At 64.3% G+C, this 115343-nt stretch carries 87 protein-coding genes (1 of these 87 only partly in view); 43 read left to right on the top strand and 44 right to left on the bottom strand.

Annotated features, from left to right (window positions below):
* From ACFQEV_RS09180 to ACFQEV_RS09150, 7 genes are all read left to right on the top strand, one after another.
* Nucleotides 1-598 carry the 3' portion of a Gfo/Idh/MocA family protein gene (locus ACFQEV_RS09180; protein WP_379695111.1) on the top strand. 551 nt of this gene lie to the left of the window's left edge, so only the last 598 of its 1149 coding nucleotides appear in the window; its start codon lies beyond the left edge, outside the window; the stop codon is at nucleotides 596-598.
* Nucleotides 599-694: 96 nt separating this feature from the next.
* Nucleotides 695-2245: a glycoside hydrolase family 28 protein gene (locus tag ACFQEV_RS09175; RefSeq protein WP_379695109.1), complete on the top strand. Its 1551-nt coding sequence runs from the start codon at nucleotides 695-697 to the stop codon at nucleotides 2243-2245.
* 808 nt (nucleotides 2246-3053) lie between these two features.
* A complete protein-coding gene (locus tag ACFQEV_RS09170) occupies nucleotides 3054-4943 on the top strand; it encodes an ABC transporter substrate-binding protein (protein WP_379695107.1) in 1890 nt (629 codons plus the stop codon).
* 100 nt (nucleotides 4944-5043) lie between these two features.
* On the top strand, nucleotides 5044-5241 hold the full coding sequence (locus ACFQEV_RS09165; RefSeq protein ID WP_379695104.1) for a hypothetical protein: 198 nt from the start codon (nucleotides 5044-5046) through the stop codon (nucleotides 5239-5241).
* 216 nt (nucleotides 5242-5457) lie between these two features.
* A complete protein-coding gene (locus ACFQEV_RS09160; protein WP_379695239.1) occupies nucleotides 5458-6453 on the top strand; it encodes an ABC transporter permease in 996 nt (331 codons plus the stop codon).
* Nucleotides 6454-6528: 75 nt separating this feature from the next.
* Nucleotides 6529-7629: an ABC transporter permease gene (locus ACFQEV_RS09155; protein WP_379695102.1), complete on the top strand. Its 1101-nt coding sequence runs from the start codon at nucleotides 6529-6531 to the stop codon at nucleotides 7627-7629.
* Nucleotides 7630-7632: 3 nt separating this feature from the next.
* Entirely contained in the window at nucleotides 7633-9825 is a 2193-nt protein-coding gene (locus ACFQEV_RS09150; RefSeq protein WP_379695100.1) for an ABC transporter ATP-binding protein, read from the top strand.
* An 80-nt stretch (nucleotides 9826-9905) separates the two neighbouring features.
* Here ACFQEV_RS09150 and ACFQEV_RS09145 read toward each other — a convergent pair whose 3' ends face one another.
* Nucleotides 9906-10739, bottom strand: coding sequence for an SDR family NAD(P)-dependent oxidoreductase (locus ACFQEV_RS09145; protein ID WP_379695098.1), 834 nt, complete (start codon nucleotides 10737-10739; stop codon nucleotides 9906-9908).
* Between the two features lie 152 nt (nucleotides 10740-10891).
* Here ACFQEV_RS09145 and ACFQEV_RS09140 point away from each other — a divergent pair, with 152 nt between their 5' ends.
* Nucleotides 10892-11326: a PPC domain-containing DNA-binding protein gene (locus ACFQEV_RS09140; RefSeq protein ID WP_379695096.1), complete on the top strand. Its 435-nt coding sequence runs from the start codon at nucleotides 10892-10894 to the stop codon at nucleotides 11324-11326.
* Nucleotides 11327-11387: 61 nt separating this feature from the next.
* On the opposite strand, the gene ACFQEV_RS09135 is transcribed toward ACFQEV_RS09140, so the two are convergent.
* Nucleotides 11388-11624: a hypothetical protein gene (locus ACFQEV_RS09135; RefSeq protein ID WP_379695094.1), complete on the bottom strand. Its 237-nt coding sequence runs from the start codon at nucleotides 11622-11624 to the stop codon at nucleotides 11388-11390.
* Nucleotides 11625-11745: 121 nt separating this feature from the next.
* Between ACFQEV_RS09135 and xacF the strand changes: the two genes are divergently transcribed.
* The gene (xacF, locus tag ACFQEV_RS09130; protein ID WP_379695092.1) at nucleotides 11746-13197 is read left to right on the top strand and encodes a 2,5-dioxovalerate dehydrogenase; all 1452 of its coding nucleotides are present in this window, start codon (nucleotides 11746-11748) and stop codon (nucleotides 13195-13197) included.
* A gap of 78 nt (nucleotides 13198-13275) precedes the next feature.
* On the opposite strand, the gene ACFQEV_RS09125 is transcribed toward xacF, so the two are convergent.
* The 4 genes from ACFQEV_RS09125 to ACFQEV_RS09110 form a co-directional block, all read right to left on the bottom strand.
* On the bottom strand, nucleotides 13276-13734 hold the full coding sequence (locus tag ACFQEV_RS09125) for a universal stress protein (protein WP_379695090.1): 459 nt from the start codon (nucleotides 13732-13734) through the stop codon (nucleotides 13276-13278).
* Between the two features lie 48 nt (nucleotides 13735-13782).
* Entirely contained in the window at nucleotides 13783-14919 is a 1137-nt protein-coding gene (locus ACFQEV_RS09120) for a mandelate racemase/muconate lactonizing enzyme family protein (RefSeq protein ID WP_379695088.1), read from the bottom strand.
* A gap of 132 nt (nucleotides 14920-15051) precedes the next feature.
* Entirely contained in the window at nucleotides 15052-16290 is a 1239-nt protein-coding gene (locus ACFQEV_RS09115) for a mandelate racemase/muconate lactonizing enzyme family protein (protein ID WP_379695086.1), read from the bottom strand.
* Between the two features lie 57 nt (nucleotides 16291-16347).
* A complete protein-coding gene (locus tag ACFQEV_RS09110; RefSeq protein WP_379695084.1) occupies nucleotides 16348-17121 on the bottom strand; it encodes an IclR family transcriptional regulator in 774 nt (257 codons plus the stop codon).
* A 425-nt stretch (nucleotides 17122-17546) separates the two neighbouring features.
* Between ACFQEV_RS09110 and ACFQEV_RS09105 the strand changes: the two genes are divergently transcribed.
* Entirely contained in the window at nucleotides 17547-18272 is a 726-nt protein-coding gene (locus tag ACFQEV_RS09105) for a ThuA domain-containing protein (protein ID WP_379695082.1), read from the top strand.
* Between the two features lie 106 nt (nucleotides 18273-18378).
* The gene (locus ACFQEV_RS09100; RefSeq protein WP_379695080.1) at nucleotides 18379-19365 is read left to right on the top strand and encodes an LLM class flavin-dependent oxidoreductase; all 987 of its coding nucleotides are present in this window, start codon (nucleotides 18379-18381) and stop codon (nucleotides 19363-19365) included.
* A 354-nt stretch (nucleotides 19366-19719) separates the two neighbouring features.
* Here ACFQEV_RS09100 and ACFQEV_RS09095 read toward each other — a convergent pair whose 3' ends face one another.
* Nucleotides 19720-21309 (bottom strand): transposase, encoded by a 1590-nt coding sequence (locus ACFQEV_RS09095; RefSeq protein WP_379695078.1) that lies wholly within the window; start codon nucleotides 21307-21309, stop codon nucleotides 19720-19722.
* A gap of 601 nt (nucleotides 21310-21910) precedes the next feature.
* Here ACFQEV_RS09095 and ACFQEV_RS09090 point away from each other — a divergent pair.
* The 3 genes from ACFQEV_RS09090 (at nucleotide 21911) to ACFQEV_RS09080 (ending at nucleotide 26173) form a co-directional block, all read left to right on the top strand.
* Nucleotides 21911-22837 (top strand): CPBP family intramembrane glutamic endopeptidase, encoded by a 927-nt coding sequence (locus ACFQEV_RS09090; RefSeq protein ID WP_379695076.1) that lies wholly within the window; start codon nucleotides 21911-21913, stop codon nucleotides 22835-22837.
* A gap of 298 nt (nucleotides 22838-23135) precedes the next feature.
* Nucleotides 23136-23660: a GNAT family N-acetyltransferase gene (locus ACFQEV_RS09085; RefSeq protein ID WP_379695074.1), complete on the top strand. Its 525-nt coding sequence runs from the start codon at nucleotides 23136-23138 to the stop codon at nucleotides 23658-23660.
* A gap of 686 nt (nucleotides 23661-24346) precedes the next feature.
* The gene (locus tag ACFQEV_RS09080; RefSeq protein WP_379695072.1) at nucleotides 24347-26173 is read left to right on the top strand and encodes an ABC transporter substrate-binding protein; all 1827 of its coding nucleotides are present in this window, start codon (nucleotides 24347-24349) and stop codon (nucleotides 26171-26173) included.
* 213 nt (nucleotides 26174-26386) lie between these two features.
* Here the strand turns inward: ACFQEV_RS09080 and ACFQEV_RS09075 are convergent, their stop codons facing one another.
* Nucleotides 26387-27403, bottom strand: coding sequence for an SGNH/GDSL hydrolase family protein (locus tag ACFQEV_RS09075; protein WP_379695070.1), 1017 nt, complete (start codon nucleotides 27401-27403; stop codon nucleotides 26387-26389).
* Nucleotides 27404-27614: 211 nt separating this feature from the next.
* On the opposite strand from ACFQEV_RS09075, the gene ACFQEV_RS09070 reads away from it, so the two are divergent.
* The 3 genes from ACFQEV_RS09070 (at nucleotide 27615) to ACFQEV_RS09060 (ending at nucleotide 33872) form a co-directional block, all read left to right on the top strand.
* A complete protein-coding gene (locus tag ACFQEV_RS09070; protein ID WP_379695068.1) occupies nucleotides 27615-28754 on the top strand; it encodes a DUF4982 domain-containing protein in 1140 nt (379 codons plus the stop codon).
* 1006 nt (nucleotides 28755-29760) lie between these two features.
* On the top strand, nucleotides 29761-32709 hold the full coding sequence (locus ACFQEV_RS09065) for a methyl-accepting chemotaxis protein (RefSeq protein ID WP_379695066.1): 2949 nt from the start codon (nucleotides 29761-29763) through the stop codon (nucleotides 32707-32709).
* Between the two features lie 482 nt (nucleotides 32710-33191).
* Complete coding sequence (locus ACFQEV_RS09060) at nucleotides 33192-33872, top strand: hypothetical protein (protein WP_379695064.1); 681 nt, start codon at nucleotides 33192-33194, stop codon at nucleotides 33870-33872.
* A 10-nt stretch (nucleotides 33873-33882) separates the two neighbouring features.
* Here ACFQEV_RS09060 and ACFQEV_RS09055 read toward each other — a convergent pair whose 3' ends face one another.
* From ACFQEV_RS09055 to ACFQEV_RS09040, 4 genes are read right to left on the bottom strand one after another with little or no spacing between them, the layout of a single operon-like run.
* Nucleotides 33883-34743, bottom strand: a complete 861-nt coding sequence (locus ACFQEV_RS09055; RefSeq protein WP_379695062.1) for a carbohydrate ABC transporter permease — start codon at nucleotides 34741-34743, stop codon at nucleotides 33883-33885.
* Nucleotides 34743-35768 (bottom strand): carbohydrate ABC transporter permease, encoded by a 1026-nt coding sequence (locus ACFQEV_RS09050; protein WP_379695060.1) that lies wholly within the window; start codon nucleotides 35766-35768, stop codon nucleotides 34743-34745. The genes ACFQEV_RS09055 and ACFQEV_RS09050 overlap by 1 nt, the downstream gene beginning before the upstream one ends.
* Entirely contained in the window at nucleotides 35765-36961 is a 1197-nt protein-coding gene (locus ACFQEV_RS09045) for an ABC transporter ATP-binding protein (protein ID WP_379695058.1), read from the bottom strand. The genes ACFQEV_RS09050 and ACFQEV_RS09045 overlap by 4 nt, the downstream gene beginning before the upstream one ends.
* 1 nt (nucleotide 36962) lies before the next feature.
* Complete coding sequence (locus ACFQEV_RS09040) at nucleotides 36963-38237, bottom strand: ABC transporter substrate-binding protein (protein ID WP_379695056.1); 1275 nt, start codon at nucleotides 38235-38237, stop codon at nucleotides 36963-36965.
* Between the two features lie 160 nt (nucleotides 38238-38397).
* Between ACFQEV_RS09040 and melA the strand changes: the two genes are divergently transcribed.
* On the top strand, nucleotides 38398-39705 hold the full coding sequence (gene melA / locus ACFQEV_RS09035; RefSeq protein WP_379695054.1) for an alpha-galactosidase: 1308 nt from the start codon (nucleotides 38398-38400) through the stop codon (nucleotides 39703-39705).
* Nucleotides 39706-40009: 304 nt separating this feature from the next.
* On the top strand, nucleotides 40010-40663 hold the full coding sequence (locus ACFQEV_RS09030) for a bifunctional 4-hydroxy-2-oxoglutarate aldolase/2-dehydro-3-deoxy-phosphogluconate aldolase (protein WP_379695052.1): 654 nt from the start codon (nucleotides 40010-40012) through the stop codon (nucleotides 40661-40663).
* Nucleotides 40664-40729: 66 nt separating this feature from the next.
* Here the strand turns inward: ACFQEV_RS09030 and kdgK1 are convergent, their stop codons facing one another.
* From kdgK1 to ACFQEV_RS09000, 6 genes are all read right to left on the bottom strand, one after another.
* Nucleotides 40730-41686: a bifunctional 2-dehydro-3-deoxygluconokinase/2-dehydro-3-deoxygalactonokinase gene (kdgK1, locus tag ACFQEV_RS09025; protein WP_379695050.1), complete on the bottom strand. Its 957-nt coding sequence runs from the start codon at nucleotides 41684-41686 to the stop codon at nucleotides 40730-40732.
* Nucleotides 41687-41872: 186 nt separating this feature from the next.
* Entirely contained in the window at nucleotides 41873-43906 is a 2034-nt protein-coding gene (locus ACFQEV_RS09020; protein ID WP_379695048.1) for a beta-galactosidase, read from the bottom strand.
* Nucleotides 43907-43987: 81 nt separating this feature from the next.
* A complete protein-coding gene (locus ACFQEV_RS09015; RefSeq protein ID WP_379695046.1) occupies nucleotides 43988-45118 on the bottom strand; it encodes an ABC transporter ATP-binding protein in 1131 nt (376 codons plus the stop codon).
* A gap of 10 nt (nucleotides 45119-45128) precedes the next feature.
* Entirely contained in the window at nucleotides 45129-45965 is an 837-nt protein-coding gene (locus ACFQEV_RS09010; protein WP_379695043.1) for a carbohydrate ABC transporter permease, read from the bottom strand.
* Nucleotides 45965-46984: a carbohydrate ABC transporter permease gene (locus ACFQEV_RS09005; RefSeq protein ID WP_379695041.1), complete on the bottom strand. Its 1020-nt coding sequence runs from the start codon at nucleotides 46982-46984 to the stop codon at nucleotides 45965-45967. The genes ACFQEV_RS09010 and ACFQEV_RS09005 overlap by 1 nt, the downstream gene beginning before the upstream one ends.
* A 176-nt stretch (nucleotides 46985-47160) precedes the next feature.
* Nucleotides 47161-48513, bottom strand: a complete 1353-nt coding sequence (locus ACFQEV_RS09000; protein WP_379695039.1) for an ABC transporter substrate-binding protein — start codon at nucleotides 48511-48513, stop codon at nucleotides 47161-47163.
* Between the two features lie 187 nt (nucleotides 48514-48700).
* Between ACFQEV_RS09000 and lacZ the strand changes: the two genes are divergently transcribed.
* Nucleotides 48701-51844: a beta-galactosidase, LacZ type gene (gene lacZ / locus ACFQEV_RS08995; RefSeq protein ID WP_379695037.1), complete on the top strand. Its 3144-nt coding sequence runs from the start codon at nucleotides 48701-48703 to the stop codon at nucleotides 51842-51844.
* A 54-nt stretch (nucleotides 51845-51898) separates the two neighbouring features.
* Here lacZ and ACFQEV_RS08990 read toward each other — a convergent pair whose 3' ends face one another.
* Nucleotides 51899-52714, bottom strand: a complete 816-nt coding sequence (locus ACFQEV_RS08990) for an SDR family NAD(P)-dependent oxidoreductase (protein WP_379695035.1) — start codon at nucleotides 52712-52714, stop codon at nucleotides 51899-51901.
* A 73-nt stretch (nucleotides 52715-52787) separates the two neighbouring features.
* Entirely contained in the window at nucleotides 52788-53942 is a 1155-nt protein-coding gene (gene dgoD / locus ACFQEV_RS08985; protein ID WP_379695033.1) for a galactonate dehydratase, read from the bottom strand.
* Between the two features lie 423 nt (nucleotides 53943-54365).
* On the opposite strand from dgoD, the gene ACFQEV_RS08980 reads away from it, so the two are divergent.
* The 4 genes from ACFQEV_RS08980 (at nucleotide 54366) to katG (ending at nucleotide 61353) form a co-directional block, all read left to right on the top strand.
* A complete protein-coding gene (locus tag ACFQEV_RS08980) occupies nucleotides 54366-55124 on the top strand; it encodes an IclR family transcriptional regulator (protein ID WP_379695031.1) in 759 nt (252 codons plus the stop codon).
* A 680-nt stretch (nucleotides 55125-55804) separates the two neighbouring features.
* The gene (locus ACFQEV_RS08975; protein ID WP_379695029.1) at nucleotides 55805-57166 is read left to right on the top strand and encodes an NAD-dependent succinate-semialdehyde dehydrogenase; all 1362 of its coding nucleotides are present in this window, start codon (nucleotides 55805-55807) and stop codon (nucleotides 57164-57166) included.
* Entirely contained in the window at nucleotides 57163-58743 is a 1581-nt protein-coding gene (locus tag ACFQEV_RS08970; RefSeq protein WP_379695027.1) for an acetolactate synthase large subunit, read from the top strand. Before ACFQEV_RS08975 ends, ACFQEV_RS08970 begins: the two co-directional genes overlap by 4 nt.
* Before the next feature lie 471 nt (nucleotides 58744-59214).
* Nucleotides 59215-61353 carry a catalase/peroxidase HPI gene (gene katG, locus ACFQEV_RS08965; protein ID WP_379695024.1) on the top strand — a complete coding sequence of 713 codons (2139 nt, stop codon included), beginning with the start codon at nucleotides 59215-59217 and terminating at the stop codon, nucleotides 61351-61353.
* Between the two features lie 161 nt (nucleotides 61354-61514).
* On the opposite strand, the gene ACFQEV_RS08960 is transcribed toward katG, so the two are convergent.
* Nucleotides 61515-62531 (bottom strand): zinc-dependent alcohol dehydrogenase family protein, encoded by a 1017-nt coding sequence (locus tag ACFQEV_RS08960; RefSeq protein ID WP_379695022.1) that lies wholly within the window; start codon nucleotides 62529-62531, stop codon nucleotides 61515-61517.
* A 91-nt stretch (nucleotides 62532-62622) separates the two neighbouring features.
* On the opposite strand from ACFQEV_RS08960, the gene ACFQEV_RS08955 reads away from it, so the two are divergent.
* A complete protein-coding gene (locus tag ACFQEV_RS08955) occupies nucleotides 62623-62775 on the top strand; it encodes a hypothetical protein (protein ID WP_379695020.1) in 153 nt (50 codons plus the stop codon).
* Between the two features lie 35 nt (nucleotides 62776-62810).
* Nucleotides 62811-63086 carry a hypothetical protein gene (locus ACFQEV_RS08950; RefSeq protein ID WP_379695018.1) on the top strand — a complete coding sequence of 92 codons (276 nt, stop codon included), beginning with the start codon at nucleotides 62811-62813 and terminating at the stop codon, nucleotides 63084-63086.
* A 40-nt stretch (nucleotides 63087-63126) separates the two neighbouring features.
* On the opposite strand, the gene ACFQEV_RS08945 is transcribed toward ACFQEV_RS08950, so the two are convergent.
* The 3 genes from ACFQEV_RS08945 to ACFQEV_RS08935 form a co-directional block, all read right to left on the bottom strand.
* Entirely contained in the window at nucleotides 63127-64737 is a 1611-nt protein-coding gene (locus ACFQEV_RS08945) for a hypothetical protein (RefSeq protein WP_379695016.1), read from the bottom strand.
* The gene (locus tag ACFQEV_RS08940) at nucleotides 64734-65513 is read right to left on the bottom strand and encodes an ABC transporter ATP-binding protein (RefSeq protein ID WP_379695014.1); all 780 of its coding nucleotides are present in this window, start codon (nucleotides 65511-65513) and stop codon (nucleotides 64734-64736) included. Before ACFQEV_RS08940 ends, ACFQEV_RS08945 begins: the two co-directional genes overlap by 4 nt.
* 286 nt (nucleotides 65514-65799) lie before the next feature.
* Nucleotides 65800-67581 (bottom strand): hypothetical protein, encoded by a 1782-nt coding sequence (locus tag ACFQEV_RS08935; RefSeq protein WP_379695012.1) that lies wholly within the window; start codon nucleotides 67579-67581, stop codon nucleotides 65800-65802.
* Nucleotides 67582-68155: 574 nt separating this feature from the next.
* On the opposite strand from ACFQEV_RS08935, the gene ACFQEV_RS08930 reads away from it, so the two are divergent.
* The 3 genes from ACFQEV_RS08930 to ACFQEV_RS08920 all read left to right on the top strand — a co-directional run bounded on the left by ACFQEV_RS08930 (nucleotide 68156) and on the right by ACFQEV_RS08920 (nucleotide 72139).
* Nucleotides 68156-69862, top strand: a complete 1707-nt coding sequence (locus tag ACFQEV_RS08930) for a nitrite/sulfite reductase (protein WP_379695010.1) — start codon at nucleotides 68156-68158, stop codon at nucleotides 69860-69862.
* Entirely contained in the window at nucleotides 69852-71498 is a 1647-nt protein-coding gene (locus ACFQEV_RS08925) for a Coenzyme F420 hydrogenase/dehydrogenase, beta subunit C-terminal domain (RefSeq protein ID WP_379695008.1), read from the top strand. The genes ACFQEV_RS08930 and ACFQEV_RS08925 overlap by 11 nt, the downstream gene beginning before the upstream one ends.
* A 104-nt stretch (nucleotides 71499-71602) precedes the next feature.
* Nucleotides 71603-72139: a metal-dependent hydrolase gene (locus ACFQEV_RS08920; RefSeq protein WP_379695006.1), complete on the top strand. Its 537-nt coding sequence runs from the start codon at nucleotides 71603-71605 to the stop codon at nucleotides 72137-72139.
* On the opposite strand, the gene ACFQEV_RS08915 is transcribed toward ACFQEV_RS08920, so the two are convergent.
* The gene (locus tag ACFQEV_RS08915) at nucleotides 72068-72730 is read right to left on the bottom strand and encodes a DUF1616 domain-containing protein (RefSeq protein WP_379695004.1); all 663 of its coding nucleotides are present in this window, start codon (nucleotides 72728-72730) and stop codon (nucleotides 72068-72070) included. The two genes, ACFQEV_RS08920 and ACFQEV_RS08915, sit on opposite strands and share 72 nt — an antisense overlap.
* 174 nt (nucleotides 72731-72904) lie before the next feature.
* Here ACFQEV_RS08915 and ACFQEV_RS08910 point away from each other — a divergent pair, with 174 nt between their 5' ends.
* From ACFQEV_RS08910 to ACFQEV_RS08890, 5 genes are all read left to right on the top strand, one after another.
* Nucleotides 72905-74323 (top strand): oligosaccharide flippase family protein, encoded by a 1419-nt coding sequence (locus ACFQEV_RS08910; RefSeq protein ID WP_379695002.1) that lies wholly within the window; start codon nucleotides 72905-72907, stop codon nucleotides 74321-74323.
* Between the two features lie 159 nt (nucleotides 74324-74482).
* On the top strand, nucleotides 74483-76768 hold the full coding sequence (locus tag ACFQEV_RS08905) for a DUF2206 domain-containing protein (protein ID WP_379695000.1): 2286 nt from the start codon (nucleotides 74483-74485) through the stop codon (nucleotides 76766-76768).
* Between the two features lie 5 nt (nucleotides 76769-76773).
* Nucleotides 76774-77742 (top strand): glycosyltransferase family 2 protein, encoded by a 969-nt coding sequence (locus ACFQEV_RS08900; protein ID WP_379694998.1) that lies wholly within the window; start codon nucleotides 76774-76776, stop codon nucleotides 77740-77742.
* Between the two features lie 70 nt (nucleotides 77743-77812).
* Nucleotides 77813-78502: a LicD family protein gene (locus ACFQEV_RS08895; RefSeq protein ID WP_379694996.1), complete on the top strand. Its 690-nt coding sequence runs from the start codon at nucleotides 77813-77815 to the stop codon at nucleotides 78500-78502.
* 459 nt (nucleotides 78503-78961) lie between these two features.
* Nucleotides 78962-80719 carry a glycoside hydrolase family 16 protein gene (locus ACFQEV_RS08890; RefSeq protein WP_379694994.1) on the top strand — a complete coding sequence of 586 codons (1758 nt, stop codon included), beginning with the start codon at nucleotides 78962-78964 and terminating at the stop codon, nucleotides 80717-80719.
* A gap of 93 nt (nucleotides 80720-80812) precedes the next feature.
* On the opposite strand, the gene ACFQEV_RS08885 is transcribed toward ACFQEV_RS08890, so the two are convergent.
* The 8 genes from ACFQEV_RS08885 to ACFQEV_RS08850 form a co-directional block, all read right to left on the bottom strand.
* Nucleotides 80813-81490, bottom strand: coding sequence for a class I SAM-dependent methyltransferase (locus ACFQEV_RS08885; RefSeq protein WP_379694992.1), 678 nt, complete (start codon nucleotides 81488-81490; stop codon nucleotides 80813-80815).
* A gap of 114 nt (nucleotides 81491-81604) precedes the next feature.
* Entirely contained in the window at nucleotides 81605-82537 is a 933-nt protein-coding gene (locus tag ACFQEV_RS08880) for a glycoside hydrolase family 16 protein (protein ID WP_379694990.1), read from the bottom strand.
* Nucleotides 82506-83678, bottom strand: coding sequence for a glycosyltransferase family 4 protein (locus tag ACFQEV_RS08875; protein WP_379694988.1), 1173 nt, complete (start codon nucleotides 83676-83678; stop codon nucleotides 82506-82508). Before ACFQEV_RS08875 ends, ACFQEV_RS08880 begins: the two co-directional genes overlap by 32 nt.
* A 2-nt stretch (nucleotides 83679-83680) precedes the next feature.
* Nucleotides 83681-84772, bottom strand: coding sequence for a lipid II:glycine glycyltransferase FemX (locus ACFQEV_RS08870; protein WP_379694986.1), 1092 nt, complete (start codon nucleotides 84770-84772; stop codon nucleotides 83681-83683).
* Between the two features lie 330 nt (nucleotides 84773-85102).
* Nucleotides 85103-85981 carry a polysaccharide deacetylase family protein gene (locus ACFQEV_RS08865; protein ID WP_379694984.1) on the bottom strand — a complete coding sequence of 293 codons (879 nt, stop codon included), beginning with the start codon at nucleotides 85979-85981 and terminating at the stop codon, nucleotides 85103-85105.
* Nucleotides 85978-86910, bottom strand: coding sequence for a glycosyltransferase family 2 protein (locus ACFQEV_RS08860; protein ID WP_379694982.1), 933 nt, complete (start codon nucleotides 86908-86910; stop codon nucleotides 85978-85980). The genes ACFQEV_RS08865 and ACFQEV_RS08860 overlap by 4 nt, the downstream gene beginning before the upstream one ends.
* A gap of 1019 nt (nucleotides 86911-87929) precedes the next feature.
* On the bottom strand, nucleotides 87930-88805 hold the full coding sequence (locus tag ACFQEV_RS08855; RefSeq protein WP_379694980.1) for a phosphatase PAP2 family protein: 876 nt from the start codon (nucleotides 88803-88805) through the stop codon (nucleotides 87930-87932).
* 3 nt (nucleotides 88806-88808) lie between these two features.
* Nucleotides 88809-90650 (bottom strand): ABC transporter substrate-binding protein, encoded by a 1842-nt coding sequence (locus ACFQEV_RS08850; protein WP_379694978.1) that lies wholly within the window; start codon nucleotides 90648-90650, stop codon nucleotides 88809-88811.
* Nucleotides 90651-90912: 262 nt separating this feature from the next.
* Here ACFQEV_RS08850 and ACFQEV_RS08845 point away from each other — a divergent pair, with 262 nt between their 5' ends.
* Together ACFQEV_RS08845 and ACFQEV_RS08840 are read left to right on the top strand one after the other, a co-directional pair.
* On the top strand, nucleotides 90913-92274 hold the full coding sequence (locus tag ACFQEV_RS08845; RefSeq protein ID WP_379694976.1) for an arylsulfotransferase family protein: 1362 nt from the start codon (nucleotides 90913-90915) through the stop codon (nucleotides 92272-92274).
* The gene (locus ACFQEV_RS08840) at nucleotides 92271-93848 is read left to right on the top strand and encodes a glycosyltransferase family 39 protein (RefSeq protein ID WP_379694974.1); all 1578 of its coding nucleotides are present in this window, start codon (nucleotides 92271-92273) and stop codon (nucleotides 93846-93848) included. The genes ACFQEV_RS08845 and ACFQEV_RS08840 overlap by 4 nt, the downstream gene beginning before the upstream one ends.
* Nucleotides 93849-93861: 13 nt before the next feature.
* Here ACFQEV_RS08840 and ACFQEV_RS08835 read toward each other — a convergent pair whose 3' ends face one another.
* A complete protein-coding gene (locus ACFQEV_RS08835) occupies nucleotides 93862-95223 on the bottom strand; it encodes a hypothetical protein (RefSeq protein WP_379694972.1) in 1362 nt (453 codons plus the stop codon).
* A gap of 305 nt (nucleotides 95224-95528) precedes the next feature.
* Here ACFQEV_RS08835 and ACFQEV_RS08830 point away from each other — a divergent pair, with 305 nt between their 5' ends.
* Nucleotides 95529-96365 (top strand): hypothetical protein, encoded by an 837-nt coding sequence (locus ACFQEV_RS08830; RefSeq protein ID WP_379694970.1) that lies wholly within the window; start codon nucleotides 95529-95531, stop codon nucleotides 96363-96365.
* A gap of 178 nt (nucleotides 96366-96543) precedes the next feature.
* Here ACFQEV_RS08830 and ACFQEV_RS08825 read toward each other — a convergent pair whose 3' ends face one another.
* The 8 genes from ACFQEV_RS08825 to ACFQEV_RS08790 all read right to left on the bottom strand — a co-directional run bounded on the left by ACFQEV_RS08825 (nucleotide 96544) and on the right by ACFQEV_RS08790 (nucleotide 105688).
* Nucleotides 96544-97554, bottom strand: a complete 1011-nt coding sequence (locus ACFQEV_RS08825; protein ID WP_379694968.1) for an NADP-dependent oxidoreductase — start codon at nucleotides 97552-97554, stop codon at nucleotides 96544-96546.
* 91 nt (nucleotides 97555-97645) lie between these two features.
* Entirely contained in the window at nucleotides 97646-99982 is a 2337-nt protein-coding gene (locus tag ACFQEV_RS08820; protein WP_379694966.1) for a pentapeptide repeat-containing protein, read from the bottom strand.
* Between the two features lie 143 nt (nucleotides 99983-100125).
* Complete coding sequence (locus tag ACFQEV_RS08815) at nucleotides 100126-101082, bottom strand: DUF8108 domain-containing protein (protein ID WP_379694964.1); 957 nt, start codon at nucleotides 101080-101082, stop codon at nucleotides 100126-100128.
* Nucleotides 101079-101615 (bottom strand): DUF2617 family protein, encoded by a 537-nt coding sequence (locus ACFQEV_RS08810; RefSeq protein WP_379694962.1) that lies wholly within the window; start codon nucleotides 101613-101615, stop codon nucleotides 101079-101081. Before ACFQEV_RS08810 ends, ACFQEV_RS08815 begins: the two co-directional genes overlap by 4 nt.
* A gap of 2 nt (nucleotides 101616-101617) precedes the next feature.
* Nucleotides 101618-103375 carry a spermidine synthase gene (locus ACFQEV_RS08805; RefSeq protein WP_379694960.1) on the bottom strand — a complete coding sequence of 586 codons (1758 nt, stop codon included), beginning with the start codon at nucleotides 103373-103375 and terminating at the stop codon, nucleotides 101618-101620.
* A 63-nt stretch (nucleotides 103376-103438) separates the two neighbouring features.
* On the bottom strand, nucleotides 103439-104131 hold the full coding sequence (locus ACFQEV_RS08800; RefSeq protein WP_379694958.1) for a hypothetical protein: 693 nt from the start codon (nucleotides 104129-104131) through the stop codon (nucleotides 103439-103441).
* 163 nt (nucleotides 104132-104294) lie between these two features.
* Nucleotides 104295-104810: a DUF7970 domain-containing protein gene (locus ACFQEV_RS08795; RefSeq protein ID WP_379694956.1), complete on the bottom strand. Its 516-nt coding sequence runs from the start codon at nucleotides 104808-104810 to the stop codon at nucleotides 104295-104297.
* Entirely contained in the window at nucleotides 104807-105688 is an 882-nt protein-coding gene (locus ACFQEV_RS08790) for a ParA family protein (protein WP_379694954.1), read from the bottom strand. Before ACFQEV_RS08790 ends, ACFQEV_RS08795 begins: the two co-directional genes overlap by 4 nt.
* Nucleotides 105689-106216: 528 nt before the next feature.
* On the opposite strand from ACFQEV_RS08790, the gene ACFQEV_RS08785 reads away from it, so the two are divergent.
* The gene (locus ACFQEV_RS08785; protein WP_379694952.1) at nucleotides 106217-107122 is read left to right on the top strand and encodes a hypothetical protein; all 906 of its coding nucleotides are present in this window, start codon (nucleotides 106217-106219) and stop codon (nucleotides 107120-107122) included.
* Nucleotides 107123-107778: 656 nt separating this feature from the next.
* Here the strand turns inward: ACFQEV_RS08785 and ACFQEV_RS08780 are convergent.
* Nucleotides 107779-108561 (bottom strand): IclR family transcriptional regulator, encoded by a 783-nt coding sequence (locus ACFQEV_RS08780; RefSeq protein WP_379694950.1) that lies wholly within the window; start codon nucleotides 108559-108561, stop codon nucleotides 107779-107781.
* A 116-nt stretch (nucleotides 108562-108677) separates the two neighbouring features.
* Nucleotides 108678-109643: a D-2-hydroxyacid dehydrogenase gene (locus ACFQEV_RS08775; RefSeq protein ID WP_379694948.1), complete on the bottom strand. Its 966-nt coding sequence runs from the start codon at nucleotides 109641-109643 to the stop codon at nucleotides 108678-108680.
* Between the two features lie 247 nt (nucleotides 109644-109890).
* On the opposite strand from ACFQEV_RS08775, the gene ACFQEV_RS08770 reads away from it, so the two are divergent.
* From ACFQEV_RS08770 to ACFQEV_RS08750, 5 genes are all read left to right on the top strand, one after another.
* Nucleotides 109891-111312, top strand: coding sequence for an ABC transporter substrate-binding protein (locus ACFQEV_RS08770; protein WP_379694946.1), 1422 nt, complete (start codon nucleotides 109891-109893; stop codon nucleotides 111310-111312).
* Between the two features lies 1 nt (nucleotide 111313).
* A complete protein-coding gene (locus tag ACFQEV_RS08765; protein WP_379694944.1) occupies nucleotides 111314-112240 on the top strand; it encodes a carbohydrate ABC transporter permease in 927 nt (308 codons plus the stop codon).
* Nucleotides 112240-113073 (top strand): carbohydrate ABC transporter permease, encoded by an 834-nt coding sequence (locus tag ACFQEV_RS08760; RefSeq protein ID WP_379694942.1) that lies wholly within the window; start codon nucleotides 112240-112242, stop codon nucleotides 113071-113073. The genes ACFQEV_RS08765 and ACFQEV_RS08760 overlap by 1 nt, the downstream gene beginning before the upstream one ends.
* 4 nt (nucleotides 113074-113077) lie before the next feature.
* The gene (locus tag ACFQEV_RS08755) at nucleotides 113078-114259 is read left to right on the top strand and encodes an ABC transporter ATP-binding protein (RefSeq protein ID WP_379694940.1); all 1182 of its coding nucleotides are present in this window, start codon (nucleotides 113078-113080) and stop codon (nucleotides 114257-114259) included.
* Between the two features lie 73 nt (nucleotides 114260-114332).
* Complete coding sequence (locus ACFQEV_RS08750) at nucleotides 114333-115118, top strand: inositol monophosphatase family protein (RefSeq protein WP_379694938.1); 786 nt, start codon at nucleotides 114333-114335, stop codon at nucleotides 115116-115118.
* Nucleotides 115119-115343: the final 225 nt, after the last annotated feature.

Below are 115343 nucleotides of genomic sequence, written 5' to 3'. Positions count from 1 at the left end.
GTCGTGGAACTACCGCGCGGAGGATGGCGGCGGGATCATCGACGACATGTTCTCCCACTGGAGCTACGTGCTGGAGAGCCTCTTCGGCCGAGTCGAGTCGGTCACCTGCCTCGGGAAGACGCACGTCCCCCGCCGCGTGGACGAACGGGGCAACGAGTACGAGGCGACGGCCGAGGACGCGGCCTACGCCATCCTCGAACTCGAAGACGACGTCGTCGCGCAGATAAACTCCTCGTGGACGGTGCGGGTCAACCGCGACGACCTGCTCGAAATCCAGGTCGACGGGACGGAGGGAAGCGCCGTCGCCGGGCTTCGAGAGTGCAAGACCCAGCATCACGCGAACACGCCGAAACCGGAATGGAACCCCGACACGCCGACCGAACACGACTTCACCGACGACTGGGAACGGGTGCCCGACAACCAGGAGTTCGAGAACGCGTTCAAGCGGCAGTGGGCGGAGTTCATCCGCCACGTCGTCGCCGACGAACCGTTCCCGTGGGACTTCCGAAGCGGAGCGAGGGGGGTCCAACTCACGGAGGCGAGCCACCGGTCGTGGGACGAGCACCGACGCGTCGAACTCGACGAACTGCCGGTCTGACCGCACCGCGGCCGGACGGCGCGTTCGGACGTCCGGCGGTCCGTGCCTCCTTTTTCCGACGCAACGTTTATGTCTGCACTCCGAAATCATCGACTGATGTCCGAGTCAGACACGTTCTCGTTCGACGTCCGCGAGTACGGCGCCGCGGGCGACGGTACCGAACTCGACACCGAGGCGATACAGGGCGCACTCGACGACTGCGCCGAAACCGGCGGGACGGTGCACGTCCCGCCCGGGACGTACCGCACGGCACCGCTCCGCGTCGGCGACGACACCACGCTCCACCTCGACGCGGGCGCGACGCTCCGGTTCGCGCGGGACTACTCGGCGTTTCCGACCGTCGAGAGCCGGTGGGAGGGGTGGAACCAGGTCGGCTTCCACCCCTGCCTGTTCGTCCGCGACGCCGAGAACGTCGCGGTCACCGGCCGCGGGACCATCGACGGACAGGGCGACTACTGGTGGGAGTTCTACGACGCGCCGGAGCCGGAGTACCCCGACGGACTCGCGGAGCGGTTAGCCGAGTTCGAGGCGCGAAACGAGAAGCGGGACGACGTGAGCAGCTTCACCCTCCGACCGCCGCTGTTTCAGATTTCGGAGTCGAAGAACGTCACCGTCTCGGGCGTCACGCTCCGGAACTCCCCCTTCTGGAACACCCACGTCGTCTACTCCGAGAACGTCACGCTCCACGATGTGAACGTCGAGAACCCCGAGAATGCGCCGAACGGTGACGGTATCGACATCGACTCCTCGCGCTTCGTCCGAATCAGCGACACGTACATCAACGCCGGCGACGACGCCATCTGCATCAAGTCGGGGAAGGACGAGGAGGGGAGAGCGGTCGGCCGGCCGGCGGCGCAGATAACCGTCACCAACTGCACGGTGGAGGCGGGTCACGGGGGCGTCGTCATCGGAAGCGAGATGTCGGGCGACGTGCGCGACGTGGCGGTCAGCAACTGCACCTTCACGGGCACCGACCGCGGCGTGCGCATCAAGACCCAACGCGGCCGCGGCGGCGTCGTGGAGGACCTGCACTTCGACAACATCGTCATGCGGCGCGTCGCGTGTCCGTTCGTCGTCAACGGCTACTACTTCACGGACATCGACAGCGACCCGGTCCCCGTAGACGACGGGACGCCGATGGTGAGGAACGTCCACTTCTCCGACGTCACGGCCCGCGAGGTGTCCTACGCCGGGTTCTTCGCGGGACTCCCCGAACGGTCGTTCGAGGGGATCTCCTTCTCGAACGTGCGGATCGACGCCACCCGACCGCTGGACGCCACGGATATCTCCCCCGCGATGGCCGAGAACTACGACGCGTCGCACACGTTCTTCTGCAAGTCGCTCGGCGACGTCTCGTTCCGGAACGTCGAGATACGGACGCCGGAGAGTCCCGCGATGGCCTTCGAGGAAGTCGAGTCGGTCGAACTCGACGGACTTCGGTTCCGCGGCGAGAATCGAGACTCCGTCGTGACGGTGAAAGACGTCGGGACGACCCGCGTCCACGGGTGTCGCGCCCCCGCCTCGGACGGCGCGTTCCTGCGTGCGAGCGGTCCGGAGACGCGCCTGATATCGCTCTCGGGGAACGACGCCGGCCTCGAAGAACGGGTCGAGACGGACGACACCGCAACTGACGTCGTCGTCGAATAAGCGCCGTCGTCCGAATCCGCGTTCCTCCGCGCACGGTCCGCGTCCGAAATCGACGCTCGTACCGACGCCGTCCGTACCGACGCCGTTCGTTCCCAAGGGGAGAACCCGTCCCGGGCGGTTTAGAGAGGCGGTCTCCGCCGAATCGACGCGTTCTTCCGCCGAACGCCACGGAATCGATGGACGGAGGGTGCGGTTCCGTGTTCGAACCGCTCTCGCCGATTCGGAGACGTACGTCGCGTTTCTCTCTGCCGAACACGGGTTTGTCAGAGCCTCAGGTGGAAGATATCTGGACTGTAGTTGCCGGTTGTCGGCCTCCCATAACACCGGTATGCGTTACCGACACCCGTGTTTCGGGACCTCCGTCTCGGCAGTTTCGACTGCTCCTCGCCCTCACAGCAGTATGCCTGTAACGTCTCGCCCGTCCGCGCCGCCTCGCGTGATGTTCGTTACCATATGTTATAGCATCGCTACCGGCACCGGAGCATCGGCCCCGTCTGTTCCCCTCTACCGAACAATCTCCACCTGAAAGGTATGGCCACCGTACTAAACGGGGCGTTGAGCCTCCCCGAGTGCGACTGCTCGAAACGAGACGGTCCGGGCGGTAAGACGACGAGACGATGATCACCGCCCGCGTCCGACGCGACGCACGCAGGGAGGCGCACGGCGGAAGTCCCCGGTGGAGCGAACGACTCCGCCTCGCGTCGGACGAAAGTCGCTCTCGGAGGCGGTAAGGCGGGTTTCGGCTCCACATCTCCCAATAGCATTAACAATAGTTAGATATTTATGGGACAACTCGCATTGTCATACCATGCCAGACTCTAGTGACTGGCGGAGCGATATGAGCAGTAGACGGAGCTTTCTGAAGATGGGGACAGTCGGCGGTGCGGCGCTGCTCGCCGGTTGTTCCAACCAGAACACGACTCCCGCGCCCGGCGGAGGCGGTGGCGGCGGCGGCGGCACGGCCGCCGGGAACGAGGCCGGGACCGGTCAGTCGTCGGGGAAGCGCTTCCGGGTGTTCGACCCGCTGACGAGCGGGGCGACGCCGACCGAACGGCACTTCAATCCGTGGAACCCCTCCCAGACGGGCTGTTGGCACCCGGGCGCTGCGGTCTTCGACCGCCTCGCCGTGTACAGTCCGACGAAGAACGAGGCCTACCCGCTCATGGCCGAGTCGTGGAAGATGAGCGACGAGACCACGCTGGAGGTCACGATAAGCGACAAGTGGACGTGGCACAACGGCGATCAGTTCGTCGCCCAGGACTGGGTGATGCAACAGCAGATCGAACTGGCCATCCAAGCCGCCGGCGAGGGGGAGTCGGACCCGCTCGTCAACTCCGTCGAGGCGGTGGACGACCAGCACATCCGGATCAAGCTGAACGACCCGCTGTCGGAGATATTCGCCGTCCAGAACACCATCGGCATCTACAACGGCAACCTCGCCCGCGGCGTGTTCACCAAACACGACGACGACCAGTGGAGCGAGTGGCACGACAAGCTGATGAACGGGTCGGAGGACGAGAAGTCGACCGTCATCGAGGAGATAACGACGACGAAGTACCCGAAGATCACCGACAATCCCATCGGACACGGACCGTTCCAGATCTCCGAGGTCGGCGACGACATCGTCGTGATGACGAAGTACGAGGACCACCCGCACTCGGACAACATCAACTTCGAGGAGTTCTCCCTCAACCTGTTCTCCACCAACAAGCCCACCCAGCCGTACTCGACGGGGCAGGTTGACGCCGCCCACAAGGGCTTCCCGGTTCAGGACGACCTGAAGAAGCAACTGCCGAAGGGTCACAAACTGTTCCGCGAGGGCCGTTCGAGCAACAAGCTCTTCGCGTTCAACTGCGGGCACAACGTCGAGGGCTACGACACGCCGTTCAAGAGCCCCAACGTCCGGAAGGCCGTCGCTCACGTCTTCAACCGCCAGCAGGTCAAATCGCTGCTTCAAGGCGTCAACCGGATGTTCGAGTGGGCCCCCTGCCGCGTCCCCGGCAAGGTGCTCAAAGCGGGCAACCACGAGTCCACCGAGTGGGTCAAGGACTTCACGCTGTACGGCCAGAACAACACCGAACGCGCCACGGAGCTCCTCGAACAGGAGGGGTACTCGAAGGAGAACGGAACGTGGATGACGCCCGACGGCAAGAAGTTCACCCTCAACATCATGAACGGCGCGGACCGCCCCGATATCTCGGTGCTAAAGCGGAACCTCACCGAGTTCGGCATCGAGGTGAGACAACAGCAGGTCGACGACGCGACGTTCGACGAACGGCGGATGAACGGCGAGTACGACATCATGCCCGACGGATCCTCCGCGAACGGCGTCACGGCGCTCTGGTCGATCGGCCTCATCGCGGACTGGGTCCAGTCGATAACCCACTACAAGCCCGAACGGGAGGTCCCGATGCCGGTCGGCGACCCCGAGGGCGGTAGCGGGACGAAGACCATCAACGTCGAAGAGCACATCAAAAAGTGGCAGCAGACGGGCGACTCCAAGTACCACAAGGAGCTGATGTGGTGGTGGAACCAGACGCTCCCCGAAGCGGAGATGATGTACCAACCGGACGCCGGCGCGTACAACTCCGCGAACTGGGAGATGGACGTCAGGGACGGCATCCTGAACGGCGTCGACGACGCGCTCTACATCGCGCCGAAGATGAAAGACGGGTCGCTCCGCTACGTGGGCGACTGAGCGGTCAGCCTCTGTCGTCCGCCGTCCGGCCCGTTCGGCGTCGCGTCGAACGCCCCGAAACGTGCTGAACGTTTATTACGTTCGGACCGTTCCTTGGCGTATGGGGATACTACAATCCGCCTCCCGGACGGTGCTCGGCATCGACGTGCTCTTCTTGCTCCTGTTGGGGTTCTCGTTCCTCTACCTCGACCCCGGTTCTCGGTCGTACGTCATGGCTCAGCTCACCCTCATCCCGATAGTCCTCACCTTCCTCGCGAGCGTCGTGCTGATATACACCGAGTGGGACCCCTTCGAGTGACGGGTTCTCCCCGACGGGCGGGCTCGACGGCGCTCTCCGGACGCTCGGCGATAGCGACGATGCGAACGAGAGGACTCCCCGGACTCCGCGGTTCCGTCCGCCCGTTCGCGCCGCCGACTCGCCTCTAGTTAGGTATTCGACCGGTCGTACCCGAACGATGGGTAACATTAATTAGGATGGTAAATCAACCCTATGCGTAAGCATACCATGGCCTCAATGGACTGGCGTGTACGGCGGTTGGGACAAACTGTCTTTACAGTGTGGGCTGTCACGACCCTCTCGTTCGTCCTGGTGCGACTGATGCCCGGGAACCCGATGGGAGCGATGGTCAGACAGCTAGAACAACAAGGGGTAGACCCGGTTCGCGCCCGACAGCTCGTCGAGCTTCGGTTGGGCGTCGATCCGACGGAACCGATTCCAGTCGCATACGTCGATTACGTGATGGACATACTCTCGGGGAACTTGGGTCAATCGACGTACTACGCGCAACCGGTGGCCGAGATTCTCGCGCAGGCCATGCCGTGGACGCTGTTCGTTCTCAGCTGGTCGCTCTTCATCAGCTTCTTCATCGGGATCGTCGTCGGGGCCCTGATGGCGTACTGGGAGGGCGGAAAGCTGGACGTCGGCCTCACCTCGTGGGCCATCCTGATGGGGTCTATCCCGTACTACGTGCTGGCGTTCCTCCTCCTGATATTCCTCGCGTACCGGCTGAACTGGTTCCCGACGAGCGGTCGCGCGCCGACTGGCGTCCCGGCCGGGTTCAACTGGCCGTTCATCAAGGGAATCGTCGAGCACGCCACGCTTCCCGTCGTCTCGATGCTCGTCGCGTCGGGCGTCGCGTCGCTCGGTATGCGCGGGAACAGCATCCGCGTCCTCGGTTCGGACTACCTCCGCGTCGCCCGCCTCCGAGGGCTCTCCGACGTGACGATTTCGACGCAGTACGTCGCGCGAAACGCCGTCCTGCCGATGTACACGTCGTTCCTCATCAGCATCGGCGAAATGTTCGGCGGGTCGGTCGTGCTGGAGCAGGTGTTCCAGTACCGCGGACTCGGCTACTACCTGCTGTCGGCGATGTACCAGCGGGACTACCCGCTGATGATGGGGGGGTTCGTCCTCATCACCGTCGCCGTCGTGACCGCACTGTTCATCGCCGACATGACGTACGGGCTCGTGGACCCGCGCGCGGGAGGACAGAACAGTGAATCGTACTGAGCGTTCGGGCGGCCGCCCGCGGAACCCGTCGGCGGGACGCGTGAACCGTCTGCCCGAGAAGAAGGGGATACAACGATGACCGATCACACTATCGACGACATCTGGAACGAAGACGAACAGTCGAGCGAATCCGACGGCGCGGCGCGAACCGACGGCGGCAACGTCAACTCGCCGTTCGACGTCGTCTCGCAGTACGACGAGACGCGCCGCGAGCGCTACGAGAAACTGTACGACGCGTACGTGTACGCGCCCCTCTCCATCGTCTGGCGCGATTGGCGGGCCCGCATCGGGTTCACCATCGTCCTCATCTACGTGCTGATGGGTACCGTCGGGACGGCGGTGGTGGAACCGGTCGTCGTCGCCGAAGGGCCGGCCCTCGCGCAACCGTTCGAGAACTGGGCGTATCCGCTGGGGACGGACGACATGGGCCGCGACCTGTTCGCCCAGACCGTCCACGCGACCCAAGAGATGCTGAAGATGATCGCGTCCGGCGCCATCTTCACCGTGGTCGTCGGGACGACGGTCGGCGCTCTCGCCGGGTACAAGGGCGGCACGACCGACACGGTGCTGAGCTCCATCACCGACGTGTTCATCAACATCCCCGGCTTCCCGCTGGTGATGGTGCTGGCGTTGCTTCTGCCCATCAGCGGCAACCCGTACATCATCGGGATTCTGCTCTGCGTCGCGTCGTGGGGCGGGCTGGCGAGGGCGATTCGGTCGCAGGTGCTGACGCTCCGGCAGGAGTCGTTCGTTGAGGCCGCGCGCGCCATCGGCGTCCCGACGCCGAAGATAGTGTTCAAGGAGATCGTGCCGCACCTGATGCCGTTCGTCGTCATCAACCTGACCAACGCCGCTCGGCGGGTCATCTTCGAGGCGGCCGCGCTGTACTACCTCGGCGTCCTCCCGTTCAGGAACCTCAACTGGGGGGTGACGCTCAACCTGGCGTACAGGGGGGGAGCGCACTACCGGCCGCAGGCCCTGCACTGGTTCGTCGTGCCGATGGTCGCCATCGTGTTCATCTCGGTCGGGCTGATACTGCTCGGCCAGTCGCTCGACCGGGTGTTCAACCCCCGCGTCCGGGCGCGCCACGAGAGCGTCTCCGGCGCGGCGGACGAAGACGAAGAGGACGACGGAAAGAGGCCCAACTTAGCGAACATGGGCGGAGGAGGAATCTAATCCATGACGGTTTCACAGACGGAGTACGACCGCGATACGCTGCACCGAGAGACGATCATCGAGATAGAGGACGCGTCCGTCTCGTTCGACATGGAACGGGGCGACTCGCGCGTGCTCGACAGCGTCGATTTGGACGTCCGGCGCAACGAGGTCCTCGGCGTCGTCGGCGAGTCGGGGTCCGGGAAGTCGATGCTCGCGTCCGCCCTGTTGGACGCCATCGTCGACCCCGGCGTCCTCACGGGCGACGTCACCTACTACCCGAACGACGGCGCGCCGGTGGACGTTCTGGACCTCGACAAACAGGGGCTCAAGGAGTTCCGCTGGGAGGAGGTGTCGATGGTGTTCCAGGGCGCGATGAGCTCGTTCAACCCCGTCCGGAAGATACGAACCCACTTCGTCGAGACGCTGACCGCGCACGACTACAACGTCGAAGAGGGGGTGGAGCGCGCACATCGGTTGCTCAGCGACCTGTACCTCGACCCCGAACGGGTGCTCGACTCCTACCCGCACGAACTGTCCGGCGGGATGAAACAGCGAGCGCTCATCGCCCTGTCGCTCATCCTCGAACCCGAGGTGCTGGTGATGGACGAGCCGACGGCGGCGCTGGACCTCCTGATGCAGCGCTCTATCATCTCGCTCCTGCAGCAGATCCAGACGGAGTACGACCTGACCATCGTGTTCATCACGCACGACCTGCCGCTCATCGCGGACCTGACGGACCGCATAGCGGTCCTGTACGCGTTCGAAATCGCCGAGTTGGGACCGACCGAGGAGATTCTGGAGTTCCCGGCGCACCCGTACACGCGGCTGTTGCTGAAATCGACGCCGAACTTGGAGTCGTCCATCGACGAGATGCGGCCGGTCGAGGGGAGCGCTCCCGACCCGGTGAACGTCCCGGCCGGGTGCTCCTTCCACCCGCGCTGTCCGCTCTCCGACGGGACCTGCGAGACGACCGACCCCGGCCCGTACCCGGTGGACGACGACCACCACGTCCACTGCCACCACTGGGAGGAGTCGGCGGACGCGATTCCGATGACCGAACAGACCGACGAGGGGTTCGCCGAGAGTTCGGTCGCGCCGCTGACGAAGGCGACGCGGGCCGCGGGAGCGGAACCGCTGGTGTCGCTGGACGATGTGGAGGTCCACTTCGAGAAGGAGAAGGGCTTCTTCGACATCTTCTCGGACCCCGAAACCGTCAAAGCGGTTGACGGCATCTCGCTCGACATCTACGAGAAGGACGCCGTCGTCCTCGTCGGCGAGTCGGGGTGCGGGAAGACGACGCTCGGGAAGACGGCCGTCGGACTCCAGCGACCGACCGGCGGGAGCATCAAGTACCGCGGCGCGGACATCTGGGACGTCCACGACGGAAACGGGAATCATGACGTGTCGTGGGGCGAGATACGCCGGTCGCTCCAGATAGTCCACCAGGACCCCGGTAGCTCGCTCAACCCGCACCGGCGCGTCAAGACGAGCCTCGAAGAACCGCTCAAGCGGTGGCACGACGACCTGGACGGAAACGACCGGAAGCAGCGCATCCTCGGCCTCCTCGACCACGTGGGCATGTCGCCGCCGGAGGACTACTTCGAGCGCTACCCGCACCAACTGAGCGGGGGCGAACAGCAACGCGTCGCCATCATCCGCGCGATGCTGATGAACCCCGACCTCATCCTCGCCGACGAACCGGTGAGCGCGCTCGACGTGTCGCTCCGCGTCGAGATGATGGACCTGATGATACAGCTGCAGGAGATGTTCGACACGTCGTACCTGTTCATCAGTCACGACCTGGCGAACGCGCGGTACATCGCCGAGAAGACCGGCGGTCGCATCGGCGTCGTCTACCTCGGCGAGCTCGTCGAAATCGGCCCGCCCGAGCAGATAATCCACGACCCCCAGCACCCGTACACGAAGGCGCTCCGCTGGGCGACGCCCGAACTCCACCACGACGGGTCGGCCGACGAGGTGGACGACTCGCCCATCCGCGAAATCGACATCCCCGACCCGACGAACCCCCCGAGCGGGTGCCGCTACCACACGCGCTGTCCCGAGGCGCGGGAGGTCTGTCGGTCCGAGCGACCCGGCTCCTACGAGGCGTCGGACGAGGAGAGTCACCGCGCGGCCTGCTTCCGCGCCCTCGACAACCACGAGTACTGGCACAGCGAACCCATCACGGACGAGATGGACAGCCAGAGCGACTAGTCGCGGCGTCTCTCGGCGGATAACTCGCCGCCGTCCTCTCCTCGCGGACGCGTAATTCCGATATCGGCGGGGTCGGCGCCTCAGTCCGCGTCGTCGCCCGTCGCCGACTCCTCGTACGCCTCCCACGAGAACCCCTTGCCGACGGCCGCGACGCCGCCGTCTACGGGGACGTTCGCCCCGGTGACGAACGACGCTTCCTCGGACGCGAGAAAGCAGATGACGTCGGCGACTTCCCGCGGTTCGGCCGCACGCTTGAGTACGCCGGGACCGTCCGGGTGCGGCGTCGTTCGCTCCTCGAAGAAGCGCCGCGCCTCGTCCTCGTCGTCGGGGAGGTGATACTCCGTGATGACCCAGCCGGGGGAGACGGCGTTGACCCTGATACCGTCGGCGGCGTGGTCGCACGCCATGTCCTTCGTCATCGAGACCACCGCCCCCTTCGTCGCGTCGTACTGCGACCAGTTCGGACGCGCGACGGCGGCGCCGTTCGAGGCAATGTTGACGACGGCCCCGCCGTCGCGCATGAGGGGGATGACGTGCTTCGAGCAGAACGCGACGCCCTTCAGGTTCACCGAGACGATTCGGTCCCAACTCTCCTCGTCGGCCTCCGTCACCGGGCGCGGTTCGACGCGGACGGCGGCGTTGTTCACGAGGACGTCCGCGCCGCCGAACTCCGCGTCGACGGTTTCGGCCATCCGCCTCACCTGCGCCTCCTCGCCGACGTCCGCGGCGACGGCGACGGCGCGCCGTCCCGTCTCGGTTTCGACGTCCTCCGCCGTCGCCTCCGCGGCCTCCGCGTCGCGGTCAACCGCGACGACCGATGCGCCGGCCTCCGCGAGTCGCAGACACGTCGCCGCGCCGATTCCGTTCCCGCCGCCGGTGACGACGGCTACCCGCCCTGAGAGTCGTTCGGACATGGGCGTGACGACGTTCGCGTCCCACATAGTACTTCGCCGGCGCGGCCGACTCCCCGTCGCGTCCGTTGCGTCCGTCGCGTCCGCCGTTTCCGCGGCGCGGCGCGCCGACCGGGTGAAGATTTATTCGCGTCCGGGTCGCACGGTAGCGTGGAATGGAGACCTTCGAATCCGACGACGGGCACGTACTCGTCCGTCTCGACCGCGGCGACATGGCACTCGAATCGCTCACCGACGCCTGCGAGGACCACGACGTCGATACCGGCGTCGTCGTCTCCGGCATCGGGACGTTCAGCAACCTGAACATCCACTACGTCGACCGGACCGACCTTCCGGAGGACCAAGCCGACCGGAACGCCGACCTGCGACTCGACGGGTCGTGGGAGGTGACGAACGTCGGCGGCATCGTCGCCGACGGCGAACCGCACCTCCACGTGACCGCGTTTAACGGCGAACGGACGGTCGGCGGTCACCTCGAAGAGGGGTGCGAGGTGAACGTCCTCGGCGAGTTCACCGTCAGAAAGCTGGACGACCTCTCGTTACACCGCGAACCGGGAGAACACGACATCTCGCAGCTTCAGCGCCGGTAGTCGGGTACCGAGACTTCCCGGGGCGATGGGGGAGTCCCCCGGACGCGACGGAGGCGGCGCGTCACCGTCGCTGCCACCAGATGATCCCGTACGTGGTGACGCCGAAGAGGAAGAGCGCGGCCCCCCAGACGGCCAGCATCGCCGCCCAGATTCCGGTGTTGATGGCGTACCCCCCGAGGATGAAGAGGAGCCCTACCACCGCGATGGTGAGCGTCACCGAGTTTCGAATCGTCCCGACTACGCCGTGCCGTCGGCGACCCCATCCGTTGGACTCGCCGGAGTCACTAACTGAGCTCATTGTTAGTGTGGTACGGAGTGACGGCATATATTGGTTGGGGTTCGGTCGCCCCCGAACCGCGGGTCCGTCGCCGTCGTCACCAAAACATTGGTATGGTTCGCACGGACAGAGATAGACGCGCATGTCCGCAGAGTACAATATCTACATCGACGGAGACTGGATAGCGTCGGAGTCCGGCGAGACGTTCGAGGTGCGGAACCCGGCCGACACGACCGAAGTGGTCGGGACGTACCAATCGGCGGCGAGCGAAGACGCCGAGGCCGCAATCGAAGCGGCGGTCGAAGCGCAGGACGAGTGGGCATCGACGCCCGCACCGGAGCGAGGGGCGGTGCTGAGCGAGACGTCCGCGGTTCTCGAATCCCGGACGGACGAACTGACGGAACTGCTCACGGCCGAGGAGGGGAAGACGCACGCCGAGGCCGGCGGCGAAGTACAGCGCGCGATCGACATCTTCCGGTACTACGGGGAGAAGGCGCGCGACCTCGGCGGCACGGTCAAATCCGCCAGCGCCGAGAACAAACAACTGTACACCAAGCCGGAACCGCTCGGAACCGTCTCGCTCATCACGCCGTGGAACTACCCCATCGCCATTCCCGCGTGGAAGCTCGCGCCCGCACTCGCCACGGGTAACACCGTCGCGTTCAAGCCCGCGTCGGCCGCGCCGGGCGTCTCCCGCGCGCTCTTCGAAGCGCTCGAGGAGGCGGGCCTCCCGGCCGGCGTCGCCAACTACGTCACCGGGCCGGGCAGCGAAGTCGGGTCGGTGCTGGCCGGACACGAGGACGTCGACGCGGTGTCGTTCACCGGCAGCACGGCCGTCGGGACGACCGTCGCCCGACAGGCGGCGGACGGCCTCAAGCGCGTCCAGTGCGAGATGGGCGGGAAGAACCCCACCGTCGTGATGCCGAGCGGCGACTTCGAGACGGCGGTCGACATCGTCGGGACCGGAGCGTTCGGCGTCACCGGCCAGGCCTGCACCGCCTGTTCCCGCGCCATCGTCCACGAGGACATCTACGAGGAGTTCGTTGACGCTGTCGTCGACTACGCCGAGTCGCTCGACGTCGGCGACGGCAGCGCCGGTGCCGACATGGGCCCGCACGTCACGGAGAGCGAACTCGACGGGACGCTAGAGTACATCGACGTGGCCGTCGCCGACGGCGCGACGCTGGAGACCGGCGGCGAACGCCTCACCGGCGACGGGTACGACGACGGCTACTTCGTCGAACCGACGGTGTTCTCGGACGTGACCTCCGAGATGCGCATCGCGCAGGAGGAGGTGTTCGGACCGGTGCTCGCGGTGATTCCGGTCTCCGGTTACGAGGAGGGCGTCGAAGTCGCGAACGACGTGGACTACGGCCTCTCGGCGAGCATCGTCACGCAGGACATGACCGAGGCGAAGCGCTTCGTCGAGGACGTCGAGGCGGGCGTCGCCAAGGTCAACGAGAAGACGACCGGTCTCGAACTGCACGTCCCCTTCGGCGGGTACAAGCAGTCGTCCACGAACACGTACCGAGAGCAGGGCGACGCCGGACTCGACTTCTTCACCTCGACGAAGACGGTCTACGAGAACTACTGACGCCTCGTCCGCCCGCGTAGTCTCGACGGCGCGCCTCCCGCGTCGCCTCCAGTTTACCCGGCGTCTTGCGTTTCGGCCTCACTCCATCAGCGTCGTCACCAACCCGTCGAAGTTGAGGATGACGCGTTGGGTGACGTCGCCGAACAGCGCTTTCCCGGTCGGGGAGCGCTTCCGCCCGACGATGAACACGTGGTCGCAGTCCGTCTCGCTCGCCGTTTCGAGTATCGTCTCCCCGAGTTCGTCCTCCTCGATCACCGCGGCGCTGATTTCGTACTCGACGGCCCCCTCGCCGCCGGTCTCGGCGACGAAGTCGCGACCGAACTTCCGCGCGGCGTCCAGCGCGCTCGGTTGGCTGTACTTCTCTCCCTCCATGCGCTCTATCGATTCGACCGCGTCGAGGTTCTCTTCGACCTCCTCCGGCGTGAGATAGGAGAGCAAGACCAACTCTCCGCCGTTCGCCCTCGCCCACTCGGCCGCCTCTCTCAGGAGCGTTCCGTGTGCACTACTATCGTCTACGACCACGAGTCCGCGTTGCATACTCACAGTCACCGCGGCGAGACAGTTAAAGATAGTCCCCCGGTCGCCCTACGCGTCGGTTCGGTAGCGTTCGAGGGCGTCGCGGTCTATCTCGATGCCGAGGCCCGGCCCCTGCGGGACGTCGAGGACGCCGCCGGAGGGGTCGAACGGGGTTTCGAGCAGGTCGCTCCGCAGGGGGTTGTCGCTGCGGTCGAACTCGACCATCATCGGTTCCGGGACGTTTCGCGTGTGGGGGTACGTCGAGACGCTGGCCGCGAACTGGACGGCGGCGGCCATCCCGACCGCGCTGTTCCAGATGTGGGGACGGACGGCGACGTTCTCCGTCGTCGCCATGTCCGCTATCCGCCGCGCCTCGGAGAGTCCGCCGCAGCGCCCCAGATTCGGCTGCACGATGTCCACGGTCCGGTCGTCGACGAGGCGTTTGAACTCGAAGCGCCCGTAGTGTGCCTCCCCCGCGGCGATCGGCGTGTCGATTCGGCGCTTCACGTCCCGGTACCCCGTCTCGTTCTCCGGCGGGACGGGCTCCTCGATCCACGTGATGTCGTACTCCGCTATCGCCTTCGCCGTCTTCACGGCCTGCTCGGGCCGGTAGTTCCCGTTGATATCGACCATGAGCGCGGCGTCGTCGCCGAGTATCTCGCGCGCCGTTCGGACCCGTTCGACGTCGCTCTCGACGCCCGCACCGATTTTTATCTTCGCGGCCTCGAACCCCTCGTCGACCGCTCGCTCTATCGGTTCCGCGATGGGGCGGTCCCGCTCCGTGAAGTACATCGTGGACGCGTACGGCGTCAGGGTGCGGCGCGTCTCGCCGCCGAGGAGTCGGTGGACGGGTCGGCCGACCGTCTTCCCGATGACGTCCCAACACGCCACGTCCACCGCGCTCAGGACGCTCTGGACGAACACGTCGCCGCCGAAGTGGTACGGGTCCGTGTACGAGCGTTCGGCCAGCGACTCCACCTCGAAGGGGTCCATCCCGACGACGTCCTCGCGGAACAGTTCGTCGAACGTCGCCTCGACGATGCGACCGGGCGCGAACGCCTCGCCCCACCCGACCGTCCCGTCGTCGGTTTCGATGCGGAGGAGCGTCGTCTCGCGCGTCCGTCCGAACCCCCGCGCGTCGCCCATCCCCTCGCCCTCGGGGAGCGTCGAGGAGACGGGTATCGTCTCTGCGTCGGTCACTTCCATGTCCTCTCACTCAGAGTGAGGCGAGTTATAACTTGGGTCGAGAGCGGAGACCGTTCGCGGCGGCGACCCGGCGTCGGCTCCGAATCGGTTCGCGGTGCGAGGGCGGTGCAGGTGCGCCGCAGTCGGCCACTCTCAGTCGTCGTAGTGGAACTCCGTCCACGGACCCTCGACGAACGGGTACCGCTCGACTATGTCTAAGTCCACCTCGACGCCGAGTCCGGGGTCGTCCGAGAGGGTCAATACGCCGTTCTCGACCGCCGGTTCCCCCTCGATGATGTCGAACGCCAGGTCGAACTGGTACATCCCGGGGTCGCTCTCGGAGTCGAGCGCGGGGTCGTTCTCGAACACCGGGTATTCGAGGAGTCCCACCTCGGGCGCGGCGGCGACGAGGTGGGCGTTCGCCGCGAGGCCGAGCCACGTCCCGAAGTTGTGGGGGACGAACTCCACGTCTCGCCCGCGACAGAACTCGACGGCCTCTCGACACCCCGTGTAGCCCTCGTGGTGGCGCACGTCGCCTTGGAGATACTCGACCGCACCCGTGCGTCCGAGTTCGACGAGTCCCGCGGCCGACTCCTCGCTCTCGCCGCCCGCGAGCGGTGCGCCCGTCTCCGCGAGCGACCTGTACCCGTCGTAATCGTCGGGCGCGACCGGCTCCTCTATCCAGTACGCGCCGCACTCTGCGGCGTGTTCGACCAGTTCGCGAACGGTGTCCTCGTCGTAGGCGTCGCGTATCTTCCACCACGTGTGGACGTCGAGCATGACCTCGGCCTCGTCGAGCGTTTCGGCGAGTAACTCGACCGTCCGCCGGTCGCCGTCGGGGCCGATACCGGGACGGTACTTGTAGCCCACGAACCCGAGGTCCTCGATGGTCGCCGCCTGCTCGACGTACCCCTCCGGTTCCATGTACATCCCGGCGCTGGCGTACAGGGGAATCTCCGTCGTCGGGTCGCTCCCGTACTCGTCGGCGAGCAGTTCGTACACCGGCGCTCCGAGTTCCCGCCCGCGGATGTCGTAGAGGGCGACGTCTATCGCCGAGACGGCCTCCGTCCGGAGACGCCCGGGGAGTCCGGCGTCGGCGATTCGGTCGTGCGCGTCCGCGATTCGGTCGATGCGCTCACCTTCGAGTGCGTCGGCGACGTCCCCGTTGACGACGTCGGCGAACGTGCCCTGCGAGTCGCCCTCGAAGTACTCGCGCATCGCGGAACTACTCGCGCCGGCGGTGGAGACGCCCCGCACCCCGTCTTTCGTCTCGACGACGACGAGGACGACGTCGCGTTTGTGCAATCGCCGGGTCCCGCCGCAGAACGGACGGTCCTGCGCCGGGTCTATCGGTGAGGAGAGGGCGTACCCTCTCACGTCGGATATCTCCATGCACGAGGTATGCGAACACCGGCCTATTAAATCATTCTCGCGTCGCGGTCGAATCCGCTAGGAGAACTTCGTGTTCAGTTCGATGACGTTGGCGGCGCGCTGAACGTGGTCGGAGAGTTCCCCGTGGAGCCGGTCTTTCGTGAACCGACTCGACGGGCCGGAGATGCTTATCGCGCCGAGAACTTCGTTCCCGTCTCTGACCGGCGCGGCCACGCAGCGCAGCCCTTCGATGTTCTCCTCGTCGTCGAGGGCGTATCCGCGCTCTCTGACCGCCTCTAACTCTTCAAGGAAGTCCGCCCGCGACGTGATCGTGTGGGGCGTCATCCGAACGAAGTCGACGCCCTCGACGATGGCGTCGCGTTCCTCCTCCGGGAGGTACGCCAGTACGGACTTCCCGAGCGAGGTGGAGTGTATGGGCTGCTGAGTGCCGACGCGGGAGGCGGTTTCGACGGACCGGTTCCCCGTCGCCTTGCAGAGGTACGAGACGCGACCGAACTCCTCGATTCCGAACTGCGCTATCTCCCCGGTCTCCGCGGCCAGGGATTCGACTTCGTTCTCGATGACGTCGTAGTTCCCTATCTGGTCGCGGACGTGGGTCGCCATGTCGAGAATCCGGAGGCTCAGTCGGTACCCGTCGCCCTCGCGGACGATCATCTCGCGTTCCTCGAGCGTCCGGAGGTGGCTGTGGACGGTACTCTTCGAGTGACCCAGCTCGTTCGCCAGCTCCGTCACCCCGGCGTCGTCCCGCCGTTGGAGGATGTCGACGATGTTCAGGGCGATCTTCACGGAGCGAATCGTCCGCGGCTGTTCGCCAATGTCTTGGCTTGTCATACCATAGGTGTGCGTCTCCCCCCACTTAAACATGTTCTCGCAACGGGAACGAATCGCACGGGCGATGCCGTTCAACGCACCGAACAGCGGTGAGTACGCCCCTTCAGTTCCAGGCCCGCACCGGGTGAGCGGTCCCCGCAAATCACCCGGGATCGGCCTTTTCGTTCCCCGTGGGGGAACGCCCTCAGACGGGCGCTCGTCGCCTCTCTCCCGTACCACCGGGCCGTAATTCGCGGACGGACTCCCCGCAGAGGCCGTTTCGGGGCGAGCGGCGGTCCGACGGAGGGCCGCATTACAGGAGTAGAATCGTAACGGGGTGTTCCGCTAGGGGGAACGAATCGGGGTGCTTCACCGTCGTCCTCGTCTGCCGGAAACGAGCGCTCGCTTCCACCAATCCTTATGCATCCGCACGGAGAGGTTCCGGTATGACGGTTCGAGTCACCGTGTGGAACGAGAACGTCCACGAACGAGAGGAACCGGACGTCGCGGAACGCTACCCGGACGGTATCCACGGAGCGATAGCCGAGATATTCGACGGAGAGGACTACGAAGTTCGGACGGCGACCCTACAGGAGACGGAACACGGCCTCACCGAGTCCGTCCTCGACCGGACGGACGTCCTCGTCTGGTGGTCCCACTGCGCGAACGACGAGGTGCGCGACGACGTGGCCGAACGAGTCGTGGAGGCCGTCCACGACGGCATGGGGTTCGTTCCGCTTCACTCTGGAAAGAACTCCAAGCCGTTCAAGCGACTGATGGGGACGTCCTGCCGGATCAAGTACCGCCACGGCGGGGAGACCGAACGGGTGTGGGTCGCGGACCCCGGTCACCCCATCGCCGACGGCCTCGGGGAGAGCTTCGAGATTCCATCGACCGAGATGTACGGCGAACCGTTCGACATCCCGGAACCGGACCGAACCGTGTTCATCTCGTGGTTCGAGGGCGGCGAGGTGTTCCGCTCGGGCGTCTGTTACCGCCGCGGGCGCGGTCGGATCTTCGCATTCCGCCCCGGCCACGAGGAGTATCCGATATTCTACCAGGACGAGGTTCGTCGCGTCGTCCGGAACGCCGTGGACTGGGCCGCCCCGAACGAGGGAGCGACGGTGAACTGGGGAGAGGTATCGCCCGCCGAACCGACCCGCGAGCGGTAGTCGTTCGTCCGACAGTCGAAGTACGTCGAGTGGGCGTCGGCGACGCGACGGCGGCCCAACCGTCGCGAACATTTAAATACTATCTCCGCACACGTTCGAACGAGCGATGAAGTTCGGAATCTTTCCCGTTGAGGGCGGCGACACCTGGGAAGGCGTCGTCGAACAGTGTCAAGTGGCAGAACAGGTCGGCTTCGAGACCTGCTGGGTGAACGACCATCAGGCGACGGAGGGCGAGAACTACTGGCCGTCCCCGCTGACGCGACTCACGAGCATCGCGACCGGGACGGAGACGTTGGAGCTGGTCACGTCCGTGCTCATCCTCCCGCTGTACCATCCGCTGCACGTGGCACAGCGGGCGGCGATGTTGGACAACATCTCCGACGGGCGGTTGACGCTCGGCGTCGGTCTCGGCTACGTCGAGAAGGAGTTCGACGCGTTCGACGTGCCGATGGACGAACGCGCCGGTCGGATGATAGAGGGCATCCAGTTCATCGACGAGTTCCTCTCGTCCGACGAGCCGATATCGTTCGAGTGTCCGTTCTTCGAGGTCGAAGACTGGCAACCGCTCCCGCAGACGGTCCAGTCGCCGCGGCCGCCGTTGTGGATCGGCGGGTGGGGAGACAAACAGATAGCTCGGTCGGTGAAGTTCAGCGACGCGTGGGTGCCGGGCGTCGTCGCCGACCTCGCCACGGTCGAGGACCGCAAGCGACTCCAACGCGAACACGTCAAGAACTCCGACCAGGACTGGGAGTCGATGGACCACCCCCTGATGCGGGAGGCCGTCATCGCCGAGACGGAAGAAGAGGTGATGAAACGGAAGGAGTACCTCCACCGGACGTACATCGACGAGTACGGCGGCGAGTTCTCTCACCCCCTGATGACCGCCGACTCCGTCGAGGACTTCGAGGAACTCGCCGACGACCGGTTCATCTACGGCACGCCGGAACAGATAATCGAGCAGATAGAGTCGATGCGAGAGCGGTTCCCGCTGAACCAGTTGACGCTTCGGTTCCACCACTCCGGAATGCCGAAGGACTTGGTCGAAGACCAGATTCGGCTGTTCGGAGAGGAGGTCATCCCGGCGTTCGAGTAGGGCGGCGACGCTCACAGCGATGCATCGTTACGGGTGACGCTCGGCCGGAACTGCCCCTCGACGGTGGAGTACGACCCGAAGTTCCCACTTCATCGAATCCAGTAAAAGGAGATATTTCACCCTTCGATAAACTGTACTTCGCGATACGAACGCCCATAACTGAAGAGAGGCCACTGTTTCGGAGGATGGCCAGTTTTCGATTTTATTCAATGAGATATAGTCAGAATAATCTATTCTGATCGAACTCTCCGGTCGATTACCGAATTGAACTCTGTAAGTGTTGGATTTACGTCTGAAACTCCTGCCTCGAGATAGTGTTTCCACTTACGAAGGGCGAACCGAGTTGGGAGATGCTTAGTCTGCTGGAATCAGTGCAGAAGAAACCCATTCCACACACTCACCAGCTGTCAGTACGGGCGCGTAGTCTAGATCACCGTCAACTTGTGCTTTCAGGAGAAAGTCGGTAAGCCGCCAGATATTGTGCAGTAGCGCTGCGAACACGAAGTAAAACAACCGAACGCGGTAGTCTTTCGAGGAGGTTTTCGCTAAGAAGTCGTACTTGATCGACTTGTACTCGTTTTCGATTTGCCATCGGCGGCTGTATCGCTGACAGTATGCCTCGGCCTCGGCTGGCCCGACCCTGAGATTCGTTGTGAAGACGGCTGTTCCGTCTCCTTTCGTCGAGGGGACGTACAAGAACTGCATCGCGTGCGATCCCTGATCAGTGTGAACCGTCGTTGATTCGACCGCGACGTCTTGCCCATCCTCGCTCATCCGCTTGATCGCTGCTCGCTCTGCGTTGAACGACCGCTTGGGGATTAGGTAGTTCACGTTGAGGTTTGACAGCGTTTGGTAGACCAACTTTGCGTCGAATTCAGCGTCACAGAGAACCGTCTCAATTGGAACGAGCTCTTGTGCTCGTCGAACGAGTCGTCGGACCACACGATGAATCCGATTCGGCGGGTTCTCATCCCATGCTGAGCTCTCGCGGACGGGCTCAACCGCTAATATGATGGGAATGTTCCATCCGACGATTGAGAGTGTCGCAAATTTGAATCCCCGTCCGTCATCGTCTTTCGTCCCGCTAACCATTGTCATTCCCTCGACGTCACCATAGTATCGCAGTGTCGTGATATCGATCGCAACGGTAACAGGACGACGGAACGTGACTTCTGACTGTATCACCGACAAAAGCCGCTCTGTCGCCTGTTGAAATCCAGCGATCAGACCCTCAGGATCGAATTTTTTGACTGTCCGAAGGTGCGTATCGCCGTGTGGCCCGTACTCCGCACCTCGGCGGATCTGAAACCGTCTCGCACCCTGCGGTGTTCCGCAACCAGCCATCCCAATGAACGTCTGAAGTTCGAGAAAGCGAGTATCCTCGTATGTCGCGTTCTGAGCTCGACCAGAGTTGAACGACCCAAAGGCGTGATCGCGTGCGAGATGCGTTGTCCGAGAGATCTGGGCGTTAGTAAACGTGGGTTGACTCTCAGGTTTGTCGTCAGCCTCGTCGAGTGGCGTCTCGATCTCTTCTAGCGGGCGGACTTCAGGAGCGTAGAAATCCCCATTTTCGACTCTCCAGACGAGATCGTGTGCTCCATTGGTCACGAAGGAACGACCCGCGTCGTCGAATCGGTTATGCCAAGTTCGAGAGAGTACTGATTCGTCTGGGATTTTCTTGAGGCCGAACAAGACTGCAAGTTCTTGTTGGCGCGTTAGCGATCGGTAACTCTCTCCAGTGGTTTCCCGGTAGTAGAACAGTTTGACCATACCGCGAAATGGATATGATGTGGAGTGCCACTCCGGATATTGATCCTCTGGAAACGAAAATGGGTGGTCAAGCGCTTCAAATGCGTCGTAAAGACTGGTTCCGCTTTGTAGGCGTTCTTTCAGCTCAAGCGAGATAGCAAACGTATCGGTCATTCGAGGCGTATAGGAGATCATCAGTTTGTATGTCTATTACGGGGGATCTGGTGTTCGTTCTTGCTATGGTCTCCCTCCTCGTCGCACTCAAAAGTAAAAACCGACTGGCTACACGGCGGGCTCAAGAGTAAACCGAGCGAATATCGGGTTTTTCGGGCCGTTTGTAGCAGGATTTAGTTTGAACCGAGCGATTCTCACCCTTCCTTCTCACCCTCAGGGAAATTGGTTTGATACAGGGCTTACTTACAGCGTTGTCAGGAGTGCATTAGCTGATCAGTAGGGCTGCGCGTGCAGCTATCGAGCAAATCACTTACTACAAGTCATCGTAGCTACATTCACGATGTATGCCAGCCGACGAACTCACCTCCTACTGACAGCTGGTACCTTTCTTTTTACAGTCTATTGGGCGTATGATGGCTCGACCCTCGTCGCAACGGATGGGCGTTCATTGCGATTTTGCATATTTAGGACTTAGTCAGAGATAGGCAGGCTAACATGGCAACTGAATGAACGAGAAGTAGCTCCCCTGTGTCTGTCACCGAGTCGAGCCCGTTTTTCCTCCATTACACTATGTATATCTAGCGCCCAAAAAACTATCACACCTGTTGCATATCTTTCGATAATGCCTAAAACCGGGTCTCCTGACCGAGGGTCGACCGGCAGCCCCCTAGACGTTCCTCACCACGACCTACCGTACCAACGGGTCGGAACTATCGATGCCGAGACCGTGCGCCTGCTCGGGTGGTTCGCGGTCATTCTCTTGGCGCTCACGACGCTTATCGTCCTTCCCACACTTCTTGATGTGGTCAACAGTGCCGTATTGGGGACGCTCACGCCCGTGATGATGTGGGCTCCGACGCTCATCCTGTTCGGTCTCCACCGGCTCCGAAGGCGACACGGTTCGTTTCTCGGTATCGCTGCTGTCAAACCTATCCGGCCAGTCCGTCGGATCGTCGTAATCAGTCTCCTCTTGCTAGTAGGGTTGAGTGCGCTTCCTGTCCTCACTGAAGCGCTCGCTGTTCTCCTCGGGCTGAAGTCGGTTTCCGTCTCGTCGGACGCATGGACGTTGCTTCCAACGGTTCCCGTACTGGTCGTCGCCACGATGCTCATCACGGCCGGCGAGGAGTTCGCATGGCGTGGCTATATCCAAACGCTGCTCGCCCCGTGGGGCTACTGGCGCTCGAGTGCGGCAATCGGTGCGTTCTGGTCGCTCTGGCACATCCCGCTCACCGTCGGATATGCGGCGTCGGGCGACCTGCTCGTTCGCGACGTTATCTCGACATCGGTGAACCTCTTTCTGGCTGCGTTCGTCCTCAGCGGAGTCCGCTATCTCTCAGCATCGGTGTGGCCTGCGGTTCTCGGTCACTCGCTGCTCAATACGGTGTTGGTGTACGTCTACTCGAACTTCACGACGTCTATCAGCGCGACCGCAGAGATGACGTTCTGGACGTATACAGCATTGAGTTGGCTCGTTTGGCTCGGACTCATCGCAGTGACCGTGCAGGCAGTCCACCGACGCAGGACAGCTGATTCCACGACCATACAGTAGCGCGTCACAGCATAGACGGCGTCTCACACGAGAAGAACGTGGGAAACGGTTCATCCCTCTTTCGAGATAGCCGGAAGAACCGAGGATTCTGAGTAGGATCAGATAGTCATCACTCTTCTTTCGACGCTCCATCGCAGAACTCTACTGATCGTCTGATTCAGCCCCACCCGAAGTGGAAATAAGTCACGCATCAATTCCATCCTCCGAAACCCTGGAGAGGCACGTCAAGAATAATCGCTTAAATAACGACTCACAAACGCGGGGAAACTACTTGTTTGTGTAAAGTTTCATGAAACCTATGGGACAGGATACTGTGGTTCGACGTGCCCAGCCCGACGATATAGATGAGATATATCAGGTAATGCGTCGAAGTAGGCAAGAGGCTTTCACGGGTCTACTTCCGCCAGAAGCCCTCACCTGGGAGTCCGAGATTCCTGATGAATTTTGCGAATTCATCAAGGAAATCATCTCGCACGAACAAAAAGCGCAGTTGGTGGCAGTATGTGACGAGGCTGTAGTCGGACTCGCAGAACTCGTATGGCAATCAAAGGAGACTCAGGATTTTGTTGAAGAGTCCGAGGCTGAACTGAAAGCCATCCATGTCCGACCTGAGAGTTTGAATGAGGGAATCGGCACGGAACTCCTTCACAAGGCTGTTGATGTCCTCCCGTCTCATCTTTCTGGAGTTGCACTTTGTGTTCTCTCGGGTAATGAACGCGCTCGGTCCTTCTACGAACGACGTGGATTTGAGCAGGATGGAACTACTATCAACACGACTGCTGATGACGAATGTATTGAAGCCGTCTACCGCCGCCCACTTTGAGACCATGTTCCCGTGGCCGTCCGTTTGAGACCTATGTTGGTATTGAAGTAAGTCGGCTGTTCGGCAATCTATCTCTACAGTCCGGTCACACGATTCTCGAACTGCATACTATTTTATAAGACGTTTCTCGTGCTTAGTTCCGCTTCGATAGAAACTCCGACGCTCAGTTCGTACGCCGAGTGACTCTGCTGCTTCAGCGGAACGTAGAGAAGAACGCGCTAGACCATCCTCCGAAATCGCAGTATCGGAAACGTACTCAACGAGCACTAGGAGGACGTTCCACAGAGGACGACTTCGAATTCTCGGTGTTTACGTCGTCGTATGTGCCCTCAGGGGATTCTCGATAGCAGAATGGGGTAGTGAATTCCGATTACACACCTACCGGTGTAATGGTGAGCGTGACGGGCGTGCCAGACCTACTCTGGACTGGTACAGAATAGACAGTTTTCTCACATATAGAACAGCAGCGGCAAACATCTCGGCCGCGTAGCGTCATGCAACGATCCTACGAGGTGAAACTCGAAGTGCAAGTCCGCTAGATTCGTTCTCTACGACAGAATAGAACTGTGACGGATACGACTCACTCCCTTGGGTTCCTCAGAAGGGAGGTTGCAGCTACCCTCGCACGGTATTCTCGTCTGATACATGAAAAGTTATAAATAATGATAATGTAATTACAGAACTGTATGAGCAGTGATACCAGTAGTGATGAAAGCGGCTTCGCTCGGCGGCGCTTCCTCAAATTGAGCGGCACGGCGGGTGCGGTCACGCTCGCGGGGTGTTCATCGGAACCCTCGGCCGAAGGTGGCGGAGACATCGGTACCCTCACCGGCGGCGACGGTTCCGTTACTACCTCCTCGGGTGGGTCCACCGCCTCGGACGAGCGGAGTCTGACCGTACCCTCCCGGTTCATCCCGGCCGAGACGCAGTGGAATCCGTACGCTCCGAGTAACTACGCTGAGGTGGCTGGAAAGATGGTGTTCGATCCCTTCCTCAGATACAATCAGAAGACGGGCGAGCTAATTCCGTACGTTCTCCAAGACTGGCGGAAGGACGGAAAGACGCTCACGATGAGTATCAGGGAGGGGCAGACGTGGCACGACGGGAACCCCGTTACGGCGGAGGATTTCGTCACTAAGTTTACGATCGACAAGGGACTCGGGTACGAAATCACGAACTACATCGACGCTGTCGAGGCGGTCAACGACTCGACCATAAAGTACACGCTCAAGAGAGACTACGGAGAAAAGACAATCTTAGTCGTGATCGCCGGGAAGTGGATGAACACTCCCACGAGCGAGTACGGCAAGTTTGCTCAGCGGTTCCGTGATGCCTCTTCGGAAGAAGAGAAGAAGACGGTTCAGGGGGACCTGCAGGACTATCAGCCGAGCGAACCGCTCGGCTGTGGACCGTGCAAATACGACTCTGCGAACCAACAAGTACTGACGCTAACGAAGTACGAGGACCATCCGGATGCGAATCAGATACAGTTCCCAGTCTACGAACTCGAATACTTCGCGTCGAGCCAGCAGAAGTGGGCCGCGATGAAAAACGGGAGAAATATCGATATCGTGGACGGCTTCACGCCGATCCGCATCGCGAAGACGTTCCCCGATTACGTACGCCAGTACAAAGTCCCCACCTACAACGGGTACGGACTCGGATTCAATCACGACGACGAGGACTTCGGCAAGCGGAACGTTCGGCGCGCGATCGCATACGTGGTCGACCAACAGCGGATGGCGGAGCTCGCCGACCCCTTGAAAACCGCGGTTGCGAAACCGGTCGGCCTCGGCAGTTTCATCACGGACACGTGGAAGGAGAATCTGGGTGGCGACGTCGACGTATACGACTCGTACACGAGTACGGAGAAGGCGGCGGCCCTCCTAAAGAAGGAGGGGTACTCGAAGAAGGGCGAACAGTGGCACAAGCCGAACGGAGAGCAGTTCACCCTCTCGATTCCCTCACCGTCGGGCTGGAGCGACGTTACCAGCTTCACGACGACGCTCGCACAGATGCTGTCCGACTTCGGCATCAAGACAGAGAACAGGGCCGTCGAAAACACGACGTTCTTCGGACAGTACTGGGGAACATCGAACTTCAAGGTCGTCCCCTGGTTCTGGAACAACTCGGGGAAAACGGAGCCGTTCTTCAGTCTCTCGTGGATACTAACGAGTAACACGGTGATGTCTAACCTAAACTACGGAGAGAAACCGAAGGCACCGCCGGTCGGGGAACCGAACGGAGAGGCGTCCCCGGTCAACGTCCGGGAGACCCTTCGGCGTCTCAGTACGACGAGCGACCGGGCCAAAGCGCAGGAGTACACGCGGGAACTCGCCTGGGTCGTCAACCAGAATCTCCCGATGCTCCCGCTGATCGAAAAGATCCATCCGAGCTTCTGGAACGGGCAGGATTGGGACATCCCTCCCGCCGACACGAACAAGAAGTTCGTCGACTGGTGTAGTTACTGGTTCCCGCGTATCGGGGCGGTCTCGCCGGTGCAACGACAATAAGACGATCGAAGGCTTACTTACTTTGCTCGCGTACTTTTTACGCGCCCCCGGTGAGACTTCGTCGGGAGACGCTCGCGAACGGAGTCCCACGCTAGACGTACGGCGGTAGTCGACTCCGGTTCCGGACCACCGAAACTACTTCTGAAAGTCGATCTGGCGTACCAGATGCCGTCTCGGTATTCGCTGGGGGGTCATCCGACTCCGCTCTCTCCGTCACTCGGTTACCCTCCGAAGACGGGACGCTACCCCGTCCCCGATAGCGTCCATTCCAGCGTCTCCCGGGTGGAGGATATCTGCCGTCAGGCCGGAGATGTTCATCAGTTCCGCGCCTTCCGCGAGAAAAAGGTTAGAGCGACGAGAGTCGGTAACGATAGAGCGCAGCGTCGCTCGGAAGTCAGCGGCGCGTTCAAAATCGTCCCCGCTGCCAGCGTCTGCGAAGTAGGGAAAGAGAGTCACGCACAGGATCGGTTTTCGGGGATGGGAATTCGCGATCGTCTCGACGAACCTTCTCGCTCTGTTCCGGAACTGGGTGAGAGTAAACCCTCGGTTCGCCATGTTCACCGAGAGCGCTAGCGTCGCGACGTCCCAATCGTCGCGACCTGCGATGTAATCAGCCATAGCCGGGTCGCAGAACGCTGATCCCGAACATCCGAAGTTCAGCGCGTCGTACCCCAGTTCTCGGGCGACGCGCGCAACGTAGTTCAAATGCGGTGCCGATGCTGCCGCGCCTTCAGTGATAGATGTCCCGTACGCGAGATACCGCCGAGCGGGCAGTTCATCGGAAGTGGGAGGCCGACAGTCACCGGAAACATCGTGAAGAGCGACCGCCGGAGCGCGCTCGAATACGATCCGACAGACCCGCGGATCGAATCTCCCCGTTTCTTCGCCGGTGTCGAGTGCGCCGATTCGATCCGGGACAGTGAACGTGAGAGTCTCGGGTCTGGGACCGATCTCGACCGGCTTCCACGGCTGAAACGGCCCCCAGAACGGACGAACCCGCGTTCTATCGGCTGCAGAGAGCGTGATCTCGATCGTCGCGTTCGGACGGTCGGGAACGAACCGGATTTCGCTCCCGGTCGGATGTCTGACACGTTCGCGGGCGTCGACGTTCAGGCCTGTGCCGACCGTAGCCGGGACGCGGCACAGCCGATCACCGTCGGCGGTCCACTCCGCCGGCACCATCTCCGCGACGTTGTGCAGGGAGACAGAAGGATACTTCTCGAACCTCATCCGGAGTAGCCTACGAAACGCACCGTAATCATATCAGTCTGCTGGTATCCCTCCGCGTCTCGTAATTCAGGATTCGGGGGTATCCTAAATCACGGGAGTCAGAGAGAGTGACGACAGACGAATCTGCTTCGGACCAGATACGAAGCCGATCAGGCGATTCGACTCACATCGGTTCGAGAGGGACCGAAGTAACAGGATAACCGATCTCTCAGTGAATCAAAAGATAATTGACGAGACTGATCAATGTGAACACATGACGATCAAGACAGGTCCCTCCCGGGAGTATCGGCGCGTCCGTCGCTTAGAGACGGGCTGGCGCTTCCACCTCGGTGACCTCGACGACGGCGCCGACCCCGAACTCGACGATAGCGGCTGGGAGGTCGTCGAAGTCCCCCACGACTGGAGCATCAGGGGCCCGTTCGATTCCGAGAATCCCGGCGGGCAACAACAGGGCTTCGCTCCGGGTGGCGTGGGCTGGTACCGCCGCGAACTCCCGGCCGATATCGACCGGGACGCGACCATCCGATTCGACGGAGTCTACCGGAACTTCGACGTGTACGTCGACGGTGAGCACGTCGGTCACCGCCCGTACGGCTACTCGACGGTGAACGACAAGCTCTCCGAGTTCGGTGTCGACGGCGGTGAGACGCTCGCCGTCCGCGTCGACAACGACGAGTACCCACACAGTCGCTGGTACACCGGGTCGGGTATCTATCGCGACGTGCACTTGATCGAAACCGACTCGGTCGCCGTGGCACCGTTCGGCACCGACATCCGTACGACCGCAGTCAATCGCCACCGCGCTGAAGTCCAGATGCTAACCGAAGTCAAGAACGCCGAATCGGTCGAACTCCATCAGAACGACGAACCGCTTGGCACTCAACGCGCCGACGGTTTCGGGCCCCGCCCGATCGAGTGGTACGTCCCCTACGAGGCCGGGACACTCCGTGCGGTGGCGAAAGAGGACGGCGAAGTAGTCGCTGAACACGAACTGGAAACGGCTGGCGACCCCAGCCGGATCGAACTCGACGCGGACCGCGAGACGATAATCGCAGACGGTCGTGACCTAGCGTACGTCCGGGCGACCGTCACCGACGATACCGGGGTGCGCGTCCCCCGCGCAGATCACGAGATCCGATTCGACGTCTCGGGCGCAGGTGAAATCGCCGGCGTCGATAACGGAAATACCGACAGTAACGAGCCTTGGGTCGGCGACACTCGGTCGGCGTATCGCGGGACCTGCATCACCGTCGTCCGGGCGGACCGGGAAGGCGGGACGGTCGAGATCGAAGCCACAGCCGACGGGCTAGTTGGCGACGGCGTGACCGTGACGGTCGAAGACGCAGCGTAAGCAGTTCGGGCGAAGGCCGGGTCAGTTGCCTACGCAGAAAAGGTCTAGAAGACCGGGGTACCAGCGCCGGTTCAGCCCGTGATTTTATGCCATCAATCAGGTAATTGTACGCCGAACTCGGAGCGGTAACGCTGCATCGCCAGCGTGTTGAAACGGGACGGCGAATGCGACGAGCGGTCGGAGCGGATGGACTGCGTGACTCATGGAGAGGAGGGCGTTGAGGGTCGGACCGAGAGTTCCGCGAACTGTCTGGACGCGGGACCGAAAGCGACAGCGAGGAGTGTAGCGGCCACGACGCCCGCTAACGACACCCCGAGGGAGAGGGGACAGAGTTCGACGGTCGAACCGGGGAGGTGTCCAATCACATATCTCAGACGGGGCCGATCCGAGAGCGACGAGTCCGGCCGCACGTACCCCGTCGAGACGTGAGCGACGGGGTCGCTCGAATCGCAATCGAGAACCCCCGAATCGAGTAGATTCGACCGTACAGGCGAACGTCAACGAGACGTTCGCACGTTTCGTCCCGTATGAATGGAGTTCTGATCTTTCCATCGGACTCTCCCCCCATGAGAGACGTCCAGACCCGCTCTGAGTGATTCTCCGGCACGCCGTCCGAACCGCGGGAGGAAGCGGATCCCCCGTCCGGCTTCGAACCGCTATTCGATAGAATTAATTAGATGAAATTCCGGAGTTACGACCGGGAAGTCGACCAGTGTCGCCGACGAGGACCGTCGAATGTTCATCGGCAGCGTTCCTCGCAAAAATCCTGCATCTCGGCGCACCACGACCGCTGTGACCGTCCCTCGTTCACGGTCGGGTGGGCCACGCCCTCATTATCACGAGAGATATTTTCGCCCGTGGCGTTATATATGAAATATAATACTGAGTATGTAGTGCTCACATCAGAGACGATACCGGGTAAAGGGGCGAACGATGCGGTCAGAGCGACCAGCATTCGAGACATCCGATTTGGACGGCGAACGGACGACGAACGGGGAGATACGACATGAAGATACAGACGAAACTCATCGCGCTCTGTCTCGCCATCTCGCTGATTCCGGTTTCCGTGGTCGGCGGGACCGGAATCTACGAGATGCAGGAGATCGGGTCGTACGCGCAAGAACAGAGTACGACTCACATGGAGGGACAGGTCACGGGCGAACTGAACAACACGGTCAACGCGCGGCAAGAGCAGATTCAGAACGTCATGGACGTGCGACGCGTGGACGCGCGTTCGCTGGCCGACTCCTCACCGGTGCAGAACTATCAGGCGGCGAAAGCCGGCGAGTGGGACCTCGTCCAGCGGCAGAGTCGGACGCAGCTCGGCCACATGGCTCTGCAGATGCACAGCACCGTCGAGAGTACGAAGCGGACCGTTCTCGAAGAGCAGTACGGCGGGAAGCGGTGGGAGCAACTCACTCCCGAACAGCAACGACAGGTCGAGAGGAAAGTCGAGCGGATTCTCACCGGGACGACCGGCGACGGAGTGCGGTCGTCCGGCACCCTCTCGAAGATGTTCCACCCCGGCTACATCGGTACCACCGGGTACGGGTACATCACCGACCGTGACTCGAACATCGTCGCCCACCACAGTCTCCGCGACGGCTTCAACCTCAAAGCGGACGCCTCGTTGATGGTGTTCGAAGACGTCGAATCGACCGTCCGGTCGAACTCCGGCGTTCGGAACGGCGAGGACTGGGGAATCGCGGAGTACGACTGGGAGGACACCACCCAGAAGGGGAACCCCCTCGAACGGAAGTTCATCGCCTACACCTACCACGAGGACTTCGACTGGGTGCTCGCACCGAACGTCTACTACTACGAACTCCAGACGACCGCCAGAGAGAGCGCGAAGGATAGGATCAACGCGTCGTTCCGGAGTTACCTGAACACGCGGTCCGTCTCTATCGACGGCAGCGAGGTGCCCGCCTACGAGGAGATAATCCTGACCGACGAGAACGGAGCGGGCGTCATCCGCGCACACAGGGCGGACGGAGAGGTCGTCACCGAATCGGTCGAGGGCGCCTCGTACGCCGGCAGCGACTGGTTCAAGCGGAGCAAGAATCTCCAGAAGGGCGAGGTTCACGTCGGAAGCGTCCAGACGATAGAGGGCGAGCAAGCGATGTACCTCTCGACCCCCGTGTACCAAGGCGGGGAGTTCGCGGGATCGATCGCGCTCCGGTTCAACTACAGCATCCTCTCGGCGCTCACGAACGACGTCACCGTCGGCGATAGCGGCCATCTGAGCATCGTGAACGCTGACGGACGGGTGCTCAGCCACCCGAACGAGTCGGTCGTCGAGTCGGGGTCGAACATCGCGGACACGAAGTACGCGGGGTCGCTCGCCGGCGTCGCGCAGTCTCGGATACTCGCCGGAGAGCGAGGTCTGAGCACCTACGCGAAGCGGGGGAGCGACGGGAACGAGAGCTACTACGTCGGGTACGCGCCGCTTCAGTTCGGCGACAAGCAGTTCGCGCTCCTCGCGACGGTCCCCGAGGAGGACGTGACGGCACCGAGCGTGGCCCTCGGAAAGGAGTTGAGCGACAGAACCGCCTCGGCCCGGAACATCTTCCTCCTGTTGATCGGCGGCATCGGCGTCGGCGTCGTCGCGATCGGATACCGGTCGGCGCGGTACTTCTCCCGTCCCATCGTGCAGCTCCGGGACCGGGCGACGGCCCTCGCGGAGGGTCGCTTCGACGACGACCAGAGCGAAATCGAGGCGTCCGACGACGAAATCGGAGACCTGGTCGAGGCGTTCGGCGACATGCAGCGGAATCTCCGACGGCAGGTCGCCGAACTCCGGACCGTCAGCGAGAACCTCGGCGACGGGAAGTTGAACCGCGACATTCGGACCGACCTCCCCGGGGAGTTCGGAGCCATCATGTCCGACATCGACGACGGCATCGAGAAGGTTCGACAGAGCCTCGTGGAGGTTCACGAGGTCGCAGACGAGTTCGCGCAGGTGAGCAACGAAACCGTCGCGAGCGCCGAGGAGATAGAGTCCGCGAGTCAGGCGACCGCCGAATCGGTCGAAGAGATAGCCCACGGGGCGCAACAGCAGACCGAACAGCTCCAGGCGGCGTCCGACGAGATGAACAATCTCTCGGCCACCATCGAGGAAGTCGCCGCGTCGGCCGACGGCGTGGTCGATACGGCGAACGAGGCGGTGTCGCTGGCGGAACGCGGCCGCGAACACGCCGCCGACGCCACGCAGGAGATCTCCGCCATCGAGACGGAGACGAACGCCGCCGTCGACCAGGTCGAGGGTCTCGAAGACCGCATCGACGAGATAAACGACATCGTCCAGTTGATAACGGACATCACCGAGCAGACCAACCTACTCGCGCTCAACGCGTCCATCGAGGCCGCGCGCGCCGGCGAGGTCGGAAAGGGCTTCGCGGTGGTCGCAAACGAGATAAAGACGCTCGCGAACGAGGCGGAGGACGCCACCGAGGACGTCGAGAAACTCATCACCGAGATTCAGGAGGACACCGACGAGACGGTGGGCGACATGCAGTCGATGAAGGACCGCGTCGAAACCGGCGCAGAGACCATCGAGAACGCCATCGAGATGTTCGACGACATCGCCGACGCGAGTCAGAGAGCCGAACACGGCGTAAGGGAGATATCAGAGTCGACGGAAGCGCAGGCGACGTCCACGGAGGAAGTCGTCTCGATGGTCGACGAGGTGTCGAGCGTGAGCGAGGAGACGACGTCGCAGACGAGTACCGTCTCGGCGGCGACCGAAGAGCAGACCGCGTCGATAAACGAGGTGACGCGGAACATCCAGAACGTGTCCGCGTCGGCGCAGTCGCTCCAAGAACTTGTGAATCAGTTCGAAGTCGGCGATCACGACGGAAGTGTGCCGCAGGGACAAACAGAAGCGGACGCTACGGAGCTCGAAATGGGAGGAAAGCCCGAAAGGGAGGAGGTCCAGACCAGCGTGAGCGACTAACTCCGAACCGTCGTTCGTACTCGAACGTCGTATTTCTCGGATCGGATCTTTTTCCGGGTCTCAAAACGCTTTATCGGGCATTTTGTGGATCGACCCGACGAGGGTTGACCGTCGAACGAGGGAAACGTCTGAGTCCGATTTTGTACAATACCGGTTGTATCGAATAGGGGGAGGAGAGACTCCCAAAGCGGGTTCGATGGAACGGACGTCCATCGGTGGAGCGTCGCCCCGTCGCGTCGCTTCGATGACTGACTACTTCGGTCTTCGATATCCAAATAATGGAGTTCCGATGTTCATATCTATCGCATATCGCTCCCTCTCGACGGCGCCGAAACTGGCCGGGTGCCAGTAACTGGCCGTCGGGAACGGCGCGACTGGCCGAACGTCACTACGTGCGGGAACGACCAGACGACGGCGACGGTCGTTCCTGAGGTCGTCCGGACCGTTCTCTTTATCCCGGGAGACGACGATACCCGGGACGAATGTCGGAATCCCTGCCGAGCCCCGTCGCGACGGCGACGACGGTCATCCGCGTGCTCTACGCGGAACTCCTCACTATCGTCGTCGCGAGCCTGCTGACGGCGGTGGCATCCCTGCCGCTCGTCACCGTCGGCCCGGCGATACTGGCCGCCGTCGAGGTGCTGACGGCAGTCGTCACCCGTCGCGATACCGGCGCGCCGCCGACGGAGCGCGGGCGAGTTCGTCTGTTCGTCGAGGCCTTCCGACGGAATCTGAAGACGGGTCTCCCGTTCAGTCTCCTCCTGCTCTCGGTCGGCGGAGTGACGGCGTTCTACTACGTCGTCGGGACGGCGCGGAACGACGGCGGCCTCCTGTTGCTCGCGCTCCTCGGCGCGTACGGCGTCGTCGGGGCGTTAGCGGTGACGCTCCGGGTCGGTAGCTTTCGCGCGCGGACATCGCCGCCGCCGTCCGCGGTTCGCGCGCTTCGGCTGACCAGACAGTCCCTTACCGAGTACGCCTCGTACACCGTCCTCTGGCTCGTCTCGCTCGCCGGCCTCCTCGTGGTCGCGAGTTACGTTCCGGTGACGGTGCCGATGCTGTTGGCGGGCGTCCTCGGCGTGATAGAAGTCGTCGCGTTCGAGGCGGTGGTCGGCGACGGCGCGGCGGCCGTCGCCCCGGACACGGACGCGGACGTCGAATCGTGACGTCGGACCGTTAACCCTTCATGCCGCTGAGCGTCATCCCGCGGATGAAGTACCGCTGGGCGGACATGAAGACGACGATGACGGGGAGGACGATGACCGCCGCCGCGGCCATCACCAGTCCCCACTCGGTGAAGTACTGGTTCCGCACCGCGAACAACGCCACCGGCAGCGTATACATCGACTCGTCACTCGCGATGATCAGCGGCCACTCGAAGTTCTTCCAGGTCGTCACGAACGTGTAGATGCCGAGCGTCGCCAGTGCCGGCTTGGCGAGTGGGAGATAGACCTTGTAGAAGGTCTGGAACTCGTTGCAGCCGTCTATCTTCGCCGCGTCGCCCAGCGAGGACGGGAGGTTCATGAAGTGCTGGCGGAGCAGGAAGATACCGAGTGGATTGGCGATCATGGGCGCGATCAGCCCCTGGTAGGTGTTTACCCACCCGAGGTTCGACAGAAGGATGTACACCGGGATCAGCGTCACCATCGCCGGGACCATGATCGTCGCGACGAACAGCAGGAACAACTTCTCGCGGCCGACGAACTCGATCTTGGCCAGGGCGTACCCCGCGAGGCTGTCGAACACGAGGTTGAACGCCGTGACGCTGCCGGCGAAGACGATGGTGTTGAAGAACCACCGGCCGACGGGCTGGGTCGCGAACAGCTCCTCGAAGTTCGCGAGCGTCGTCTGCTCGGGGACGAGCGACACGGACCCGGCTGTGGGGTTCGCACTGAGTGCGGTCGACAGCATCCACCAGAACGGGAGGGACCACAACAGCGCGCCGAGCGTGATGCTTCCGTACAGCAACGCCGTCTTCGACCAGTAGCTGGCACCTGCTCGCTCGTATCCGGGGTAGTCGTAGCTCGATTTGGACATCAGTAAGCCACCTCGTCCTGTTGTTCGATCCGGTAACGGTAGTAGCTGAACACGAACACGACGGCGAACAGGAAGAACGCCATCGCGCTCGCTCGTCCGAAGCTGCTCTGGACGAACGCCGTCTCGTAGATGAGGACGACGACCGTAGTCGTGGCGCGGGCCGGGCCACCCTCCGCGAACGCCAGCGCGATGCCGAACACTTGGAACGTGCCGATGATGGCCAGCACCGTGACGAAGAAGTGGGTGTTCCGGAGGTTCGGCCAGGTGACGTGGCGAATCCGGTCCAGTCCGTCGGCGCCGTCGATGCGAGCCGCTTCGTACAGTTCGTCGGGGATGTTCTGGAGACCGGCGAGGTAGAGGATCATGTTGAACCCGATGCCACCCCACAGGCCGATGAGCATCAACGCGCCCAGTGCCGTGTTCGGGCTGTTCGCCCAGCCGTAGGCGAGACCCACCGGGCGGAGGAACTCGTTGACGACGCCGTTCTGCGACAGGATCCAGCGCCAGATGACGCCGCTGGCGGCCGCCGACAGCATCACCGGGAGGAAGTACGCGGCGCGGTACACCTTCTTGCCGCGGATGCGACTGTCCAGGGCCAGCGCCACGAGGAACCCCCCGATGATCTGGACGGGGACCACGACCGCCGTGTAGGCCACCGTGTTCCGGACGGCGAACCACCAGAGATTGAACGACGGGCTCCGCAGGGAGGCCCAGTTGTTCTCCCACGGGAGCGGTTGCAGTATTTCGACGTAGTTCGCTACGGGGAGCCGCAGACCGAGCACCTCTGTCCAGGCCAGTTTCCCGGTTCCGAGGAACAGGTTCCACTCCTGGAAGGAGAGGACGAAGGCGTACAGTATCGGCCCGAGCAGGAACACCGAGAACACCACCACGTTAGGGATGACGAAGAGGAAGCCGGCGAGGTTGTTCTCCTCGGTCGGCCGATCGACGACCTGACCCACGACCGAGCGGACCGCCGATCCGGCGCGCCGGAACGAAGACCAGATGGACTCAGTAGGCGTGCTCACGGCCGATCACCACCGCTCGTCTCGCCCGCCCCGTCGGCGAGCGTATCGCCGTCCGACCCGGTCGACCTCCCCACGACGCCCGGCGCAGTCTCCTCGGTCCGCGTCCGGTTGAAGACGGCCTCCCCCGTCTCGCCGTCGAACGCGTGGACGTGGTCGGCCGGGAGGGACACTCGGACGCGGTCGCCCTCGCGGACGCGCTGGCCGCCCGAGACGGTTGCGACGATTTCGCCCATCTCGTGGCGCAGGTGGAGGACGTTCTCGCTCCCCATCGGCTCGACGATGCTGGCGGTGAACTCCGCCGTCCGCGGCCCGGGTTCGTCGGCGAGGACGACGTCCTCCGGCCGGACGCCGAGCGTCACCGAGTCGCCGCTGAGATCGGCCGCCAGCACCTCGCGCTGGGCCTCGGTCGGTTCGTACGTGTACCCGGGAAGTTGCAGGTGTTCACCGTCGAACGTCGCGTCCAGAGTGTTCATGGAGGGGGAGCCGATGAACGTCGCGACGAACTCGTTGGCCGGTTCGTAGTACATCTCCATCGGCGTGCCGACCTGCTGGAGTTGTCCGGATTCGAGAACGGCGATGCGGTCGCCCATCGTCATCGCCTCCGTCTGGTCGTGCGTGACGTACACCGTCGTGGCCTCGAGTTCACCGTGGAGCTCCTGAAGCTCTGTCCGCATCTGCGTCCGGAGTTTGGCGTCGAGGTTCGACAGCGGCTCGTCCATCAGGAACACCGACGGGTTCCGCACGATAGCCCGACCGAGGGCGACACGCTGTTGCTGTCCGCCGGAGAGGGCCCGCGGACGCCGGTCCAGTAGCTCCGTGATATCGAGCAGTTCGGCGGCTTCCTCGACGCGACGTGTGATCTCCTCGTCGCCGAGGTCGGTCGTCATCTCCAACCCGAATCGCATGTTCCCCGAGACCGTCTTCTGGGGGTACAGCGCGTAGTTCTGGAACACCATCGCGATGTCGCGGTCCTTGGGCTTCACGTCCGTGACGTCGCGACCGTCGATACGGATTTCGCCCTCGCTGACCGTCTCGAGCCCGGCGATCGTTCGCAGCGTCGTCGACTTCCCGCATCCGGACGGGCCGACGAGGACGAGGAACTCCCCGTCGCGAATTTCGAGCGACAGGTCGTTGACGGCAACGATGTCGTCACCGAACCGCTTCGTCACGTCGTCGAGCGTCGTTCGTGCCATTCTAGAGTTGTTCGTTGATCTGGCGTTCGGCGGCGGTCATAGCAGTTTCGGGGTCCTTGTTGCCGGTCAGTACGGCCTCCGCTTCGTTCATGATGGTGTCGAGGATGGTCGACGTCTTGGGGCCGAACACCATCGGACGGCTGACGTCGCCCAGGTCGCCGAGTCCCGAGAGAAGCGGCCGGTCGTTGTAGAAGTCGCGGTCGAGCAGCGACTGGCGCGAGGGGAGTGCGGTCCCGGTGCTGGCCCACTTCCACATTCCCTCTTTGTTCGTGAGCGCCTTGATCAGATCGACCGAGGCGCCGGGGGCGTTCGTGTTCGCGGACGCGGACCAGGCCGTCGTGAACGAGATAGTCGCTTTCTCGCCACCCTCCGGGACTGGCATCCCGACCTCCGTCGCCTTGTAGATGTCGCCGTAGTCCTGTTCGAGCGTAGACACTGACCACGCGCCGGTCATCGCCATGCTGATGCTCCCGTCGCCCATCGCCGGCGGCGCCCACGTCGCCTCGATGTCGTTGCCGTAGATACCCGCGAGGTCGTCCTCGACGAGTCCGTTGAGGAACTGCATGGCTTCGACGGCCTCCTGGGAGCCGATGACGGCCTCGCTCCCGTCCTCGGAGAGCACGTCGCCGCCGTTCTGCCAAATAAGCTGTATAAGCGTGTTCCGCGGCTGACTCCCGACTGCCATCGGAAAGCCGACGTCGGTCGACTCGCCGATAGCTTCGAGCGCGCTCCGGAGTTCGCTCCACGTCGTCGGTGCCGACACCCCGGCGGTCTCGAGGTGGTCGGTGTTGTAGAACAGGCCGACCGGCGTGAAGTCCTTGGGGATGCCGTACACCGTCCCCTTGTACGTGAACGGCTTTAGTAGGTTGTCGAGGATGTCGTCGAAGTTGTACTCCTCGTCGTTCTTTAGCTCGGACCCGACGCCCAGGAGCGCGCCGTTTCGCATGAATTGGGGCGCCTCGTCGGCGATCATGTAGAAAACGTCGGGCTCCTTGCCGCCGGCGAACTGGGTCTGAAGGTTCTGATAGAACTGCTCGTTGGGCGTGTTCTGGTACTTGACCTTGACGCCGTCCGTCGAATTCTCGTACTCCTTTAGAATGCCGGTCACGATCTCTCGCTCGAGTCCCTCGCCCCAACTGGCGACGGTCAGCGTGGTCGTCTCGCCCGAGCCACCATCGGTGGATTCACCGCCGCCGGTGCCCGCGGTACCGCCGCCGCCACTGTCGCCGCTACAACCGGCGATGCCGACGGTCGCGCCGACGCCGAGCGTTTTCACGAGCGAACGCCTACTGAGATCTGGTGGATATGACTCTGTCATGAGTTGCTCCTTGTCATTGGCGAAGGACTATCCCCATTTATAATTTTCCCACCATTAATCAGTATGTACAGGTGGTCGAACGAGATTTTATTAGCCTCTATCTACGAGAGGAGACCGAATGCCGAAGATCACCTTCATCGGAGCGGGTAGTATGGTGTTTTCCGCGAAGCTCGTGGGCGACATCCTCTCGTTCCCGGAACTCGACGACAGCACGATCGCGTTGATGGACATCGACGCGGACAGCTTAGAGAAGACGGCGCGGGTCGCCGAGGCAATGGTCGCTAACGAGGGGCTCAAGGCGACGGTCGAGTCGACCACCGACCGGGCCGAAGCGCTCGACGGAGCCGACTACGTCCTGAACATGATCAACGTCGGCGGAACGGAACCGTTCGAGAACGAGATCCGCATCCCGAAGAAGTACGGCGTCGAACAGTCCATCGGTGACACGATCGGGCCGGGCGGTATCTTCCGCGGACTCAGGACCATCCCCACGATGCTCGACATCGCGAGCGACATCGAAGAGTTGTGTCCCGACGCCCTGCTGTTGAACTACACGAACCCGATGTCCATCCTCTGTCAGACCATGTTCGAGGCGACGGACGTCGAGACCATCGGTCTCTGTCACAGCGTCCCCCACACGGTGGAGGCCATCGCCGATTACGTCGATATTCCCCAGGAGGACCTCGACTACTGGGTCGCGGGTATCAACCACGTCGCCTGGTTCCTCGAAGCCACCCACGAGGGTGAGAGCATATATCCGGCGCTCCGCGACGCGATGGAGGACCCCGATATATACGAACGCGACACGGTCCGCTTCGAGATGATGGACCACTTCGGCTACTTCCCGACCGAGTCGTCCCACCACATGTCGGAGTACGTCCCCTACTTCCGGACCCGCGCGGAGACTATCGAGGAGATGACCGGCACAGACTACGCCGAGCGTATGCCCACCGCGACCTATCTCGAGGGCTGGCAGGAGCGCTCCGAGCGCCGCGACGACCCGGACCTCGACGTCGACTTGGACGAGGTCTCGGTCGAACGCTCCGAGGAGTACGCCTCCCGGCTCATCCACTCCATCGAGACGGACACGACCCGCCGGCTGAACCTCAACGTCAGCAACGCGACCGACGCGATCACGAACCTCCCGTCGGACGCCTGCGTCGAGGTCCCGGTGCTCGTCGACGGGACGGGCCTGCACCCGTGTTCCGTCGGCGACCTCCCCGCCTCGGTACAGACCTTCCCCCAGCAACACGTCGCCGTCCACCGCCTCGTCGTCGAAGGCGCGCTGAAGAACGACCGTGAGAAGATCCACCGCGCTGTCAAGCAGGACCCGCTGACGGCCGCCGCGCTGAGCCTCGACGAGATTCACGAGATGACCGAGGAACTGCTTACGGCCAACGAGGCGTACCTGCCGGAACTGAACTGAGGGTCGTTCCGCCTCACTGTGCTGACGTCTCACCGCCCGTCTAGCTCGTGGCGTCTCGAACCCCCTGCCGCGGACGGAGTCCCGTGACGACAGGCGGTTGGCGGCTACTTGTTTCCACATCGTAAACGGAGACGCTCCCGGACCACCGCTTCCGAGCGGCGTCCATATCGCCGAGAGAGGTGTCGAACAGGTGGAGACGTCGGCGGCGTCAGGCTGGGTGCCTCTGACAGGAGGGAGTACTGGCTTCGGTACCAGATCGCACCGAGAGCGAACACCTTTTGGTGGTCTCTATCGAGGTCGAACTATGATGAGAAAGCAGGCGGTCCAGCGACAGCTCGTAGAGAGCGGAGTCGTCGCGGTTCTGCGCGGAATCCCCCGGGAGAAAATCGTCGAGGTGGCGAGCGCGATTCACGAGGGGGGCGTCACCGCCCTCGAAATCACGGCCGACGCGGAGCGGTATCCGGAGATGATTTCGGCGGTCTGCGAGGAACTCGACGGGACGGACGCCGTCGTCGGGGCCGGAACCGTCACGGACGCCGCCGCCGCGCGGAACGCCATCGACGCCGGCGCGGAGTTCGTTCTCGCGCCCGACCTGAACGAGGATGTCATCCGCGCCTGCAACCGCGAGGGCGTCGTCTCCGTTCCCGGCATCACGACGCCGACGGAGGCCGTCACCGCGCTAGAGGCCGGTGCCGACATCCTGAAACTGTTCCCCGCGTCGACCGTCGGTCCGGGTCACGTCAGCGCGTTGCGCGGGCCGTTGGGCGACGTCCCCATCATGCCAACCGGCGGCGTCTCGGCCGACGACGCGGCCGACTACTTCGAGGCCGGCGCAGTCGCCGTCGGCGCGGGGTCGGCACTCGTGAACTACGAAGCTATCGAGAACGACGACATGGAGGGCGTCACCGAACAGGCCGCCGAGTTCGTCGAGGCCGTCGAGGCCGCCCGGTCGGACTGAACCGTCGCCGGGGCGTTCGGGAGTGACCGAGAGTTCGGCGGTTCTCGCTCGGTTCCCGCCGGCGTCTCACCGGTCGATTCCGCTCCCACCTTCCTCCCGGACGCGGGCTATCTCCTCGGGCGTCACGACCGCGAGGTCGCCGTCGAGCGTTCGCTTGACGGCCGCCGTCGCCGCGGCCGTCTCCAACGCGTCGTCAACGGTGTCGCCGTCGAGTCGCGCCGCGATGTACCCGCCGACGAACGCGTCGCCGGTGCCTATCGGGTCGAGTGTGTCCGCCTCGAACGCCGGTTGTTCGAGCACCGTCTCGCCCGTCGCGGCGACGGCGCCGTCGGACCCCCGAGTGACGATCACCGTCTCGTGCCCGCCGTCGCGTCTGAGTTCGTCGGCGACGGACTCGGCGGTTCCGCTCCGGTCCAGCACCCGTTCGGCGTCGCGCCGGGCGACGACGAGGACGTCTACGTGCGGGAGGAGGTCGGTCAGCGTCTCCCGCGCCTCCTCCGGCGACCAGAGTTTCGCCCGGTAGTTCACGTCGAAGTACGTCGTGAGGCCCTCGTCGGTCGCGCGGCGGAGCAACGCCGCCGTCGTCTCGCGGAGGCGCGGCGAGAGCGCCGGGGTGATTCCGCTGGTGTAGAACGCGTCGGCGTCCGCGTACAGGTCCTCGATCGGGAACTCCTCGGGCGTCGCGGTTCGGACCGCCGCGTCCTCGCGGTCGTAGATGACGGTCGTGCCGCGGGGGTCACGCCCCCGTTCGATGTAGTACGTCCCCATCCGACCGTCGTCGCTCCACGATATCTCCGTCTCGACGCCGTTGGCGGCCGCGTCGCGGACCGCCCGCCGACCCAACGCCGAGTCGGGGAGTTTCGAGAGCCAACACGCGTCCGCGCCGAGTCTCGCCGCCGCGACGGCGACGTTGCTCTCCGCGCCCGCCGAACGGAATTCGAGTTCGCGCGCCGTTTCGATTCGCTCGCCCGCCCGCGGAGACAGGCGGAGCATCGTCTCGCCGAATGTGAGCAGTGAAGCCATCTTTGTCACTCGTCTCGCTACTCCCCGCGACGGCGGATGCGATTGTAAGCGTTCCGAACGACGCCGTACGACCCGTTCGGACGCCCGCACGAACAGACACCGTGACGGCGAGTGAACGGGTCTATCTCCGAGATGGCGGTCGAAAGGGACTGTCCGTCGGGGGTCGTCCCTCGGCGGAGACGGCAGTCACTCCGATAGCGGCGTGAGCGACGCGGGGTCGGCGTCGGTGACGGCGACGTCGTAGGGGCCGACGGTCGACCCCCCGAGTGCCCACTCGGCGTCCGCGGGCGCGTCCACGGACATCGAGTCGCCGCCGAAGTTCGCGATCCACGTCAGGCCGCCGCGGCGTGAGACGCGGACGTGCGCCGGGAACGCGTCCGTGGTTTCTACCCCGGCGCGGTCCAACAGGTCGCCGACCACCGCGCCCGCGAGGTCGGAATCCGGCCACGTGCCGACGTAGGTGACGGAGCCGTCTCCGACGGCGTTGCGGACGATAGCCGGAGTGCCGTCGGCCATCGTGCCGTCGTAGCGACCGGTCACCTCGGCACCCTCCTCGGCCGGCGACAGCCACTCGTTCCAGACGCGACAGCCGAACTCCCGGCCGTCGTAGACGACGGTTCCGTCCATCGCGTCGGGGACGCTCTCGTGTTGCTCGACGTCGGCCCCGACGAGAGAGCGCAGGGGGCCGGGTTGCGCGGCGTCGTGGAGTTTGTCGTACGCGTCCTTCACGCCGGACCGCATCGTCACCAGCAGTTCGCCGCCGCCCTCGACGTACGAGGTCAGCGTCTCGGCGAGTTCGTCCGTGACGAGGTACAGCGTCGGCGCGACGACGGCGTCGTACTCCGCTAACTCCGCGGTCGGCGGCACCACGTCCACGTGAACCGACCGCTCCCGGAGGGCCGCGTAGTACGTCTCGACGTGCCGCCAGTAGTCGAAGTCGGGCGTCATCGGTTCGATATCCAGCGCCCAGAGGTTGTCGTAGTCGTGGAGGAGGGCCACGTCGGCGTCCGGCGTCGAGAGCGACGACCCGTCGGCGTCGTCCCCGGCGACCGACGCGAGTTCGTCGAGGTCCGACGCCGCGTCGACGGCGTCTCGGTACCCGCGGTCCGGGGTGCCGTCGCCGTCGAGCAGACCGCTGTGGTACTGTTCCTGCCCCATCCGGCACCGACGCCACCGGAAGTACGAAACCACGTCCGCGCCGCGCGCGACGGCGTAGAGCGCCCACAGGCGCATCGCGCCCTCGCCGGGTTGCGGCGAGTACGGCGGCCAGTTGATGTCGCCGGGTTGCTGTTCCATCACCCAGAAGGGGGCGTTGGCCGCGCTTCGGTACAGGTCGTGGTCGAGTCCGAGGTTATCGGGGTTGCCCGCGCGTAACTCGTCGTTCGAGACTGCCTCGCGTTGCACCTGCACGTGCCCCGTCGGGTAGGAATCCCACGACGCGAAGTCCAAGTCCGCCGCCACGTCGTAGGCGTCGAGGTCGTCGTGGGACATGAAGTTGTGCGTGACGAACCACTCGTCGTTCGCCTCGCGCAGGATCTCGACCTGGAGTCGGTTGTACTCCACGACGCTGTCGCTGCTGAATCGGTCGTAGTCGAGCAACCGCGAGGGGTGGTGGTCGGCGGCCGTGTGCCGCGGCGGGTCGACCTGCGCGAAGGAGTTCAGCGTCTGACTCCAAAACTCGGTGCCCCACTTCTCGTTGAGTTCGTCGACGTCGCCGTACTTCTCGCGGAGCCAATCGCGGAACGCGCCGGCGCAGTCGTCGCAGTAACACCGGAGCGTCCCGTGGCAGCCGTACTCGTTGTCGGTCTGCCACCCGGCGACCGTCGGGTTGTCGGCGTACCGCTCCGCGAGTTTCTCCGTGATTCGACGGGTCTCGCGGCGGTACTCCTCCGAGTTGTAGCAGTAGTGACGCCGCCCGCCGTAGTGTCGGGTCGTCCCGTCGGCCTCCTCCTGCAGTATCCCCGGATGCTCGTCCACCAACCACTTCGGCGGGGAGGCCGTCGGGGTGCAGAGGACCGCCCGCATCCCGTACTCGCCGATGAGCGAGACGGCGCGGTCCAACCACTCGAAGTCGTACGTTCCTGGTTCCGGTTCCATCCGCGCCCACGCGAACTCGCCCATCCGGACGTACTCCAGTCCGGCGTCGGCCATCCGTTCGACGTCCGCCTCCATCCGTTCCTCCGGCCAGTGCTCCGGGAAGTAGCACACTCCTATCGACATACGAACCAGTATCTCCGGGGCGGTATAAGAACGTGAGGGTGTTCGCAACGAACGATCGTGAGCGACGCTCCGAAAAGGGTGTCAGACGCTGTTTTTCTTGACGTACTGGTCGTAGTCCACGTCGGTTTCGCTCGTCTTGGTCTTGAGAGCCTCCTCGGTGGTCGCGTCGAACAGATAGAGGTCCTCCTCCTCGAAGTCGAAGCTGACCGCCGTCCCCTCGGCGGGGCGCATCTGGCTTTCGACGCGAGCGGTCAGGTCCACGTCCCCCATCTCGGCGTAGAGGAAGTTCTCGTTGCCCATGTTCTCGACGACGGTCACTTCGCTCGGCATGCACCCCGCGGAGGCGGGTTCCATGTCCTCGGGGCGGACGCCGACGCGCACTCGGTCTCTGTCCGCGACCGGCGACCCGTCCGTCAGGGCGTACGTGAACCCGCCGGGCCCGACGAGGGTGTCGCCGTTCACCTCCGCGGTGAACAGGTTGATGCTGGGGCTCCCGATGAACCCGGCGACGAACTCGTTGGTCGGCGAGCGGTACACCTCGTTGGCGGTGCCGACCTGCTGGAGCTTCCCCCCGTTGAGGATGGCGATTCGGTCGCCCATCGCCATCGCCTCCACTTGGTCGTGAGTCACGTACGCGGTGGTGACGCCCAACTCCTGTTGGAGCTCTTGGAGTTCGGTCCGCATCACGGACCGGAGCTTGGCGTCGAGGTTCGACAGCGGTTCGTCCATCAGGAACACCTCCGGGTCGCGGATGATGGCGCGCCCGAGGGCGACTCGCTGCTGTTGCCCGCCGGAGAGCTCCTTCGGTTTGTCGTCCAGCAACTCCTCGATGCCGAGCAACTCGGCGACGTCCTCCACCTTCTCGTCTATCTCGTCGCTCGACTGTTTCGTCGAGAGCTTGAGGGGGAAGCCGATGTTCTTCCGCACGGTCATGTGCGGGTACAGCGCGTAGTTCTGGAACACCATCGCGACGTTCCGTTCCCGCGCGCGTTGGTCGGTCACGTCGTCCCCGTCGAACTCGATACTGCCGTCCGTGACGTCTTCGAGTCCGGCGATGCAGCGGAGCGTCGTCGTCTTCCCGCACCCCGAGGGGCCGACGAAGACGATGAACTCCCCGTCCTCGATGGTGAGGTCGAGGTCCTCGACCGCCACTATCTGACTGCCCTCGTCGCCGAACTCCTTCCGAAGTTTCGTGATGTCGATTGTTGCCATTGTCTTGTTCCTATTGTTTGACCGAACCCGAGAGGATTCCTTTGATGAAGTACTGCTGCAGGAAGATGAATATCAGGAAGATGGGGATGATTCCGAGCGACGTCGCGACCATCACCTGATCGAAGTACACCCGCTGTTGCCCGACGAGCTGCGCCAGGGCGAGGGGGATGGTGAACATCTCCTCCTCCTGGAGGATGACGAGCGGGTAGAGGAACGCCTGCCACTGGTTGAGAAAGAGGATGATAGCCAGCGCCGCGAGCGACGGGAGCATCGTCGGCAGCGCGATCTTGTAGTACAGCTGGAACTCCGTCGCGCCGTCCATCCGCGCCGATTCAAGCAGCGCGTCGGGGATGGCTTTCATGTTCTGCCGCATCAGGAAGATCCCCAGCGGGTTCGCCGCCCACGGGAGAATCACCGCGAGGTACGAGTTCGTCCACCCGATCTGCGTCATCAACAGGAACAGCGGGATGATGAGCAGCTGAATCGGGAGGACGAGCGTCGCCAGGATGAAGTAGAACAGCGGTTCCTTGAACTTGAAGTCGTACTTCGCGAACGCGAAGCCCGCCATCGAACAGAGGACGAGCGACAGCGCCGTGTACGAAACGGAGATGATGAGGCTGTTACCGATGCTCCTGACGAAGTCGACGTTCTCCTGAAGCGCTCTGAAGTTCTCCAGGTAGTGCACCCCCGGAAGGAGGCGGGGGGGCCACGAGAAGAACTCCGACTGCGGAATCGTCGCGGCGACGACCATCCAGTAGATGGGTATCAGAACGAGCGCCGTGATAGTCAGGAGGAAGATGTAGCTCCCGAACTTCCACAGCGCCTCCTTCTTCGCTGCCTGCCGCATTATTCGGTCCCCCCGTACTGGATTTGGACTATCGACATGGCGCTCACGAGGAGGACGAGCGCGACCGAAACCGCGCTCGCGTATCCGAGGTTGAGTTGGAGGAACGCCTGCCTGTAGATGTACTGTACCATCGTAATCGTCGCGTTGGACGGACCGCCGCCGGTGATGACGAACGGCTCGGCGAATATCTGGAATGTCCCGATGGTCGAGGAGACGACCACGAACAGGAGCACCGGCCGAAGCTGCGGGAGCGTCACGTAACGGAACTTCTGCCACCGCGACGCGCCGTCCACTTCGGCCGCTTCGTACAGCTGCTCCGGGACCGTCTGGAGGCCGGCCAGCAGGATGATCATGTTGTATCCGAGCCAGCGCCACGTCACCGCGATGACGAGCGTGATTCGCGCCCACCACGCGTCCCCCAGCCACGGAATCGCGTCCGCGCCGAGGGTCTCGAGGATGTAGTTCACCAACCCGATGTCGCCGTTGAACAGCAACAGGAAGATGGTGGAGTACGCGACGAGACCCGTCGCCACCGGGAGGGCGATGAGCGTCCGGAACAGCCCCTTCGCTCTGATGAACTTCGCGTCCAGTACGAGCGCCGTCGCGAGGCCGAGAACGACCATCAACGGCACTTGGACGAAGAAGATGAACGCGGTGTTGAAAAGCGACTGGTGGAACAGGGAGTCCTCGAACAGCAATCGCGCGTAGTTGTCGAGTCCGACGAACTTCAGGTCGGCGATCCGCGGTATCGTTATCTCGAGGACCCCGAGGTCGATGGTCAGGAGTATCTCGTTGGACGCGCCGAGGTACTGGAAGAACGAGAGGTACACCGTGTACACCGTCGGGAACAGCAGGAACACCCCGAACAGGATGAAGAACGGCGAGATGTAGAGGTACGGGAGGGCGGGAATCCGCGGGACGATCTCGGAGACCCGCTGGCGACGGTATCGGAACTGGTCGGCGAACCGCCGGTACGCGCCCGACGAACGGACTCTCGATTGAATCGCGTTCAGGACCATGAGACGGTCACACCTCCGTTCGTCCGCGGCGACGGGACCGGCGGCGGTCACCGATTCGCGCCGCCCCCGTCTCGGGACCTCCGCTCGCCGGAACGCGGCGTTCGCTCCTCTCTGCGACCGTTTCTGTCGTGCTTTGGGTCATTGGTGTGGTGGCTGCGGTTCGGGACGGGCGCGCGTCATGCTACGTCGCGACCGCTACGGTCGGCGACCGTCTGTGCAGCGTCCTTGACGGCCTTCTTCGGCGACTTCTTGCCGCTCAACACGTTCCCGACTTCCGTGTTGATGGCGTCCTGCACCTCCGGCGTGTCGGTCGTGTAGCGGTACGGCTCTATCTCCCTCGCGACCTCCGCGAACAGGCGGAAGACGGGCTGTCCGCCGTAGAAGTCGAGCTCCTCGTCGTAGATGTCCGACTCGTAGGCGGTCGTCAGCGACGGGAAGAGTCCGTACTCCTGGAGCATCGTGTTCTGTACCTCGGGCGTGGTCATCGCGTACTCGATGTAGTCCCACGCGCGGTTGACGACCCCTTTGTCGCTGATCTGCGCCGGAATCGCCATGTTCGAACCGCCGCGGTTCGACGCGCGGGTGCCGCCCTTCTCGAACGCCGGCAGCTTGTACACGCCCCAGTTCCCGGAGGTGTCCGGGAGCTCCGCCCTGAGGGTGCCGTCCATCCACGCCGCGGTGGGAATCGACGCGAGCGTTCCCTCGGAGAACGCGGTGAACCACCCGCCGGACCACATCTCGATTCGCTTCGTGATGCCGGCGTCGTGCATGTCCTTTATCAGTTGGACGGCGCGGACGCTCTCCTCGCTGTGGATGTTCACCGCGCCGTCCTTCGTGAACGGCTGTCCGCCGAGTTGGCGGAACAGCATCCGCCACATCTGCGGCACCTCCTGCGTCGGGATGTTCACCATCGCCACGCCGTCGGGGAGTTGTTTCCCGGCCTCGATGAAGTCGTCCCACGTCTTGAGGGACGTGGGGTCGATACCGGCCTCCTCGTAGCGGTCCCGCTTGTAGAACACGCCGGTCGGGCCGATGTCCCACGGAAGCGCGTAATCCTTCCCGTCGACGCTGACGGTCTCCCACTTCCCCTTGACGATGTCCTCGCGGACGCCCGCCTCGTCGATTCGGTCGGTGAGGTCCATCAGGCCGTTCTTGCTCCCGAAGGCCGTCACGTCGTAGTTCTGGATGGCCGAGAAGTCGGGCGCGCCGCTTCCGCTGGTGATCGCGGTCTGGAACCGCTGTTCCCACGTGTTCCCGCCCATCTCCTCGACCGAGACGTTGGCGCCCTTCTTCTCGTTGTACGTCTCGGCGGCGTTCGCCAGCGCTCTGGCGGCGATGTTCCACGCCCACCCGTTGGCGTCCGACGCCATCGCCGTTCCCGACCCCCCGCCGCCGGTGTTCGTCCCGCCGGACCCTCCGTCGGTGCTTCCGCCGGTACTGATACATCCCGCTGCGCCCGCCGCGCCGGCGAGTCCGAGCGCCTGCACGAACTGCCGACGGCGTACACTAGGGTCTGCAGAGTCTGTCATGGTTAACCCACCGCAAACATTAGGATGGGGATATATTAATGTTTTGGCACGAGGAGTTCCGCGGAACGCCGACGGACCGCGAGCGGCCGCGAACGACTGTGTGTCGGCACATCGTGTCTCTCTCCACCGCGACGATACCCTCTCAATCGAAAGAACCATACGCGCTCGATGTGCCACGTACTGGCACATGGGTGACGACTGGCAAGCTCCCGAAATCATCGGCAGAAACCGCCTCCGTCCGCACGCGGACGTGCTACCGTACGACGACGTCGAGACGGCACTCGACGGGGCGCGCGGCGCGTCGCGGTGGATTTCGCTCCTGAACGGCGAGTGGTCGTTCGCGCTGTCGGAGACGCCCGCCGACGCGCCGGCGGACTTCCACGACCCCGAGTTCGACGCGAGCGACTGGGACGACATCGAGGTCCCGGTGAACTGGCAGGCGGCGGGGTACGGGAACCCCCACTACACGAACGTCGTGTACCCGTTCCCGATGGACCCGCCGCACGTCCCGACGGAGAACCCGACCGCCTCGTACCGCCGCGCGTTCCACGTCCCCGAGGAGTGGGACGAGAGGCGGATTCGCCTGCACTTCGAGGGCGTCGATTCGGCGTTCCACCTCTGGGTGAACGGCGAGGAGGTGGGGTACAGCGAGGGGAGTCGCCTCCCCGCGGAGTTCGACGTGACCGAGGCGGTGACGCCCGGCGAGAACACCGTCGCCGTCCGGGTGTACAAGTGGTCCACGGGGAGTTACCTCGAAGACCAGGACATGTGGTGGCTGAGCGGTATCTTCCGGGACGTGTACGCCTACGCGCTTCCGGCGACGCACGTCGAGGACGTGGACGTCCGAACCGAACTGGACGACGCGTACGAGGACGCGCGCCTCCGCGCAGCGGTGGAGGTGCGCAACGCGGGCGAAGCGTCCGCTACCGCGGACGTAGAGGCTGAACTCGTGGACGAGAACGGCGACGCCGTCCCGGTGTCGCTACCGAGTCGGTCCGTCGCCCTCGACGCCGACGAGGCGACCGAGGTGGCGTTCGAAGCCGAGGTGGAGGATCCCGAGAAGTGGACCGCCGAGACGCCGAACCGCTACGAACTGGTGGTGACCGTCTCCGAGGGCGACCGTTCCACCGTCGTCACCCAACCGGTCGGCTTCCGCGAGGTCGAACTCCGCGACGGGCAACTGCTGGTCAACGGCGAGGCGGTGACGATTCGCGGGGTCAACCGGCACGACTTCCACCCCGACAGGGGCCGGGCGGTTCCCATAGAGGCGATGCGCGAGGACGTCGAGATGATGAAGCGGCACAACCTCAACGCCGTCCGAACCGCCCACTACCCCAACGACACCCGGTTCTACGACCTCTGCGACGAGTACGGTCTGTACGTCCTCGACGAGACGGACATCGAGTGTCACGGGATGGAGTTCGCCGAGTCCATCCAGCATATCAGCGACGACCCCGACTGGGAGGACGCGTACGTAGACCGGATGGTTCGGATGATAGAGCGAGACAAGAACCACCCGAGCGTCATCATCTGGTCGCTGGGCAACGAGTCCGGGTTCGGCGCGCACCACCGGACGATGGCCGAGGTGACGCGCGAACGCGACCCGACGCGGCCGATACACTATGAGGAGGACGTCGAACAGGAGGTCGTAGACATCGTCGGCCCGATGTATCCGACGCTCGAAGAACTCGAAGCGTGGGCCGCCGAGGAGGACCCGGACCACCCGGTGATTCCGTGCGAGTACTCCCACGCGATGGGGAACGGGCCGGGGAACCTCCGGGAGTACTGGGACCTGTTCTACGAACACGACCGCCTGCAGGGCGGGTTCGTCTGGGACTGGTTGGACCAGGGCATCCGACGGACGGCCGAAGACGGGACGGAGTGGTTCGCCTACGGCGGCGACTTCGGCGACGAACCGAACGATGCGAACTTCAACATCAACGGCCTCGTCTTCCCCGACCGGACGCCCTCTCCCGGCCTGACCGAGTACAAGAAGGTCGTCGAACCGGTCGTCCTCGACGCCGACGACGTCGAACGCGGGCGAGTGACCGTCGAGAACCGCTACGACTTCCGGTCGCTCGACCACCTGACCGCGACGTGGCGGGTGTCGACCGACGGCCGACTCGTCCAGAGCGGTACCCTCGACCTGCCGTCCGTCGCGCCCGGCGAGAGCGACGTCGTCTCCGTCCCCGTCGAGAGCGAGTACCTGGACGAGGACGGCGAACACGTCCTCGGCGTCGAGGTGTCGCTTTCGTCCGAGACGGCGTGGGCGGAACGCGGCCACACCGTCGCCACGGGCGAGTTCGAACTCCCCGTCGGCGGCGACCCCTCCCACCCCGTCTCCGCCGCGTCGTCGCCGCTTCGGTGCGAGGAAACCGAGGGGGGAATCGTCGTCTCGAACGCCGAGTTCGAACTCGTCTTCGACGACACGTACGGCGTCGTCGATTCGCTGTCGTACCGCGGGCGGGACCTCCTCGAACGCGGGCCGCGGGTCGGGATGTGGCGCGCGCCGACGGACAACGACCGGGGGCTACCGCTTCCGAGAACGCTCCTCTCGACGCTGATGAAGCGTTACGAGGCGGAGGAGACGCTCGGGCCGCAGGACGTCCGCTCCATCGGGTTCGCGCAACTGTGGCGCGAACACGGACTCGACAGCCTCCGGTTCCGCACCGACGACGTGACGCACGAGGTTCGCGGCGACGAAGCGGTGACCATCTCAGTCGAGGGGCGACTCGCGCCGCCGATATTCGACCACGGGTTCGGTGTCGAGCAGACGTACACCGTCGCGGACGACGGCACGATAACGGTCGAAACCGAAGTCGAACCCGAGGGCGACCTGTCGGTGCTCCCCTCCCTCCCCCGCCTCGGGTTGGACCTGACGCTGGACGGCGACTTCGACAACGTGACGTGGTACGGGCGCGGCCCGGGCGAGTCGTACGTCGATAGCAAGGAGGCGAACCTGCTGGGTCGATACTCCCGAACCGTCGAGGAACTGCACACCCCGTACGTCGCCCCGCAGGAGAACGGCAACCGGACGGACACCCGGTGGGTGACGTTCACCGACCAGCGCGGGATCGGCGTCCACGTGGCGGGCGACGGGACGTTCGACTTCAGCGCGCACCGCTACAGCACCGACGACTTGGAGGCCGCCGACCACCGACACGAACTGCCGCGCCGCGACGACGTGTGGGTGTCTCTTGACCACGCCCACTGCGGACTCGGGTCGGCCAGTTGCGGCCCGCCGACGCTTCCGCAGTACCGCCTCGAACCAGAACCGACGGCGTTCACCTTCGAACTTCGCCTGTTCACGACGGACGGGGAAGCGCTCTGAGTCGCCTCGTCCGAGAATCGCGCGACGACCGGTTCGACCTTTTCTTTCGGGGTATCACTCCGCCCGCGTTCGGTAGTCGCGGTAGATTTCGTCCTGCATGACGGCCGTCCGCCCGCCGTCCACGAGGATGCTCTCGCCGGTGACGAACGAGGCGTCCTCGCTGGCGAGGAAGGCGGCTACCCCGGCGACGTCCGCCGGCGTCCCGAGGCGGCCGACGGGGTGGATGTCCTCGGTGTACTCGTACCGGTCGCCGAGTTCCTCCTTCGTCCGCGTGATCTCTATCCACCCCGGGTTGATGGTGTTGACCGTGATGCCGCGGGGGCCGAGTTCCAACGCCAGCGCCCGCGTCATCCCGTTTATGCCAGCCTTGACGGCGTTGTAGGGGAACAGTCCCGGCATCGTGAGGTAGGCGTGGTTCGACGACATGTTGACGATGCGCCCGCCCTCCGGCATCCGTTCGGCCGCGTGTTTCGAACAGAGCCAAAACGAGCGGAAGTCCGTCTCGACGACGAACTCCCAGTCGTCCATCGTCGCGTCCTCGGCCGTCGTCTCCGTCTGGACGCCCGCGTTGTTCACGAGGACGTCGATACGGCCGTACTCGTCGACGGCGTGTTCGAGTAGCGCCTCTATCTCGGCGGCGTCGCGCATGTCCGCCGGGACGAACGTGGCCTCCCCCCCGTCCTCGCGGATGGAGTCGGCCACCGCCTCGCCGGCGTCCCGTGACCGGCCGTTGACGACGACGGACGCCCCCTCGGCCGCGAACCGACGGGCGACTCCCTCGCCGATGCCGCGCGTCGAACCGGTGACCAGAACCACCCTGTCCTCGTGTCTGCCTTCGACCGCGTTCGCTGTCGGAGTAGGCGCTGTCATGCGTGTGCACAGCGTACGAGGGGGTCCGTAAATAAATTTCGAGCAGAAAGCGGAAGAGAACGAGCGTCGGGGGTTACCACTCGGTGATGCTGCCGTCCTCGTGCCGCCAGATGGGGTTGTGCCAGTTGACGGTCTTCTCGGACTGTTCGCGGACGTACTCCTCGTTTATCTCGATGCCGAGGCCCGGCGCGTCGGGGACCGACACGTACCCGTTGTCGTACTCGAAGACGGTCGGGTCTTCGAGGTAGTCGAGCACGTCCGACGTCTCGTTGTAGTGGATGTTGAGGCTCTGCTCTTGGATGAGCGCGTTCGGCGTGCAGGCGTCCACCTGCACGCACGACGCGAGGGCGATGGGTCCGAGCGGACAGTGCGGCGCGAGGGCCACGTCGTACGCCTCGGCCATGCTCGCTATCTTCTTCACCTCGGTGATGCCGCCAGCGTGCGAGAGGTCCGGTTGGATCACGTCCACGGACCCGTCCTCGAACACCTCCTTGAAGTCCCACCGGGAGTACATCCGCTCGCCGGTGGCGATGGGAATCGTGGTGTGGGCGGCGATGTCCGGAAGCGCGTCGTTGTGTTCGGGGAGGACCGGTTCCTCGATGAACATGGGGTCGTACGGTTCGAGGGCCTTCGCGAGGCGCTTGGCCATCGGCTTCGTCACTCGGCCGTGGAAGTCGACGCCGATGTCGACGCCGTCGCCGACGGCCTCCCGAACCTTCCGGAGTCGATCCACCGCGGCCTCGACCGTCGCCGGGTTGTCGACGCGTTCCAGTTCCTCGGTGGCGTTCATCTTCAGCGCCGAGAAGCCCGCATCAACCTTCTGTGTGGCCTCCTCGGCCACCTCGGACGGTCGGTCGCCGCCGATCCACTGGTAAACGCGGATGCTGTCGCGCGCCGCGCCGCCGAGGAGTTCGTACACCGGCGCGCCGAGACTCTTCCCTTTGATGTCCCAAAGCGCTTGGTCGATGCCGGCGATGGCCGACATCAGGACGGGGCCGCCGCGGTAGAACCCGCCCCGGTACATTGTCTGCCAGTGGTCCTCGATCGGGTTCACCGGTTCGCCGAGGAGGTGGTTGTCCATCAGTTCCTCGACGGCGGCGCGGACCGTGTGGGACCGACCTTCGACGACCGGTTCGCCCCAGCCGACGGTTCCGTCGGCCGTTTCCACCCGGAGGAACAGCCATCGAGGGGGTACCTCGAAGAGTTCGTAATCGACGATCTGGTTCATCGTTGCTTCATCTCGCCTCGTGGATTGGGTGTCCGATTTCATAGTTGTTCCGCAGGCGCGCCTTCGAAGGCGCAGTCGTACCGGTTACCGCCGGAGTGTGCGAACGGTACCGGTGGGTGTCTCGCCGCCGAACGGTCGGTTCCGTTGCCGAGGCTCTCCGACTCAGCGGACCGAAACCGCGTACTGCGGTACGCCGATCACCAGCACAACATCCTTAGTGATAATACATAAACGTTCTCCATACCCGAAATCGAGCGGCCGGCGAGAGCCGTTCACCAGCGGAGAACGATTCGGCGGGATTTCCCCGTCGATCCGTCCGTTCGCCCCATCGGTCGAGCGGAATATCACTATCGACTGCATCAGATCCCTCCGAATGTTTACTGATAGCGAACGACTTTTCCGCGCCTGCGCCGAGATACCGCCATGGCCGACGAACAGATTCGGATCAAATCGATCGCCACCTGCTTTCAGATCTTAGAGCAGATTCAGACGGACGGGAGCGCGGGCATCAGCGAACTCGCCCGGGAGGTCGGTCTCTCGAAGAGCGCCGTCTACAAGCACGTCCAGACCCTCTCTCGACTCGGCTACCTGGTCCGAGAGGGCGACGAGTACCACCTGAGCCTCCAGTTTCTCATGCTGGGAACGGAGGCCCGCAAACGGCTTCCGCTCACCGTCGCCGAGAGAGTGGTGACCGAACTCGCGGAGACGACGGGCCACACCACGAACTTTATCGCGCGCGAGAACGACCGCGGCATCTACGCGCTTCGGGTCGAACCGGAGGGGATGGCCTCCGAGGAACGGTTGGAGGGGAAGGTGGCTCCGCTTCACGCCACCGCCGGCGGGAAGTCGATATTCGCCTACCTCGACGACGACGAACGCGACGAGATGATCGAGCGGACGGGGTTGGCGGCGTTCACGGAGAAGACGATAACGGACCGAACGGTCCTCAAAGAGGAGTTGCAGTCGATACGCGACAAGCGAGTCGCGTTCGACCGCGAGGAGTTCATCGAAGGCGTCCAGTGCGTGGCGTCGCCGGTTCTCGCCAGCGACCACTCGCCCGTCGGGTCGGTGAGCGTCACGGGCGACATCGAAATCATGTCCGGAAAGCGGTTGGAGGAGGAGGTGGTCGGACTCGTCGTCTCCGCCGCGAAGACCATCGAGAAGGAAGTTCGCACCGCCTGAATCGTTCGCCGACGGAGAACGGTGTTCGACCGGTTCCGAGAGACGCACCTCGTTCGTCCCTCCGCCGCGTTTGGGAGTCATTGAGCCACCCGAGAGGAGGGAGACGGCCGGGTCGTACGGGGTCGCTGTTCACCGATGGTTAACGGAAGGCGGTATTCGGACGGGACTCGAAGCAGAACGTCACCGCGTTCTATTACGCTCCTACATCTGTAACGACCGGGCGATCAGATGCGGTCCAGAGGACGAACGGGCCGGGGCGTCCCCAGCGGAGGCGGTGCAGTATTGTACGTTGTCCACATCTAAGTGGAACTCGAATGATAGATCCATAAGTACATATTCTGCCTCAGAGAGGCAGAGAAGTATACCGCGACACGGCAGTTCTCCGCATTTTCACCGTATTTCTCGGCAATTTATTCCGCTTTCCGCTCTGAAAAGCGGTTCGACGCAGGTTGTCGTCGTTCCGCCGGATATCCTTCGTAGTGGTCGTTTTCGCGGGTCTCTAATTCATCACCGTCACCGCGAACTTCGTCGCCGTTGACGAGGAGACGTTAGAAGTTCGAATCTCGTGCAATTCTACCGGGCGACGGGGATACGACCGAAACGGAGACTGTCCGCTCTGCGGTATTTATTACGATAGTACGAGATGGAAGTTAAGCGCGTCGAGCCGGAACTACTCGGGGATGGACGTCGTCAATCCCGCGACCGGAGAGGAGGTAGAGACGTACGAGACACAGACGGAGGAGGACGTGGACGACGCCCTCGGGAGGGCGACGGACGCGTTCGACGACTGGCGGGAGCGCCCGCTACGCGAACGCGAGGAGTTGCTGGAGGCGGCTGGCGAGGTGCTTCGGGAGAACAAGCGCGAGTACGCCGAGACGATGACCCGCGAGATGGGCAAGCCCATCACGCAGGCGGTGTCGGAAGTCGAGAAGTGCGCGTGGGCGTGCGACCACTACGCGGAACACGCCAGCGCGTACCTCGAACCCGAACACCACCCGAGTCCGTCGGGTTCGACGGTCAAGACCGTCTACGAACCCATCGGGCCGGTGCTGGCGGTCATGCCGTGGAACTTCCCCTTCTGGCAGGTGTTCAGGTTCGCGGCGCCGTACGTGACGGCGGGCAACGTCGGCCTGTTGAAGCACGCCTCGAACGTGCCGGGGTGCGCGAAGGCCATAGAGGAGGTGTTCCGCGAGGCAGGGTACCCGGAGGACGTCTTCCAGTCGCTCCTGATTCCCTCGGACCTCGTGGACGACATCGTCGAAGACGACCGAGTTCGCGCGGCGACGCTCACCGGAAGCGGACCGGCGGGCCGCGCAGTCGCCGCCGCCGCCGGGGAGAACCTGAAGAAGACCGTCCTCGAACTCGGCGGGAGCGACCCCTACGTCGTCTTGGACGACGCCGACCTCGACGACGCCGTCGAAACCGGCGCGTGGGCCCGCAACCAGAACGGCGGCCAGTCCTGCATCGCCGCCAAGCGCTTCGTCGTCCACGAGGCCGTCTACGACGAGTTCCTCGACCGGTTCGTCGAGGAGATAGACTCCTACGTCGTCGGCGATCCGACGGACGAGGAGACTGACGTCGGCCCGCAGGCGAAGGAGAGTCTGTTGGAGGACCTCCACGAACAGGTCGAGGAGAGCGTCGAAGCCGGTGCGAACGTCGCCCTCGGCGGCGAACCGATGGACCGAGAGGGGGCGTACTACCCGCCGACCGTCCTGACCGACGTGCCCGAGGGGTGCCCCGCCGACACCGAGGAGATGTTCGGTCCGGTCGCCACCGTCTACGAGGTGTCGGACGAGGAGGAGGCGGTCGAGAAGGCCAACGACACCCAGTTCGGCCTCGGCGCGAGCGTCTGGACCGAGGACCGCGAACGCGGAGAACGCCTCGCCCGCCGGATAAACGCCGGGTGCGTCTACGTCAACCAGCTGGTGAAGTCCGACCCCCGCGTGCCGTTCGGCGGGGTCAAGGAGTCGGGCTACGGGCGCGAGCTCTCCGAGGTCGGAATCAAGGAGTTCCTCAACGAGAAGACGGTGTGGGTCGAATGAAGGCGTCCGACCTGTTCGTCGAGTGTCTGGAACGCGAGGGCGTCGAACACGTCTTCGGCATCCCCGGCGAGGAGACGGAGGACCTCCTGTTTTCGCTCCGCGACTCGGACGTGACGTTCGTCCCGGTTCGGCACGAACAGGGGGCCGCGTTCATGGCCGACGTCCACGGCCGGTTGACGGGCGAGGCGGGCGTCTGCCTCTCGACGCTCGGTCCGGGCGCGACCAACCTGCTCACGGGCGTCGCCGACGCCCACCGCGACAAGAGTCCGCTGGTGGCCGTCACCGCCCAGGGCGGACTCGAACGACTCCACAAGGAGAGCCACCAGGCCATCAACGTCGTCAGAATCTACGAGTCGGTGACGAAGTGGAACACCCAACTGGACGACCCGGACATCATCCACGAGTCGGTCCGCAAGGCGTTCAAAGTCGCCGAGTACGAGAAACCCGGCGCGACCCACCTCGAACTCCCCGAGGACGTGGCGGCCGAGGAGACGGAGGCGCGTCCGCTTCCCGTCCGGGAGGACGTTCGCTTCGCCGCCCCCGACGCGGACACGCTAGACCGCGTGAAGGAGTTGCTCCGGGAGGCGGACCGACCGCTGATAATCGCCGGCAACGGCGCGGTTCGGACGCACGCGGCGTCGCAGCTTCGCGAGTTGGTGCGCGTCACCGACCTCCCGGTCGCTTCGACGTACATGGGCAAAGGCGCGGTGTCGGACGCCGACGAGCACTCGCTGATGACGCTCGATTCGGGCGCGGACGGCGAGGCGGCCAGCGCCATCGAACAGGCGGACCTCGTGCTCACGGTTGGCTACGACATCGCCGAGCACGACCCGGCGAAGTGGGGGCGGAGCGACACCCCCGTCGTCCACGTCGACACCGAACCGGCGGAGGTGTACGAGGCGTACAACCCCGCCGTCGAGGTGGTCGCCGACATCGGCCGAACGCTCGAAGCGCTGACCGAGTGGTGCGGGGCGAGCGAGCTGGGGTTCGACCCCGAGTGGTACGCCGACCTGCGCGAACGCATCGTCGAGGACGTGGCCGCCGAACCCTCCGACGCCGCACCCTTCTCCGTCCAGGGGGTTCTGCCCGTCCTGCGGGAGGCGATGGACCCGGAGGACGTTCTCCTCTCCGACGTGGGGAGTCACAAGATGGCGATAGCGCAGAACTTCCCGACGTACGAACCGAACACCTGCATCGTCTCGAACGGCCTCGCCTCGATGGGGATCTCGGTCCCCGGCGGCGTCGCCGCTGACCTCGCGACGGACGGGAACGTCGTCGCCGCGACGGGCGACGGCGGCTTTCTGATGAACGCCGCCGAACTCGAGACGGCGACCCGAATCGGCTGCGAGTTCACCGTCGTCGTCTTCGTGGACGACGACTACGGCCTCATCTCCGAGAAGCAACGTGACCACACCGGCGAGGCGTTCGGGACGGGGTTGTCGAACCCCGACTTGGTCACCTTCGCCGAGAGCTTCGGAATCGACGGCTACCGCCCGCAGTCGCGGGCTGAACTCCGAGAGGCCGTCGAGGAGGCGGTCGGCAGCGACATGTCGTTGATAGCGGTCGAAGTCGAGTAGGCGGACGTGCCGCGGCCGATCGAGACGGGTCGGGGCGTCCGTTCGGCCGCGGTTCCGGTCCGAATGGGGACGTGAGCGAGTGCGGGGCACGGAGTACACCTGTGATCAGCCCAGACCTCCCGGTTCGACTACTCAAACTATCGCTCCGTTCACGTCGTTCGGCATCTACTTTCCTCACGATTCGAGGAGCGGAATAACTATCGCGAGACACATCCGACTCGACCGAGATACCGCTAACGATGTAGGTTCGGCCGGTATCTCCGTATATCCCCGATACACAGCTGATTCTCTCGGCGTCGTCGCCGTGTCCGCACGTTACGCTCGGTGAGAACTCGGTTGTCATTTGCTAAAGATAATTTTAGGAGCCCCGAACTCCTCTTTCTTAGTGAAGACAATTAGAACTGTGAGACGAAGAATTATCGTAGAGTTCATAAGCGATACTCGTACATTTCGAACTAGGAGAGATAACTGATGTCTGAAAACAAACGCAAGCGCAATCACGAGTGGTGGCCGAACAAGCTGAAGTTAGACGTCCTCGACCAGAACGCCGAGAACGTCGGTCCGTACGGCGAGGACTTCGACTACGCCGAGGAGTTCCAGACGCTCGACCTCGACGAGGTGAAGGCGGACCTGAAGGACCTGATGACGACGTCGCAGGACTGGTGGCCCGCCGACTACGGCCACTATGGGCCGCTCTTCATCCGCATGGCGTGGCACAGCGCCGGTACGTACCGCACGGTGGACGGCCGCGGCGGCGCGTCCGGCGGGAACCAGCGCTTCGCGCCCCTCAACAGCTGGCCCGACAACGTGAGCCTCGACAAGGCTCGCCGTCTGTTGGAGCCGATAAAGCAGAAGTACGGCCGCAAGCTCTCGTGGGCCGATCTGATCGTCCTCGCCGGGAACACCGCCCTCGAATCGATGGGGATGGAGACGCTCGGCTGGGCCGGCGGGCGCGAGGACGAGTTCGAGCCCGACGAGGCCGTCTACTGGGGCCCCGAGACGGAGTGGGAAGCGCCGCAGGACGAACGCTTCGACGAGGACGGCGAGCTCGACGAACCGCTCGGTGCCACCGTGATGGGCCTCATCTACGTGGACCCCGAGGGGCCGAACGGTAATCCGGACCCGCTCGCGTCGGCGGAGAACATCCGGAAGGCGTTCGGCCGCATGGCGATGAGCGACGAGGAGACGGCCGCGCTCATCGCCGGCGGACACACGTTCGGCAAGTCCCACGGTGCCTCCGACGGGGACCTCGGCCCCGAGCCCGAAGCGTCTCCGATCGAGGACCAGGGTCTCGGCTGGACCGACTCCGGCAAGGGCCCCGACACGACCACCAGCGGCATCGAGGGCGCGTGGAACGCCTGGCCGACGATGTGGGACACCTCCTACCTCGACAACCTGCTCGACTACGAGTGGGAGCTGACGGAGAGTCCCGCCGGGGCGAAGCAGTGGGAGCCGGTCGATGAGGAGGCGCACGACACCGTGCCGGACGCCCACGACCCGTCGAAGAAGCACGCCCCCATGATGATGACGTCGGACCTCGCTCTCAAGCGGGATCCGGAGTTCCGCGAGATAATCGAGCGCTTCCGCGAGGACCCGAAGGAGTTCCAAGCGGCCTTCGCGCGGGCGTGGTTCAAACTCATCCACCGCGACATGGGTCCGAAGGAACGGTTCCTCGGTCCGGACGTCCCCGAGGAGACGTTCATCTGGCAGGACCCCCTCCCGGACGCCGACTACGACCTCATCGGAGAGGAGGAGGCCGCCGAGCTCAAGGAAGAAATCCTCGATTCGGACCTCTCCGTCTCTCAACTCGTCAAGACCGCCTGGGCGGCGGCGTCGACGTACCGCGACAGCGACAAGCGCGGCGGCGCGAACGGCGCTCACATCCGCCTCGAACCCCAGAAGAGCTGGGAGGTCAACGAGCCCGCGCAGCTGGAGACGGTGCTTTCGACCTACGAAGCGATTCAGGAGGAGTTCAACGGCTCGCGGTCCGACGACGTGCGCGTCTCGCTCGCCGACCTCATCGTGCTGGGCGGTAACGCGGCCGTCGAGAAGGCCGCGGAGGACGCCGGGTACGATATCGATATCCCGTTCGAGCCCGGCCGCACCGACGCCACGCAGGAGCAGACCGACGAGGAGTCGTTCGAGGTGCTCAAGCCGAAGGTCGACGGGTTCCGCAACTACTTCAGCGGCGCGTACGACCAGCCCGCGGAGGACCTGCTGGTCGACCACGCCGACCTACTCGACCTGACGGCGTCCGAGATGACGGTCCTGGTCGGCGGCATGCGCGCGCTGGGCGCGAACTACCAGGACTCCGATCTCGGCGTCTTCACCGACCGGCCGGGGACGTTGACCAACGACTTCTTCGTGAACCTGACCGACATGGGCTACGAGTGGGAGGAGGCCTCGGAGTCCGGAGAGGTCTACGAACTGGTCGACCGCGAGACGGGCGACGTCGAGTGGAAGGGCTCCCGAGTCGACCTCATCTTCGGGGCGAACTCCCGACTTCGCGCCATCTCGAACGTCTACGCGGGCGAAGAGGAGAAGTTCGTGCGCGATTTCGCGGACACGTGGAGCAAGGTGATGAAGCTCGACCGCTTCGACCTCGAGTAATCTCGTCCGAGAGCCTCCGTTTCGGACGCGACCGTCGGTCGCCGTTCGAAACGGCTCGCTCGTAAGTCCCGCGGCGACGTTACCCGGCGCGCCCCCCGTCTGCGGCGCGCCGCTTTTCCTTCTCGGCCGGTGCGTTCCGCTTCGGTCGGACCGGAGGCCGACTACTCGACCGAGACGACGACTTTCCCTTGGTGTTCGCCTCGTTCGACGTACCGATAGGCGTCTCGCACCCCGTCGAAGTCGAACACGCGGTCGATCACGGGTTCCATCTCCTCGGCCGCCATGGCGGCGAGCATCCGGTCGAACATCTTCCGACTGCCGACGCCCATCAGACCCTCGACGTCGAGCGACTTCAGGAGAATCGGCGCGGGGTTCACGTTCCCCTCGGGACCGGCGAGGACGCCGATGAGGTGGACGTGGCCGCCGATCCCCGCCGCCTGCAACGACCGTTCGAGCGTTCCGGGGCCGCCGACTTCGACGACGTGGTCCGCGCCGCCCGTTCGTTCCTGAACGACGTCCCCCCACTCGGGCGTCTCCTCGTAGTTTATCGTCTCGTCGGCGCCGAGTTCGCGGGCGCGGGCGAGCTTCTCGTCGCTGGAGGAGGTGACCACCACCCGCGCGCCGCGCATTGAGGCGAACTGGAGGGCGAACGTCGAGACGCCGCCGGTGCCGAGTGCGAGAACCGTCTCGTCGGCCCGGAGGTTCCCGTTCTCGATCAGTGCGCGCCACGCGGTGAGGCCGGCACACGAGAGCGTCGCCCCCTCCTCGTAGGAGAGGTAGTCGGGCAGGACCGGGAGGCTCTCGGCGGGGAACGTGACGTACTGCGCCAACGCCCCGTCGACGTTCCCGCCAGTCGTCCGCGTCGCCTTCTCCTGCGCGAACGGCCCGTCGACCCAGTCGGGCGCGAACGGCGTCGCCACCCGGTCGCCCTCGGAGAGGCGGTCCACGTCCTCGCCGACTTCGACCACCTCGCCCGCCCCGTCGGAGAGCGGGATCACCGGCAGACTCGTACCGGGGTAGGTGAGTTCGGGGTTCGCAATCGCCAAATCGCGGTAGTTCAGCGAACACGCGTGAATTCGGACGAGTGCTTCGTCCGCATCCGGCGTTGGTCGGTCGCGTTCGACTTCGACGACGCCCCCGTAGTCGGCGTCGGGTTCTCGGACTTCGTATGCCTGCATAGTCACCTCAAATGGAGGTCGCACCGCCACTTCCGTCCTCTGCTCGGCCGCGTATTGGCCGCCTCTCGCCGACGGACGCGGGTGGACGCTGTTGGGCGTCGTCGTCCTCGGACTCGCGAACCATCTGCTCGGGAACGTCCCCCTCGTCGGTCCGGTGGGAAGCGCACTCGGAGGCGCACTTCACGCCGGAGCGGTCGCCGTCTTCCTCCGGGAGAGCGAGGTTAGGAGCGCTGTAACCGGGTGAGAACGGTCGTAACGGCCGCGGTAATTGCGGTCGGAATGTTCCCTCACGTTCCGTCCTCGAATCCCGCCCCGCGACCGCTCTCGAAGCGTATACGGTATCCAACCGTACGCCGAGGTACGGTCCCCCTGTTCGTTTCCGGACTGCCGGGCGGTCCCGAACTCGTCGTCCCCCTCCTGATGCTGACGATGTACGTCGTACTGCCCGTCTTGGGTATCATCGTGTACAACTTCTTGGACGGTAAGCGCGGCTACGAGGAGCGGATTACGCGCCTCGAACGGCGAGTGACCGAACTTGAAGGCGAAGGGGAGTAAGCCCGCCCCGAACGCCGACGAGTTCGAACGCGTTCGCCGGTCAGTCGAACGTGTAGTCGCGGTACCGTCGAACCGCGTACCGGTACGACCCGTACGAGACGCCGCACGTCAACAGGAGGTACGCGCCGACGCCCACGACCAACGCGGGAGTCGCGGCGAGGTGACCGGCGAGCGTGAACCAGAGGGTGACCAAGCCGACGGTCGTGCCGCCGCCGACGACGAACAGGTACGTCATCATCACGAGCGTCGAGGGGACGACGGTTTCTGCGCCCCAGAACTCGCGCTCCTCGTAGACGGGGTACGCCGCGCCGACGCCGACGGCGAACGCGGCGGCGGCGAGACACAGTCCGACGCCGGCCACCGCGAAGGCGAGTGCGTACGCCGGGGGCGCACCGACGGCGACGGACGCGAGGGGGACGAGAACCGCCACGGGGACGCCGACCGTGAGACCGGCGAGCATCCGACCGTGAACGAGCGTCCGCGTCGGCGTCCTCGTGAGCAACAACAGGGGTAACTGCGGCCGGTCGTCGCCGAGGGGGTTCAGCCCGAACGCCGCGCCGGCGAGGTACGTCCCGAGTCCGACGCCGACCCCGGCCGCCAACGGTCCGAGGGCGTCGCCGGAGAACGGAACGAACGCGCCGCCGACCGGTCCGAGGAAGAACACCGCCATCAGGAGGTGGTTGAGTTCCCGCGGGTTTCGGACGGTGCGGACGAGCGTTCCCCACGCGACGCGAGCGGATTTCGGTCGCGCGAACGGGCGCGGCGGAGCGAACCCCCCGGAGGAGGAACTCGTCCGTCGTGTCCGCTCCCGGCGGGGGGCGTCCGAGAGCCACAGTTCGGACGCCTGCCGGGAGGCGACGGCCAATCCGACGGGGGTCAGCGCGACCAGTCCCGCGAGGACCGCCACCGCCTCGGGCGACACTGGTCGGGAGAGCGGCGTTCCGAGGAACGCGAGGGCGACGTAGTCGGTCAGCGGTTCGAACGCGACCGCGGAGAGTAGTCCCTCGACGGAGACGTTCTCCTCGGCGACGTACCGGCCGGCGAACTGCGACCCCACGACGAGGACGACGAGAGCGAGGACGCCGCCGGCCTTCATGACGCGGCGGACGCCCGGCAGTCGCCGCAGGACGCGCAGGACGACGATACCGAGGGCGTAGCCCCAAACGGCGGCCCAACAGACGAGCGGAAGTAAGACGAGCGCCGCCGTCACGACGAGCGACGGCGACCCGAGTCCGAACGCGAACGCGACGGCGAGAGCCGTCACGGGGACGCCGAGCCAGACGGCGAGTCGCCGGACTTCCGCGCCGATGAGGCCGACGACGACGGCCCGCGGGTGGACGGCGGTCAACAGCAGTTCCTCGGCTTCGATGCCGCCGATGCGTTCCAGCGTCCGGAGGGTCGCGAGGAGGAGAAACCCCGCGGGGAGCAACACCGCGCCGGGGGCGAGGAACGGAACCGCCGCGACCGACCGAGCGGTTCGGCCGGCGAGGTAGGCGGCGGGGAGCGAGAGGAGGAGTTGCACCGCGAAGAACAGGACGGCGAAGCCGACTCCGAGGAGGCGGCGGTTGTTTCCGAGGATCTGCCTGACGCTCCGGCGGAACTCCGCGCGCGCGATGCGCATCCCGTGGCGGACGTCTCGTCGGAGACTCATTCTTCGGCCCCGGCCGGCCGAGGGCCGTCTCGGTCGCCGGTGATTTCGAGGAAGGCGTCTTCGAGCGACGCGTTCTCGCCCGCCTCGGCGCGGGACGTCACCATCTCGGGCGACCCCTCGGCGACGACTCGACCGTCGAAGAGGACGCCCACCTCGTCGGCGACCGCTTCCACGATAGAGAGGATGTGCGTCGAGAGGAACACCGTCGCGCCGGAGTCGGCGAACTCGACGACGAACTCGCGGATGCGCCGGACGGCCTTCGGGTCGAGTCCGGCGGTGGGTTCGTCCAAGAACAGGACGTCCGGGTCGTGTAGGACGCTCTGTGCGAAGGCGGTCTTCTGCCGCATCCCCTTCGAATAGGTGCCGATGCGCCGGTCGGCGTCGGCGGTCAGGTCGAACTGGTCGAGGGACTCCTCGATGCGACGGCGGGCGTCCTCGCGCGGCACGTCCCGGAGGTCGGCGACGTATTCGAGCTGTTCGCGGGCGCTGAACTCCTCGTACAGGGGCGGCGTCTCGGGGAGGTAGCCGACGAGGGGGGCGAGTTCGCGCCGGTCGGTCGAGGGGACGCCGCAGACGCGGACGGTGCCCGACGACGGCCGGGAGAGGCCGGTCAAAAGCCGCATCGTGGTCGTCTTCCCCGCGCCGTTCGGCCCGAGGAACCCGTAGACGGTTCCGCTCGGAATCGACAGCGACACGCCGTCGAGAGCGACCGCCGAACTGTACGTCTTTCGCAGGTCCGTCGCCTCGATGGCGGCGTCAGCGGTAGTGGAGGGCATAGAGCGGAAGTCCGTTTCGAACGACGTTCCCTAACTGTTACGGATCTGAGATGAACCCTCGTCGGCGTCGGCCGCCGCGTCGTCGCCCGTGAAGGCGACGCCGTAGACGAGGGAAACGACCCAGCGAGCGATCCGAGTACCGCACGGGGAGAGGGCCCGGAGGGCGACATCGACCGCTACGTCTCCGCGTTCGGACGTGAAATCGCCCGGAATCAATCACGACCGAGGAATCGAACGACGGGAAGCGCCCGTTACGCCAGAGAAGAAGTACGTCGGGCGGTCTCCGTTAGATGCGGAGGAGCCGACCGAACAGGGCCTTGACCTGGTCGAACAACCCGCTCAGGCCGCCCCTCGACCGGTCCGTGCTCGCCGTCGCCGTGGCCGTCTCTTCCGTCGCCTCGGTCGTCGAATTCGGAGTCGCCGTCTCCTCCGGGGCCGGCGTCACCTCGGCAGTCGCCGGCTGAGCGGTTTCGGACGCGGACGACGGCGTTTCGGTCGCCGTAGACGTAGCGTTCCGCGTCGGCGTAGACGTAGCGTTCTGCGTCGGCGTCGAAGTGGCGGCCGCGTCCGTCCGCTCCGACGTCGAGGAGGAGGAATCTGCCGACGAAGACGAATCCGCCGATGTCGAGGAAGACGAGTCAGCCGACGAGGACGAATCCGACGAGGACGAGGAAGACGAATCAGCCGACGACGAGTCCGTCGAGTCTCCCGCGTCCGTCTGCGACGAATCCGACCCCGCGGTTTCTGTCGTGGTCGCCGTCTCCGTCGGGTCCGCCGTCTCGGTCGAAGCCGGAGTCTGCGTCGAGTCCGAGGGTGTCCGGGTCGGAGTCGAAGCCGGGGTAGACGTCGAAGTCTGAGTCGCGTTGGTGTCGTCCTCCGTGGGTTCCGTCGCGTCCACCGTCAGGTCGTACTCGGTGAAGCCGACGTTGAACTCACGCCCCGTGTCCGGTCTCGCCACGCGGATGTAGTAGGTCCCGGCGTCCGTAATCCGGGCGGACTGCTCCGCCTCGAACGTGCCGCCCCCGCCGTACGCGAACGTCTCGTTCGTCGCGCTCATATCGGACGGTTCCACCGTTCCGATCGGACGTCCGTCGGCGGTGTAGATCTGGAGCCCGAAGTCACCCTGATAGAGGGCGTGGACGGACAGCTCCGCGGAGACGTTCAGGTTACCTTCCCCCGCCTCGACGGCGTACCAATCGACGTCGTCCGAGCGCGTGAGAATACTGGTCGTGTTCCCGTTCGCACCGATTGCGGCCGCCTGCGACCGACCTTGGTTCGGTTCGGACGCCTCCTGACTGCGGGTGTAGGCGGTCACCTCCGCGTAGTTGTCGGAGGAGGAGGTTATCGCGATGTAGTAGGGACCCGAGTAGTCCGCGATCGTTCCCTCCATGGTGGTGTCGGGGCCTCGCGTGATGGACCGTATCCGCTGGCCGTCCTTGTCGTAGAGTATCGCCTGTCGCATGCCGCCGCCCGCGACAACGCCGACGGCCTCTCCCTTCTCCGCTTCGAGGGAGTAGACGCCGTCGATGTCGTCGCCGGACACTTGCTGACCGGATTCGATTTTCTGCACGTCGCCGAACGCCCGGGTCACCGTGACGTTGACCGTGTCGCTGACGGACTGGCCCGTGTCGTCGGTCGCGGTCACCGTGACCGTGTAGTTACCGGGGACGACGACCGAATCGAACTGGAGGGCCGTCCCGTCGTCGGACTCCTGAGAGTAGGTGCCGTCGATGTCGTGGTTCCACGAGTAACTGACGTATCCGGTCCCCCCGGTCGATTCCGCTTCGAATCGGGGTTTCTCGCCTATCTTGACCGTCCTATCGGAACCGAGAGAGATGTCGAAAGAGTCCGCCCCCGCGGAGCCGTCCGAGGCGGCCGTTTCCGTCTCCTGCGTCTCGTTCGTCTGGGCGGTGTCCACCGTCGTCACCTGAGCGCTCGAAGTCGCCGCTCCGCCTTCGGTTGTCACCGCCGCGGACGCACCGGCGACGGGGAGCGAAACGGCGGACAGGACGACCAGTGCGGCCACCAGTAGCGGGACGAGCGCCCCCGAGAAGGGCGAGCGTGTCATCGTGAACCTCCGGTGGAGACGGACCGGTCAGCGTCCGCCCCCGCCGTCGCCGAGAAACCCGCCCGAGCGGGGTCGGTCTCCGCGGCGTCGTCCGGCGTTTCTCCGACGGCGCCCCGGCCGAAAGACGCCGACATATTGGGAAAGAGGAAATTCAGCATAGTCGTTTGGAGGTGCCTCATACCCGCCATGTCTACAGTATCGGTTAAAATCACTATCGGTGATACTCAGATCCTGACACATTCATGGATTCTAACTAATTACCGATTCCATTCCTCTATCCGTCGAAAGTGCAGGATACCGTGTCTGTAGCCGGAGGTGACCGGTTCGAAATCCGTCGTGTTGCGACGCAGATACCGGAACATATTCCCGATTCTTGCGACAGCGCGATTCGGCACGTACGCCCCACGTTCGCCGGACACCGTTCCCCTCACTCCGACTCACCCTATGCTATGCGGTCACAGGTAACAGTGCTCCGCACCTCTAGACGGGACCCGAGGCAGAATTCGCATAAACGAGTTGATGTAATGGTCGTTCGTCAGTTATGTGGTACCACGCCTCTTTGAGGAGGTACATCATGAACACTGTCGAACGCTGGAAGCAAGAGAAACACCCCCTCGACGTGATAGAGGACGTCCACGAGTACGCCGAGGAGGGACTGACGTTCGAGGAGATAGAGGAACGGGCCGGCGAGGGCGAGTGGGAGCGTCTGAAGTGGGCCGGGATGTACAGTCACGGCCGACAGGAGGGGTACTTCATGGTCCGCACGAAGGTGCCCGGAGGGTTCCTGACGCCCGAACAGGCCGAGGTGATAGGCGAAGTCGCGGAGGAACACGCCACCGCGCCGCCGGAACACGGCGGAGAGGACCAAAACTCCGTCTGGGGCGACGCGTTCCTCGACATCACGACGCGGCAAGACATCCAGATGCACTGGATAGAGATCGAGGACATGCCCGAGGTGTGGGAGAAGTACGACGAGGTGGGCCTGACGACCGTTCAGGGGTGCGGCGACGGCGCGCGCAACGTCCTCGGATGTCCCGCCGCGGGGTTGACGGACCACGAGTGCTTCGACGCCCAACCCGTCGTCGACGCCGTCTCCGACTACTTCACGGGAAACCGCGAGTACGCGAACCTCCCCCGGAAGTTCAAGATGACCGTCACCGGGTGCCGCGAGGACTGCGCGCAGTCGCAGATCAACGACGTCGGCCTCACGCCCGCGCGCAAGGAGGTAAAGGGAGCGGACGTCTACGGCTTCCACGTCCGCGTCGGCGGCGGCCTCTCGGATGGCCCGCGAATGGCCTCGAGCCTCGACGTGTTCGTCCCGCCGGAGGACGCGGTGGAGTTCTGCCGCGCCGTCGCGCAGACGTTCAAGGAACTCGGCGACAGGAACAACCGCGGCGTCTGCCGGATGCGGTACCTCGTTGAGCAGATGGGCGCGGAGAAGTTCGAGGAGGCCGTCCGCGACCGGTGCGACGTGGAACTCCCGACGCGGGGGACGGACCTCACCCGGAGTTACACCGGCGACCACGTCGGCGTCCGCGAACAGAAGCAGGACGGCCTCTACTACGTCGGGTTCAACGTCATCGCGGGTCGGATGGGCGGCGACGAGTTCGCGGCGGCCGCCCGCGCGGCGAAGAAGTACGGGACGGACGAGGCGTCGGTCCGGTTGGCGACGGATCAGAACTTCCTCGTCACGCACGTGCCGAAGGAGAACCTCTCTGACCTCCTGAACGAACCGTTCGCCCGCACGTACGAACACGACCCCGGGCCGTTCTCCCGCGGCGCGGTCGGATGCACCGGGTCGGAGTTCTGCAACTACGGCATCATCGAGACGAAGAACCGCGTCTACCGGTGGGCGAAAGCCCTCGACCGGCGGATAGACACCCCCGACGACGTGGACGTCGTCCGGATGCACATGTCCGGGTGTTCGGCGTCGTGCGCCCAACCCCAAATCGCGGACATCGGCTTCCGCGGGGAGACGGTGAAGGTTGACGACCCCGAGGGGACGACCAACGACGAGGGCGACAACATCGTCGAAGGGATGGACTTCGGACTCGGAGGCTCTCTCGGATCCGACAACGAGTTCCTCGACTGGGTTGAGAACGCCGTCCCGGCCCGATCGGTGATACCTGCGCTCGAAGAACTGTTCGCGGCGTACGCCGACGAACGCGAGGAGGGCGAACGCTTCTACGAGTGGACCCGCCGCGTCGAGAACGACCGCCTGCGGACCGTCATGCAGGGTGCCGACGCCGACGTTTCCGGGGGTGTCGCGCATGGGGACTGACGGCGACGAAGGCGGGCGAGAGAAGCGGACGCTTCCGAGCGTCCCCGACGCCGGAGACGACCACGCGGAGACGGGCGTCCCGCCGGTGGACGGGAGTTCTCCGGGACGGACGCCCGACGCCGGCGACGACGCGAAACTCATCAAGTACCGGAAGCGACCCGTCGAGTCGCGGTCCAGCGACGCTGACTCCGATGTCGATTCCGCAGGCGACTGCGGATGCGGCGGCGGGTGCGCGTGCGGCCTCTCGTCCGGCGGTAGCGAGGAGAGTGAAGCAGTTGCAGACGGAGGGGCACGTCCCGCGAACGTGGATGAGAACGGCAACCTCCGGGACCTGGACTTCACGGAACCGACGGCGGGGAAGAGCCAGGACGTCTACGACGACGCGCCGGACAGGCGCGTGCAGGTGCCCGACGGCGTCGAGTTGGACACGCCGGGGTACTCCATCCGCAGCGAGATGAACGACATCGAGGAGTCCGAGGACAAGACGTGGTTCATGGAACTCGACGCCGCGGTCATCGACGAGGGGCGGTGCATCCAGTGTGGCACCTGCGTCGCCTCCTGTCCCTCCGACTCCATCGGCATCGGCGACGACGGACTCCCCGAGTTAGTGAAGATGTGCACCGGGTGTTCGCTCTGCTGGGACTTCTGCCCGCGCGGCGGCCTCCGGTACGAACGGCAGTGGAAGATAACCGGCGGCGAGGACAACGTGAAGGGGGCGGGCGACCCGATAACGGAGTTCTCCGCGAAGGTCGAAGACGACTGGCGCGGGAACGCCCAGGACGGCGGCGTCGTCACGTCCGTCCTGATACACCTCCTGGAGGCGGGCGAGATAGACGGCGCACTCGTCGCCACCGAGTCCGAGGACGAACCGTGGAAGGCGGAGTCGTTCCTCGCGACCACCCCCGAGGAACTGATAGCGAACGCCGGGAGTTTCTACAACCAGACGATGGCGCTGGGCAACCTCGACATCGATCAGTGGGAGGAGAAACTGCCGGACAAATCCCCGGAGGACCTCTCTCTCGCACTGGTCGGGACGCCCTGCGAGATAGAGGGGATTCGCGCGCTACAGGACTTCCAGTGGGACTACGCCTCCCAGGAGGACGGCGTGCGCGCGATAGACTACACCATCGCGCTGATGTGCACGAAGAACTTCAACTACCACCGCCTCGTCGGCGAACAACTGGCCGAAAAGCGCGATTTGCCGCCGGAGGACATCGGCAAACTCGACGTGTTGGACGGGAAGATGATGGCGTACGACCACGACGGCGAGATGATACTGGAGGAGGACGTCGAAGCGTTCCACGACGCCGCCCTCAAAGGCTGCGACGAGTGCGCCGACTTCACGGGGTACTGCGCCGACATCACCGTCGGGTCGGTCGGATCGGCGGACGAGTACTCGAGCGTCATCGTCCGAACCGCGACGGGACTTGACGCGTGGGAACTGACGGAACCGGACCTCGACTACCACGACTTAGAGGACCGGTCGGCCGTCGGCGGCCTGCAGTCGTGGGACAAGAAGAAGGCGTTCGAGTCGCTCCGACGTCCGTTCGACCCGGACGCCCCGCGGTTCATCGAGTACACCGAGCACGCCGAAAACTACGGCACGACGCTTCGCGCGCACGAGTCGGACCACTAGCGGTCTGCGAGCGACGCTCGCTGGAGAGTGGTGTGCGACGCTCCGGCACGCTCGGCTGCCGCTCGACGGTGTAGTTATGTATCGCCCTCCGAAACGGGGATCCGATGTGGCCGTGGGGACACGCCGCCGTCGGCTACCTGCTCTGGTCAGCGTTCGTGAATCGCGCCGACGACCGGCCGCCGACCGGCCCGGAGGTTGCGTTCGTGGGACTGGGGACGCAGTTTCCCGACCTCGTGGACAAACCGCTGGCATGGACGTTCGGCATCCTCCCCTCCGGTCGTTCGCTGGCGCACTCGCTGTTGACCGCCGCATTGGTGATTTCGATCGTCTACCTCGTCACCCGGCGGCGCGAGGAACCGGTCGCAGTCGCGTTCGGAATCGGATACGTTAGTCACAGCGTCGCCGACTCGTTCTCGCCGCTCCTGACCGGCGAGTACGACAAACTCACCTATCTCCTCTGGCCCGTCCTGCCGTCGCCAGTGTACGAGTCGGAGTCGTTAGCGTCGAACGTCGACGGGCTAGCGCTTTCGGGGTTCGTGTTGGTGGAGTTACTCTTGGTCGCGTTCGCACTAGTCCGCTGGCGGTTCGACGGGATGCCGGGGATAGCCGAGTTCGTCAGCCGACTCCGCGCCGTTCGCTGAGACGTTCATCCAGAGGTGGAGCGAGCGGTACGCGCTCTCCGCGTTCGGATTCGCGGGCGGTTCGCCGCGATAGAGAAGGAAGCTGGCCCGGAGGTTCTTCCCGGTCATCGTCGGCACGAACTCGTAGGGGATGGTCCGGGTCCCGCCCGGAGCGACGGTGACTCGGTCTCGAGAGAGCGTTTTCGACGTTTCTATCCCCGCGACGGTTCCACCGTCACCCATCCGTACCTGTTGCAGTCGGACGACGACGGTGTACGTCGATCCGGTCTGTTCGTGGTTCGCTATCGAGAGGACGAGCGGAACCGACTCGCCGCGTTCGACGTTCCGGGGATACTCGTTAGAGACGAGGTTCCCGGAGTCGTCTCGGGTGAGAACGGAGAACTCGGTGTATCGGTCGTCCGGGAGGGATAGCGCGTACGCGATACTCGCCGGCGCGAGGAGGAGGCTGAGGACCAAGACGACGTTCACCGTCGCGCCGGTCCACTCCGCGTCTGACAGCGACCGACCTCGCGATCGAAGCCGTCGAACCGACGAGGCGAGCTTCGACCCTCGGTGGCCGAGTCGTCGGAGCGTGTCGCGAACCTCGGGCATCACCGCCGCGGTTCGGCCGAGACGACAATAAGCGTAAGGGCGTAAACTGGACTCTATCGCCCGATATCCCTCGGTTTTGGGGAACATCCTAGTAACCTCATCAACTGTCAAATAGCTGGATGACGAACGCACAAAGCGGTGTGAAACCCGTTCGCTGAGCGGGATGGTTAACAGATGGACCTGAGTCGCTCGTCGTTCAAACTGTTCCTATCGCGAGGAGGTAACGCGCTACTCATGTTCGGAGGGATTACCTTCTTCGCAAACAGCCTGGACGCCGGCCAACTCGGGATCTACTTCCTGTTTCAGACGGTGCTCGGACTCCTGTCGATACCCGCCGACGTGGGAATCAGCGGGGCGTTGGAGAAACGGTTGAGCGAGGGAGGACAGACCCAAGATAGGACGCTCGGTTCGGCGGTCGCGTTCAAAGCAACCGCTACGACAGTGGTCGCTGCCGGAATCCTCCTCGGGCGAGGGAGCGTCAACGATTTCATCGGCGCAAACGTGGCGGGACTGCTCGTGGTCGGCCTCGCGACTCACGAGTTCTCGAAACTGTACCTTCACGCCGTTCGTGGAGAACTGCGCGTCGGCGAGACGGCCCCCATCGAGTTTGCGAACCGTCTCGTCTGGCTGGGACTCGGCGCACTCCTCGTTACCCGCGGTTACGGTCCGCGCGGTATCGTCGTCGGACTCATCGCCGGGTCTGCGGTCGGACTCCTGTGGGCGTACAGTCGGTGCGGCGTTCCTATCGGTCGGCCGACGATGGACGCCGTCAAGGACCTTCTCGCATTCTCGAAGTACCAGACCGTCACGTCGGTCGGCGGCCGGGTGTACTCCTGGATGGACGTGGCGTTCGTGGGCTACTTCCTCGCGTCGAGTTACGTTAGCGCCTACGAGATCGCGTGGCAGGTGACGCTCTTAGTCATCCTCGTGAGCAAATCCATCGGGGTGACGCTCTTCCCCCAGATCAGCCAGTGGAACGAAGCCGCCGCCACCGAACGCATCGGGTCCAGTATCTCGACGGCGATGGGAGTCACCTTGTTCATCTCCATCCCCGCGCTCGTCGGCGCGACCATATTCGCCAGCGATATTCTTCGATTCATCTTCGGTCCCGAATACGTCGTCGCCGCGGCGGTACTGGTCGTCTTGATGGTCGAGAAGGTGTTTCAATCGGTCAACGACGTCGTCGAGGGTGCGGTGCGAGCGATCAACCGGCCGGACCTCGCTGCGCGGGCCACCGTCGTCGCCGTCTCGCTCAACCTCGTTCTCAGCCCCCTGTTGCTCGTCACTGTCGGCTTCGTGGGCGCGGCCATCGCGACGACCACCTCCTGGTTCGTCAACACGGTACTTCACGCTCGCTATCTCTCCCGATACGTCTCGTTCTCTATCCCGTATCGATTGGCGGGCTGGTACGCCGCATCGTCGCTGCTGATGGGTGGCGCCCTCCTCGCCGTCAAGTGGGCCGTCCCGGTTACGGGCGTCGCGATACTGGTGGCGGAGATTGCGGTCGGCGTCGCAGTCTACGTCGCCGTCACCGTCGCGATTCCCGACGTCAGAGATCAGGTCATCCTCCCCGGAATTCGGACGCTCATCTGAAGACAACGGCTGGTTCGAGGTGGACGACGTCTCGTCGGGGTCGTAGCGAAAAAACATATGGCTCTGGCCTTGAAACGGAGATACAGACGCCATACATATCACACGGATCACGAGATGAGGCGACAGACGATGGGCGCGATTCACAGGCGGCGTTTCCGCGTGTCGGTCGGAAACGTCGGCCTCGGTACCACCGTACTCGGGTTACTCGCCGTGTTCTGGGTGAGCGTCTGGCTCGGTTCGCTCGGAGTGCCGACGTTCGGCGTTCGCATCCTCGTCGGAGGTGTGCTCCTGTTCGTTCCGGGGGCATTGCTCGCGAGTCTTCTCGACGTCGGGACGGACACCGGTGGACGATTCGCCCTCTACAGTAGCGGGCTCGGGCTCGCCCTCCTCGCGACGCTCACCCTCCTCGCCAACGCGGGGTTGGGGGTTCTCGGCGTCGAAAATCCGCTTAGCTTCTGGCCGCTGGCGGTGCTCTTGACAGCGACGACCCTCGCACTGTTCGCTCTCACCACGGTCACCGACGGGGGATTTCCCGACGTCAAGGTCGACCTCGTCGGCTCCGCGCCCGTGTTACTGTTGCTCTTCGTGCTACCGACGCTGTCGGCTCTCGGTGCGGCGATCATGCGTTCGACGGGGTCGAACGTAGGGATGTACCTGTTCGTCGTCGTCGTCGCCGCCGTGGTGCTGCTCTCTGCGACGCGTGTCGTCCGTCCGAACCACTACCCCGTCTTGGTGTTCTTCGTCGCGTTTTCGGCGCTTCTGCAAGTCAACCTCCTCACCAACCACGTCGTCGGAAACGACATTCAGTCGCTGTACTTCAGCGCCGGTCGGATCGTAGAGATGGGGGAGTGGCCAATCGGCCGCGGCGGGTCGGCGTACGCCCTTCCGGTCGTGACCGCCGTGCCCGGGATGGTGACGATAGTGACGGGAATGGAGCTGTGGACTACGTTCACCGTCGTCTACGTACTCCTGTTCTCGTTGGTTCCGGTCGGTATCTTCTACCTCGGCCGTCGGGTCTTCGGGGCCCGCGTCGGACTGTTCGGCGCGCTGTTCTTCGCGTTCTATCACATCTCGCTCACCTACACGCCAGGGAAACAGCTTCTCGCCGAACTGTTCGTGGTCTTACTTCTCGGGCTGTACTTGTTCGAGGGAGTACACGACTCGCGGCGGAAGGCTGCGGCGTTGCTGTTGGTTCTCGGGCTAATCTTCTCGCACTACGCGACGACGTTGTTCTTCGGACTGGCGCTGTTGGCCGCGACTTTCGGCCTCAGGGCCGTCGGCCGGTTCGTCGGCCCCGTGGACCATCGACTATCGTTCGTCTATCCGGTCGTCCTTCTCGGGACGGCAACTGCGTGGTACGGTGTAGCTTCGCAGACGCTCGTCGATACGTTGGTCGGGATACCGACGAGCGCGTTCGACCAAGTCGTCACGCTCCTGAACGAGGGGACGATCTCCGGCGGTGCAGGGGTGACGTACATCGGTCAGCAGACGACCCCGCTCGAAGACCTCAACCTCTACATCTACGTGCTGATGACCGTACTCATTGCCTTCGGTATCGCGTGGCGGACCTTCGTCGATGCGGTACGAGCTAGACGCGGAGAGGAACCCGCTCGGACGGAGTTGACGGCACTCGCTGTTCCGCTATTCGGGTTCCTCTCGCTCTCGTACGTAGTCATCCTGAACCTCTACGCGGACCGAGTGTATCAGATGGTGCTCACGGTGTTAGCACTGTTTGCGGCGGTGGGCTACCGCTCGTTCGACGACGCTCTCGGACGTGTCAGCGGTCGATTTCCTACTTCGCGGTCGTTTCGACTCCCGTGGTCGCTTTTCGCCATCGTCCTCGTCGTCCTCCTCGCCCTGAACTCCGGGTTGGCCTTCGCCGCCCTCGCCGAGTCCGAGAGCGCGACGTTCAACGCCGACGCTCACGACTCAGTGTTCTCGGCCGGTGAACGGGCTGCTGCCGACTGGCTACTGGATAGTACCGACATCCGACCGAGTTCGACGCCGGTAGGCGAGGACCAACTCGAAGGCCGCGACTTCCCGAACCGAATACCAGTGTTTACGGACCGCACCAGCTACCAGTTACTCCGGTCGATTCTTCCCACGGGCTACTACAACGTGGAGACGGTGGCACTGAAGACCGACTACCAGCCGACCATCGACTATGAACAACTCGACGAGGGGTACGTCTTCGTACGGAAGAACGCCATCCGGGACGCAAACGGCCGAGCCGTCGCGCCGGAGTATCTCTCTCGAAGGGAGGCGAACGCCATCGCTGAACCTCGCAACGTCGTTTACAGTAGCGGCGACGTCCGAATCGTCGCGGCGAGGTACGGGCCCGGAGCGAACCAGACGCGCGACCCGGCGACATCCGTCGTCGACTGCCGGGCCGCCGAAGGGCCCCCAACGCTTTGGCGTACGGGCGCGTGCAGTCGTGAGGATTGATTCACGTGGAGGAACGCAACCCGCTCGTCTCGTTCGTCCTCGCGACGTACAACCGGCCGACCGACCTCGCGGAGGCGATAGAGTCTATCCTCGCCCAGCAGTACGAGCCGTTCGAGGTGGTCGTCGTCAGTAGCTCGACCGACGAGACGAGCGAACTGTTCGCCGACGGCGGACGGTTCGACGGAAAGGACGTCTACTACCACGAGTTCGATGAACGGATGGGCGTCCCGAAGGCTCGCAACATCGGTTTCGAACTTGCTTCGGGGGACATCTTCGTGACGATCGACGACGACGCGGTACTGGGAGACCCCGACGCGACGTCGCGACTCGTCTCGCTGTTCGGAGAGCACGAGGACGTCGGTGTGGTTGCCTTCCGGAGTCGGAGTTACGAGACCGGAGGCCCCATCCTCATGGAGATTCCCGACCCGCCAGACATCCGGATGTCCTCGAACGAGCAGTACCGCGCATCGTCGTTCTGCGGTGTCGGAAATGCGATTCGATCCGAACTGCTCGACGACGTTGGCGCGTACCCGCCCGACTTCGTCTACGGATTCGAGGAACACGATCTCTCGCTGCGGTTGCTCGACGCGGGCTGGGACATTCTCTACGCCCCCTCGGTGGAGGTGTACCACAAACAAACGCCGAAAGCGCGACTCCCTTCGGCCGAGACGCGCGAGCGACAGATCGCGAACCGGATCAGACTCGCCGTCAGAAATCTGCCGTGGCGATACGTGGTGTTCACGACGCTAGTGTGGTCCGTCTACGCCGTCGTGACGGCCCAGTTCCGACTCGCACCCCTTCGTCGGATACTCGGGTCGCTGTACGACGAACGGGACGCATTGCTGGCGGAGCGAGACGTTATCGACCGGCGAACTATCGAACTTCTGAAGTCTCGCGGGACGATGCTGTATGCGTGGTGGTACGGTCCTGACCCCCGACGCGTCCTTGCTAATCCGGACCGACTCCTCTGGTGACCCGAGCGATACCCGCCTCGCGGCCGCTAACTCGGCCATAACAAAATGCGCAAACCTCGTCGGTACTCGTATGGATGAGCAGCTCGCGTGGGTCACCGAACTGTTCGACTCGAACGACGTGACCCACTGGGTCGAAAGTGGAACGCTTCTGACTCTCGTTCGTTCCGGTGAACTGACGAAGTACGACGACGACATCGACGTGGCGATACTCGCATCAGACGTCGAGAAGGTCGACCGGCTGATCCCGGAGATAGAAGAACAGGGTTACCGCGTTCAGTCGCGGTCCTACCACGGCCGGACGTACAAGTACCAGTTCATCCCGACGAACGAGAAGGGGCCTCGCTCGCGGACGAACCGGAGACTCGTAGACGTGATGGTGTTCCGTCGGAACGAGACGCACGCCTGGACGGCCCAGTCGCAGGTCAAAGAGGAGTTCGACACACCGGGGCTGGGAGAGCTCGTGGACGTAGTGTACCCGCTCGTCCAACAGTACGCGCGGTCAGCCGGGGGAGAGATCGAGATGACCTCGTTCCCGAAGAGGCAGCTCTTAGAGATGTTCACGCTGTGGCTCCCGCGAAAGTACGTCGACGATATCGTCTACGACGAGGAGTTGGGCGTCCACACCCCCGCGGCCGTCGAAGACTACCTGGCGTTCCGTTACGGCGACTGGCGGACACCGGTCTCGGAGTGGTCGCTTACCGACGACGGAGCCATCCGACAAGCGGAACCCCTAGAGTTAGTCGTCACGGCGCGTCAATGACGTCCGCCGGGGCGAGCGACTGTTCTCTCCACGAAGCTTCCCACTATCGGCGTCGAGAACTGCGACGCAGTTACCCGTACGGACCTTCGAGACGTTCTCTCGTCTCCCGTAGAGGAGAGACAGGCGTTCGTTCCGCATAAATACATCTTTTCCGAGCAACGTTAGGCTCTCATATTATCATATTCCGAACCTTGGGCAGACGTCCCGCCGACCGATCTCCTCTGAGGAGACGCGTCTCCACCGACAGCTTAGCCTCGCGCTTTCATTTGCCCGCGTTTCTCCCTTAAGATCGCCTTAGAAGCGTTCGAACGTCTATGTAGCTGTACGGACTGGACCGCTATATTCATGGATTCGGTAATTAATACTTTGAAGTAAAATCTGTAGAATTCACAAATCATATTGACATATATAAGATAACATAATAATGTATATATCAGTATGTTCTCGTTGTCGGACTGTATGACGCGCAGGCAGAAGACGGACGAACGGGAAGAGAACGAAGGTGAAGAGCTCGGGAGGCGAGATTACCTGAAACTAGCCGCGACGGGGGTAGTCGCCTCGGGAGGGCTCGGCCTAAGCACCGCCTCTACGACGGCAGCAACCGACGGAGGACCACCGAACCCGGACAACTGGACGCTCAACTTCGAGGACACGTTCGACGGGGGGTCGTTGGACACCTCCAAGTGGAGCGTCGGCTACGGGTGGGGTTTGACCGACCGCAACTCGGCCGGGCGGGTCAGTTCGGACGAGGTAAACGTCTCTAACGGACAGCTTCACCTCTCGATGCGGTACGACGGGAGCGTCACCACCTCCGCCGTGAACACGAAGGACAAGCACTACTACGGACCGGGCAGCTACTGGGAAGCTAGCATCAAACTCCCCGGGCGGACCGGAGTTCTCCCCGCGTTCTGGTCGAAACCGAACACGGAAGAGTGGCCGCCGGAACTGGACTTCATCGAAATATTCCAGAACGACGGCGGACGAGAAGACACCCACCGTGCGGAGTACCATATTCACTACTCGACATCTACGGTCTCGGACGACAGTTCGACGCACGAATCTCTTGACGTCGAATACGACTCTTCGACCGATCTGACCGAGGGGTTCCACGTCTACGGATGTCGGTGGCTCGAGGACCGCGTCGACTTCTACTTCGACGGCATCAATGTCGGTACCATCACCGACTCCACTGCGATGGAAGCGCTCAGGAACGGCGGACCGCAGTACATGATGTTGACGAACATGATCGATAAGGTCGGCACCACCGACAAGTCCACCCATTGGAGCGAAGAGATGGTCGTCGACTGGGTCCGCGTCTGGACCTCCGGATCGAGTTCCGACGGTTCGACAGATGAGACGACGGAGGACGCGACGGACGAGACGACGGACGACACGGAACACTACTTCTGGGTGCGCGCTGACAGCAACGACCCCGTGACGTACGCTTTCGAGGCGAGTGGCGGGAACATCAGCGTCGACAGCGGTGAACTGAGCACCGGTGAGAGCGACGAGTGGATATCGAGCGACGGTACTCTAGCGGGCGGCGTCGAAGACAATTCCGGCGGCGACGGCTTTCGGTATCACGGCGAGATAATTGACTTCGCTCACGACGCGCCCGTCGAGACGTATATCGACGACCAGTACGTCGACCCCGACACGCTCGTCGACCCCAACAGCCCCGGCCCCGAACAGCCGACCGACGAGACTGACGACGGCGGGTCGTCCTCGTTACCGCACACGATAACGTTCGACGGCAACGGCGGCGGTACGACGTACTCGGTGACCGTCTCGGACACCATCGAACCGGCCGGCGCGGCGGACGGCGGAGACAGCGTCTCCGGTTCCACCGCGGCCGGTTCGACCGGAAGCGGAAGCGACTCGTTCGGGTTCAGCGGCGAGATAACGAGTCTCTCGCTCGACGGCGACGCCGACGTCTCCGTAGACGGCCAACGCGTCGATATGCTGGTCATCAATCGCGCTTCAGGCAAGAACTCGGTAAGGTACATCGTCGAGACGGCCGGTCGCGTCATCAAGGCCGACGTCCCGTTCGCTTCTATCAACTCCAACGACAAGGTCAGGGGAGGAAAGATTTCCGGCAAGGTCGGGTCTGGCACCGACGCCTACTGGATATTCGGCGGCGACATCGTCGACGTGTCGACGTTCGGCGGCGAGGTCACCACCGAACTGAACGGCGACGTCGTCGACTACACCGACTAACGCCGCACCGACGACGCCCGGGGCGGGCCGACGCTATTTTTTCGGTGCTGCGTCGACGCTTTCGGAGTACCGACAGCGTCCGCCGACGGTCCATCAGCCGGTGTTTTGGCAGACGAAGATGTTCCGGTAACTCAACGACGGAAACGCCACCGCCACCGTCTCGACGAGACGGTGTATCGTCGACGCCTCGGGCGGTGTGCTGGTAGCTCCGAGTACAGTCAGTACGTGAAGATCGTGAGCGGAGAGTACCGAGTGAAGCGTCTCGTACGTGAACACCGAACTCCGCTTCGACAACGAACTCGGTCCCTCGTTCTCGCCGACCAGTCGGTCGAACTCGCCCCGCATCGGGTACGGTAACTTACCGAAGAGTAAGGCGATGCGGTTATGTATCGATGCCAAGTTGGGCGTCGTGAGGACGAATAAGCCGCCGGGACGAAGACACCGCTGTACCTCACCGAACAGGTGGTCTGGATCGCGTAGATAGTCGATCACTTCGCCCGCATGGACGGCGGCGAACTGGTCGTCGTCGAACGGGAGAGTCTCCTCGTCGAGGTCAACGCGGAACGCCGTTAGACCACGTTCTCGGGCTCGTTCGACGGCATCCGGTGAGACGTCGACGCCGTACAGTTCCTCAGCGCCGAACGCCTCTCCGATGCGCACCGTCAGGTCGCCGTCGCCGCACCCGACGTCGAGTAGCGACCCCGTACCCGTACTCGTCCGTTCGAAAATGTCGATGACTGCCCCCTCACGGTCTCGCGTGCGTGATTTCATCTCATTCGGATCTCCGCGGATCAAGCCGGCCGCCTCCGCGCCACGATCGGTGTAGTTCGCGAGGGCACCGACCGACGACGGTCAGTTTGGCCGGGCGAATAACTCTGCTCGTCATCATCGCTCCCAACAGCGGATCCAGTCGACTTCGTACGTCGCCGGGAGATCCTTCGAACGCGGGGAGGGGTCGCCCGGTCGGTCGATTCCAAAGTTGAGTATCAGATAGCAGGATTCGTCGCTGACGTGCGGCCCGTCGTACCGGAACCGCTCGATTCCGTCGATGTACCAGACGACTTTCTCCGGTGGGTCCCAGTCCACGCTGTACGTGTGGAAGTCCGCGCTTAAGTTCGGACCTCCCCACGTCTCTTGCACCTTTCGTTCCTCGCCTTCGGAGTTGGCGTAGTGGTAGGTCATGTAAACCTCGGGGTCGGCCCCGAAGAACTCGAAGATATCTATCTCCGGAGGATGATACGAAGCGGACGTGAGCCAGTAGGCGGGCCAGAACCCCGGAACGGTCGGCGGAATCTTGATGTTCGCCTCGAAGTAGCCGGGCTCGAACACCTCCTTCGCGGAGACGACGCCCGTCGTGAACTCTCGGTCCTTGGTCGGCCTGTCTTCGGCTTTGAGAACGAGCCGGTCGTCCTCGACGAAGACGTTCTCCGGGGCGGCGTATCCGTCGTAGTTGTGCGTCCGGGCGTCCCACGGGTACTTGTCCCGCCACGTCGACGTGTCGAGTTCGTTTGCCCTGAACCGGTCTTCGAGGATCAGTTCCATGTCGTCGGTGTCCGGAACCTCGTCGTTTCCCGTCGCCGTAGGCGTTCCTCCGCGCGCCGAGGTGGTGTTTCCGGACGCGACGCTCGACGGGTTGTCGGAGGTACACCCGGTGCCGAACACTCCGACGCCGACGGCGCCCGCACGAAGCGCCTGTCGGCGAGAGAGTCGAATTTCGCCGTTTCGGTTGTCCGACCCGTCGTCTCGCGGCCCCTCGCTCGCATCGACTCTCTGCTCCTCCTGGCGGTCAGGCCGAGATTCGTCGTTGTCTTGATACATTGTGGTAGAGGTTGAGGTGCTTTTCGGCGATACTGTCCCAAGAGAGTTCTTCACCGAGTCTGCGACTGTTCGCTGCCATCTCTCGACGCGATTGGTCGTCGCCGAGGACGTCGCGTATCGTCGCCGCAAGTCGTTCGGGGTCTCCCGAGGGGACGGTCCGTCCGGCGCCCGACTCTTCGACGAGGGACGGAAAGTCACCGGCGCGGGAGGTGACTACCGGCTTCCCGAACGAGAGGGCCGTCGCGAGCGAACCGCTGTGACCGTTCGTACCGCCCTCGCGTTCGTGGTACGGCATGACGACGGCTTGCGCCCGGGCGAAGTACTGTCTGACCTCCTCGTTCGGGATGAACCGGTCGTGGACCTCGAAGTGCGCCGGATTCTCCGCGACGACGTGTGCCACGTCGCGGGGAATCCGTCCGTCCCCGGCGACGAGCAGTTTCACGTCTGGAACGTCCCGGGCGACGAGGGGGATAGCGCGGACGAGCGTGTCGATTCCCTTGTGTCGGACGACGTTCCCGAAGAACAGCAGCGTGTTCGGTTCCGGGTCGCGGTCGATATCTTCGTAGTTTCCGAATATCGTGTAGGCCCCGTGCGGGATGACCGTCACGTCTTGAGGAGGTACGCCGCGGTCGATTAACGCCCGTTTTTGATTCTCCGTGTGGACCACGGTTCGGTCGAGTTTGATGTCCGGGATGGCCATGTGAACCAGTTCTTCCGCGAGGTGGGGCGGGCGAGCGAACGAGAGTCGTCGCTTCTCCACCTCGTGGCGCGTCACGACGACCGGCAGGTGGGCGTCGATACTGTGCAGTTTCATGAACAGTTTCACCTGCGGGAAGAGGTCGGTGGTGTCGTGGACTATGTCGGGGTCGACGGTTCGAACCTCTCGGACGTTCCGGTACGAGAGGATGCCGCGGACTACCTCTCGAGGGTCGACCTCGCGCCGCGAGAGTTTCGGCATGGAGATACCCAGCGGGGCGAACACCTCCCTGACATCGATTCCGCGGTCGAACACGTCGTCGGCACTCGTCTCGTTCGGTTTGAAGACGGTCACGTCTGCGTGTTCTGCGACGGCGTTGGCGAGTTCCGCCGTGTAGTGAGGGAGGCCGCCGGTACTCTGACCGAGGATGTAGAGCACGTGCATCGTCAGAGGCTGATCGACCTCCGAAGCGGCGGACCGATGACGCGGGTTACGGGGATGGGAATCTGCCGCCAGACGCGTTTGGCCAGTTCGTACTTCTCTTGGTCGGGGTCGGGGAGTTCGACCTCGCCGTCGGGGAAGTAGTGGTAGTCGTCCATCCAGACCTTGTCCCCGCCGAAGCTCTTTTTGAACATGTAGACACCGGACCCTTCGCGGGTCCGTCCGAGGTCGTAGGTCTCGTATCCGTTCTCGGCCGCCCACTCTAGCCCCTTCCAGACGAGGAGGCTCCCGCCGTTGAGGTCGCGGTAGTCGTAGTCCGACACCTCCTTCCAGTGGTACACCCACGACCCGAACGCGAAGTCGATGGCGCTGTTGATGGGCGTTCCGTCGTGCTCAACGATGTACAGCCGCATCGTCCCGTCGCCGTGGAACCTGTCCCAGAGGCGTTTGAAGAACCGAAACGGGTGGGGAGGACTCCCGTGTCCGCGCATCGTCTGGAGGTAGAGGCGGTAAAACGTCCGGAGGTCGGCCGTATCCTCGCCGACGCGAACTCGAACACCGTCGTCTTCAGCCTGCCGGATGTGCGTCCGGCGGCTGGAGCTCATCTCGTCCCAGACGGCGTCCGGACCCTCACCGACGTCGACCTCGTACGCCACGTACCGCTGTCTGTGTTCGAACGATTCGACCGAACCGAGGTCTCGGCTCTGGAGGCTGGCGACGTCCACTTCCAAGACGTCGGCCAGCGTCCGGACGAGTTCGGACAGTCGGTCGCGCGCGGCTTCCCGGTACGCTTCGTCCACGACGAGTGACCCCCGGGACGCGAACGGGACCGAGACCAGTTTGTCCCTGAACAGTCTGCTGCGAACGTGGAACAACGGGGCCGCGCCGACGATGTCGCCGCCGACGGTAGCCACGAAGTAGTACCGTTCGGGGCCGTAGGATTCGACAACGTCACCCCACCGCCACGTGGTGAACGGTGACCCTCCGTGCCGTTCGACGAACGCGTCCCACGCGCCGGCGTCGGTACACAGTTCGACCGAAATCCGTTCGGACTGCGTCTGTACCGCCGCTTGCGCGGTAGATGTATCGTCGTCCACTATCCCGAACCTCCTCGGTGGACGGTCGCTGTTCGGTGTCGTACGAACGGGTTGTCGTCGTGCGCTGTACGTCGGGCCGATTTTGGAGTGTTCGTAGCGGTCTGTGGAATCATGCTTATCTGTGACGGAGCGGAAACGTCGCGACGGCCAGTCGTTTCCGAGACCGATAACCGCGTCCCGGTTAGACGCTTGTGCTCTAAAATCAGTGTAGAGGCCATCTAGTATTGTAATGACCCAGGTACGCCCACTAAGCTCGGGTTATCTGAGGGCTCGGTCTACGACCCCGTCTCGCGTCGTGTTTCACCGCGCGGAGGGTCGGTACTCGGCGCGCTAACGGTGTCGTTCGGCCGTACGCGTCGCTACTGCTTCGACCGTCCCCCACTCGAACGAATCAAGTAGCCGGTCGAGTTTGGCCTCGGTCTTCTCGATGCCGTGGAAGCTGACGAACCGACTGTGGAACGGCGGAGAACCGACCCGTATCTCCGGATTGAACTCCCACGGGTGGAAGTAGAGCACGGCCGGTATTCCGAGACGTTCCAAGTTCTCGATTCCGCGCTTCAGCACCCACGTCGGCAGGACCCGGACGTAGAAACCACCGGCTATCGGCACTCGGAGTCGACTGCCCGCGACCGAGACGGGGACTTCGACGATGCCGTCTTCGGTTCCTTCGGACCGGTCGCGAAAGGGATCGGCCTCGGTGGCGATGTACGGCCAAATCGGCGCGCCGGAGACTCCGTACATCGGCGTCTTAACGGGGAACACGCTCGAGTCGTAGCGGTATTCGCTCGACGCTAGCACTCGCAACGCCCACTGCGTCTCGCGCGTGACCGAGAAGTTCGGGGCTCGAAATCCGACGGGTTCGACGCCGCTCGCGCGCTCTATCGCTGCCGAGGACTCCCGCAGTTCACGCTCGAACGCGTCGGGAGAGAGGTCGAAAAGCGGCGTGTGGGTGTGGCCGTGAGAACCGATTTCGTGGCCGGCGTCAGCGATATCCCGGATGAGGTCCGGATAGTCGGCCGCAACCTCGCCGACGACGAAGAAGGTGGCGCAGACGTCGTGACGAGCCAGAAGGTCGAGGACCGTCGTCACCGACTCTCGAATACGGTCGACCGGGTCATCGACCTCGTCAGCGAGGAGCGTCGCGGAGTGCCAGTGCTCCAAGTCGAAACTGACCGCGTGGGTCGGCGGGTGGCCGGACGACCGAGTCACGTCGGCAACAGCGTTTTGCCCACTTGCTTGACGAGCGTGAGTCCGTGTCGGACGGGGTTGTGCGTACTCGTCACTCCCTCGTACGATATCGTCGTGTCGACCTCCTCAACGTGGTAGCCGTAGCGGTACGCGTGGAAGAGAACGTCGATGCTCGCACCCATTCCGTCGGTGAGCTCTCTGTCGGCGGCGAGCGACTCGATCGCTCGTCGGTCGTAAGCTCGAAAACCGCTTTGGGTATCTCGGATTCGAAAGTCGGCGTTTAAAACGAACAGCGTGAACCCGACCATGACGTTGATAGCTTCGAGACCCAATCGCCGGTACGCCGGCATCTTGCTTCCGCCTTTGAATCGGCTGCCGACGACGATTTCCGCGTCTCGAGCACGCTGGGCGGACACGAGTTTGGTGATGTCCCCCGCATCGTGTTGGCCATCGCCGTCAAGGATAACGAGGTGGTCGGCGCCTCGTCGGGCGGCCTCGACGAAAGCCGTCTTGAGCGCCGCACCGTATCCCCGGTTTTCTTCGTGACGGATGACGATCCCACCGGCGGCGGCCGCGGAAACTGCTGTGCCGTCTGCGCTTCCGTCATCGATAACCAGCACTGTGTCGGCGTGCCTCTTCGCCTCTTCGACGACGGACCCGACACTTCCCACCTCGTTGAACGCCGGCACGGCAACGACGATGTTTAACTCTCCGTTCGGCGGCGTCGCCGAGTCGATGAGAGAGTTTCTGAGGGCCGAATTCACGCGCTGACCGACTCGCGTCGTGAGGTTGTTCGATGCCACGGATTCGTCCCGTGCGAAGCGCCGCAGATACCGCACGCGGCGTCCCGATCGGTTCTCATCGTCGGTCAGTTTGGCCCTGACCGCGTTCGGAATCTGCGTGGACGCTACGTGCTTCATCGCCTCTTCTCTGATCTTTGTTATCCTCATCTCTGAGTCCCCCCTTGAGCGTACGTTCAGAACTCGTCCGACCGACTTTGTTATTAAACCAGTATGGACAATTGGCAACAAATCAGGCCCTAGATACGAGATAAATACCAACTTTTGCGATGGAGATGGGGAGAGAGCCGGTTCACGTCAAAAATCCGTACAAAACGTGAAAACGAGTGCGAGTCCGCATCAACGGTGTATTCTAGCGGTTTAACCTAACGGTAGATAGAGGGTCGCTTTCCAGTGAAGTTGGACTGGATTATTCCATCAGGAGTGGAATACTATCGCGGAGTAGGAAAAGGTGGCGGTGTTGAAACCTTTTCTGACGGACATGACCGGTACGTGGCCTCGGTCACGATGGGTGCCCTCTCCGAAGTCGTGCCTCCTTCAGTGCGTGGAGTGGACGTCGTACTGGCTCACGGATCGCGTCTCGTTTTCAACAGGAATGTCTCGGAAGCAACGCACGCTCCGACGACACGCCGTTGTGCGCTGTCTCACGGTGAGGAAGACCACTACCGACCGCGGTCTGGAGGGCGGACGCATCGAGATGTCCCACGTTCGTGACGCCTCAGAGCTCGGTTCGACCCCGCACCACCGACGCTCCGCGAAGCGTTCGACCGCCCGGAGATGGCTATCTGACGGACTCCACCGAAGTCTCCCTCGGAGACCTGCCGCTGAACGGTGTAACCGGCATCGATGCGTCCCGGATCGAACGAGCCCACGTCTCGACCCATCTCACGGGGCGGGCGAACTTCACGAGACAAGAGTTGAAGAGGACGTTGTGGGTCGATACGGCGACCAGCGCGGTTCTCGATACCTCCGTGACGACAGAAAACAGGACACGGAGATCGTGCCGCAACTGGTGACTATCGTTCGCAAAGGAGAGAAGCCTCGCTATTTCGTACGAGGAGTAGCGAACGTCCGTGACCACCTTCCGTGGAAGCAACGACATCACCGCGTCATCTGCGCTGTCGGTGGGGAAACGACGACAGAAAGATCGTTTTACTGCGTAGACGACGTCAGTCGTCGCGCCACCAGCGGCGCAGTCCATCGACCCACCGCCGTCCAACCGGCTGCGTTTTCGGACACTGGGACATGACGGGAGCCGACCCCGTCCCCGCCCGCCGGGCGACGGAGACGCTCAGACCGGCCACCGCGAGGCCGGCGACCACGTCCGTCGCCCAGTGGATGCCGAGGTACATCGTGGAGACGGAGATGGACGCCGCGAGGGCGACCGAGATGGGGTACCACCGCGGGTAGACGTGTCGGAACCGGTGTGCGAGGAGGGCGACGGTGACCGAGAGCGACGTGTGGAGCGACGGGAAGACGTTCGTGTTCCTGTTCACCTCCGTCGTCAGGAGCTGCGCCTCCGGCCACGTCGTGTAGAGAAGCGACTCCACGAGTTCGGGCATGAAGTTCCGCGGCCCGTACGCGATGAACGCGACGTAGCAGACGAGTCCGACGCCGTAGTTGACGATGTAGGCGACGAGGAGTTCGTAGAGGGGTCGCGGATCGTCGTGGAGGAGGTACGCCGCGAGCGGAAACGTCAGCAGGAAGACGTACCCGAAGACGTAGACGAACCCGAAGTACGCGGTCAGCGCCGGCGTCGCGAATGACTGGAGGACGGCGACGAACTCCCCCTCGATGGCGTGGATGTAGCCGGTGATGTTGACGCCGATGAGCCACGACACTTCGACCCCCAGGTCGCGGACGACGCCGTTGGCCGCGAGGACGACGGCCAACACGCCGACGGCGGACGCGACGGCCCGGAGGTTCGACCGAACCGCGTCGGAGGCCGTCCGCATCCGGGCCGGGCCGACGACGACGGCGAGGGCGACGGCGAAGAGGACGAGGACGCCGCCGACGACCTGCGCCGCGACCTCGAGCAACCCCATCGGTCAGCCCCCGACGAGTTTCCCGTCGTCGTACTGGTACCCCGCGTTGCGGAATTCCTCTTTGACGCGTTCGACGTCGAGTTCGCCGTTCGAACCGAGGAACGGCGTCACCGGGTCCGTCCCGTTCCAGCGGAGGTCCGAGGGGAGCCAGCGAGTGTCGTCCAACGGACTCGCGGCGGGTTGCGCGTACCCCTCGAACACCTCCCGCGTGATGAAGTCCTTGTCCACGAGGTGCGCGAGCGTGTTTCGGAACCGAGGGTTGGTGAGCGGAGGGCGGCGCGCGTTGTAGCCGACGAGGTAGAACCGCTCGGAGCGGCGGACGATCAGATCGAGTTCGCTCGCCCGGCCGATCCGCGGGACCGTCGAGGCTCCGAGGGGGGTCCCGGTCACGTCAGCGTCGTCGCTCGCAACCGTCTCGGCGGCGGTGACGTCGGATCCCACGACCTGTACGGTCAGGCGATCGAACGCCGGGGCGTCCGCGAGGTGCGACGGGATGCCGTCCGCGTTCGTTCGGGTGAGGAAGTGGTCGTCGAACCGTTCGAGCACCAACGCCTCCCGCGGCGTGTTTCGGACAAACGCGAGCGGTCCGCTCCCCACCGGCGGGATGTTGTTGGTCACGAGCGCTTCCGTCGCGCTGCCGAGTTCGATGCCGCCGACGGAGGCGGCCGCGGTGCGTTCGTTCCAGACGTGACGGGGGAGCACCGGGACGGTGAACGCGCGGGTCGCGACCTGCGGTTCGCAGTCCACGAACCGGAGTTCGACCGTTCGAGAGTCGACGGCCTTCGCGTCGGTCACGAGGCTGCTCTGTCCCTGAAACCGCGGGGCGGGGACGGGTCCGTCCTCGTCCTCGCCGTCCTCCGTCTGTATCACCGACCCGAGCGACGTGTCCGCGAGGAACGCGTACGTGAACGCCACGTCGGCGGCGGTGAGCGGTTCGCCGTCGTGCCACGTCGTCTCCGGTCGGAGTTTGAGCCGCGCGACCGGTCCCTCCTTCCCCTCGGAGAACGCCCACGAGGAGGCGAGCCACGGTGCGACCGTCTGCCCGTCGGGCGAGTAGCCGAGCGAGTCGTACAGGAGCCCCGTTATCGCGCTGGTGCGGCGGAACTCGACCGCCAGCGGGTTCAGGTTCTCCGTCAGTCGCTGGTCGGTCGTCGCCACCGTCAGCTGAGACTCCGCGGCGTCGGAACTCTCGACGGTGAGACTCTCCGCGCCGGCGCGGCGGTTCAGGTTCAGATACCCCATCGGCGACTGCAGGTCGGCGCGCTGCCAGTTCGTGAACCGATCCGTCCGCGCGGCGCGGATGTCGTCGGGGAACGCGACGACGGTGAACGGCTGAGTGGTAGCGACCGACTGCAGCAACTGTTGGACCGCCTCGCGCCGCTTCTGACCGGACGTGTGACGCTGTTTTTCGAGCAGTTCGTCCGCGTCGAGGTTCGTGTACCCGAACGGGTTCTGCCACCCTTGCGCGCCCGCGAACCGGGAGTGCAAGAGCGGGTAGAGCGCGTCGGGCGTCCGAAACTGCGCCGGGGTGGGGGCGACGAACAGGTCGAACTCGTGGTTCAAGAGCACCTGTCGGAGCAGTTCCTCCTCGGCCATCGGCGTGACCTGGACGCCGATACCGGCGGTTCGGAGCCACGCCGCGACTTTGCGGGCGATTCGGAGCGCGTAGGGGTCGTCGTCGGCGGGGACGGTCTTGATCTGAAGCGTCACTTGGTCGGGAGATTTCCATCCGGTGACCGCCCGCAGCCGACTGGCACAGCCGCTTCCGAGGACAGCGACGCCAGTGGCGAGAGAGGAGAGAACGGCCCGCCGTCGGACGTTGTTGGAGGTACACGGCTGTGTCATTCCGTTCGTACCCCGTTGTGAACCCGCTCTAATATCTCTTCGGACTTCGCATCGACAGCGTGAACATACCACATCGCGATAGTTTCTGTCGGCATCTCTGAGAGTCCCGGACGCGAACGTCGGATGATCGGTCTAGAGGTTCCGTACAGTCGGTTTTCGGAGAACTGACGCGCCGAGTCACCGAGAGACGATAGGCAAGGTGCTTATTGGCGCGCGACAAGATTGATCCGCTATGGCCTCCCGGAGGCGAACGATTCGCAGCGTGCTCGCCGTACTCGTCTTCCTCTCTGCGGCGACGCTCGTCGTCGGATACGTCGACGCCGAGCGAACGAACGACAAGGTGACCGGCGATCCCTCGGTCGAGCAGGCGTTCAAGACCGGAAACCGCTCGCCGGTCGTCCCGAGTCGCCCGAACATCACCGTCGTCGCCACCGACTCGAACGCGTTCGTCGGCGACGAGGGCGACGGGGCGCGGGCGCGCGCGGAACTCGCCGCGTTCGCGCCCGACGGTAGCATCTACTACTATCAGGACAACCACACGCGGTACTGGGACGTGGACCGCGTCCCCGGCACGAACTCGACGGTCGAGTTCGTCTACGCGGACCACCTCGCCCCCGGCGACTGCGGGGAGACGGTCTGCACCCGGAACGGCGTCGAGCGCGTGAACCTCACGACGGGCGAACGGACGCAGGTGTACAGTCGCATCACGCCCGGCAAGCACTCCACCCGGTGGCACGACGTGGACCGGATCGACGAACACCGCCTGCTCGTCGCCGACATCGACAGGGACCGGGTGTACGTCGTCAACACGACCACGGACCTGATAGAGTGGGAGTGGGACGCCCAATCGTCGTTCGACGTCGCCAAGAGCGGCGGGCCGTTCCCCGACGACTGGACCCACCTCAACGACGTGGAGTACGTCGAAGTCGACGGACAGGAGGCGGTCATGGTGAGCCTCCGGAACCACGACCAAGTCGCCTTCGTCAGCTTTGAGCGCGGTCTGATGAAGAACTGGACGCTCGGCACCGACGGCAACCACTCAACGCTGTACGAACAGCACAACCCCGACTACATCCCGCCCGAGAACGGCGGTCCGGCGGTTCTCGTCGCCGACTCCGAGAACGGGCGCGTCGTGGAGTACCAGCGAGAGAACGGCGAGTGGAACCGGACGTGGACGTGGGCGGATCAGCGCGTCCAGTGGCCGCGCGACGCCGACCGCCTGCCGAACGGCAACACCCTCGTCACCGACTCGAACGGCGACCGAGTGTTCGAGGTGAACCGCGCGGGCGAGGTGGTGTGGTCCGCGACGGTCGGCTTCCCCTACGAGGCCGAACGACTCGGAACGGGCGACGAGAGCGAGGGCGGCGAGAGCGCCGCCAGCCTCGGACTCCCCTCGAAGACGCCGGCCGAAGGCGAGAGGTCACTCCTCGCGCGGGCGACGGCGACGCTGCCGCCGAAAGTCGTCAACTCCATCGCGTACGCCTTCCCGCGGTGGGTCGGCGTCGCGGAGGGCCTCGCCGTGGTCGTGTTGGTCGTGACGCTCATCCGATGGCTCACGCTGGAGTACCGCTGGACGGACAGGACCGTGAGCGTTCGCTCACCGCTTCGTTTCGGACGTAAATGACCGTACGAGAGACCTACTCGGGCCGATTAGCGTCGAACGCCGACAGACTCCGCCGCGCCGTTCCGCTGGAGGCGCGGGACCGCAGGTGGCTGACGCTCGCGTTGGTTCCGAGCGTCGTCGCCGTCTGCGTCTACCTCGCGACAAATCCCTACCCGGCGTACGGCGCGGGACTGTACACCCAAATCGCCGAGGAGATTATCGCCGGCGGCTACGCCCCGCCGACTCGGATTCCGGGGTACACCGCCGACGGCGTCCCCTTCGCCTACCCGCCGCTCCAGTTCTACGTGCTCGCCGTGCTCATCGATATGGGCGGCGACCCCGTCACCATCGCTCGGTTCCTCCCGAGCGTCGCCGTCGTCGCCGTCCAGATTCCCGTCTACCTCCTCGCGCGCGACTACACGGGGTCCCGCCCCGCCGGGGCCGCAACCGCGGCGGCGGTGGCGCTGAACCCCCAGATTCTGGAGTGGCACATCTCCGCCGGCGGCGTCGTCCGCGCGTTCGCCTACCTGTACGCGCTGACGGCGATATACGCCGGCTACCACGTATTCACCTCGGGCGACCGGCGGGCGGTCCTCGGGGGACTGGCCGCGTTCGGGCTGACGCTCCTGACCCACCCGACGTACTCGCTGTTCGTCGTCACGACGTACCTGCTGATGTGGGCCGTGTTCGACCGCTCCCTCGCCGGGTTGGTCCGCGGCGCGATAGTCGGCCTCGGCGGCACCGTCGTGGCCTCCCCGTGGTTGGCGTGGATGGCGTCGGTCCACGGCGTCGAGACGTTCGCGGCGGCGGGGAGCACCCACGGCGGCATCGGCGGCGGGATGAGCTTCCTCTACGGCGCGATTTCGGTGTACACCGCGATACCGCTGGTGGCGGCGGCCTACCTCCTCGTCGTCAGGCGCGAGCGGTTCCTTCCCCTCTGGTTCGTCGCCGCGGAGGTGCTGTTCAAACAGCCCCGGTTCTCCTACACCGTGGGCTCGTTCGCCCTCGTCGCTGTCGGCCTCGACGTCGCGGGGCGGATACGCGCGCTCGACCGCGCCGGTCCGCGGAACGTCGATTGGCGCGCGGCGGGGACGGCGGCGCTGATACTCGCGGCGACGGTCGGCGGCGGCGCGTACCTCGCCTACGAGATGACGCTGGTCACGGACCCCACGACGCCCGAGTTCCTCGACGACGAGGCCGTCGAGGCGATGGAGTGGGCGGCGACGGAGACGCCCGAGGACGCGACGTTCGTCGTCCTCGGCGACGCCGCCGAGTGGTTCCCGGTGCAGGCCGAGCGGACGATACTGGTCGGCCCGTGGGGCGTCGAGTGGGAGGGCGCCGATAAGTACGAACCGCAGCTCGGCGCGTACAAGAACGTCTCCGCCTGTCAGACCGCCTCCTGCGTCGAGAGAACCGCCGCGACGGTCGGCGCGAACCCGGACTACGTCTACGTGCCGAAAGGGAGGTACACCGTCCGCGGCGCGGGGATGGTGCAGTTCGGGTCGCTCGAACGGTCGTTCGAGCGGTCGCCGCGGTGGGAACTCGCCTTCGAGAACGAGGGCGTCGCGATCTACCGCGCGAGGGCCCCCGAGTGACGCCGCGGGAGCCTCAGACGTAGCCGAACAGCGACGCCGCGAGCGTGACGAACCACGCGGAGACGCCGAGCGCCGTGAACCGTCGGTTGTCGCGCGCGGCGCCGTACGCGAGCACGCCGATGGCGCTCATCAGCGCGAACCGGTGCAGCACCAGGCTCACGGGAACCGTCGAGATGCCGACGCCGCCCAAGTCGAGGACGAACCCCGCGCCGAGTCCGGCGGCGGCGACGAGCGCCGTCCGGTTCGCCGGGCGACCCCGCGCGAAGAAGGCCGCGAGCGCCGGTAATCCGAACACCAGCGTCGGGTAGAGCACCGCGGCGAACAACTTCGGCGTCACGCCCGGCATCGTCTGCTCGGCGGTGATGCCGGCGGCGCGGACGCCGACGACGAGTGCGGCGAGCGACACCGGGAGCGCGGCGTCGGAGAGGTTCCACCGGCGGCGACTCGACCGCGGGAACGCGACGCCGACGAGGAGGGAGACAGACGCGAAGTCGATGATCGTCAGCCACCCGTCGCTCCCGCCGCCGCCGAGTCCGTGGTACTCGCGGCTGACGCTCTCGACGAACGGTTCGTCCCGGAGGTCGCGTTCCACGAACCGCGCGCCCGGCGCGACGCCGGTGACGGTGTGGCGCAGGCGGAACCAGTCCCAGTACTCGGTGTGGGCTTGGAACGCCGTCCAGTTACCGAAGGGCCCGGGGTACGCCCGGATGTGAGTTCGGTGGCCGAGATAGGTGCCGGTCGCCAGTTGGTATCGGGACTCTATCCACCGGCCCGAGGCGTTCGGGTTGGGGGTGACGTACGTGTACCGGGACGAACCGCGCGCCGGTTGCCACGGCGATTTACCAACATTGACCTCGACTCTGGTCTCGGTCGCGGTTCGGTTCTCGGGTGTGGTCGTGGTCCCGTTCTCGGGCGTGGCCGCGGTCCCGTTCTCGGTCGGGGTCGCGGTCCCGGTTCTGGTCGCGGTCGCGGCCGTGGTCCTAGTTGCGGTCCCGGTCCTGGTCGCAGTCGCGGCCGTGGTCCCGGTTACGGTCTCGGTCGCGGTCACGGTCTCGGTCGCGGTCTTTGTCCCGGTCTCGGTCACGACCTCGGTCTCGTCTTCGACGACCGTCCAGTTGGCCTGCGAGCGGCGTTCGAGGGCCCGCCGAATCTTCCCCCGGTCGCCCCTGACGACGACGTTGATAGCGAGCGTTCGGTCGTCGACGGAGCGACTGCGGCTGGTGTACGGCCAGAGGTAACTCCCGGTCTCCTCCGGTTGGTACAGTTGCGCATCTCGGGGAGTCCGGTGTTCGGGGGCGGCGCTCCCGTCGAGGAATCCCCCCGCGAGCAATCCGACGACGAGGAGGCCGACGATCAGTATTCGGCGGTGTCGCACGTTCACCCCTCTGTTCGTTCTGTATTATATGTCTTATCCTCTGCCGGAACAATAGTACAGTAGATGATGTTTTCCGAGATTGTGCTAAAGAGCGATCATAGGGCCTAAAACGCAAATATCCCGTCTTACAACGCGTTGACTTGTGCGTTAAAATATCTAATCACCGACGGCCGAGAGCCGCCGAAGACGGGATGTTAGTCGAAGGAAAGGTGAAATAGAGAGGAATCCAACAGGAGAGGCGAACCGAGAGCGGGCGCGCGCGCGAAACGGCCGCCCTCCGAGAGTCGATTCGGTCCCTCACATCCATGGCAGACCCTCACCTCCAATCGGCCGACGCCTCCGTCTCGTGGCAGTACGACGTGACCGACTCGTGCCTCTTGCACGCGCTCACGTACGCGCTTCCGGGATTTACCGGCGGAGTGGTACTCCTCGTCGCGCTACTGGCGGGGAGAGTCGCGCTGGACGCGATCAGAGCGGGTGATATCGGCCGCGCGGTCGGCGTACTCGGCGCCGCGGTGCTGGCCCTCCTCGTCCGCCGGTACGTCCCGGCGCTACTGGACACCGCCGACGCGTTCGGCCCGTGGAAGCGCTACTCTCCGCTCGGACTTGCCGCGAGCAGCGTCGTCGGCGCGGCGGCCGTCCTCTGGAGTCTGCAGGTCAGTCCCGTCGCGCCGTTCGCGCTGTTCGTGGCGAGTTGGATTCCAACCGTCCTCGCGGCGGAGTTTCCCACCGCGGGCCACGCGACGCCCGAGGCGGGGACGCTCGTCGTGGACGGGAGTCCGATTCCGCTCGACGCGCTATCGCGCTATCGGGCCGTCTCCGTCGGCGGCGTCGCGGTCTGTTGGCTATCGTATGCTCGCGGCGTGCCGCGGGCGCCGCGAACGGTCGTCGTCCCGAACGATGCGTTCGGAGCGGTGCGTGCGGTGCTCGAAGGCGCGGAGCGTCGGAGCGACGGGAGCGAGGACTCGCTCCGCGGCGCGGAACGCGCTATCGTCGCCGCGTTCGGCCTCGGTTCGCTTGCCGTCGGACCGGCGCTTCGGATGCTCCTCCCGTCCGGCGGGGGGCGGGCCGTCGCGCTCTACGCCGGCGCGCTGTTCGGCGTCTTCGGAGCGGTGTTTCTCTGGTACGCGGCGACGGCGTGAGTCGTCCGACGCACCTCCGGGCGAACGGTGGCGGCCGAGGCGCGGGCGGTGACCGAGCGTCGGACTACCCTGAGAGTGCGTCGCCGGTCGTCCGGCACGCGTTCGGAATCGCCTCGGCGCGGACGGCCGGTACGAAATAGGCTGTCCCGGCGAGTGACGGAGCGGAACGCCCGTCCCGTTACTCGGACACCTGCACGACCTGTTTGCCGATGTTGTCGCCGGAGAACAGGCCGAGGAACGCGTCGGGCGCGTTCTCCAACCCCTCGACGACAGTCTCGCGGTGTTGGAGTTCGCCCGACGCCACCCACTTCCCGAGTTGCTCGCTCGCCTCCCCGAAGCGCGTCGCGTAATCGCCGACGAGGAGTCCCTGCACTTTCGCCCGCGGCGCGATGAGCATCGGGAGTTTCCGCGGACCCGTCGGGACGCCCTCGTCGTTGTAGTGGGCGATCTGTCCGCAGACCGCGACGCGCGCGTCGAGGTTCAGCTTCGTGAACACCGCGTCCGTGATCGGCCCGCCGACGTTGTCGAAGTAGACGTCGACGCCATCGGGCGCGGCGTCGTCTACGGCCGCAGAGTAGTCGTCGGTCGTCTTGTAATTGATAGCCGCGTCGAATCCCAAGTCATCGGTGAGCCAGTCGGTCTTCTCGTCGGACCCGGCGAACCCGACGACGCGGCAGCCGCTCATCTTCGCAATTTGCCCGACGACCGACCCGACCGCGCCCGCCGCGCCGGAGACGACGACCGTATCGTCGGGCTTCGGTTCGGCGACGTCGAGCAGTCCGAAGTACGCCGTTCGGCCCGGCATCCCGAGGACGCCGAGGTACGCCGGCAGTCCGGCGACGTCCGGGTCCACGGGCGCGACGTCGTCGGCGTCCAGAACGGAGTAGTCCGCCCACGTCCCCTCGCCGGTGACGAAGTCGCCCTCCTCGTACCGTTCGCTCTCGCTCTCGACGACTTCGCCGACGACACCGCCTCGCATCGGGTCTCCGACCTCCCACGGTTCCGCGTACGACTCGGTGTCCCGCATCCGACCTCGCATGTAGGGATCCACCGAGAGGTACCGGACGCGAACGAGAAGCTCGCCGTACCTCGGTTCCGGTCTGTCGCTCTCGCGCAGCTCGAAACAGTCCCGACTCGGCTCGCCCTCCGGTCGCTCGGCGAAGTACCACTCGCGGTTCGAGTCTCGCATACCCGCGTTTCGGTCTCCCCCGGAAGATGCCTTCCGGTCGCGGAAGTTCGAATCTCGAAAGCCGGGCCGGAGCGGGCGCGGAGAGCCCGGTTCAGTTCCCGCCCAGCACCCGTTTGAACAGCGTGAAGGTGAGGAGGGTAAAGAGCAGGCCGTTCAGCATGCCTTGGCTCGCGGCGAGCAGTTTGGCCCCGCCGCCGAGGGGGTTGATGTCGCCGTACCCGACCGTGCTGAAGCTGATGTAACTGTAGTAGATGGTGTCGAAGAGGACCTGCGACGCCGACTTCTCGACGAGTTCGGGCGCGAACACGCTTCCGGCTTGCGTCAGGAACGGCCCGCCGAGCGCGTACACGAGTCCGAACAACATGGGCGACAGGAAGGTGAGCGCGGCGATTCGGGGGAGCCGGTTGCCGTACCCGCAGGTCACCTGCATGATGAGGTTGAGCACGACGCTGGCCGCCTTCTTCCCGCGCGCCCAGACGTTCAGCGAGTACTCGTTGAGGAGGATGTCGAGGTTCTTCCGCCGGTTGTAGTAGTAGCGTTTGAACTCGAACTCCCGGCTCGCGGGCGTGTCGCCGACCGCGTCTGCGCTGTCCTGCGCTTTCCGGTACGTCTCCTCGATGATTTCGTCGGTCATCTCGACGGCGAACTGTCCGGTGGCCTCGTTGCCGACGAAGTCGTGAATCGTCCAGTCGTTGCGTTCGAGGTACGCGTGGTGGTTGCTGAAGTCGAAGTGGTCGAAGTCGGTGAGACAGAACCGGAAGTGGTCGAGCAGTTCGTGCTCGTTGCCCTCGCCTTCAAGTTGGATGTTGCCGAGCGTCGCCCGCGTGAGGTCGTACGGCGTCGCGTCGCCGGTGACTTGGGCTATCGTCCCGCCGCGTATCGTCGCGTCGGTGAGGTCGATGTACGTGTCCCGTTCGCCGTCGAGCAGACGGAACTTCGCCGTCTCGTGGAACGCCGCGCGGCGGAAGTTACAGCGCTCGTGGAACGCGACGTCCCAGAACGAGACGTTCGTGAAGTTGGCCGACTCGAAGTCGGCGTCGTCGCGGAAGGTCGCCTCCCTGAACGACGCGTTCTCCTCTAAGTGCCGCGTTTTGCCCTCGAACACCGCCCCGCGGAACTCCGCCGGGCCGTAGAACGTCGAACCGCGGAAGCTCGCGTCCTCGTCGAACCGCGCTTCGTCGAACCGCGCGTGAGCGTCGAACGCGACGTCGTCGAACGTCACGTCGCCGCCGAACTCGGCTTCGACGACGACGACGCTGTCGCCGAAGCGACTCCCGTCGAAGACGGTTTCCCCGTCGAACGTCGCGCGGGAGAGCTCCAGTTCGCCGGCGACGTCCAGACGGTGGCAGTCGGCGCGCGCGGTGAACGTCGCGCGGTCGAAGTTGACCGCCCCTTTGAACGTGGCGTCCTTGAAGTCGGCGTACCGGAAGCGGGCCAGCTTGTAGTCGGCTTCGGCCTCGAACACCGCCCCCTCGAACGTCACGTCGTCGCTCGTCGTCCGACTGCCGCCGTTGAACTCGACGCCGCGGAACTCCGCTAACCGCATGAACCGCGCGTCCTCGAAGCTCACGTCGTCGTCGAACCGGGCCTCGTCGAAGTCCGCGACCTGTTGGAACGTCGCGTCGTCGAACCGCGTGTCGCCGCCGAAGACAGCGTGTTCGAAGTCGGAGCCGGCGGTGAACGTCGCCCCCTCGAACGTGACGTAGTCGAACGTCGCCTGCCGGAAACTCGCGTCGTCGCGGAACGTCGCGTCGGCGAAGGAGATGTGGTCGCCGAGGACGTGGCTGCTGCCGCTCGTTTCGGCGTTCCGGAAGTGGACCCGGTCGTGGAACGTCGCCTCCGCGAAACTCGTATCGCTTCGGAACGTCGTCTCGTCGCAGTCCACGTCGCCGTGGAACGTGGCACCGTCGAACCGGACGTCCTGTTGGAACGTCGCCTCCGACGTCGTGACGCCCTCTCGAACCGTCAGGTCGTCCGCCTCCACGACGCCCGTGACGACGGCGTCCTCGAACTTGAGGCGGCCGACGGTCGCCTCCCGGAGGATGAGCCCCTGGTCGAGGCGGCCGTGCGTGAGGTCGATGCCCTCGATGTTCGCGTGCTGGAAGTTGAGCACGTGGTTCGTCGAGCCGTTGACGTCCTGATAGGTGAGAGAGAGGTGCGGTAAGTCCGCGCCGACGTACTCGTTGACCCGCGTGTCGGGGGATTCGAGGTTCTCCCGGAGGACGTCGAGGATGTCGTCGGCGGTCACGTCGTGCGCCGCGCGTTCGTCTCGACTCATGTGGAAGACGCAGTACTCGCTCTCGGGGTGGGACTCGTGCGGACACTCCCACGTCGCTCGAAGGCGGGCGTCCGTCCGCGTCGAAGGGTCGAAGCGGTACCGACACTCCGGCGACGACTTCGGCGCGGGGAGGGGTTCGTTTCTCGACATGGCTATGGGCTCACCGTCTCCCTCCCGCGCGGAGCGATTCGACGGGGGAGGGGGTTCGTCTGTTCGCGTATTTCATGTGTTCTGTCATATAGTTTCGGTACCCGTTCAGGCGTCGCGTCGTTCGGATTCGGTCGGTACGGTGGTCAGTCGAGCACCGACCGGCGTTCCTCCGGGGAGAGTTCGGCGTGGACGGCGTTGGGCGAACAGTGTTCGCACTCGCAGGCGGGGTTGGTGCTTCGGTCGTACGTCCACACCGGGTAGCCGAACAGGAAGAACGCCTCCATCTGGTGGCGTTCGATAACCGCGTCGGCCGCGTGCCCGCAGTTCGGGCACCACTCCTCGTCGTCGGTCGGTTCCTGAAACGTCACCTTTCGACGGCCGAACCCCGCGTTCGAGTACGCCTCGGACCGCGACATCTCGACGAGATCCTCGGCCGGGTACGGGGCCGCGTCGATTTCGTTGTCGAAGCCGGCTTCGGAGGCGACGTCGGCCGAGAGATACGGCCCGACGCGGACGGTGTTGTCGTAGCCGACGAAGTGGACGGTCAGTTCGGCGTCTCGACCCTCGACGCGGACGTCGTGACCGTGGCCGACGAGGTACAGTTCGAGGTTTCGCCGCGCCTTCGTCAGGTCGATCTCGTGCTCCATGCCGACGGCGTAGACGCCCGTCGACGGGTCCGTCGCCGTCGCGGACTGCTGCCAGCCGACGGTCGAAACGTCGTACTCGTCCGGGGAGGCCGTCGGCGAGATATCGTCGGCGTAGACGTTCTCCGCGCCGGGTGCGGAGAACTCGCCGTCCGCGGCGTCGGCAGCGACGAACACGTCCTCGGCGTCGGTGACGACCACGTCGCCGTCCACCCGTTCGACGTAGCCGTCTTCGAGGGTGCCGCCGATGGTGGTCTCCGCATTTCCGCGCCCGTCGGTGCGTTCGACGTCGATGGACTGGTGGGTGAACACGTACTCCGCGTTGCGGACGGAGAGGTCACCGCCGACGCTGTTCGTCGTCACGAACACGTCGGCCGGGTCAAGTAGTTCGACGGGCGGTCGTTCCGAACCGTTGAGCGTTACGTCACCGTCGTAGGTCGTGGCGTCGTCTGTCATGGCTGGTTCTCCGTGGCGTTCCGCGTCGGGTCGCCGAGTCGTTCGGACTGCGCCGGCGACCCGCGGGCGGTCAGGCGCGTTTCGGTGTGGAGCGCCAGTCCGTGTTCGGGGTAGGTGTGGTACGTCTCGTAGCCTGTCGCTCCGACTGAGATGGTCGTCCACGCATCGGGGGCGAACCGATAGGCGACCGTCGCTTCGTCGGGGTCGGAGAACGCATTAAGCGGACGACCGGTGACGGTCGTCGTCGCGTCGATGCGGTCGCCGCGGAACCGGAACTCGCGTTCGACGCCGACCGAGAGCGGCGTCTCGTGCGTCGGTTCTGCCGACAACGGCCTGCACGAACAGAGTTCGTGGAAGCCGAGCGACGGGAGGCCGACGTAGTGCGACTCGCCGATTATCGTGAGCGCGGCCGGGCGGCCGAGGAGTTCGTCGGCGTGGACCGCCTTCACGTCGAGGCGGTCGAAGTCGGGGCGAGCGCCGGCGTACGCGAAGTACAGTTCGGAGGGAGCGTCGGTGAGGGTGTTTGGGGACATGGTCAGGTATCGACGAGGATGTCGTAGTTAGGATGGAAGATGGAGTTCACCCGCACGCCGTTGTAGCGGGGGACTGGACGCCACTGGGCGTCGCGATAGCGGTCGGAGTGCCGCCGAACGTAGTCAGTCCCGTCGGCGACCGGGAGCGACCGACGCTCGCCGGGTGCGAAGACGTGGAATCGCTCGACCCGTTCGACTTCGCCGTCGGAGTCGACGTCCTCCCACGCCCAGTAGGGGAGGTGCTGGGTGAAGCCGGCGGCCCCGACCGTGTTGAGGAACGCCTTGTTGTGCTCGGGGTAGCCGTCCGGGGAGTAGGCCCACGTCACCACTACGCCGTCGTCCGAGAGGTGGCGGCGGACCGAACGGTAGAACTCCTCGGAGTAGAGCGTCAGGAGTTCGTCGTCCGTCGCCCCGGGAACGTCGAGCAGGATCAGGTCGTACGTCTCGTTCGTCTGTTGGAGGTACCGGTAGCCGTCGCCGACCGTCACGTTCAGGCGGTCGTACCGGTAGGCGTCGTCGTGCCACCGCCGGAAGAACGGCTCGTTCTTCGTCCGATTCATGAACCGGGCGTCGAGGTCGACTTGGTCGACGGTCACGCCGTACTGCCGGAGGTGGTCGACGGCGACCCAGTCGCCGCCGCCGATGACGAGGACCTCGGTCTCGGGGCCGCGTTCGAACATCGACATCGGCACATCCACGAGACCGTTGTGGTAGCTGTCGGCCCAGCTGTCGCACATCTGCACCGCCGCGTCGAGGCGGAGGCACTGCTCGGAACGCCCGGTGAAGTGCGGGTTCGGTCCGCTGCCGGTCCACGTGCGCCGGTACCGGATGACGTGTTGGTATTTCGTCGTCTCCTGCGACGTGACTTCGGCGCGCATCGTACCCGGTCGGTACTCGTCTTCGATCTGCTGTTCGAGGTAGAGTTCGGACAACTGGTCGTCCACCGTCTCGTGGTTGGCCACGACGCCCGCGTACGTCGCGGTCAACAGCAGGCAGACGACGAGCAACGCCTTCGGAACGCGGCCGACGAGGGGCGTGGACGTCGCGAACGGCGTCGGCGACCAGTCGCCGAAGCGGACGACGAAGACGAGCGCTGCCAGAGCGTTGAGCAGCGCGAGCACGAATATCGTCGGGATGAGTCCCAACCCCGGATACAGCGCTTTGGCGTACACGATGGCTCCGAACAGGCCGCCGACGTAGTCCATCGCCAGCACGACGGAGAGGCCGCTCCGCCTCCCGTCGTTGCGCTTGACGGTCCAGACGACACCGAGACAACGGACGACCGCGTCGTGAACTCGGCTTCCGAACCGGCGAAGCCACGCGGGCGTCGCCGCGTCCTCCTCTCCGAGTCCGTCGACCAAGTAGGTCAAGAGCGGAAGCTCGAACCCCGAGAGGAATCCGACGACGACGACGGGGAGGCGTGCCGCAAACCATATCAGTTCCGACGGAACCGCAGGGGGGATGCGGACGCTGTTGAGGGCGACGACGAGCAGGAACCCTGCCGGAGCGGCCGCCGCGAGGAGCACCTCCGTCTTGAAGAAGTTCTCCCCGCGGTCCTCTGCGTTCAGGTCGTCCGAGAGGGCGGCTCCGATGCCGAGGCTGAAGAAGTACAGCCCGACGGTGATGACGTACTGGGTCACCGTCCCGCCGTACATCACGGTCAGCAGTTCGGAGTAGACGAACTCGTACGCGAAGCTGCAGAACGACACGACGAACGTGAGCGCGAGGAGGGTTGCCGTCTCGGTTCGGGTGTTCGACATGGAGGGTGTGTATCGGGGCGTGATGGTCGCGGCTCTCGCGGGGGCGCTTCGGGCGTCGCTACCTCAGATGCGCGGCGACACCTTCCACTCCTCCTGGATGCTGTACCCCCCGTCGGTCGAGCGGTCGATTTCGAGGTCGTACGACTCCCAACGGAAGCTGTGGTCGTTCTCGGTGCCGACTATCTTGGCGCCGACGCGGTACCACCCCTCGTCGGCCCGTCCGTTCGTGATGTCGTACTTCACCGTGTCGTCCGGGTTCTGGAACGTCTTGTCCCACGGAACCGCGCCGGGGCCGGGCGCGTCGTCCCGGAACTGCGACGTACTCCCGAGGTACGCGACGCCGAGTGCGGCGATTCCGACGGGGAATCGGGACACTTCGTCGCCGTGGTTCTCGTACCAGTCGTCGGCGTAGTCGCCGCCGTGGTACCACGCGTACCCGTGCTTCGTTCGCGGGGCCGAGGAGTACCCGCCGCTGCCGCGGCCGGACGCGCCCCGGCCGCCGCCACCGCCGCTCTTTCCTTTGGCGCTGGCGACGCCGACGGGGTTCAGTCCGCCGAGCGACTGTTGTTGCGTGTCTTCGTACCGAGACATGACCCACGTGTTGTCGGCGGAATCGATGACGAGAGAGGTGTCGCTCACCTCGAAGTTCGATATCACGTTCGACTTCCGCGGTGGAGGGGACTTGCTACCGAGGCATCCGCTCAGGGCGACGAGCGCTCCGAGGCCGGAGCCGACGATAAATTGGCGGCGACGCATAGTTTGCAATTCCTCTCCAACAATTGGACAACTAGATTAACTATCTTCTGGTTTTAGAGGATCGGTTCGACATCGGATGCGCCCGTTCGCCGAGCACCGCCGGGTGTAGAGCGCCGCGACGAGAGAGAAGTCGATAAACCGTGATACGGGATACGGACGCCGCTCAGAGGTCGTAGCCCCACTCGCGCAGAATCTCCTCCGCGTCGTCGAGGTGGCGCATCCCGGCCAGATAGATCGCTTCCCGCGCGTCGGTCCGCGACAGTCCCTCGTCCAGCCGTTTCTCCAACGCTCGCTCGGCGTCCACCGCCTCCTCGTGGGTCTCCCGCTGGACGAACAGTTGGTGGACCTCCGGGCGTTCGTCCTTGACTTTGTCGCGGCGGAGGATGAAGGGGAGTTCGTCGCGCGAAAGTCCCTCGTCGCTCTCGTTCGCGTCCGACGACGGTTCCGCCGCCTCGGCGTTCGCCGACTCGCCGTCTCGCACGGCGTCGTCCCGCGTTGCGGCGTCTCGCATCTCGGGTTCTCGTGCGTCGCCGGCGGCCGCGTCGCCGCCCGACGAATCGTCCGTCGTCTCGCCGGCGTCGGACTCGGGAGTCGCCTCCGCGTCGTCCGTCTCGGGGGACGACTGCGCCTCCTCCTCCGGGTCGTCGTCCGCGAACGGGTCGGAAGCGCCGGACTTCATACGACGACCTCGCGTTCGTCGGCGGTCAGGTCGTCCTCCGTGAGTTCGACTCCGTACTGCGCGGCGACGAAGCGGGCGAGTTCGTCGAACGCCCGCAGGGTGTCGTGTTCTCGCTCCGCGCGCTTGTTGTTCGAGACGAACTCGAACGCCGTCGTCTGGGCGTCCCACGCGCCGTTCAGCATCGCCTCGCGGACGGGTATCTTGACCGGGGAGACCGGGTAGTCGAGTTCGCTCAGCGCGGCTTCGTACTTGTCGCGCATCCGCGTCCGGCGGACCTTGTTCGGCACGACGGCGACGACGCCGACTTCGGTGTCCACCTCCGCTTCGAGGTTCGAGACGGTGTCTTCCAGCCCGTAGAGCGACTGTTCGCCCTTCGGCGAGAGTTCGAGCGGGATGACGACGTTCCCGGTGGCCGCGACGGCGTTGTAGACGTGCTGACCGCCGGTCGCCGGCGGGTCCACGACGAGGACGTCGTACTCGTCAGGGACGCCGGAGTCTCTGACGACGCGGCGGAGTTGGAGCTCTTTGACGAACCGGCCGCCCATGTCCTGTTCCATCTCCTGCGCTCGCTGGAGGTTCGTCTCCAAGCTGTCGAGCATGTTGTGACTCGGGATCACGTGCAGGCCGTGCGTCGTCTCGCGGACGAGGTCGGAGAACTCCCCCTTCGGCCGGTCGATGAGGTGACGGACGAGGTTGTCCACGTCGGGGTCGGCCCGTTCGTCGTCGACGCCGAGGTGGTGACTCGCCCCGCCGTTCTGCGGATCGAGGTCCACGAGGAGCGTCTTCTGCCCGTGTCGCCGATGGGCCGCGGCGAGATTGACCGCGAGCGCGGTCTTTCCCACCCCGCCTGCCTCACTCCAGAGCGCGTACGATATCATTCGAACGTCTGCACACACCAGCTGTTCATAAACCTTGACCAAACTGAGCAGTAATACTGAGCAGCAATACTGACGAGTAATACTGTCCAAGGATACTGACGAGGAAGTTCAGAGGGTGTTTCTGAGGGATTTTCCCGCCGATATCACCGAGTACGGGCGAGTCATCTGGCCAGTCCGCTCGGATAGTAAAGAGAGAAGTTGACCAACACTCTTGAACAGCACTACTGTTCGACCATACTGTATAGCGATATTTCCTAATAATACTGCCCAGTAACACTGGACGGTAATACTGATCAACAATACTGATTAGACACGCATATTAGTAACACTGGTGAGTAATTACGACTCGTATTGTTGAGAGAGAACACTGAACAGTCGGTCGAACGAGATCGGCCGGTAGCTGTGAGCGATAGCACCTCGGGTCGAGGCGAACGGCGAGGGTCCGACGGAACCGAAGGCGGAGATGCCGGACCGACATTCGGTTCGGTCGGTAATCACCGTCAAGGGCCCGAGGGACGTACTCGGAGTATGAACGTCACGCTCGACGAACGCGACAGGGCGGTACTGGAACGTCTCCGCGAAGGGGAGGCGGACGTCGAGTCGGTCGCCGAGGGCGTCTCCGCGAGTGCGGCGCACCTCCGGGAGAGATTGCCAGAGCTCGCGGACAACGGACTGGTCGAACGAACCGACGGGGACCGCTACGCGGTCACATCCAACGGGGAGCGAGTCATCGAAGCCTCTCCCGCCGGAACGAAAGACGACCGAATCGACACGCCCCCGGACGTGGAACGGGAGATAGCCTCCTTCGACCTGCCGCCCGACAGGGAGGACGCGGTCCGGAACGCCTTCGCGTTCCTCCACTACTGGGGCGCGGCGTCCGAGAGCGAGATTATCGACGACGTGTACAGCGAGGACCCCGCGGGGTTCGAGTCCCAGGAGGAGTGGACCGAGTTCGTCCAAGAGCGTCTGGAGCGCCTTCCGTCGGTCGAACCGCCGGGCGACGACGAGGAACAGTGGCGGTTCACCGGGACGCCCATCGTCGAGGAACCGACCGACGACGGCCGAAACGTGCTCGGGAGCGAGGACGCCTCCGACAGTAGCGCCAAGTTCGCATTGGAACGACTGGAGATGGACGAGGACGAACGAAGCGCCGTCCGCGCGGCCTTCGGCCTCCTCGTAACGGAGAACGAGGCGGACGCGGGCGAGATTCGAGAGCGAGTGTACCCCGACCACCCCGCGGGGTACGACTCCCCCGACGACTGGTGGGACGACTGCGTTCGAGACGCCTTCGAGTCGCTTCCCGGCGTCGAACGACGGGACGGAAGCGAGGAAATGTGGGAGTACCGCCAGACCGAATCCGGAACCGCGTCGAGTAATCCCGGCGCCGAGATGCCGGACGACACCTCCGCCCCCTCTGACGGGGATGGCAACTAACTCCGCCACCGCCGCACGGGCGGAGTTTCGGTCCGCCGTTCGAGAATACCTGCCCGGAACTTCGGAGGGGAAGTGCGGATTTTGTCCAGATAGATATGTTGAAGATCGCTATCGATACCACCCTGTTCGGAACCTGTGCCGTCATCAGTCGAAAGATAGAAAGGGGGATTTGAACCGATAGAAGGCACGATCTCCGTCTTTCGATCCGGTGATAACGAGAAACGATCGGCGTTTCCAAGAAATATCGTAGTCTGATAATCTCTTCCGCCTTCCGACGGAAAACGGACAAAAATAAGAAAATATCAGGCCACATCCACTATATATACCGAGAGTTCGAGGGTATTTTCCAGCTATTCGTTAAAGAGATCCGTAGCCAACCACGGCCCATTTTTGTATAAGTAATTGTATTAATTTTCCCGGTATCGTCGGAGTGCTCCTTCGGGGCGTCATCCGACGGAGTACACGACTCCCGGAAGTGAGGAGGGGAGAGGGAACCGTCAAGGCGTGTCGAGAACTCTCCGGCGTGAATCACCATCGAAGACCATTACAGCCATAGTTGCGTAATGCAATGCGGGCCGGTCGGAAAACGGTGCCGTTCAACCAAATTGGAAGCACCGCCTCGAAGTTTCGTATCTCGTGAACGTAGGGGAGGAGCGTCAGTAGTGAGCGTATCGGAGTTCGATGACGTTGGCGGTGCTCTTGACCGCGTCGGCCAACTCCGACATCTTCTCCGGGGAGCGAACGCGGTTCACGGGACCGGAGACGGAGACTGCGCTTATCACCTCGCCCGTGCTCTGGTTCATGATGGGAACGCCGATGGTGAGGACGCCCTTCCGGCGGTCCTGGTCTTCGACGGAGTAGCCCCGTTCGCGGGTGGTTTCGAGTTCCTCGTACAGTTCCTCGCGCGTGGTGATGGTGTGTTCGTTGGCGCGCGGGAGTCCGTGTTCGTCGATGACGTCGTCTACTCGCTCCCGGGGGTAGTGCGCCAGCATCGCCTTCCCGAGGGCGGTCCAGTGCATGTTGGTGTACTCGCCGATGGGGGCGTTGTCGTGGATGGCGTCGGCCACCTCCGACTTGTAGAGGAGGACGCGGAGACCGTTCTCCTCGATACCGAGGTTCGCCACTTCGCCCGTCTCTCTGGCGAGCTTATCGACTTCCAACTTGGCGGCGCGGTACAGTCTCGACCGGTTCCGAACGACGCCCCCGTACTCCAGAAACCGAAAGCCCAGTCGGTAGGAGTCGCCCTCGCGGACGACGAGGTCGAGGCGTTCGAGCGTCTTCAGGTAGATGTGGACCGTGCTCTTGGGGATGTCGAGTGCGTCGGCCGTCTCGGTCACGCCCGCACGCTCGGCCGATTCGAGGAAGTCAACTATCTCGAACGCGCGTTCAATAGAGCTGATCGTGTCTCCCGATCCCGATTCAACGTCTTTTCTCGACATAGGAGTTTATCGCCCGTCGAGCGACTTAAAGTCGAGGGCGAGGGGGAGACGACTCTCGTTCGAGACTGTTGAACGGGCGGATCGCGAGAAAATTCGGGGCGAGAACGGCGGCGGCGTTACGGGAGGACGAGGTTTTCGAGTTCGTCCACGCCGCCTTCGTCGAGGATTTCGACGTTCCGGGCGACGATGTCCGCGAGGCGACTCCAGTGGGCGGGGCTGTGGCCCGCGTTGTGGGGGGTGATGGTGACGTTCTCGAACTCCCAGAGGACGTGTTCCGGCGGAAGCGGTTCGGGGTCGGTCACGTCCAGCGACGCGCTCGATATCCGGTTGTTCTGAATCGCCGCGACCAACGCGTCGGTGTCGAGTATCGGTCCCCGGCCCACGTTAGTGACCGTGGCGTGCGGCGGGAGCGTCTCGAACTCCGCCGCGCCGACGAGGCCCCGAGTCGTGTCGGTGAGGGGCGCGGCGACGACGAGGTGGTCGGTCCGGGCGAGGGCGTCGTGGAAGTCGTCGGCGTCGAAGCCGAGCACTTCGTCCGTCGGTCCGCCCTTCTCGGGGGTGTAGCGGACGCCGATGGTATCGACGCCGAACCCCTCCAGTCGCTCGACGACGGCCCGTCCGATGGCCCCGAGGCCGACGACGGTGACGGTGCTTCCCTGTAGTTCGCCCGCCTGATAGTGCCGCCACTCGTGACGCTGTTCGCGCCGCCACCCCTCTCGGAGGCGGCGCGTCGAGGTGAGGATGTAGCCGAGTACCTGCTCTGCGATGTTCGGGGCGTGAATGCCCGACGCGTTCGTGACCGCGACGTCCATGTCGGAGAACGTGTCGAGCGGGAGATGGCCGTACCCGGCGGCGATACCGGCGAACAACCGGAGGTTCTCCGCCTTCGCTAACAGATCCTCCTCGATTTCGACGCTCGAAACGACCCTCGCCTCGCGAATCAGTTCGCGTTCCTCGCGCGGGGTTCGGGCGAGTTCGACCGAGTGGTTCGGGAGTCTGTCGCGGAGTTCGCTGGCGTATTCTTCGGCGGGGAGTCCGTGCGTTCCTTGTCGTAAGACGACCACGTCTGGGTTTCCGGTCATGTGGATGACTACCTCTCGGACCGAGAGTGCGACCTGCTATCGGACATCTCGGCCGGGTAATAGATTCCGACTGGTCCGTATATACAATCGTTTACAGGACAGTATTACCTCGAAGTCGATTTTCGGAGGAGAGTACCTCTCCCGCCCGCTTGGCGGCCGTACGCGCGGGGGAGTGCGGCCCGAAACCGCGCATCGTCGTTCACGAACCTAAATTATATATAGTGCGAGTTCATTGGCATGAATGGTAATGGCAAGCAATCACCAGCGGAGAGAATTTATCAAAGCAGCAGCGCTCGGCGGCGTCGCGGCGTCCGCCGGATGTCTCAGCAGCGTCACCGGCGGTGGCGGAAGCGATTCGTCGGGGTCCGGCGGCGGCGGCGGGGGCGGCGACGGAAACACCATCGAGTACTGGGAGTACTTCCACTCGCAGTCGCAGGTCGCAGAGAAGTTGATGCAGTCGTCCGTCGAGGAGTTCCAGAACAACCACGACGCCAAGATGAAGATGAACTGGGCGAGTTGGGACGACATCAACGGCGGCAAGTGGAAGAACAACATCCAGAACGGCAACCGTCCGGTCATCTACGACTCGACGAACTCGCTGGACGGGCAGTTCATCGAACCGGGCTGGGTGAAGCCGGTGAGCGAGTACAAGGACCGGCTGAACGACGACGCCCTCAAGAACATCGAGTGGGCCATGCAGATGGCCCAGAGCTGTTACCGCGGGTTCGACGAGAACCTCTACGAGGTTCCCATCGGACTGGAGGTGGGGTCGCCGTTCATCGCTCGGGCCGACCACTTCGAGAAGGCCGGTCTGTCCATCGAGGAGGACTTCCCGCCGAAGGACTACCAGCATCTGATCGAAGTCGCCACGCAGTTACAGGAGAACGGTCCCGGCGACTACGGGTTCCAGATTTACGGCGCGCAAGGCGACGTGACCGACGAGGCGCTCGTCACCTGGACCGCATCCGAGGGCGGGTACGAGGGGATGTACCTCGACGAAGAGTGGTCGGACGTGAAGTACGACTCCGACGTCTGGAAGACCGCCACGAAGCAGTACGTGGACCTCTACCGAAAACACGGCCTCTCCTCGGACAAAGCCCCGACGGCCTCTAACGAGGGCGTCGCTCAGATGCTCATCCAAGGAGACGTGAGCATGTACCAAGGAAGCACGAAGGACCTCGGCCTGTTCCGGAGTCGCGCCGAGGACATGCTCAAAGACGGCACCATCGTCTTCGGTCCGTCGTGGGAGGGAGGCGCCGGCAACCGCGGGGAGTTCTTCACCCAGTGCATCGCGCTCATGCGGAAGCCCGACGGCGTCTCCCAGGACGTCTGGAACCAGCGCGAGGAGCTGGCCATCCAGTGGATAAACAAGGTGCTCTCGAAGGAGTTCCAAAAGCAGGTTCCGTCGTCGCTGGCGACGCTCCCGGTCCGGAAGGACGTCTGGAAGGGTCTGCACGAGAAACCGGCGCTCTCGGAGAGCAACTACATGAGCACCCTCGAGACGATGGCCGACGGGATGGAACACGGCTGGTCCAGCCACCCGAAGATGAACGCCATCCAGTACAACATCGCCGGTCCGCTGTTCCAGGAGGCCGTGCGCGGACAGATAGCGCCCGAAGAGGCCTGCACCCGGGCCGCAGAACAGATACGGAACCAGATAGAGCTCTGAGATGTCCATCCAGAACCGCTTCGGCTTCGGAGACCGGACCGAAAGCTACCGTCAGACCCTCTCGGAGAACTGGTTCTCGTACCTGCTGATACTGCCGGTGCTCGCGTTCTTGGTCCTCCTCATGTGGCTCCCGTTCGCGCAGGGGGTGTTCATGAGCTTCCACGACTGGCCCTTCGGCGGCGAACCGACGTGGGTCGGCTTAGGGAACTACGAGTTCCTGTTCAGTTGGGAGCCGTTCTACACGTCGCTGAAGGCGACGCTTCTGTTCTCGCTCACGACGGCGTTCCAACTCGGCATCGCCCTCGTGGCGGCGTTGGCCGTGCGCGAAATCCGCCGCGGGAAGAGCCTCGTCACCGGGGCGTTCCTCCTCTCGTACACGGTGCCGCCGCTGGTTACCGGGACCATCTGGGCGTACCTGCTGCAACCCGACCTCGGTCCCCTCTTCGGGTACCTCACGCAGTGGGGTATCCTCGAAGAGACCGTCTACTGGGGGAGTCAAGGCGACGCCGCCCTCGGCGTCGTCGTGTTCGTGACGACGTGGACGTTCTGGCCGTTCATGTTCCTCATCATCTCCGCCAGTCTGGAGAGCATCCCGGAGGAGATGTACGAGAGCGCGCGGATGTACGGCGCGAACCGCGTCCAGACGTTCCTCCGCGTGACGCTCCCGCAGCTGAAGAGCGCCATCTTGGTCGCGCTGAGCATCCGCATCATCTGGAACATGACGAAGATATCGCAGGTGCTGCAGCTGACGAACGGCGGACCCGGATACGACACGTCGATTCTGGCGGTGCTCCTGTACAGGTTCGCATACGGGCAGGGCCGGATGGGCGTCTCGTACGCCGTCGGCGTCATTCTGCTCCTCCTGACCATCGGATTCGTGTTCGTGTTCATCCGCGAGTTCGAGCGAACGAGCGAGGGACCCGAATAATGAGTACGCAAGAGTTCGACGTGATGGGCGTGACGCTGAAGGCGGCCACGTACGGGATCATCTCGTTCCTCGTGCTGTTCAACCTCACCGTGTTGGTGTTCATCTTCTCGGTGTCGTTCATGCCGCCGACGGAGTTCTTCGGCGACCCGCACATCATCCCGAAGGAACCGACCTTGGAGGCGTGGACCAGCGGGTTCGCGGAACTGCGCGACAACCTCGTGAACAGCTTCCTCATCGGCCTCGGGACGACCATCGTCGCGTTGGCCATCTCCATCCCGGGCGCGTACGCGTTCGCCCGCAAGGAGTTCTACGGCAAGAAGCTGGGCTTCTACGCCATCATCTCGGCGATGATGTTCCCGTACATCCTGCTCGTCATCCCCATCATGGACCTCTGGAACGACCTCGGGTTGTACAACACCATTCCCGGGATGATACTCGCCTACCAGGTGTTCGTCACCCCCTTCGCCATCTGGATTCTCCGGGACTTCTTCGCGAAGCTGCCGAAGGACATTGAGGAGGCCGCTCAGGTGTACGGCTGCACGCAGTTCACGGCGTTCCTTCGGGTCATCCTCCCGTTGGCGACGCCGGGCATCGTCGCCGTCGGCTTCCTCGCGTTCCTCACCGGGTGGAACGACTTCCTGTTCGCCAACCTGCTGACCACCGGGACCGGCCCGGTTCCGGCGGTGCCGGTGCTGTACGGCACCATCGGCGGCGGGTCGGGCGAACGCGTCTACTGGGGGAAGCTGATGGCGGAGACGCTCATCATCGGCACGCCGCCGACGATACTGTACCTCGTGGCGCGGAACTACCTCGAAAACGCATTCACGGTGTAACACAATGACCGCACTAGAAGACGTAGACGGTTCGGACGAACGGACGACGGAACAGCCGACGGACTCGGACGCCGCCCCGCCGGGGGCGGGCGATACCGAGGGGCAGATTCGCATCGAGAACCTGCGAAAGACGTTCGACAACGGCGAAATCATCGCCTGCGACGACGTGAACATCAAGACGGAGGGCGGCGAGTTCGTCGTTCTCGTCGGCCCCTCGGGGTGCGGGAAGACGACGACGCTTCGGTGCATCGCCGGGTTGGAGGAACCCGACGAGGGTAAGATACTCGTGGACGGCGAGGACGTCACGGGGAAGAAGTCGAAAGACAGGGACCTCGCGTTCGTCTTCCAGAGCATCGCCCTGTTCCCGCACATGACCGTGCGGAAGAACATGCGCTTCGGCCTCGACATGAAGACCGACCTCCCGAAGTCGGAGAAGAACCAGCGAGTCGAGGAGGCGGCGGAAACGCTCGGAATCGAGGAGACGCTCGACCGAAAGCCGTCGGCGCTCTCGGGCGGGCAACAGCAACGCGTCTCCCTCGGGCGCGCGATGGTGATGGAACCCGCCGCCTTCTTGCTTGACGAACCGTTCTCGGCGCTGGACGCGAACCTGCGCGACCACATGCGCGTCGAGGTCAAGAAGATTCAGCGGCGACTCGACACCGCGATGGTGTTCGTCACGCACGACCAGGAGGAGGCGATGACCCTCGGCGACAAGATAGTCGTGATGGACGACGGGTACGTCCAACAGATAGGAACCCCCTACGACATCTACAACGAACCCAAGAACCGCTTCGTCGCCGACTTCATCGGGTCGCCGTCGCCGAACCTCATCGACTGTACTGTCGAGGAGACGTCCGAGGGCGTCGCGTTCGTGAGCGACTTCTGCACGATACCTGCGACGGACGAACAGGCCGAGGCGGTCCGGGAACGGGGAGACGAAACTGTCGTCTACGGCGTGCGCCCGGAGTACCTGAACATCCGCGAGGAGGGCGGGCACTTCGTGGCCCAACTCGACGTCATCGAACCCCTCGGCGACAGGGACGCCGTCCACATCTCCTCGGGCGGCACCCCCCTGTCTGCGGTGACGCCGCAGGGGGAGGTTTCGAAGGACAGAGAGACCGTGAACGTGCAGATACGGACGGACGAATCGTGGCTGTTCGACGAGGAAGGCGACCGAATCGTCTGACGGCCGCGAGGCCGCCTTCACCACCAAAGGCTAAGCGAGTCGAACGCGAACCGACGCCGAACGGAGACTTTCGATGACACGATACGAAACGGCGTTACGGGCGGCGCGGGAAGGGTCCGAAGTCGCACACGACCTGTTCCGCACCGACCTGGACATAGAGACCAAGAGCTCGAAGATGGACTTCGTGACCCGCGCGGACACCGAAACCCAGCGTCGGGTCATCTCGGTCGTCCGCGATGAGTACCCCGACGCCACTATCGTCGGCGAGGAGGAAGACGAGTTGAAGTCCGTCCCCGAGGACGGGAACGCGTGGGTCGTAGACCCCATCGACGGCACGACCAACTTCGTCCGCGAGACGCAACTGTGGACGACCACCGTCGCGACGGTCCGGGACCACGAAACCGTCGCGGCGGTGACCGTCGCGCCCGCACTCGGCGACACGTACGCGGCGAACCCCGACAGCGTGACGCGGAACGGAGCACCGATGTCCGCGAGCTCTCGCACCGACTTAGCGGAGTTCAGCGTCGCGCCGATCCTGCGGTACGGCCCCGAACGCGACGACGAGTTCGGCGAACTGCTGGCCGGACTCATACGGAACTTCGGGGACCTGCGCCGGTTCGGGTGCGCGCAGGTGACCCTCGCGATGGTCGCCTGCGGAACCCTCGACGCGGCGATCTCCGCGCAACCGGAACCGAACCCGTGGGACACCGTCGCGGGCGTCTACCTCGTCCGTCGGGCGGGCGGGACGGTCACGGACGTGCACGGCGACCCGTGGGAACCCGGATGCGAGGGCGTCGTCGCGTCGAACGGCGAAGCCCACGACGAGGTTCTCGACAGGGTGAGCGAAGTAATACGGTAGAGCGACTGTACGCGGACTGCACACATCGGAGTTCGGCGGTCCGACGTTCGAGCGAAGTCGCCTCCCCGGATGGAAGATTTTACTACGCTCTGCGTGCCACCTACCGGTATGCCGATAGATTACTCGGAACTCTACGACCCGAACGCGGAGTACACGATGCGGGAACTGTCCGCCGAGACGATGGGCGTCACCGCCGAACGGGGCGGCGGCCGGGACGTCGAGATC

The sequence above is a fragment of the Halopelagius fulvigenes genome (assembly GCF_042662625.1).
In the GTDB taxonomy this organism is placed as follows: domain Archaea; phylum Halobacteriota; class Halobacteria; order Halobacteriales; family Haloferacaceae; genus Halopelagius; species Halopelagius fulvigenes.
The sequence above is the reverse complement of the archived record's forward strand: the minus strand, read 5'-3'. Positions and strand labels throughout refer to the sequence as shown.

Bases quoted from the DNA above. Each gene is read 5' to 3' on its own strand.
- ACFQEV_RS09175 (WP_379695109.1), top strand. From the start codon at position 695: ATGTCCGAGTCAGACACGTTCTCGTTCGACGTCCGCGAGTACGGCGCC.
- ACFQEV_RS09170 (WP_379695107.1), top strand. From the start codon at position 3,054: ATGCCAGACTCTAGTGACTGGCGGAGCGATATGAGCAGTAGACGGAGC.
- ACFQEV_RS09165 (WP_379695104.1), top strand. From the start codon at position 5,044: ATGGGGATACTACAATCCGCCTCCCGGACGGTGCTCGGCATCGACGTG.
- ACFQEV_RS09160 (WP_379695239.1), top strand. From the start codon at position 5,458: ATGGACTGGCGTGTACGGCGGTTGGGACAAACTGTCTTTACAGTGTGG.
- ACFQEV_RS09155 (WP_379695102.1), top strand. From the start codon at position 6,529: ATGACCGATCACACTATCGACGACATCTGGAACGAAGACGAACAGTCG.
- ACFQEV_RS09150 (WP_379695100.1), top strand. From the start codon at position 7,633: ATGACGGTTTCACAGACGGAGTACGACCGCGATACGCTGCACCGAGAG.
- ACFQEV_RS09145 (WP_379695098.1), bottom strand. From the start codon at position 10,739: ATGTCCGAACGACTCTCAGGGCGGGTAGCCGTCGTCACCGGCGGCGGG.
- ACFQEV_RS09140 (WP_379695096.1), top strand. From the start codon at position 10,892: ATGGAGACCTTCGAATCCGACGACGGGCACGTACTCGTCCGTCTCGAC.
- ACFQEV_RS09135 (WP_379695094.1), bottom strand. From the start codon at position 11,624: ATGAGCTCAGTTAGTGACTCCGGCGAGTCCAACGGATGGGGTCGCCGA.
- xacF (WP_379695092.1), top strand. From the start codon at position 11,746: ATGTCCGCAGAGTACAATATCTACATCGACGGAGACTGGATAGCGTCG.
- ACFQEV_RS09125 (WP_379695090.1), bottom strand. From the start codon at position 13,734: ATGCAACGCGGACTCGTGGTCGTAGACGATAGTAGTGCACACGGAACG.
- ACFQEV_RS09120 (WP_379695088.1), bottom strand. From the start codon at position 14,919: ATGGAAGTGACCGACGCAGAGACGATACCCGTCTCCTCGACGCTCCCC.
- ACFQEV_RS09115 (WP_379695086.1), bottom strand. From the start codon at position 16,290: ATGGAGATATCCGACGTGAGAGGGTACGCCCTCTCCTCACCGATAGAC.
- ACFQEV_RS09110 (WP_379695084.1), bottom strand. From the start codon at position 17,121: ATGACAAGCCAAGACATTGGCGAACAGCCGCGGACGATTCGCTCCGTG.
- ACFQEV_RS09105 (WP_379695082.1), top strand. From the start codon at position 17,547: ATGACGGTTCGAGTCACCGTGTGGAACGAGAACGTCCACGAACGAGAG.
- ACFQEV_RS09100 (WP_379695080.1), top strand. From the start codon at position 18,379: ATGAAGTTCGGAATCTTTCCCGTTGAGGGCGGCGACACCTGGGAAGGC.
- ACFQEV_RS09095 (WP_379695078.1), bottom strand. From the start codon at position 21,309: ATGATCTCCTATACGCCTCGAATGACCGATACGTTTGCTATCTCGCTT.
- ACFQEV_RS09090 (WP_379695076.1), top strand. From the start codon at position 21,911: ATGCCTAAAACCGGGTCTCCTGACCGAGGGTCGACCGGCAGCCCCCTA.
- ACFQEV_RS09085 (WP_379695074.1), top strand. From the start codon at position 23,136: ATGGGACAGGATACTGTGGTTCGACGTGCCCAGCCCGACGATATAGAT.
- ACFQEV_RS09080 (WP_379695072.1), top strand. From the start codon at position 24,347: ATGAGCAGTGATACCAGTAGTGATGAAAGCGGCTTCGCTCGGCGGCGC.
- ACFQEV_RS09075 (WP_379695070.1), bottom strand. From the start codon at position 27,403: ATGAGGTTCGAGAAGTATCCTTCTGTCTCCCTGCACAACGTCGCGGAG.
- ACFQEV_RS09065 (WP_379695066.1), top strand. From the start codon at position 29,761: ATGAAGATACAGACGAAACTCATCGCGCTCTGTCTCGCCATCTCGCTG.
- ACFQEV_RS09060 (WP_379695064.1), top strand. From the start codon at position 33,192: ATGTCGGAATCCCTGCCGAGCCCCGTCGCGACGGCGACGACGGTCATC.
- ACFQEV_RS09055 (WP_379695062.1), bottom strand. From the start codon at position 34,743: ATGTCCAAATCGAGCTACGACTACCCCGGATACGAGCGAGCAGGTGCC.
- ACFQEV_RS09045 (WP_379695058.1), bottom strand. From the start codon at position 36,961: ATGGCACGAACGACGCTCGACGACGTGACGAAGCGGTTCGGTGACGAC.
- melA (WP_379695054.1), top strand. From the start codon at position 38,398: ATGCCGAAGATCACCTTCATCGGAGCGGGTAGTATGGTGTTTTCCGCG.
- ACFQEV_RS09030 (WP_379695052.1), top strand. From the start codon at position 40,010: ATGATGAGAAAGCAGGCGGTCCAGCGACAGCTCGTAGAGAGCGGAGTC.
- kdgK1 (WP_379695050.1), bottom strand. From the start codon at position 41,686: ATGGCTTCACTGCTCACATTCGGCGAGACGATGCTCCGCCTGTCTCCG.
- ACFQEV_RS09020 (WP_379695048.1), bottom strand. From the start codon at position 43,906: ATGTCGATAGGAGTGTGCTACTTCCCGGAGCACTGGCCGGAGGAACGG.
- ACFQEV_RS09015 (WP_379695046.1), bottom strand. From the start codon at position 45,118: ATGGCAACAATCGACATCACGAAACTTCGGAAGGAGTTCGGCGACGAG.
- ACFQEV_RS09010 (WP_379695043.1), bottom strand. From the start codon at position 45,965: ATGCGGCAGGCAGCGAAGAAGGAGGCGCTGTGGAAGTTCGGGAGCTAC.
- ACFQEV_RS09005 (WP_379695041.1), bottom strand. From the start codon at position 46,984: ATGGTCCTGAACGCGATTCAATCGAGAGTCCGTTCGTCGGGCGCGTAC.
- ACFQEV_RS09000 (WP_379695039.1), bottom strand. From the start codon at position 48,513: ATGACAGACTCTGCAGACCCTAGTGTACGCCGTCGGCAGTTCGTGCAG.
- lacZ (WP_379695037.1), top strand. From the start codon at position 48,701: ATGGGTGACGACTGGCAAGCTCCCGAAATCATCGGCAGAAACCGCCTC.
- ACFQEV_RS08990 (WP_379695035.1), bottom strand. From the start codon at position 52,714: ATGACAGCGCCTACTCCGACAGCGAACGCGGTCGAAGGCAGACACGAG.
- dgoD (WP_379695033.1), bottom strand. From the start codon at position 53,942: ATGAACCAGATCGTCGATTACGAACTCTTCGAGGTACCCCCTCGATGG.
- ACFQEV_RS08980 (WP_379695031.1), top strand. From the start codon at position 54,366: ATGGCCGACGAACAGATTCGGATCAAATCGATCGCCACCTGCTTTCAG.
- ACFQEV_RS08975 (WP_379695029.1), top strand. From the start codon at position 55,805: ATGGACGTCGTCAATCCCGCGACCGGAGAGGAGGTAGAGACGTACGAG.
- ACFQEV_RS08970 (WP_379695027.1), top strand. From the start codon at position 57,163: ATGAAGGCGTCCGACCTGTTCGTCGAGTGTCTGGAACGCGAGGGCGTC.
- katG (WP_379695024.1), top strand. From the start codon at position 59,215: ATGTCTGAAAACAAACGCAAGCGCAATCACGAGTGGTGGCCGAACAAG.
- ACFQEV_RS08960 (WP_379695022.1), bottom strand. From the start codon at position 62,531: ATGCAGGCATACGAAGTCCGAGAACCCGACGCCGACTACGGGGGCGTC.
- ACFQEV_RS08950 (WP_379695018.1), top strand. From the start codon at position 62,811: ATGTTCCCTCACGTTCCGTCCTCGAATCCCGCCCCGCGACCGCTCTCG.
- ACFQEV_RS08945 (WP_379695016.1), bottom strand. From the start codon at position 64,737: ATGAGTCTCCGACGAGACGTCCGCCACGGGATGCGCATCGCGCGCGCG.
- ACFQEV_RS08940 (WP_379695014.1), bottom strand. From the start codon at position 65,513: ATGCCCTCCACTACCGCTGACGCCGCCATCGAGGCGACGGACCTGCGA.
- ACFQEV_RS08935 (WP_379695012.1), bottom strand. From the start codon at position 67,581: ATGACACGCTCGCCCTTCTCGGGGGCGCTCGTCCCGCTACTGGTGGCC.
- ACFQEV_RS08930 (WP_379695010.1), top strand. From the start codon at position 68,156: ATGAACACTGTCGAACGCTGGAAGCAAGAGAAACACCCCCTCGACGTG.
- ACFQEV_RS08925 (WP_379695008.1), top strand. From the start codon at position 69,852: ATGGGGACTGACGGCGACGAAGGCGGGCGAGAGAAGCGGACGCTTCCG.
- ACFQEV_RS08920 (WP_379695006.1), top strand. From the start codon at position 71,603: ATGTGGCCGTGGGGACACGCCGCCGTCGGCTACCTGCTCTGGTCAGCG.
- ACFQEV_RS08915 (WP_379695004.1), bottom strand. From the start codon at position 72,730: ATGCCCGAGGTTCGCGACACGCTCCGACGACTCGGCCACCGAGGGTCG.
- ACFQEV_RS08910 (WP_379695002.1), top strand. From the start codon at position 72,905: ATGGACCTGAGTCGCTCGTCGTTCAAACTGTTCCTATCGCGAGGAGGT.
- ACFQEV_RS08895 (WP_379694996.1), top strand. From the start codon at position 77,813: ATGGATGAGCAGCTCGCGTGGGTCACCGAACTGTTCGACTCGAACGAC.
- ACFQEV_RS08890 (WP_379694994.1), top strand. From the start codon at position 78,962: ATGACGCGCAGGCAGAAGACGGACGAACGGGAAGAGAACGAAGGTGAA.
- ACFQEV_RS08885 (WP_379694992.1), bottom strand. From the start codon at position 81,490: ATGAAATCACGCACGCGAGACCGTGAGGGGGCAGTCATCGACATTTTC.
- ACFQEV_RS08880 (WP_379694990.1), bottom strand. From the start codon at position 82,537: ATGTATCAAGACAACGACGAATCTCGGCCTGACCGCCAGGAGGAGCAG.
- ACFQEV_RS08875 (WP_379694988.1), bottom strand. From the start codon at position 83,678: ATGCACGTGCTCTACATCCTCGGTCAGAGTACCGGCGGCCTCCCTCAC.
- ACFQEV_RS08860 (WP_379694982.1), bottom strand. From the start codon at position 86,910: ATGAGGATAACAAAGATCAGAGAAGAGGCGATGAAGCACGTAGCGTCC.
- ACFQEV_RS08855 (WP_379694980.1), bottom strand. From the start codon at position 88,805: ATGGGGTTGCTCGAGGTCGCGGCGCAGGTCGTCGGCGGCGTCCTCGTC.
- ACFQEV_RS08850 (WP_379694978.1), bottom strand. From the start codon at position 90,650: ATGACACAGCCGTGTACCTCCAACAACGTCCGACGGCGGGCCGTTCTC.
- ACFQEV_RS08840 (WP_379694974.1), top strand. From the start codon at position 92,271: ATGACCGTACGAGAGACCTACTCGGGCCGATTAGCGTCGAACGCCGAC.
- ACFQEV_RS08830 (WP_379694970.1), top strand. From the start codon at position 95,529: ATGGCAGACCCTCACCTCCAATCGGCCGACGCCTCCGTCTCGTGGCAG.
- ACFQEV_RS08825 (WP_379694968.1), bottom strand. From the start codon at position 97,554: ATGCGAGACTCGAACCGCGAGTGGTACTTCGCCGAGCGACCGGAGGGC.
- ACFQEV_RS08820 (WP_379694966.1), bottom strand. From the start codon at position 99,982: ATGTCGAGAAACGAACCCCTCCCCGCGCCGAAGTCGTCGCCGGAGTGT.
- ACFQEV_RS08815 (WP_379694964.1), bottom strand. From the start codon at position 101,082: ATGACAGACGACGCCACGACCTACGACGGTGACGTAACGCTCAACGGT.
- ACFQEV_RS08810 (WP_379694962.1), bottom strand. From the start codon at position 101,615: ATGTCCCCAAACACCCTCACCGACGCTCCCTCCGAACTGTACTTCGCG.
- ACFQEV_RS08805 (WP_379694960.1), bottom strand. From the start codon at position 103,375: ATGTCGAACACCCGAACCGAGACGGCAACCCTCCTCGCGCTCACGTTC.
- ACFQEV_RS08800 (WP_379694958.1), bottom strand. From the start codon at position 104,131: ATGCGTCGCCGCCAATTTATCGTCGGCTCCGGCCTCGGAGCGCTCGTC.
- ACFQEV_RS08795 (WP_379694956.1), bottom strand. From the start codon at position 104,810: ATGAAGTCCGGCGCTTCCGACCCGTTCGCGGACGACGACCCGGAGGAG.
- ACFQEV_RS08790 (WP_379694954.1), bottom strand. From the start codon at position 105,688: ATGATATCGTACGCGCTCTGGAGTGAGGCAGGCGGGGTGGGAAAGACC.
- ACFQEV_RS08785 (WP_379694952.1), top strand. From the start codon at position 106,217: ATGAACGTCACGCTCGACGAACGCGACAGGGCGGTACTGGAACGTCTC.
- ACFQEV_RS08780 (WP_379694950.1), bottom strand. From the start codon at position 108,561: ATGTCGAGAAAAGACGTTGAATCGGGATCGGGAGACACGATCAGCTCT.
- ACFQEV_RS08775 (WP_379694948.1), bottom strand. From the start codon at position 109,643: ATGACCGGAAACCCAGACGTGGTCGTCTTACGACAAGGAACGCACGGA.
- ACFQEV_RS08770 (WP_379694946.1), top strand. From the start codon at position 109,891: ATGGCAAGCAATCACCAGCGGAGAGAATTTATCAAAGCAGCAGCGCTC.
- ACFQEV_RS08765 (WP_379694944.1), top strand. From the start codon at position 111,314: ATGTCCATCCAGAACCGCTTCGGCTTCGGAGACCGGACCGAAAGCTAC.
- ACFQEV_RS08760 (WP_379694942.1), top strand. From the start codon at position 112,240: ATGAGTACGCAAGAGTTCGACGTGATGGGCGTGACGCTGAAGGCGGCC.
- ACFQEV_RS08755 (WP_379694940.1), top strand. From the start codon at position 113,078: ATGACCGCACTAGAAGACGTAGACGGTTCGGACGAACGGACGACGGAA.
- ACFQEV_RS08750 (WP_379694938.1), top strand. From the start codon at position 114,333: ATGACACGATACGAAACGGCGTTACGGGCGGCGCGGGAAGGGTCCGAA.